This is a genomic window from Paraburkholderia sp. USG1, assembly GCF_031570135.1.
Taxonomy (GTDB): Bacteria; Pseudomonadota; Gammaproteobacteria; order Burkholderiales; family Burkholderiaceae; genus Paraburkholderia; species Paraburkholderia dioscoreae.
Map to the genome: position 1 here is coordinate 1 of NZ_JAMWXW010000022.1, position 115343 is coordinate 115343.

General features: G+C 62.1%; 101 protein-coding genes, 4 tRNA genes, 1 other RNA gene and 1 riboswitch (1 of these 107 running past the window's edge). Of the genes, 49 read left to right on the forward strand and 57 right to left on the reverse strand.

What is annotated here, in order from left to right:
- The coding region (locus NE850_RS25955) for a hypothetical protein (protein WP_310699581.1) at positions 1 to 203 on the forward strand (203 nt) is incomplete at its 5' end.
- A 181-nt stretch (positions 204 to 384) separates the two neighbouring features.
- Positions 385 to 1239: a hypothetical protein gene (locus NE850_RS25960; protein ID WP_310699582.1), complete on the forward strand. Its 855-nt coding sequence runs from the start codon at positions 385 to 387 to the stop codon at positions 1237 to 1239.
- A gap of 464 nt (positions 1240 to 1703) precedes the next feature.
- Here NE850_RS25960 and NE850_RS25965 read toward each other — a convergent pair whose 3' ends face one another.
- The 11 genes from NE850_RS25965 to NE850_RS26015 all read right to left on the reverse strand — a co-directional run bounded on the left by NE850_RS25965 (position 1704) and on the right by NE850_RS26015 (position 15056).
- Entirely contained in the window at positions 1704 to 2201 is a 498-nt protein-coding gene (locus tag NE850_RS25965; protein ID WP_310699583.1) for a hypothetical protein, read from the reverse strand.
- Between the two features lie 289 nt (positions 2202 to 2490).
- Positions 2491 to 3330 (reverse strand): hypothetical protein, encoded by an 840-nt coding sequence (locus NE850_RS25970; RefSeq protein WP_310699584.1) that lies wholly within the window; start codon positions 3328 to 3330, stop codon positions 2491 to 2493.
- A 34-nt stretch (positions 3331 to 3364) separates the two neighbouring features.
- Positions 3365 to 4366: a hypothetical protein gene (locus NE850_RS25975; RefSeq protein WP_310699585.1), complete on the reverse strand. Its 1002-nt coding sequence runs from the start codon at positions 4364 to 4366 to the stop codon at positions 3365 to 3367.
- A 10-nt stretch (positions 4367 to 4376) separates the two neighbouring features.
- A complete protein-coding gene (locus tag NE850_RS25980; protein WP_310699586.1) occupies positions 4377 to 5147 on the reverse strand; it encodes a hypothetical protein in 771 nt (256 codons plus the stop codon).
- 832 nt (positions 5148 to 5979) lie between these two features.
- Entirely contained in the window at positions 5980 to 6960 is a 981-nt protein-coding gene (locus NE850_RS25985; RefSeq protein ID WP_310699587.1) for a tyrosine-type recombinase/integrase, read from the reverse strand.
- Between the two features lie 260 nt (positions 6961 to 7220).
- Complete coding sequence (locus NE850_RS25990; RefSeq protein ID WP_310699588.1) at positions 7221 to 7505, reverse strand: hypothetical protein; 285 nt, start codon at positions 7503 to 7505, stop codon at positions 7221 to 7223.
- A gap of 1163 nt (positions 7506 to 8668) precedes the next feature.
- A complete protein-coding gene (locus NE850_RS25995) occupies positions 8669 to 9823 on the reverse strand; it encodes a phage/plasmid replication protein, II/X family (RefSeq protein WP_310699589.1) in 1155 nt (384 codons plus the stop codon).
- Between the two features lie 292 nt (positions 9824 to 10115).
- A complete protein-coding gene (locus NE850_RS26000) occupies positions 10116 to 11945 on the reverse strand; it encodes a DUF3631 domain-containing protein (protein WP_310699590.1) in 1830 nt (609 codons plus the stop codon).
- Positions 11942 to 12367 carry an AlpA family phage regulatory protein gene (locus NE850_RS26005; RefSeq protein ID WP_310699591.1) on the reverse strand — a complete coding sequence of 142 codons (426 nt, stop codon included), beginning with the start codon at positions 12365 to 12367 and terminating at the stop codon, positions 11942 to 11944. The genes NE850_RS26000 and NE850_RS26005 overlap by 4 nt, the downstream gene beginning before the upstream one ends.
- Positions 12368 to 12668: 301 nt before the next feature.
- Positions 12669 to 13808, reverse strand: coding sequence for a hypothetical protein (locus tag NE850_RS26010; protein WP_310699592.1), 1140 nt, complete (start codon positions 13806 to 13808; stop codon positions 12669 to 12671).
- A gap of 18 nt (positions 13809 to 13826) precedes the next feature.
- Positions 13827 to 15056, reverse strand: coding sequence for a tyrosine-type recombinase/integrase (locus tag NE850_RS26015; protein ID WP_310699593.1), 1230 nt, complete (start codon positions 15054 to 15056; stop codon positions 13827 to 13829).
- Between the two features lie 142 nt (positions 15057 to 15198).
- On the opposite strand from NE850_RS26015, the gene NE850_RS26020 reads away from it, so the two are divergent.
- The 4 genes from NE850_RS26020 (at position 15199) to NE850_RS26035 (ending at position 19998) form a co-directional block, all read left to right on the forward strand.
- Entirely contained in the window at positions 15199 to 15777 is a 579-nt protein-coding gene (locus NE850_RS26020; RefSeq protein WP_310699594.1) for a helix-turn-helix domain-containing protein, read from the forward strand.
- Between the two features lie 30 nt (positions 15778 to 15807).
- The gene (locus NE850_RS26025; protein ID WP_310699595.1) at positions 15808 to 17655 is read left to right on the forward strand and encodes a hypothetical protein; all 1848 of its coding nucleotides are present in this window, start codon (positions 15808 to 15810) and stop codon (positions 17653 to 17655) included.
- Between the two features lie 347 nt (positions 17656 to 18002).
- The gene (locus NE850_RS26030) at positions 18003 to 19220 is read left to right on the forward strand and encodes a DUF262 domain-containing protein (protein ID WP_310699596.1); all 1218 of its coding nucleotides are present in this window, start codon (positions 18003 to 18005) and stop codon (positions 19218 to 19220) included.
- On the forward strand, positions 19213 to 19998 hold the full coding sequence (locus tag NE850_RS26035) for a HEPN domain-containing protein (RefSeq protein ID WP_310699597.1): 786 nt from the start codon (positions 19213 to 19215) through the stop codon (positions 19996 to 19998). The genes NE850_RS26030 and NE850_RS26035 overlap by 8 nt, the downstream gene beginning before the upstream one ends.
- A 205-nt stretch (positions 19999 to 20203) precedes the next feature.
- Here the strand turns inward: NE850_RS26035 and NE850_RS26040 are convergent, their stop codons facing one another.
- The 5 genes from NE850_RS26040 to NE850_RS26060 all read right to left on the reverse strand — a co-directional run bounded on the left by NE850_RS26040 (position 20204) and on the right by NE850_RS26060 (position 24555).
- Positions 20204 to 20395: a hypothetical protein gene (locus NE850_RS26040; RefSeq protein WP_236561364.1), complete on the reverse strand. Its 192-nt coding sequence runs from the start codon at positions 20393 to 20395 to the stop codon at positions 20204 to 20206.
- 293 nt (positions 20396 to 20688) lie between these two features.
- Positions 20689 to 21324, reverse strand: coding sequence for a riboflavin synthase (locus tag NE850_RS26045; RefSeq protein WP_007180792.1), 636 nt, complete (start codon positions 21322 to 21324; stop codon positions 20689 to 20691).
- Between the two features lie 15 nt (positions 21325 to 21339).
- On the reverse strand, positions 21340 to 22515 hold the full coding sequence (ribD, locus tag NE850_RS26050; protein ID WP_165186872.1) for a bifunctional diaminohydroxyphosphoribosylaminopyrimidine deaminase/5-amino-6-(5-phosphoribosylamino)uracil reductase RibD: 1176 nt from the start codon (positions 22513 to 22515) through the stop codon (positions 21340 to 21342).
- Between the two features lie 71 nt (positions 22516 to 22586).
- The gene (gene hemL / locus NE850_RS26055) at positions 22587 to 23870 is read right to left on the reverse strand and encodes a glutamate-1-semialdehyde 2,1-aminomutase (protein ID WP_007180794.1); all 1284 of its coding nucleotides are present in this window, start codon (positions 23868 to 23870) and stop codon (positions 22587 to 22589) included.
- A gap of 139 nt (positions 23871 to 24009) precedes the next feature.
- Complete coding sequence (locus NE850_RS26060) at positions 24010 to 24555, reverse strand: hypothetical protein (protein ID WP_007180795.1); 546 nt, start codon at positions 24553 to 24555, stop codon at positions 24010 to 24012.
- Positions 24556 to 24825: 270 nt separating this feature from the next.
- Here NE850_RS26060 and NE850_RS26065 point away from each other — a divergent pair, with 270 nt between their 5' ends.
- The 3 genes from NE850_RS26065 to NE850_RS26075 all read left to right on the forward strand — a co-directional run bounded on the left by NE850_RS26065 (position 24826) and on the right by NE850_RS26075 (position 27001).
- The gene (locus NE850_RS26065) at positions 24826 to 26046 is read left to right on the forward strand and encodes a Bcr/CflA family multidrug efflux MFS transporter (protein ID WP_035518518.1); all 1221 of its coding nucleotides are present in this window, start codon (positions 24826 to 24828) and stop codon (positions 26044 to 26046) included.
- Positions 26047 to 26165: 119 nt separating this feature from the next.
- The gene (locus NE850_RS26070) at positions 26166 to 26396 is read left to right on the forward strand and encodes a hypothetical protein (protein ID WP_007180797.1); all 231 of its coding nucleotides are present in this window, start codon (positions 26166 to 26168) and stop codon (positions 26394 to 26396) included.
- A gap of 191 nt (positions 26397 to 26587) precedes the next feature.
- Positions 26588 to 27001 (forward strand): RidA family protein, encoded by a 414-nt coding sequence (locus NE850_RS26075; RefSeq protein ID WP_165186869.1) that lies wholly within the window; start codon positions 26588 to 26590, stop codon positions 26999 to 27001.
- 162 nt (positions 27002 to 27163) lie between these two features.
- On the opposite strand, the gene NE850_RS26080 is transcribed toward NE850_RS26075, so the two are convergent.
- Positions 27164 to 28060 carry a LysR family transcriptional regulator gene (locus NE850_RS26080; RefSeq protein ID WP_007180799.1) on the reverse strand — a complete coding sequence of 299 codons (897 nt, stop codon included), beginning with the start codon at positions 28058 to 28060 and terminating at the stop codon, positions 27164 to 27166.
- Positions 28061 to 28167: 107 nt separating this feature from the next.
- Here NE850_RS26080 and mdlC point away from each other — a divergent pair, with 107 nt between their 5' ends.
- Positions 28168 to 29748 (forward strand): benzoylformate decarboxylase, encoded by a 1581-nt coding sequence (gene mdlC / locus NE850_RS26085; RefSeq protein ID WP_310699598.1) that lies wholly within the window; start codon positions 28168 to 28170, stop codon positions 29746 to 29748.
- 463 nt (positions 29749 to 30211) lie between these two features.
- Here the strand turns inward: mdlC and NE850_RS26090 are convergent.
- The 4 genes from NE850_RS26090 to rph form a co-directional block, all read right to left on the reverse strand.
- A tRNA-Ser gene (locus NE850_RS26090) sits at positions 30212 to 30301 on the reverse strand.
- A 55-nt stretch (positions 30302 to 30356) separates the two neighbouring features.
- Entirely contained in the window at positions 30357 to 31586 is a 1230-nt protein-coding gene (gene hemW / locus NE850_RS26095) for a radical SAM family heme chaperone HemW (protein WP_165186833.1), read from the reverse strand.
- A complete protein-coding gene (gene rdgB, locus NE850_RS26100; protein WP_007180803.1) occupies positions 31583 to 32230 on the reverse strand; it encodes an RdgB/HAM1 family non-canonical purine NTP pyrophosphatase in 648 nt (215 codons plus the stop codon). The genes hemW and rdgB overlap by 4 nt, the downstream gene beginning before the upstream one ends.
- The gene (gene rph / locus NE850_RS26105; protein WP_007180804.1) at positions 32223 to 32963 is read right to left on the reverse strand and encodes a ribonuclease PH; all 741 of its coding nucleotides are present in this window, start codon (positions 32961 to 32963) and stop codon (positions 32223 to 32225) included. Before rph ends, rdgB begins: the two co-directional genes overlap by 8 nt.
- A 208-nt stretch (positions 32964 to 33171) precedes the next feature.
- On the opposite strand from rph, the gene NE850_RS26110 reads away from it, so the two are divergent.
- From NE850_RS26110 to NE850_RS26130, 5 genes are all read left to right on the forward strand, one after another.
- On the forward strand, positions 33172 to 34095 hold the full coding sequence (locus NE850_RS26110) for a YicC/YloC family endoribonuclease (protein WP_007180805.1): 924 nt from the start codon (positions 33172 to 33174) through the stop codon (positions 34093 to 34095).
- 17 nt (positions 34096 to 34112) lie between these two features.
- Positions 34113 to 34787 carry a guanylate kinase gene (gene gmk / locus NE850_RS26115; protein WP_007180806.1) on the forward strand — a complete coding sequence of 225 codons (675 nt, stop codon included), beginning with the start codon at positions 34113 to 34115 and terminating at the stop codon, positions 34785 to 34787.
- A gap of 60 nt (positions 34788 to 34847) precedes the next feature.
- Complete coding sequence (rpoZ, locus tag NE850_RS26120) at positions 34848 to 35051, forward strand: DNA-directed RNA polymerase subunit omega (RefSeq protein ID WP_006025620.1); 204 nt, start codon at positions 34848 to 34850, stop codon at positions 35049 to 35051.
- Positions 35052 to 35145: 94 nt separating this feature from the next.
- The gene (locus tag NE850_RS26125; protein WP_007180807.1) at positions 35146 to 37503 is read left to right on the forward strand and encodes a bifunctional (p)ppGpp synthetase/guanosine-3',5'-bis(diphosphate) 3'-pyrophosphohydrolase; all 2358 of its coding nucleotides are present in this window, start codon (positions 35146 to 35148) and stop codon (positions 37501 to 37503) included.
- A 108-nt stretch (positions 37504 to 37611) separates the two neighbouring features.
- Positions 37612 to 38118, forward strand: coding sequence for a phage protein NinX family protein (locus NE850_RS26130; protein ID WP_007180808.1), 507 nt, complete (start codon positions 37612 to 37614; stop codon positions 38116 to 38118).
- Positions 38119 to 38235: 117 nt separating this feature from the next.
- Here NE850_RS26130 and NE850_RS26135 read toward each other — a convergent pair.
- Positions 38236 to 38312, reverse strand: a tRNA-Arg gene (locus NE850_RS26135).
- 79 nt (positions 38313 to 38391) lie between these two features.
- A tRNA-Arg gene (locus NE850_RS26140) sits at positions 38392 to 38468 on the reverse strand.
- 120 nt (positions 38469 to 38588) lie between these two features.
- Between NE850_RS26140 and greB the strand changes: the two genes are divergently transcribed.
- Positions 38589 to 39158, forward strand: a complete 570-nt coding sequence (greB, locus tag NE850_RS26145) for a transcription elongation factor GreB (protein WP_007180809.1) — start codon at positions 38589 to 38591, stop codon at positions 39156 to 39158.
- 79 nt (positions 39159 to 39237) lie between these two features.
- Here greB and NE850_RS26150 read toward each other — a convergent pair whose 3' ends face one another.
- Positions 39238 to 40383, reverse strand: a complete 1146-nt coding sequence (locus NE850_RS26150; protein WP_007180810.1) for a porin — start codon at positions 40381 to 40383, stop codon at positions 39238 to 39240.
- Between the two features lie 531 nt (positions 40384 to 40914).
- Positions 40915 to 41163: a hypothetical protein gene (locus NE850_RS26155; protein WP_007180811.1), complete on the reverse strand. Its 249-nt coding sequence runs from the start codon at positions 41161 to 41163 to the stop codon at positions 40915 to 40917.
- Positions 41164 to 41563: 400 nt separating this feature from the next.
- Between NE850_RS26155 and NE850_RS26160 the strand changes: the two genes are divergently transcribed.
- Both NE850_RS26160 and NE850_RS26165 read left to right on the forward strand, forming a co-directional pair.
- The gene (locus NE850_RS26160) at positions 41564 to 41767 is read left to right on the forward strand and encodes a cold-shock protein (protein WP_007180812.1); all 204 of its coding nucleotides are present in this window, start codon (positions 41564 to 41566) and stop codon (positions 41765 to 41767) included.
- Between the two features lie 352 nt (positions 41768 to 42119).
- The gene (locus NE850_RS26165) at positions 42120 to 43271 is read left to right on the forward strand and encodes an exonuclease domain-containing protein (protein WP_310699599.1); all 1152 of its coding nucleotides are present in this window, start codon (positions 42120 to 42122) and stop codon (positions 43269 to 43271) included.
- 147 nt (positions 43272 to 43418) lie between these two features.
- On the opposite strand, the gene NE850_RS26170 is transcribed toward NE850_RS26165, so the two are convergent.
- From NE850_RS26170 to NE850_RS26180, 3 genes are all read right to left on the reverse strand, one after another.
- On the reverse strand, positions 43419 to 44015 hold the full coding sequence (locus NE850_RS26170; protein ID WP_007180814.1) for a chorismate mutase: 597 nt from the start codon (positions 44013 to 44015) through the stop codon (positions 43419 to 43421).
- A gap of 293 nt (positions 44016 to 44308) precedes the next feature.
- Positions 44309 to 44458, reverse strand: coding sequence for a hypothetical protein (locus tag NE850_RS26175; protein ID WP_007180815.1), 150 nt, complete (start codon positions 44456 to 44458; stop codon positions 44309 to 44311).
- A gap of 702 nt (positions 44459 to 45160) precedes the next feature.
- Complete coding sequence (locus NE850_RS26180) at positions 45161 to 47860, reverse strand: excinuclease ABC subunit UvrA (protein ID WP_007180816.1); 2700 nt, start codon at positions 47858 to 47860, stop codon at positions 45161 to 45163.
- 165 nt (positions 47861 to 48025) lie between these two features.
- Here NE850_RS26180 and NE850_RS26185 point away from each other — a divergent pair, with 165 nt between their 5' ends.
- Positions 48026 to 48334, forward strand: coding sequence for a hypothetical protein (locus tag NE850_RS26185; RefSeq protein WP_232064204.1), 309 nt, complete (start codon positions 48026 to 48028; stop codon positions 48332 to 48334).
- Positions 48335 to 48446: 112 nt separating this feature from the next.
- On the opposite strand, the gene NE850_RS26190 is transcribed toward NE850_RS26185, so the two are convergent.
- The 5 genes from NE850_RS26190 to pepN form a co-directional block, all read right to left on the reverse strand.
- Positions 48447 to 48522, reverse strand: a tRNA-Thr gene (locus NE850_RS26190).
- Positions 48523 to 48577: 55 nt separating this feature from the next.
- Complete coding sequence (locus NE850_RS26195) at positions 48578 to 49594, reverse strand: class 1 fructose-bisphosphatase (RefSeq protein ID WP_007180818.1); 1017 nt, start codon at positions 49592 to 49594, stop codon at positions 48578 to 48580.
- 134 nt (positions 49595 to 49728) lie between these two features.
- Positions 49729 to 50184 (reverse strand): HigA family addiction module antitoxin, encoded by a 456-nt coding sequence (locus NE850_RS26200; protein ID WP_035517940.1) that lies wholly within the window; start codon positions 50182 to 50184, stop codon positions 49729 to 49731.
- A gap of 16 nt (positions 50185 to 50200) precedes the next feature.
- A complete protein-coding gene (locus tag NE850_RS26205; RefSeq protein ID WP_310699600.1) occupies positions 50201 to 50482 on the reverse strand; it encodes a type II toxin-antitoxin system RelE/ParE family toxin in 282 nt (93 codons plus the stop codon).
- 194 nt (positions 50483 to 50676) lie between these two features.
- Positions 50677 to 53373: an aminopeptidase N gene (gene pepN / locus NE850_RS26210; RefSeq protein ID WP_310699601.1), complete on the reverse strand. Its 2697-nt coding sequence runs from the start codon at positions 53371 to 53373 to the stop codon at positions 50677 to 50679.
- Positions 53374 to 53600: 227 nt separating this feature from the next.
- On the opposite strand from pepN, the gene NE850_RS26215 reads away from it, so the two are divergent.
- Entirely contained in the window at positions 53601 to 54305 is a 705-nt protein-coding gene (locus NE850_RS26215) for a DUF4136 domain-containing protein (RefSeq protein ID WP_007180822.1), read from the forward strand.
- 296 nt (positions 54306 to 54601) lie between these two features.
- On the opposite strand, the gene NE850_RS26220 is transcribed toward NE850_RS26215, so the two are convergent.
- Positions 54602 to 55174, reverse strand: a complete 573-nt coding sequence (locus tag NE850_RS26220) for a TMEM165/GDT1 family protein (RefSeq protein ID WP_095418493.1) — start codon at positions 55172 to 55174, stop codon at positions 54602 to 54604.
- 9 nt (positions 55175 to 55183) lie between these two features.
- Positions 55184 to 55403, reverse strand: a riboswitch (yybP-ykoY riboswitch).
- A gap of 595 nt (positions 55404 to 55998) precedes the next feature.
- Between NE850_RS26220 and NE850_RS26225 the strand changes: the two genes are divergently transcribed.
- From NE850_RS26225 to NE850_RS26310, 18 genes are read left to right on the forward strand one after another with little or no spacing between them, the layout of a single operon-like run.
- Positions 55999 to 56745, forward strand: coding sequence for a beta-ketoacyl synthase chain length factor (locus NE850_RS26225; protein WP_007180824.1), 747 nt, complete (start codon positions 55999 to 56001; stop codon positions 56743 to 56745).
- Positions 56729 to 57523: a 1-acyl-sn-glycerol-3-phosphate acyltransferase gene (locus NE850_RS26230; RefSeq protein ID WP_007180825.1), complete on the forward strand. Its 795-nt coding sequence runs from the start codon at positions 56729 to 56731 to the stop codon at positions 57521 to 57523. Before NE850_RS26225 ends, NE850_RS26230 begins: the two co-directional genes overlap by 17 nt.
- Positions 57498 to 57797: a phosphopantetheine-binding protein gene (locus tag NE850_RS26235; protein ID WP_007180826.1), complete on the forward strand. Its 300-nt coding sequence runs from the start codon at positions 57498 to 57500 to the stop codon at positions 57795 to 57797. The genes NE850_RS26230 and NE850_RS26235 overlap by 26 nt, the downstream gene beginning before the upstream one ends.
- Before the next feature lie 3 nt (positions 57798 to 57800).
- On the forward strand, positions 57801 to 58052 hold the full coding sequence (locus NE850_RS26240) for an acyl carrier protein (protein WP_007180827.1): 252 nt from the start codon (positions 57801 to 57803) through the stop codon (positions 58050 to 58052).
- The gene (locus NE850_RS26245) at positions 58052 to 58714 is read left to right on the forward strand and encodes a hypothetical protein (protein WP_007180828.1); all 663 of its coding nucleotides are present in this window, start codon (positions 58052 to 58054) and stop codon (positions 58712 to 58714) included. The genes NE850_RS26240 and NE850_RS26245 overlap by 1 nt, the downstream gene beginning before the upstream one ends.
- A complete protein-coding gene (locus NE850_RS26250) occupies positions 58714 to 60555 on the forward strand; it encodes an AMP-binding protein (RefSeq protein ID WP_165186823.1) in 1842 nt (613 codons plus the stop codon). The genes NE850_RS26245 and NE850_RS26250 overlap by 1 nt, the downstream gene beginning before the upstream one ends.
- Positions 60552 to 62279 (forward strand): glycosyltransferase, encoded by a 1728-nt coding sequence (locus tag NE850_RS26255; protein WP_007180830.1) that lies wholly within the window; start codon positions 60552 to 60554, stop codon positions 62277 to 62279. Before NE850_RS26250 ends, NE850_RS26255 begins: the two co-directional genes overlap by 4 nt.
- Positions 62266 to 63861, forward strand: coding sequence for a histidine ammonia-lyase (hutH, locus tag NE850_RS26260; RefSeq protein WP_007180831.1), 1596 nt, complete (start codon positions 62266 to 62268; stop codon positions 63859 to 63861). The genes NE850_RS26255 and hutH overlap by 14 nt, the downstream gene beginning before the upstream one ends.
- Positions 63858 to 64289, forward strand: a complete 432-nt coding sequence (locus tag NE850_RS26265; protein ID WP_007180832.1) for a thioesterase family protein — start codon at positions 63858 to 63860, stop codon at positions 64287 to 64289. The genes hutH and NE850_RS26265 overlap by 4 nt, the downstream gene beginning before the upstream one ends.
- The gene (locus tag NE850_RS26270; RefSeq protein ID WP_007180833.1) at positions 64277 to 64966 is read left to right on the forward strand and encodes an outer membrane lipoprotein carrier protein LolA; all 690 of its coding nucleotides are present in this window, start codon (positions 64277 to 64279) and stop codon (positions 64964 to 64966) included. The genes NE850_RS26265 and NE850_RS26270 overlap by 13 nt, the downstream gene beginning before the upstream one ends.
- Positions 64966 to 67374, forward strand: coding sequence for an MMPL family transporter (locus NE850_RS26275; RefSeq protein WP_165186820.1), 2409 nt, complete (start codon positions 64966 to 64968; stop codon positions 67372 to 67374). Before NE850_RS26270 ends, NE850_RS26275 begins: the two co-directional genes overlap by 1 nt.
- On the forward strand, positions 67371 to 68552 hold the full coding sequence (locus tag NE850_RS26280) for a beta-ketoacyl-[acyl-carrier-protein] synthase family protein (RefSeq protein ID WP_007180835.1): 1182 nt from the start codon (positions 67371 to 67373) through the stop codon (positions 68550 to 68552). The genes NE850_RS26275 and NE850_RS26280 overlap by 4 nt, the downstream gene beginning before the upstream one ends.
- Before the next feature lie 8 nt (positions 68553 to 68560).
- A complete protein-coding gene (locus NE850_RS26285; protein WP_007180836.1) occupies positions 68561 to 69046 on the forward strand; it encodes a hotdog family protein in 486 nt (161 codons plus the stop codon).
- A complete protein-coding gene (locus NE850_RS26290; RefSeq protein WP_007180837.1) occupies positions 69043 to 69768 on the forward strand; it encodes a 3-ketoacyl-ACP reductase FabG2 in 726 nt (241 codons plus the stop codon). Before NE850_RS26285 ends, NE850_RS26290 begins: the two co-directional genes overlap by 4 nt.
- The gene (locus NE850_RS26295; protein ID WP_165186818.1) at positions 69768 to 70994 is read left to right on the forward strand and encodes a beta-ketoacyl-ACP synthase; all 1227 of its coding nucleotides are present in this window, start codon (positions 69768 to 69770) and stop codon (positions 70992 to 70994) included. Before NE850_RS26290 ends, NE850_RS26295 begins: the two co-directional genes overlap by 1 nt.
- Positions 70991 to 72232: a beta-ketoacyl synthase gene (locus tag NE850_RS26300; protein ID WP_165186815.1), complete on the forward strand. Its 1242-nt coding sequence runs from the start codon at positions 70991 to 70993 to the stop codon at positions 72230 to 72232. Before NE850_RS26295 ends, NE850_RS26300 begins: the two co-directional genes overlap by 4 nt.
- Before the next feature lie 35 nt (positions 72233 to 72267).
- Positions 72268 to 72690: a hypothetical protein gene (locus tag NE850_RS26305; protein ID WP_007180840.1), complete on the forward strand. Its 423-nt coding sequence runs from the start codon at positions 72268 to 72270 to the stop codon at positions 72688 to 72690.
- A 53-nt stretch (positions 72691 to 72743) separates the two neighbouring features.
- Positions 72744 to 73187 (forward strand): hypothetical protein, encoded by a 444-nt coding sequence (locus NE850_RS26310; RefSeq protein ID WP_007180841.1) that lies wholly within the window; start codon positions 72744 to 72746, stop codon positions 73185 to 73187.
- Positions 73188 to 73329: 142 nt separating this feature from the next.
- Here NE850_RS26310 and NE850_RS26315 read toward each other — a convergent pair whose 3' ends face one another.
- Positions 73330 to 74058, reverse strand: a complete 729-nt coding sequence (locus NE850_RS26315) for a class I SAM-dependent methyltransferase (RefSeq protein ID WP_007180842.1) — start codon at positions 74056 to 74058, stop codon at positions 73330 to 73332.
- Between the two features lie 109 nt (positions 74059 to 74167).
- Here NE850_RS26315 and NE850_RS26320 point away from each other — a divergent pair, with 109 nt between their 5' ends.
- Entirely contained in the window at positions 74168 to 75412 is a 1245-nt protein-coding gene (locus NE850_RS26320; protein ID WP_007180843.1) for an NAD(P)/FAD-dependent oxidoreductase, read from the forward strand.
- A gap of 87 nt (positions 75413 to 75499) precedes the next feature.
- Here NE850_RS26320 and guaD read toward each other — a convergent pair whose 3' ends face one another.
- From guaD to NE850_RS26370, 10 genes are all read right to left on the reverse strand, one after another.
- Complete coding sequence (gene guaD, locus NE850_RS26325) at positions 75500 to 76855, reverse strand: guanine deaminase (protein WP_007180844.1); 1356 nt, start codon at positions 76853 to 76855, stop codon at positions 75500 to 75502.
- A 105-nt stretch (positions 76856 to 76960) separates the two neighbouring features.
- Complete coding sequence (locus tag NE850_RS26330; protein WP_007180845.1) at positions 76961 to 78013, reverse strand: adenosine deaminase; 1053 nt, start codon at positions 78011 to 78013, stop codon at positions 76961 to 76963.
- 76 nt (positions 78014 to 78089) lie between these two features.
- Entirely contained in the window at positions 78090 to 79109 is a 1020-nt protein-coding gene (gene xdhC, locus NE850_RS26335) for a xanthine dehydrogenase accessory protein XdhC (RefSeq protein ID WP_310699602.1), read from the reverse strand.
- Between the two features lie 96 nt (positions 79110 to 79205).
- Positions 79206 to 81611, reverse strand: a complete 2406-nt coding sequence (gene xdhB, locus NE850_RS26340) for a xanthine dehydrogenase molybdopterin binding subunit (RefSeq protein ID WP_310699603.1) — start codon at positions 81609 to 81611, stop codon at positions 79206 to 79208.
- Positions 81611 to 83158, reverse strand: a complete 1548-nt coding sequence (xdhA, locus tag NE850_RS26345) for a xanthine dehydrogenase small subunit (protein WP_197740236.1) — start codon at positions 83156 to 83158, stop codon at positions 81611 to 81613. Before xdhA ends, xdhB begins: the two co-directional genes overlap by 1 nt.
- A 398-nt stretch (positions 83159 to 83556) precedes the next feature.
- Positions 83557 to 84066 (reverse strand): disulfide bond formation protein B, encoded by a 510-nt coding sequence (locus NE850_RS26350; RefSeq protein ID WP_007180849.1) that lies wholly within the window; start codon positions 84064 to 84066, stop codon positions 83557 to 83559.
- A gap of 102 nt (positions 84067 to 84168) precedes the next feature.
- Entirely contained in the window at positions 84169 to 85548 is a 1380-nt protein-coding gene (locus NE850_RS26355; protein ID WP_165186807.1) for an amidase, read from the reverse strand.
- A 92-nt stretch (positions 85549 to 85640) separates the two neighbouring features.
- The gene (locus NE850_RS26360; RefSeq protein ID WP_007180851.1) at positions 85641 to 86321 is read right to left on the reverse strand and encodes a GntR family transcriptional regulator; all 681 of its coding nucleotides are present in this window, start codon (positions 86319 to 86321) and stop codon (positions 85641 to 85643) included.
- A 209-nt stretch (positions 86322 to 86530) separates the two neighbouring features.
- Complete coding sequence (locus tag NE850_RS26365; RefSeq protein WP_007180852.1) at positions 86531 to 87880, reverse strand: MFS transporter; 1350 nt, start codon at positions 87878 to 87880, stop codon at positions 86531 to 86533.
- Positions 87881 to 87887: 7 nt separating this feature from the next.
- A complete protein-coding gene (locus NE850_RS26370; RefSeq protein ID WP_007180853.1) occupies positions 87888 to 88574 on the reverse strand; it encodes a DUF2848 domain-containing protein in 687 nt (228 codons plus the stop codon).
- A gap of 232 nt (positions 88575 to 88806) precedes the next feature.
- Between NE850_RS26370 and NE850_RS26375 the strand changes: the two genes are divergently transcribed.
- The 3 genes from NE850_RS26375 (at position 88807) to NE850_RS26385 (ending at position 93560) form a co-directional block, all read left to right on the forward strand.
- A complete protein-coding gene (locus NE850_RS26375; RefSeq protein WP_310699604.1) occupies positions 88807 to 90564 on the forward strand; it encodes a cation:proton antiporter in 1758 nt (585 codons plus the stop codon).
- A 175-nt stretch (positions 90565 to 90739) separates the two neighbouring features.
- Entirely contained in the window at positions 90740 to 92242 is a 1503-nt protein-coding gene (locus NE850_RS26380; protein WP_007180855.1) for a gamma-glutamyl-gamma-aminobutyrate hydrolase family protein, read from the forward strand.
- Positions 92243 to 92846: 604 nt separating this feature from the next.
- On the forward strand, positions 92847 to 93560 hold the full coding sequence (locus NE850_RS26385; protein WP_007180856.1) for a DUF2968 domain-containing protein: 714 nt from the start codon (positions 92847 to 92849) through the stop codon (positions 93558 to 93560).
- 858 nt (positions 93561 to 94418) lie between these two features.
- On the opposite strand, the gene NE850_RS26390 is transcribed toward NE850_RS26385, so the two are convergent.
- Both NE850_RS26390 and NE850_RS26395 read right to left on the reverse strand, forming a co-directional pair.
- Positions 94419 to 94784: a hypothetical protein gene (locus NE850_RS26390; RefSeq protein ID WP_310699605.1), complete on the reverse strand. Its 366-nt coding sequence runs from the start codon at positions 94782 to 94784 to the stop codon at positions 94419 to 94421.
- A gap of 316 nt (positions 94785 to 95100) precedes the next feature.
- Positions 95101 to 95625: a GNAT family N-acetyltransferase gene (locus NE850_RS26395; RefSeq protein ID WP_007180858.1), complete on the reverse strand. Its 525-nt coding sequence runs from the start codon at positions 95623 to 95625 to the stop codon at positions 95101 to 95103.
- A 302-nt stretch (positions 95626 to 95927) separates the two neighbouring features.
- Here NE850_RS26395 and NE850_RS26400 point away from each other — a divergent pair, with 302 nt between their 5' ends.
- Positions 95928 to 97229 (forward strand): MFS transporter, encoded by a 1302-nt coding sequence (locus NE850_RS26400; RefSeq protein WP_165186804.1) that lies wholly within the window; start codon positions 95928 to 95930, stop codon positions 97227 to 97229.
- Positions 97230 to 97334: 105 nt separating this feature from the next.
- On the opposite strand, the gene NE850_RS26405 is transcribed toward NE850_RS26400, so the two are convergent.
- Positions 97335 to 99182, reverse strand: coding sequence for a tetratricopeptide repeat protein (locus tag NE850_RS26405; protein WP_007180860.1), 1848 nt, complete (start codon positions 99180 to 99182; stop codon positions 97335 to 97337).
- A 137-nt stretch (positions 99183 to 99319) separates the two neighbouring features.
- Between NE850_RS26405 and NE850_RS26410 the strand changes: the two genes are divergently transcribed.
- From NE850_RS26410 to NE850_RS26420, 3 genes are all read left to right on the forward strand, one after another.
- Positions 99320 to 99679, forward strand: coding sequence for a helix-turn-helix transcriptional regulator (locus NE850_RS26410; protein WP_035517944.1), 360 nt, complete (start codon positions 99320 to 99322; stop codon positions 99677 to 99679).
- Entirely contained in the window at positions 99676 to 100806 is a 1131-nt protein-coding gene (locus NE850_RS26415; protein WP_310699606.1) for a cation diffusion facilitator family transporter, read from the forward strand. Before NE850_RS26410 ends, NE850_RS26415 begins: the two co-directional genes overlap by 4 nt.
- A gap of 182 nt (positions 100807 to 100988) precedes the next feature.
- Entirely contained in the window at positions 100989 to 102713 is a 1725-nt protein-coding gene (locus NE850_RS26420; protein WP_310699607.1) for an FAD-dependent monooxygenase, read from the forward strand.
- A 51-nt stretch (positions 102714 to 102764) separates the two neighbouring features.
- Here the strand turns inward: NE850_RS26420 and NE850_RS26425 are convergent, their stop codons facing one another.
- Genes NE850_RS26425 through NE850_RS26440 form a run of 4 tightly spaced genes read right to left on the reverse strand, consistent with a single transcriptional unit; the run spans position 102765 to position 108035 of the window.
- Positions 102765 to 103016, reverse strand: coding sequence for a formate dehydrogenase subunit delta (locus tag NE850_RS26425; protein WP_007180865.1), 252 nt, complete (start codon positions 103014 to 103016; stop codon positions 102765 to 102767).
- Positions 103017 to 103024: 8 nt separating this feature from the next.
- Entirely contained in the window at positions 103025 to 105973 is a 2949-nt protein-coding gene (fdhF, locus tag NE850_RS26430) for a formate dehydrogenase subunit alpha (protein WP_007180866.1), read from the reverse strand.
- A 14-nt stretch (positions 105974 to 105987) separates the two neighbouring features.
- A complete protein-coding gene (locus NE850_RS26435) occupies positions 105988 to 107553 on the reverse strand; it encodes an NADH-ubiquinone oxidoreductase-F iron-sulfur binding region domain-containing protein (protein ID WP_310699608.1) in 1566 nt (521 codons plus the stop codon).
- Positions 107550 to 108035 (reverse strand): NAD(P)H-dependent oxidoreductase subunit E, encoded by a 486-nt coding sequence (locus tag NE850_RS26440; protein ID WP_165186792.1) that lies wholly within the window; start codon positions 108033 to 108035, stop codon positions 107550 to 107552. Before NE850_RS26440 ends, NE850_RS26435 begins: the two co-directional genes overlap by 4 nt.
- A 134-nt stretch (positions 108036 to 108169) precedes the next feature.
- Between NE850_RS26440 and NE850_RS26445 the strand changes: the two genes are divergently transcribed.
- Together NE850_RS26445 and NE850_RS26450 are read left to right on the forward strand one after the other, a co-directional pair.
- Positions 108170 to 109249 carry a substrate-binding domain-containing protein gene (locus NE850_RS26445; RefSeq protein WP_165186790.1) on the forward strand — a complete coding sequence of 360 codons (1080 nt, stop codon included), beginning with the start codon at positions 108170 to 108172 and terminating at the stop codon, positions 109247 to 109249.
- A 108-nt stretch (positions 109250 to 109357) separates the two neighbouring features.
- Entirely contained in the window at positions 109358 to 109624 is a 267-nt protein-coding gene (locus NE850_RS26450) for a hypothetical protein (protein ID WP_007180870.1), read from the forward strand.
- 111 nt (positions 109625 to 109735) lie between these two features.
- On the opposite strand, the gene NE850_RS26455 is transcribed toward NE850_RS26450, so the two are convergent.
- The 5 genes from NE850_RS26455 to ompA form a co-directional block, all read right to left on the reverse strand.
- A complete protein-coding gene (locus NE850_RS26455) occupies positions 109736 to 110095 on the reverse strand; it encodes a hypothetical protein (protein WP_007180871.1) in 360 nt (119 codons plus the stop codon).
- 247 nt (positions 110096 to 110342) lie between these two features.
- Positions 110343 to 110712, reverse strand: a transfer-messenger RNA (tmRNA) gene (gene ssrA, locus NE850_RS26460).
- Positions 110713 to 110835: 123 nt separating this feature from the next.
- Positions 110836 to 111549, reverse strand: coding sequence for a phosphoglycolate phosphatase (gene gph / locus NE850_RS26465; protein ID WP_007180877.1), 714 nt, complete (start codon positions 111547 to 111549; stop codon positions 110836 to 110838).
- 31 nt (positions 111550 to 111580) lie between these two features.
- Entirely contained in the window at positions 111581 to 112279 is a 699-nt protein-coding gene (ubiG, locus tag NE850_RS26470) for a bifunctional 2-polyprenyl-6-hydroxyphenol methylase/3-demethylubiquinol 3-O-methyltransferase UbiG (protein ID WP_007180878.1), read from the reverse strand.
- Positions 112280 to 112473: 194 nt separating this feature from the next.
- Positions 112474 to 113121 (reverse strand): outer membrane protein OmpA, encoded by a 648-nt coding sequence (gene ompA / locus NE850_RS26475; protein ID WP_007180879.1) that lies wholly within the window; start codon positions 113119 to 113121, stop codon positions 112474 to 112476.
- Positions 113122 to 113606: 485 nt separating this feature from the next.
- Here ompA and gyrA point away from each other — a divergent pair, with 485 nt between their 5' ends.
- On the forward strand, positions 113607 to 115343 hold the 5' portion of the coding sequence (gyrA, locus tag NE850_RS26480; protein WP_084747805.1) for a DNA gyrase subunit A. It continues 912 nt past the right edge of the window; 1737 of the gene's 2649 nt are visible here — the first part of the coding sequence; the start codon lies at positions 113607 to 113609; the stop codon falls past the right edge of the window.

Here is a 115343-nt window from a genome sequence, read left to right on the forward strand (position 1 = left end):
ACACGTGGCTATGCTTGCTGGCGTGGCGCAATCAGTTCAGTCGTAGAAAGCAGGAAGCTGCCAAGGCGCAGCCTCACCAGTCGCTCGACAGACTGCCGGCTCACGCGTTTTTACACGGCCTCGGCCACAAGGCGTCACTGGAAGTCTTCCGTGCCCGGACGCTCACACGTCCGCTCCACCGCCGAAAACTGCCGCCGAATTAAAGATGGATACCAGTACGTCAGTCTTGCCATCGGTGAGCGTCGGGAATGCGATCGGCTACATGCAATGGTAGATTCCTAGCTATAGCAGAGGGTGTTGAGCCGGGAAGGAGGCTGCTCGGCCTTCTTTTACGTGCGACCATCCATCATGTAGGATGGAACTTCAACGAAATATCCATTCGACATGCAAATTGCGGACTTGTTGCCCGGATTGACGCCCACCGCGTTGTTTGCAGCCGCCCTTTGGCTCGGGCGTAACCTAATCGTCACGCGCCTCAAGAGTGCAGTTCAGCACGAGTTCGACCAAAAGATTGAAGCTGTGCGCAGTGAGCAGCGGATCAGCGAAGAGTCTTTCAAGGCGGTAATCCGACAGCGAGAGGCAGACATCGCCTCCCTAAAGAGCAGCGCAATCTCCGGCATCGCAAGTACACAGTTGGAACTCTACAAGAGGCGGGTGTCCGCGATCGAACAGCTCTGGTCAGCCGTCTCGACGCTCTCAGGCGCGAAGGGAGCCGTCCAATACATCGCGATTATGAAAATGGACACGCTCGCGGAACAAGTAGGCCACGACAAAAGACTAAAAAGTGCTGTGGAAATCATTGCCGCCACGGTCGGAGACGTTGAAAAGTATGCCGTGCCTGATGTCGCCAAAGCAGAGCCTTTCGTGTCCGAAGTCGCCTGGAGTCTCTATCAAGCCTATCACGCAATACTGACGATATCTCTTTCGCAACTCCATATGCTGGCGAAGGGTATTGACCCGAGAGAATTGCTGAATCACGCCGGAGTAGCCCAACTTGCTAAGCTTGCGTTGCCTAGTCGGGCAGACCATATTGACCAGTATGGTGCTGCTGGGTACCCGGCGTTGATCGATGAACTGCAAAAGGCATTGCTAGCTGAACTCCGGACGATGTTGACCGGGGTTGACGCTGACGCTTCGAGCGTGGAGCGTGCGCATGCCATCCAAGCTCAGGTTGCGAAGATCAAAGACGAGTCGGCGGAGGCGGCCGCGAACATCAAATTGAAAGCAGCGGAAGAATAGCAGCCTCCGGGCTACGACCGTGACAGGCGACTCGGCCTCGTAGGGGACCTCGGCCCGGCAGGCTGTGCTGCAGGGCGACGCGCGTGGTGCACAACTGTAATGGCCGATAAGGCGTAACCCCCGCGGACGAACTGCCGTTGCATGCTTGAAAGCGGTCGTTGCGGTCGCCCGAGTCGGGACGGCAGCTCCGGGTCGCCCTGAGCGCTTCGTCGCCGGGCGAAGTTCGGCCATCTACGGACGTTGGCCCATGCTGACACACCGTCGTTCGTACGTCAGCTTCGCGCAGACAACGGACCTTCGTCGGCCGATCGTATCAGGCGAGTCGTCTGCCATTTTGGTCAGAAAACCAGTTGCACATTTCATGGAGGTCGTCGTCGCCAGCCTTGGCCTAGTGTCAATTCGATATCTTCTCCAAAAGAGGATCGTTACTGGGTTTATTGTTACCATTTGTAGCAGTATTGATCCTACTTTGGGTAATTTCCTGTGCCGAAGGCGATGTTTGTGTCGGTGTCTATGATCACGACATGTCCGCCCCAGTATTTGCTTTCATTGAGTTGGAACACAGCCCAGAATCCGTCATTTTTGGGTAGCGTCGTCCGCGAGTCCTTTTGCATGAACTTAAACCAGCACCACATGTCTCGTGCCCGTATGGGTCGCTTGGCGCAAGTCGCGCATCGCGCCGTGATGCAGGCGTTCTGCGGGTGCAGTTCGGAGTATCCCGCGCGTATGAAAGCATTAGACAGGAAGTGCGCGCAGTTGTTATCGTAGGAGTCTCCGCCTTCGCAAGAATTGCTGAATAAGGATGCCGCACCGGCGATCGAGCGCGTCACGACCTTCCCCGCCTGAAGGGCCTCCACGTCAGCTTTCCTTGCAAGTCTGGGTTCGCCGGGTTCCGGTTCGGGCGGAACCGGCGGCCGGCTGTTTTCCATATCCTGCTGCAGCGCAAGTTGCTTCGGATTCACTCTAGTCCCTCCGGAGGCGATCACCCCAACGCGCAGCATCGGGCCGGCTTTGAGTCTGCAGGGCTTCCAAAAATCTATTCTCAGTCCGCGTTGGCGTGACGTTTGTAAGTCCAAATCAGTCTAGTCCCATGCGTGACGCAACCACGCCAATGGCGCGCCAAGCGAACGCGGTCGGCACTTCGAAAACCATCGCCAAGCGTCGGTGTGCTGCCGAGAGCGATTCGCCCCCTCTGCGTGCGCTACTTGGTAGCGCGAGGCCCAAATGAGCTTTTGCCGCTATTACAGCGCTTCAAACGAGTAACGACAGGGTGCTGGTTTTGGTGTTCAATGCGCTCAAGCGCCATCGCATGACAGAAGCTAGGGAGGCACGCTCTACGAGTTGGACTTGTTCGATGGAAAAGCCGTTTTCGAAAACAGCCAATGGAGGGGCGCTGCGAAAGAACGCATCAAATACCTTCTGCTCCAAGAAGTGGTGCACATCGTCTGCGCATGCCATAACGCCACTGTGCGGGTCCCGATTGGTAATCCACCGTGTCGACATCTTGTTAACGACTTCCCGAACACCTGATAAGGCGTCTGACGGCAGAAGATCTTTGCCCGTTAAATCACTTTCTAGTGCGTCCCAACACTCTCGCGAATCAATCAAAACCTCAGCGGAACAGAAGACCTCGAAGGTCGTTACATCCGCCGTAATCGGCCCGAGAATCAGTGCTTTCTTGTTCCATGCTTCCTCTATCGTCGCAATTATATCCTTGTACGCTGAATCTGCATGTTGAATGGTTGCGTTAAAAGCAACAGTTGGATATGGCAACGACGGAATTAAACTGGCTCTCCCCGTATGCGGTGACGATATTTCGATTGAAATCCTTGGTATTCCCGATATACCATCCGTTGCGATGGGCGCTATCCTCTTTCCCGGGAGCGCCGTCGACACATCGCTTTGCTCCGAAGCATCTAGGTCAAATTTTATCTCGCCGCGAAGTACTGTCGCACGCGTTCCTAAGTCTTGACGTATAAGCTGACCCCAATGAGCTGTCGGGACATAATAAAGCTGATTGACGTCATCCAAATCGTATAAGAGCTCTATTGCTGCAACCTTTTCTTTCCAATTAATAACGGCGCGAGTCATAATATATCTCCGCGATAATGTAATGCAACCGCTGCTATTTTCTTCTTGCCCCTGTCGCGGGATCAACATATCGGAATAGTTCTTCTGGCTTATCTAAGTCATAGTCCAAAGCCTTGCCGTCATAGCCACTAAAATATTTTTTTGGGATGTTTCCGACGTAAGCAGCGATGCCAAGCGGCTTTACCTCGTAGTCACTTTCTCTGCCGCTCCACTCAGACGACTTGTTTTCTTCGATTTTTGAATAATTAAGGCTAAAGCAAACAATTGACCCAGATGGGTGTGCGGGAAGTGGATTTTCTGAAAGAGTAGGCACAAACAAACGGGTCGCAATCTTTTCGGCAAAAGTATAGATTTTTTCTTTCTGCTCAGGAGTTCCGCCAGATATTTCTATGTGTAAGGTGTCGTCATTGATTAGCTTTTGTGTTTCATAGGAAATATTTGTGCTGATCCACCAATACTTGACGCTAGCTTGCGTGCGAAAATGTTCTTGGATTAAATGCCAATTTGCGCGGATTAGCCATTCGAATGAGGTTTTTTTTGTGCGAACAGCAAAGTCAATCTCTCCCGCCCAGCCCGTGTTCGTACTTTGAAAGAAATGCGACATGTCAGGTTCGAGCGACTCATCAATGGTAAATGAGCAGGCAAGATCAGTGTAGAGATTAGCGCCGCGGCTTTGGCACTTGATGTTTCGGTATATCCCGTCGGTAAGCGTTACAAGGGTTGGATTGGCCGCATCCGGAGAAACCACCGCGAGTTTTACACCGGGGCCATAGTTTGTCTCAAGTGCGCTTACAACGGCTTGAAAATCCGCAGAGGGCGTTACGCAGGTTACACCAAAATTATATACTGCAAACCCGTCGTTAGGGTCATTCGGGTTTTTCTTGAACAATTGCGCGCCGAAGTTCAAAGTTCCATCATTTCGTTTTGAAATCTCTGCAAATTTTGGAACGTAATAAAAAAGTTTTGCATCGTCAGAATCTTTGTAAACCGTGATGAAGTTAGTTGCCGCGACCGATTCGTAGATGAGCATTGTCATGATGGCCTCGTTATTTGGAAAGATTTGAAACATCAAGGTCGTGGAGTCGTATTTGCAAAGTGATGTGATCGATCTCTACTCGATGATCATGAGCCTTTAGAGTGGTAAAGCCACCTTCCAGGATAACTCCGGATTTGCTGTCAAGAAGCTGGATTACGTCGCGCACATCATTTTTGCCATTTGTTTGCAAAACTAGTAATGCAACTTGGGTTTTAAAGCCGATGCTTCGTGCGATTGCGGTTACGCGCAGTGCATTGGGATCTCTTGGATTGGTTAATGGGCGGATAATTAAATTTCCAAGTGGATAAACGACGAGATTTGGATTTGCTATTCCTTTGGCTGCGAGCAACTTGATCGCGTCGCTTATCATCATTTGATCCGGCCCAATAACCGCTGTGAAGATAAGATGCTTTTGATCTTGCCTTTCCATGGCAAGTGCAAAAGCCTCGTTCTCACCGAGATCGAGGACATCCAGATGATTTGGTATAAGATAATACTTTGTTGAATCGCTTTCTTGCGCGTAGACACTATAATCATCGGTCTCCAAGACCGGTGCGTATCGCAATATGGGTTTTTTTTCCGTAACTTCGGCTTTTTTATCCTCCGTGAACACTTGAAGTGAATAATATGTGCTGCAGCCCGTAAGTGTCACCAACCCTAATCCAGTAGCGACCTGAATGTTGGGGATAGCGATCAAAAAGTGAAAAAATAAATGTAGAAATCGCACTTCGCGGTGCGGTTTTAATTTCGACCTGCAAATTATATCCTGAGTTGTACTCATGAAACCAAACTCCTGGCTAAAACTCAGATCAGGCAGAGAGAACTGTGCGTTTTTCGGATGCCGAGCATCCACGTGGTCGATCAAGAATGCAAAACGATATCTAAAGAATGGCGTTCGAAAGAAAGTTAATTTGCTTGAATGAGCCTAGATCGAATTGGCTTAAAATCAAGGCGGATATTTTCATTTGGATGTGCGGTATCCGACAGACTTCGGTGCATCAACAGGATGCGGCTGAGCCGGGTCAAGTACGCGGTGCGCGACACTGAACCGCACACTTCGTACGCACATGGCATGCGGATGTGCATGGAAATCCAGATTCTTGATCGGGCGATACGCAGCCGCACAGAAAGGTTTGATATAGCGCTGATGAGCGGTCGATTCCGTGAAGCCACGCCATGAACGACTATAAATCGCGATCCGCCGACAGGAAGAATTGTCGAGAGCCGGTAGTACAGGCTCTTCAGCGCGGAGGCGCGAATGACCGAATTCACGTGGCAAGTTGCCAGACGGGTGTCGAGCGCGCTGCTTTTTCCTACATAGGTCGCGCCGCCAGCTTCCCTGGCATAAACGTCTTCAGGGCTGCACACACGCTTAGTTGCGACACGGATACCTGCTTCTCGGCCTAGCCTAAAGAAAATCGCCCTGCGCGCCGCTGCGCCGAGTCCGCAATTGTCGGCAAGGCAGGAGGCTTCCCGGCGCGAAGGTCGGTTAGGCACCGCACAGCGGTCTTTCTAACCGGCACGAATCGAACGACCGGGTTGGGTCGACATGCGACGATCGATAGCCACGGCATGCCGCGATCGAATACGGTGGCGAGGCTCTGGTTTGGTCGCTAGTACGCGATTTTGAAGGTGGGTGATTGTTCGGGGCGGCTCTTGCGGTGGTCATACAGGCGGGTAGTCGCGATGTTCGCGTGTCCTAGCCATTCCTGCACCTTGGCGATGTCGGCTTCGTGTTCTAGCGCGTTGGTCGCCGCCGTTGCGCGCAGGCTGTGCACGCCGAATCCGTCGACGTCAATTTTCGCCTGCGTCGCGTAGGAAAGTACGCATTTGTAGACGCCGTCGGCGGTGATCGAAGCGCCGGTCTTGCGCGCCGGTTGGAATAGTGGTGCGTCGGCTGTTGTTCCGTGCCCGGCCACTTCCAGATAGGCATGAATGCGTTGGGCGCTCGCCGGATGCAGCGGCACGTAGCGCAGTTTGTTGCCCTTGCCGTGGATCCGCAGATGCCGCACGCCGCGTCGTTCTTGAATGTCACGAACTTTGAGCAGGCACAGCTCTTCGCGGCGCAGGCCGTGGTAGAGCAGTACGGCGAGCATGGCGCGGTCGCGTTTGCCCTTCAGCGTTGTCGGATCGGGTGCGTCGAGCAGTGCACGAGCCTGGTGATCGCCGAGTGCTGGCGTCCTACCCTCATTGCTGTTGCCTTTGGGCCGTTTGATTCCTGCGACCGGATTCAGCGGAACGGCGTTACGCTCGCACAGATAATCGAACAGCGACGACAGCGCGGCTAGCTTGCGCCGTATCGTCGCCCCCGATAATTGACGACCTTCCAGGTTTTTGCGCCACGCGAGGACATGCGCACGGGTGACGGTACGGAATTCGTCCGGCTGCGCGATACCCACAAAACCCATGAAGTCGCGCAGATCGATCTGATAAGCGCGTCGGGTGCGGGGGTTGTCGAGGTTGGCGAACCATTCGATCTCGGGAGGGACATTCGACAACTGATGGAATTCGGCGGCGGTGAGAGCTCGCGGCGGTTTCTGAATTGCGGGAATTATTCTGGTTGACACGGGTTTCCCTTTTTCCGTGCCGCGCATAATTGAATGGGTTGGGTGTTATTATCTGCGTGATATCGTCAAAGTTGGCGATATTAATAACGGTGCGCGACTATTTATAATGTATTTTATCAATAGTTCGGCGACAACAGCACGTGCACTAACTTTGCATGGCGACACGCTAGATATGGCTCAATCTTAAGTTAAGCGCGGAAAAAAGCTCATCGAAGCACCGCACAGCGTCCAGCACAGGTGCCTTGGGTGTACGTAGCTCTTTACCGTTTTAGCCGTCTAATCGTGCGTTATTCTGACTGGTAACTCTTCCTTAAAGTGCTCATGAGTTGACCACGGTGAGGGGTTGAGTAACCTCCATCGATTACGCGTACCGCAATGTCGCCGATTTTTGGTTTGATTCGGCCTTCAATCCAGTCAGCGATCGACATATTCCCCGCGGCCATCCGTGCATAGGAGTACGGCTTCACTTGTGTGCTTGCGTCGGTCCAGAGAGCTATAACTACACCTTCGAGTTCCTCGACCTGCTCGACGAATTCTTTAGCCTTGATCTTTTGACTGTCACCCGTAGCCATATTTGCATCCTATTTTGAAGTTAATTTGACGTTGGCTTGGCGCCGGATTGTTCCAAACGATGACCTGCTTTGTCAAGACATTGTTTCGCTCGAAGATGTTCGGCAAGATCGGTTTGATGCGGCGGCGCGACATAGTGACATTCACAGCCAGTCCCTTGGCTTACGGACGCGCCAAGCATGCTTGCTGGGTTGATCACCGTCGTCAAAGACCGTATTTGCCGCTACACCGCTACAGGGCCACCCGATTTTTGGCGCGGACGCGTAACGGTTACTTATTAGCATGCTGTTTCTGTCGCTACAACGCTACACCCCAATCGGAACCGCGTTTGGACTCGATTGGGGTGTAGCGTTGTAGCAGCTAAAGTGATACTGCACGTGACGTGACGTGACTGCGGGATCTACACGAGTCCGTGATTTCTTCTAGGGCAACGGTTGTTCCTGACGGGGCAGAAGTAAGAGCGCGCAACCGACCACGTTTGCCGCTACACCGCCACAAAGGTTAGTCGATCCAGAAGTCCAGCATTTGCGGGGTATCCGGCAGGTCGCCTAGGGCGGCATCGTAGAGTCGCGTACGCACGCCCGACGCCTCCGGCTATTCCTAGCCGGTCACAAATGACCCGCCATTCAGTTTTCATGTCGAACGTATGGAACAGCGTGGGATCACGACGAATCGCATCCGGCACCGGCACGAAGTTCTCGGCTCCGGGATCTCGTCGATCTGCACGGATGCCTCGATTTCCTCCAGCACCATGTCGTCTGTATAGATCAAGTAGTTATTCTTCAGTATGTTCGGACGACAGGCCGCGCGCGGCGATCGTTGACAATCCTTGAGGAGGCCCCGCGTTGCTGTGAGATGGTGATGGTGACACGGCAGGGGCGTGAATCGGCCGAAAAATCATCGTCGCGGGACCGGTTTGCCGACACCGCGACAGACTAGCGATTGCCTGGCCCAGTCGCTTGTCCGCTGGTTTCGATAGGCCCAGCCATTATTTGCAGATGGACCGGAGGCAAGGCGAGAGCGTAGCGTATGGTGAAAGTGCCGCGACATCGCGACAACGCAACAGTCAGCCACGCTTTTGCCGCTACACCGCGACAACCAGAGGTCCGGAACAGGCATCGCGCCCGCCCGTTGTCGCGGTGTAGCGGCCGTAGCGGTGTACGGCTTAGTCGTGACCCCCGCGCGGCCGGGGCGAAAGCTCGGTCGGGTCAATGTACGTCCGGCTAATGCCGCTGGGCACGTTCAGCCGGTCACACAGGCCGAACCACTCGTCGCGCATGTCCAGCGAGTACATAAGCTGCGGGTCACAGCGAATTGCCTCCGGCACCGGCACGAAGTTCTCGGGCGCCAGAATATCGCCGACCTGCGCGGGCACCTCGATTTCACCGGGCGGCGGGCCACCGATGTCAATCGAGCAGAGCTTCTTGATGTGCTGACGGTGGCGCCTGAAGCTCCGCATGTTATTGTCGAAGTAACGTAGCATGTCGCCGCCGCTTTCCCAGTACGCAACCGTTCCTCTTTGCCGATAGGGGACCCGCAAAAGATCGCTCTGACGCAGCCGCGCGTGCAGGCAACCCCGCAAATCGTAGTTGTTGATCAGATCGAGGAACATCGTCGCGAGCACTCTCGGCACGAGGACTCGTGGCTCGATCTCTCTATCCTTGAACAGGCTGCAACTGTCGAAGTGCTTCTTGCGGAAAACGCCTTCCAGCCGGACTGTCGACTTGGCGAGTGCGCGGAGCATGGTGGCCGTTTCCGTCGCAGGCAGTTCAAGTTCGTTCCTGTGGCTCTCGATTTCGACATCCTTGTCGTAGCCTTTCAGAGCTGACGTTTGCGAATGCTGATCAAAGTAGAAGGTCTCGTTGTGGTACAGCGACATGTTGATCCCGCAGCGAATGGCTGCGCACGCGAGGCCGTTGATGACGCCGCCCACACTTAGTCCTTCAGGTACGCGTAGCATGACGGGGACATCGACCCGGGTGACGGCGATGTCCTCGCCACGCGCGAACGTCTTGGCCCTTCGCAGCGGGATCTTGATGCCATGCTTGTCCTTAACGGCACGCAACATCGAGAAGGCGGTTGCGATCGCGTCGTTTGAACTGACAATGTTGTGGCCTTGGTAGAAACGTGCGCAACTGCCTTCCACGAGCAACTGCCCGCTCTTCTTAATGTGCTTGACCTTAAGCTTTCCCTGTCCCTCGTCGGACTCGAAATCACCATAGTCCCGGCGCCGCTCACGGCTACCATCCACTTCCTTCCAGGATTGGGCGGGCAGGTCGGCTGAGATATCACTAACAGCCAGACCCACGGTGTCGAGCATGACACATTCTTCCATATGTTTAAGATTCATGATATGTATTAACTATTCATTAAGGTAGGACTACATATTTACACTTGGACCATATAGCTATCTTCGACCATTCAACTTGCACCATGGACCATGTAACTGTTCTACATGACCATATGGCTATACAAACTATTGCTGTAGTTACGGTATTACTTCACATTGCCGCCAGCCAGCTTGGCTAGTTGATCCTTCGTGCCGGCGTATCGAGATACAGCCCGAAGCCGCGACGCCGCGACAAGTTTTGTCGCTGTCGCGGCGTCGCGGTTTATGCCGACTCATCGGTTTCGTCAGGCTCGCCCGGCTCACGGGGGACGTATTGTCGGAACGCCTTGGCGAAATCGTCACGGTAGTACCCCTTGAGGGACGGCGACGAGTTCTCCTGGCTGGCCGCCCGGGTTTCGCGCAGGCTAGTGCTGCTAATGCCAAACGGTTTGAGCATCTTCGCCAGAGCGTTTGCCGTGATAGGCCTGCCGTTCGAGTATGTGGCCCACGGCTTTTCTTCATCGGCCGTCAGGAGTTGAATCAGGTGCTTCGTCGAAAGCCTTGATGCTCCGAGAGAATCGAAGGCCAGCTTGATATCGCGAAGAAGTTCCTCAAGCCCGGCATCGGATTGGCTGCCCGTGTGCACAGAGAGAATCTTCGCCGCGTGCCGCGCGTACGCCACCCAGTTTTCTCCAAGGATGCTGGCGGCCGCAAGCAGCGGCTCCCAGTTGTCTCCGGCCCGGTCGTTGCTGAGTTTGATCGGGTTTCGGCTCGCGTGTCGTACCGCGTCCGCATACAGGTGGGCCAACTGGGCAAAGCAGGCGCGCACGGGAGCAAACATGTCGTTTTCGGACACGATGTGCGTTTCAACCTCGTCATCTTCCGCCTTCCGCTCAAGCGGAATCACGATGGAGCGATCTGCCAGCGTTTCGGGAAGAAAGCCGATACCGAAAAGAGCTTTCATGAAGAACGTATCGAAAGACACCGTTTTGCCCTTTTCCACTCGCACAATCGATGCCGCATCCCGCGTGTGGCCGCAGTTGACAACGCCGACAAGTTCTTTAGAGTGCAGAAACGTATCGATTTCGTCGATCAACATGGTCGGCTTGCGCTTCGGCAAGCGATAGATCGCGGCCGCCGTGGTTCCCGAAGTTGCAAAGGGCCGATATACCAGACTTTTGAGAAGGCCAAGCGTTCTCGTCTTCCCGCATCGCCTGGTTGGCGAGATGAAGGCCAGCAATGGTGCGATCCGGATATCCTTGACGAAGTAGGTCGCCAGTGCCCAGAGCACGATCGTGATGGCAGCGAAGATGTCCACGATCAAATAACGCCTGATGAGCATCACGGCATGCTGGGCCATGAGATTGCCGTTGACGTGTCCGGGCCAACGGGTCGGCTCGGGCGGATCTAGAGGATTCAGTGCTTCGGTCGTTTGATCGAGGCTGATCTGAATTTCCGCTGCTTCAAGGCTCTGGATGATGCCTTTGGCACCAGCTTCCCGATAGCAGCCTGCGAACGTGCCGCCGGTTTCGGCCACCGCCATCCTGGCACCGATGCGGGAGGCAGCGCGGGCGGCGACGGGGCGACTCATCCCGCCACTGGTACCCGCGCAGACGATGATTTCCTTGTTCGGATACTTCGCGCGCAACGCGGCGGCGACATCGGCAAGGTTATCGGTGTAGATGGCGCATGCGACCGCTGAACCGGTCGCATGCGCGATGGTAAGCGCACTAGGAAGGTCGATGGCAACGTGGATCGTGTCACCGTTCATTTCTCCAAGAGAAACGTAGCCGCCACCAATCGGTACGCCTGGAATGTAGGCTTCTTCGACTGTGCCGTCACCGAGGTCGGAAACGAGGAGGATATTCATAACTTCGCCGTCGCACTTCCGGATGGGGAAGGCGAGTGCGTTGGAAAAGTCGATGCCGCTGATCGTGACCGGACCCGCATTTTCAAAGCCGACTGGCTCGCTCATTCCGAGCATGGTCGCGACGGGATGGACGGTCTTGCAACGCTCCAGTTGCTCATAGATTTCTGCGACCATCAGGGCGATTTCGCTTTGATGGCGCGCCCACCCGATCGGGGTAGTCGGAAGGAAGTCGATCGCGCTCATGCGCTCACCTCCGTCACAGAGACGATGGGTGCGCTCAATGCGGCGACGAATTTCTTCATATCCAGCATGAGGCCATAATGCGATGCCAGCGTTTGAGCCGCGATCGTCATGTCGAGATCGATTTCGCGGTATGCCGTCACACGCGGACCGCAATAGACGGGCTGAGGCAGCTCTTTCAGACGCACTTTTTTGAGAAAGGTCGATCTGCCGATGGCGAGCCGGGTATGTGCCGCAGGCAACCGGATCAACCTGCTGTTGAGGCATTTCTGCGCGCGCAGGGCAAAAGCGGCCACCAGAGCATTCGCCTTGTCAATCTCTTCAGGCGAAATGCTGCGTTGGTTATCGTTTGTCGGGGCAACCGTCATCGATTGACGACGTTCAGCCAGGAATCCGGACAGCGCCAGCTGGTTCTTCTTCATCATGATCTCCATTGGACGATAAGAGCACGCAGTGGATTGCGTGGGATCCATCATTCAGGAAGGCGGCGCGACAAGCATTTGCCAGTAGGGCGATTTCGCGATCGGCATGCTTCGCGAAACGGTTTCCTTGCAGTTTGCGAAGAGCTGGAAGATGTGGTAGATGCGATGATCGCCCTAATTAGGGCAGCGGCGTTGAGCGAGTAGGGGAGGTCCAGCATTCATATGCATGGACCGCAAAGAAAAGCGGCCGGTGGTTAAACCACTCGGCCGCTCATGAGGAGAGACTGTGCTGGGCTTTGGGTGTCTAGCAATCGCTTTGGGGCGATTCGGTGAACGCTATCTGTGCATGCACCAGCCATCGATGATGGTGTGTCACGAGACTTGTCGCGTGGACAATGTGTTGACTTTCTAACTCGTTCCGGAATATCCGCTGCCACCCCTGGTTTGCCAGCTTGAATTCCTCCGCAATGTAATTTGCCTGATTCGCCTCGTCGCCATCATAGTGTTGAAGCAGCGAGGCGATCTCGATCAGCGCTTTCAGATAGCAGTTGCTTTCGGGCGGCGGTGATGGGTTGCCTGGAACGTTCGGCATGCTTCGGGGAAAGCGCTTGGGCCAACGTGTGACCAGCCTGTCATCAAGATGTTGGTGGAAGATCTGTTGTAGCCGTCGTCGACATTCTTCGATTTCCATGCGGATCGGGCCAAGTGTGTTGATGCCGACTACGCGCCACAGATGCCCGGTGTCATCCTCACCGATGCCACGATCATGAGCGCGACGGAAGCGGACGTGTGCAAACACGTCTTCCCAACCGATCTCCTCAACGTAAGTGATGCATTCATCGGTAGTGAGCAGGCCGTCGTTACGCCAGTAGGAGCGGTGACGTTTCGCCAGAACTTCCAGCGCGGCGACTTGCCCGTCAACTGGCACGCTACAGTCAATCGAGACCCACAGCATCCGCTCCTTGTCACGGATACGACCTTTTGGGGCCGACAGGAGCGCCAGCTTGCCGTAGCCAAACGCAAGCTCTTCCGCTAGCAAACGTGGCACTTCGAGCGAATTTGAACGTCCTTCCAATAGCGGTGGTTCGTCGCTGACTTCCAGTCGCCGGGGATTTTCCTGCACGGGTCGCTTCAACGGGAAGAACCAGGAGTCATCTTTGCTTTTCAGGCGAGGGAGCTGCTTATGACTGGGATCGAGCCAGGCAGCGATGCCGAATTTCCGCCAGCAGGTTGTATCCTGGGCCGAGACGAGCCGGGCGGAAGACGGGAACTCCAAGCGACTTTGAATTGCCGCAAGCGCATCTGGGTCATTGGGCATTTTGCTCACGAGCCGAAACGCCTGGCAATACTGTTCGGATAGTCGAAGGAACTGCCAGGCGGTATCGTCGGGACAGAATTGCTTTTCGGCGTCAGTGAGAGCGAACGGTTCAATAGTGTCGGCCATCGTGTGTATCCCGTTTGGTTAATTTTCGACTTCTTCGACGTGCTGAGGGAGCGGCACCAGCAGCGCACCACCGGTCGCGGCCGGGTCTGGCAATGCGAAATCGGCCCACATCTGCATCATCGCAACGCGCTCGGGCATATAGTCGGCGCGGTTGTAAGCTGCGCGCACGCGGTTGCGCTCCACGTGCGCGAGCTGGCGCTCGATCACGTCTGCGCGCACGCCGCGATTGTTTAGCCAGGTGCTGGCCGTCGCGCGAATACCGTGCGGCGTGAAGCGACCGCGGTAGCCCATTCGTTCGAACACAACGTTAGGTGTCGAGAGACCCATCGGCTTATGGATGCTGCTCAGGCTGGGGAACAGAAAATCGGAGCCGAATGAAAGCGGCTTCAACTGCTCTAGTGCCACCAGCGCCTGCCGGCTCAACGGCACAACGTGCGGATCGCGCATCTTCATGCGTTCGGCCGGAATCACCCATACCGCGTTATCAAGATCGAATTCATCCCAACGGGCGTGTGCAATCTCGTTCTTCCGCACGAACGTAAGCAACATGAGCAGAATGCAGAGCTTCGTTGCAGCCGACCCCGTGTCGGCGTCGAGCCGCTCAACGAATTCGCCAATCTCATCCTCGCGTAGCGGCTCGTGGCTGATCTGAGGAGGGACATCGACCCATCCCTGCAGGACGCGGGCGGGGTTGGCCTGAACCTTCAACTTGCGGATCGCATGATCGAAAACTTGCACTGCCGTCTGGCGAACTCGCTCTGCGATCTTGGTGCCTCGTTCGCGACGGACCGCTTCGAGCACGTTCAGCAATGCGCGCGGGTCGATCTGATCGAGCGGCACATTGCCAAGGATCGGGTTCAGGTCGCGGCGCAGGTACAGGCTGTGCGCTTCCTGCCAGGCTTTCGAGCGCAAGGCGTTTTTGCCGTCGAACCAGTGCTGCGCGGTGGCCTCGAACGTGTCGCCGAAAGACGCGTTGAGGGCGAGCTTTTCAAGCTTCTTGTGCGTGGACGGATCGATGCCGCTGGCAAGTAGCTGTTTAGCTTCCCGGTTTCGCTCGCGAGCCTGAGAGAGTGTCATGGCAGGGTATTGCCCGTGAACGATGGTGCCACGCCGACCACCGATCCGGTAGTCGGTTCGCCACGACTTTGCGGTCCTGGTGACGTACAGATAAAGACCGTTGCTATCCCGCAGCTTCAGGGTTTTTCCGTCGGTTGTCGCACGGGCGATTTCGATTGTTGTTAGAGGCATTTTCTCGGTCGTTCAACATGGAGGTTTTCGATGTTGAAACGATACAGGTTGGCGCCGGAGTCGTGTGCGCTAAATAACTTTGGCAAAATCTTGCCGATTTAAATATAGTAGGTGACAAAAGATCCAGTCGCGGTGAGGTGCTATGACGGAAAGAAGAACGAGGCGGGACTTTGATGAGCTAGGCGAGCGCAGGCGGGAGGCGATGATGCTGCTCGATGAGGGGACGTCGCAAGCAGATGTCGCGCGGGAACTCGGTGTGACCCGACAAACAGTGTCGCGCTGGGCGAGGTTGCAGAAGGCGTACCCCGATGATCAGCCGTGGCGCAGGCGAGCATTAGGTCGCCCTCAAGGTTTGACGGACGAGCAGAAAACGGCGCTTGTCAGATTGCTGGCAGACCGGTACGTAAGTGAATCTGGAGTGCGTGGACCTGGACTGATGCGTCGAACCGTAGCCAAACCCGCTCGATGGACGCTTGCGCGTGTGGGTGGATTGATAGAGGCCGAGTTTGGAATTTCGTACAGCACGGCGCACGTCAAAACTATCCTTGCGGGACTGATCGGCGATGGCCAGTGGCTTCTATCCAGACCGAGGTTTTGGGCGCGCATTATTGAACTGGCTTACCCGGAATACGAAGGGAAAGCCCTCTTTGAGGACTTCGATGACGGTTGGGAGGTGAACATAAAGGTAATTTGGGAGCTGAAAGGGCGACTTCGGCTTTGAGGCGGGGAAGGGCTGGCGTCCTGTGAGCTTATGCTGAAGTCATGGAGAAGCGACCGGTTCGACGTGTCGCGAGCTTTTCCGACCGTCGATCGGGCTGCTTTGCTAATTTATGGCGGGCCGAATTCGACCTTTGCCGACGGTCGGAAGATCGGGAAGCAGACGCTGAAGGCGCGCGTCATGTTGCTAGCACGCGGACGTGAATGTATCGGCAGAGGCCTTGGACAACGAGTGCTCGGCGCCAGCTTCGAAGTGACCGAGGATGGTCCGAAGCAAGACAAAAACGAAAAACCGGGGCTCTTTCCCGGTGTAGCAACCAGCGACGGAGGCGTGATGGCCGAGAAGACCCCTTGGGAACAAGCTGCGGCGGCCGAAGGCACTACCAATTCTGAACGGGCTCTGACGCATCTAGCCAAGAAGGCGTTCCTGAGCCTCTGGAGTTACTCGAACGTGTTCACCGATGAGGGGCGAGCCAACGGGAAGGGTGACGGCAATGAGTTATGCGATCTACTTGTGGTCTTTGGCAATGACGTGCTTCTTTTCTCGGACAAGGACTGCGAATACCACTCTGGCACGGATGTGAACGTGGCGTGGCCACGCTGGTATAAGCGAGCGATAGAAAAATCGGCGAAGCAGTTGGCGGGAGCTGAGAAGTTTGCGAGGGCGTTTCCGAAGCGCATATTCCTCGACAGGAACTGCCAGACTCCGTTGCCTGTGCCGCTACCAGAAGGCTCGGACGCGCGCTATTTCCTGATCGCGGTGACACGTGGCGCGCACTTGGCGGCCCGGCAGTTCTTCGGAGGCGGGAGTTCTGGCAGTGTCATGCTCAGGAGCGATATTCGAGGTCAGGAGCATTACAGGACGCCTTTTCACATCGGTTTTCCCTTGGAATCCGGACGGTTCGTACATGTCTTGGACGAGATGACCGTCGACATGCTTCTTGAAGAACTCGATACGGTTCCGGACCTTGTGGCCTATCTCGCTTGCAAAGAGGCCTTCATCTCGAAGCCTGGCGTGCTCGTTTCAATTCCGGGCGAAGAGGAAATACTTGCCCGCTACATGGCGACGATGAGAGACGGTCAGCACGCGTTGCCTGAAATCTCGGGAGATGTGACTTATGCCGTGCTTCCCGAAGGGGACTGGGAGACATATGCGAAGAGCGCGCAACGTGCTGCGAAGCGCGAGGCCGACAAGGTCAGCTACCTATGGGACTCGCTCATTGAGCATCAGAGCAATTTCATTCGCGCCGGTACGGCGATTACGTTGCCAGACCAATCGCCGCTGCGAGTCGAACACGAGCGGATCGTTCGTGCGATGGCCCAGCAGAATCGGCTAGCGAGGCGCCAGTGTGGCGCGGACCTGCACTACGTCCTCTCGCTGGGGGAACCACAAGGCGTGTTCACGCGGATTCATATGAACGGATCCCCGCCAAAGCGCGCGTTCGTGTTCCTGGCAGCAAGGCGGTCTGCAGACATGTCTTACGAAGAGTACAGAGAGACACGCATGCAGTACCTGACGACGTACTGCCACGCAATCAAAGGGGATATTCCTACCTTACAGGAAGCCATTGGCGTCTCCGCCGAGCCATTCTCGGAGGGCGAAAGCTCCTTCGAGTTCAACTACGTCGATCACTCGATGCAGATGAGTGACGAAGAGAAGGAGGGGTGGAGGAACATGGCCGACGAGCTGGAGATTCTTCGGCCGAAAACGCAGTTTGCGTTCTACAAGGACACGGCCAAGGAGTTCCCCATTCCGTTCAACTTTAGCCTGGAAACGCGATGCGCCGCTCATGAGCCGCGCGGAACGCCGTCGGATGGAGCGCGAGGCCCGCAAGGTGGTCAAGAAGAAAAACCGCTGAGCGGGGGCGGGAGTGCACGGTAAGCGACCCAGACAGTCATGACCACATACCGGCGCGGTCCTGAAGGGCAGCTTGGGCCGACCACTGCCTGACCGGCGATCGGCAGCGTGCGACCCGAAGCGGCCGGTGACCAAACACTTCAATCAACGTCGCTTGCCGGCCTCTAAGCGGACGCTGTTGGAGGCACAGTCGATATGGGAAGATGTGATCGCAGTAACGGTATTTGCTCACGTCGAACAACGAATGCGAGCCGCGGCGAGGTCGCACCGGCTGTTGCCGACGGTTCTGATGTGTAGAATGCGATTGGTTGAAAAGCTTCTGAACTAATTGCTTTTTTGAAACAGCGCTAGCGGTGCCTGGAGAGGAAATAATGAACGAGCTAGATGATCTTGACGATGACACTGAAGCGTTGTCCGTCGGTTCAATGGTAGTACCTTCCGGATCTTCGGATCGGGCAATTGAAAAGCATTTCGAGTCTGGACGCCTTCGTGTCGTCCAAGAAAAAAACGACATCTTCATGTCGCATATTATCGATTTCATCAAGGGATCTAATCAAGATCGAGTGTGGGGAAACCTGCGTCCTGAATACCAGCGTCGTCTTCGCTGGGATACAAAAAAGAAATCTAAGCTTATCGAAAGTTTCATAATGAACGTGCCGGTTCCGCCCGTCTTTCTGTACGAAAAGAGTTTGGGGAAATTCGAAGTAATGGATGGACAACAGCGATTGAACGCCGTCGCGGAATTTATGAGCGGCGAATTTGCTCTTGAAGGGCTGGATATTTGGCAAGCATTAAACGGCCGGACCTATTCTGAAATCCCTCCTCTGATCCGTCGTGGCTTGGAAAGGGCAAAGATTTCGGCTATTACGTTGATGTCAGATAGCTCGTCAGTTGAGGAGGATAGCCTCGATCTGAGAGCTCAAGTTTTTGAACGTTTGAACACTGGTGGAGAAAGGCTCAATGCTCAGGAACTTCGAAACTCTTTATATTCAGGCTCGTTCAATGAAATTCTTATCGAGTTGTCGAAGGATCGCCTGTACACCGACGCATGGGGAATTCCAAATCATCAGGATCACACTCGCGGGGATGGGACGGTCAGCGAGAAACTCAAAAACGATCCGCTATATAAACGAATGACGGACGTGGAGATCGTACTACGTTTCTTCGCGTTTAGGGACCCAACCACCATTTCTGGGTCGGTTAGAGCTATGCTCGACAATACCATGAAACGCAACCGACATTGCAATGATGCCGACGCGGACGGTCTCAAAGCATCCTTCAGAGCGGCCTTGCAGCTATGCGTCGAAGTGTTCGACGATTTGGTGTTTTGCCTTCCCGCAGTCGGCAAGAGTAAATCGAAGCGATCGCGACCGTTGTTTGACGCCGAGATGGTCGCGATGTCTATGCACATGGAGAATTATGCCGAGATACTCGCGAATAAAAATGCTATTAAGAAGGCGGTGTTAAAACTACTCGCGCCAGCGAGTGAACACTACGCACTCATGGTTGGGCGGGGAAACACGGCCTCTACGATTAAGGACCGCATATCCAAAGTGTACGATGTGATTTCGGAAGTGCTGAATGGCTAGTTTCGCCAGCGCCAAGACAACCGCTAGAAATTATCTGGAAGAGATAATTTCTACGGTGCGGATTCGACAAAGCTATAACGATATTATCGTTTCTCAATCTGGTGCGCTCTTTGCAGCTTTTGCTCATGATCAAATAGCGAAAGGAAAATTGCAGGAGGCGCTTAAGCACAAGGATACCGACACAAACTCTCTTTTTATGGCACTCGTCGTTCAGGCGAACGGTGTGTTTGAACAGTACATAAGGAATTTTACGTCCGCAGCATTAGAGGCCAGACGCCTCGAATGCGAAAAATATTCGGATCTTGATGATGAGCTTAGGTATGACCACATAGTCGCGTCTGCAAGAGTCCTCTCGTTTCTAAAAAAGGGCGACGTCAACGGGCAGAAATTTAATTTTCCGAGGTTAATATCACAACTTGGTGCTTGCTTTACTAATAGTGCGGAATATTATTTAAGTGGAGATGTGTTTACGATTCTTCTTGGAAACTGCACCCCTGCTCGACTAGAAAATCTTTTTAAAACTTTCGGTCTTAGTGATCCATTTTCCGAAGAAATTGGGGAAAACGCGATGCTAAAGAAAAGGATGAAAGAAACAAAGCGAGCGAAAGTTGCAAAAATGAGTCGAGAAGAATTAGAACGACAGATTGATCTAAGGAACACAATTGTTCATGGTGACCTTCGACCTACGGTCAACCTCAATGACGTTCAAGAATCCGTAGACTTCTTCTCTGCACTGATTGACGCGTTTGATAGCTTGGCAGAAAAAGAACTTGGCTGATCGTCTGGGCGCTTTCGTCCGCGAATGCAATCAAGGTCGATGACCCGCCATCGACTTTGGCGGATTCAGTGACCGCTTTCGTCTGCTAGCGATGCTCGAGTATCGAACCGCGTCATCGAGTGAACGTCGCTTCCTGGCCGCGTCTGGTCGGATGGGCTGCCCACCGTTACTGCAATCCGGTGCGCCAGCAGACGAGGCGTCCCCTTCAGAGAACCCGGAGGTTTCGGATTCGTCCGATGGTCGGCGAGCGTTGGAGGATGAGGTCGGTGATGTACTCGGGGAGTAGCGCCCGGGGGATGTTGGCAGGCACGTCCCGCACGAGCTGGGATGGGACCTGGACGATGAATGCGTCGGGCTCGCTCTTCAGGCTGTGTTCGTAACTGACGCGGTAGTCCATGGTCTTGAGCAAGGCCGAGGGGGATTGTGGGTATCGTGTCGTTCGCTAAGGTTCAGAAACAGGCGAGACACTGTACGAAAGCGTTCTGGAGCGGTCTTTGCTGATCGACGCCGATCCCAATGCTGGCGCGGCAGGCAGCCGTTTTCAGTGTGCCGCAGAGGCCAAATCTCGGGGTGTGACGGTATACGAACCGCAGAAAACGGCAGTATACCGTCAGAAATACCGTCACATAATTGTAGCTGTACCGGGTTTCAGCGAGACGGTGGTAGACGTCCGATTCGCCGAAAATCGAGTTATTTCAACGAGTTATGGCCGTCCTGAGACGTGCTGAGCATCCGCTCCACGTACCGCGCAATCAGATCAATCTCCAGATTCACCCGCGTGCCTTCACGCAGATGTTTGAGCGCCGTCACTTCCACCGTGTGCGGAATCAGGTTGATCGAGAATTCGCAGCCATCGTCGCGATCTTTAACCGAGTTGACGGTCAAGCTCACGCCGTTGACAGTGATAGAGCCTTTGTACGCCAGATAGCGGCCGATCTCGCGCGGCGCCAGCACGCGTAGTTCGTGCGATTCGCCGACCGGCGCGAAATGCGTGACCGTGCCGAGGCCATCCACGTGGCCGGAGACGATATGGCCGCCGAGCCGGTCGTGCGCGCGCAGTGCCTTCTCGAGATTGACTTCGCCGATCTCCCCAAGGCCTGCCGTGCAGTTCAGGCTCTCGCGCGACACGTCGACTTCGAACGAATGGTCGGTCCTGGCGACCACGGTCATGCAGGCGCCCTGGATCGTGATGCTGTCGCCGAGCTGCACGTCGCTGAGATCGAGGCCGCCGGCTTCGACGTTCAGGCGCACGCCCGCGTCGCCGTTCGCGCCGAGCGGCTTGACTGATTCAATGCGGCCCACGGCCGCGACGATTCCTGTGAACATCGTGCTAATCCTTGATCATTTCGAAACGGGTTGGGACGCGGGATCGCCGCCGGGTTCGGGTACGGGTGCGGTCTGAGGCGCGGGCTGCGCCACAAAGCGCGCGAGAATCCGCAGATCGTCGCCGATCCGGTCGACTGCGTGGAAGCTCAGTTTGACGCGATCCTCGAGCGTTTCAGGGGCGGCCAGACTGAACATGCTCATCGAATCCATGCCGAGCAGGCTCGGCGCGAGATACACGAGCAGTTCGTCGACACAGCCTTCGCGCAGCAGCGAGCCATTCAGCTTGTAGCCCGCCTCGACATGCAGTTCGTTCACGTTACGCTCGCCGAGCACTTTCAGCACTGCAGGCAGATCGACCTTGCCGGCCGGGTTCGCCAGCTGAACGATTTCGGCGCCACGATCGCGCAACGCGTTGGCGCGATCGGTATGGCGTTGATCGAGATTGCCGCAGAAGATCAATGTGGGCGCGCCGGCCAGAATTTGCGCTTCGGGGGGCACGTCGAGCTGGCTGTCGATCAGCACGCGTTGCGGCTGGCGCGGCGTGTCGACGGCGCGCACCGTCATGCGCGGATCGTCTCCTCTGACGGTGCCGATGCCGGTCAGGATCGCCGATGCGCGAGCGCGCCAGGCGTGGCCGTCGGCGCGCGCCGCTTCGCCGGTAATCCATTGGCTGACGCCTGAAGGCAAGCCGGTGCGGCCATCCAGCGAGGCCGCGACTTTCATGCGTACCCACGGGCGGCCGCGGGTCATGCGCGAGACGAAGCCGATATTGAGTTCGTGCGCTTCGTTGGCGAGCAGGCCGCAGCGCACTTCGATGCCGGCGTCGCGCAGTATGGCGAGACCGCGTCCGGATACGAGCGGATTGGGATCTTCCATCGCCGCGACCACGAGCGCGATCTGGGCTTCGATGAGCGCGTTGACGCACGGCGGCGTGCGGCCGAAGTGGCTGCATGGCTCCAGCGTCACGTAGGCGGTGGCGCCGCGCAGATCATGGCCGCGCGAGCGCGCATCTTTCAATGCGCGGATCTCGGCGTGATCCTGACCGGCCGGTTGAGTGAAGCCTTCGCCGATTACCTCGCCATTCTTGACGAGCACGCAGCCAACCCGGGGATTCGGATCGGTGGTGTACATGCCGCGCCTGGCCAACGCGAGCGCGCGTTCCATATGGACGAAATCGGTTTGCGAAAACATCGGTGTCCGGTCGGGTACGGTGGCTAGGCTGTAATGAACGTCAGTCTCGACGGTGTGTGGTCTCGCCGGTTTCAGGCCGCGAGCGAGGCGAATGCCCCGCGTGCGGCGTCGATCGTGGCGTCGACGATTGCGTCGTCGTGAACGATCGAGACAAAACCCGCTTCATAGGCCGACGGCGCGAAGTACACGCCGGCATCCAGCATCTTGTGGAAGAACGCGTTGAAACGCGGCACGTCGCTTTGCGTGACTTCGGCGAAGCTGGTCGGGATCGACTCCGTGAAGTAGAGGCCGAACATGCCGCCGAGCGAATCGGCCGCGAACGGCACCTTGGCTTCACGCGCGACATTCGCGAGACCCTGTGCGAGGCGTGTGGTGCGCGCGGCGAGCGTGTCGTAAAAGCCGGGCGCCTGGATCAGTTGCAGCGTTTTCAGACCGGCCGCGACTGCGATCGGGTTGCCCGACAGCGTGCCCGCCTGATAGACGCCGCCGAGCGGCGCGAGGTGAGCCATGATGTCGCGCCGTCCGCCAAAGGCCGCCGCCGGCATGCCGCCGCCGATCACCTTGCCGAGACACGTCAGATCCGGCGTGATGCCGTAGACCTCTTGAGCACCCCCCAGCGCGACGCGGAAGCCGCACATCACTTCGTCGAAAATCAGCACCGAACCGTACTCGCTGCACAGGCGCCGCAACGCTTGCAGGAATTCGGACGTGGCGCGCACGAGGTTCATGTTGCCGGCCACCGGCTCGACGATCACCGAGGCGATCTCGTTGCCGAACGCCTTGAACGCTTCTTCGAGTTCGGCGACGTTGTTGTACTCGAGCACGGTGGTGTGTTTGGCGATATCCGCGGGCACGCCCGCCGAAGTCGGATTGCCGAAGGTCAGCAGGCCCGAACCGGCCTTGACCAGCAGGCTGTCCGCGTGGCCGTGATAGCAGCCCTCGAACTTGACGATACGGGTGCGGTTCGTGAAGCCGCGAGCCAGGCGCAGCGCGCTCATGGTCGCTTCGGTGCCGCTCGACACCATGCGCACCTGTTCGATGGAAGGCACCAGTTTGCAGATTTCTTCGGCGATTTCCACTTCCGATTCGGTCGGCGCACCGAACGAGAAGCCGTTGCCCAGCACGCGCTGCACGGCCTCGAGCACCTCCGGATGGACGTGGCCGAGGATCATCGGGCCCCATGAGCCGATGTAGTCGATATAACGCTGACCGTCCGCGTCCCAGAAGTAGGCGCCCTGCGCTCGTTCGATGAAGCGCGGCGTGCCGCCGACCGAACGGAAAGCGCGGACCGGCGAGTTCACGCCGCCGGGAATGGTGCGTTGCGCGCGTTCGAAGAGGGTTTCGTTTTTGGACATGGCGATGACCGGAATGTGGGTTGCGCAGCGGCGCGGGTTGCCCGTGGGCGGTTCGCGCGGCGCTGGGATAGGTGGGGAAATTGTACCGGAGTCAGCGTGAACAGGCTCTACGGGTGCCCCAGCGGAGCGGGCGTCCCGTTCAGCTTTTGCGCACGCCTTTCGTGGCTGCGTGCTTTTTTGCCGCGGCGTGCGCCGTGACCTTGCTCGAACGCGTGGGGCCCGGCTGCGCATCGAGCCTGGGCGGCTTGCGCTTGCCGGTGAGCTCCGCCCAGCGCTTTTCCAGCGCGCCTTCGGCGATCGGCTTGATCACCGTTCCTGAACTCTGCGCATCCCACGTCTGCACGGAAAATGGATGCGTGCGCAACATCTCGCGCGGGATCACCACGGCTTCATGGGCATCGACCAGCCAGTCGTACACGAAGTCGATGCATAAACGGTAGCCTCGCTTCGTCGCGGCATCCGGGACTTCGTACGGCGCGCGGGTCACATACCCGGAGCCGAAAATGCCCTTCGGTTCCTGCGCGACACGATGCAGGAAGACGCGATCGCCAGGCAGGATGCTGCGCGCAAATCCGCAGCCCCACACGTCGGTTACCGCGACACCGGTGGAGACGCGTTTGGCCACGTCGGGCAGCTCGGGCCAGGGCCATTTCCTGGGGCTCCAGATCAACAGGAATGCGGTCATCGCAAGATCGACACGTGATGGTTGGGAAGGGCGCCGCGAACAGTTTTCACGCGCAGGCCGCAAGCGTTCTGGCGGCAGCTTAACCGATCGGCGGCGCGCCTGCCGTGCATCGTCGATGTCTTTCAGGCATCTTCGTGATCACTGTCACAACCCTGTCCGAAGTCCGCGAGCGCGTTAACCGTCGAGTACAATTGACGCTGCCAAGCTGCTGCTTTCCCCGTTCCACCTGTTGCGCTGCCGATGGCGGCGCGGCGCTTCATCTGGATTCCCATGTCTCACGTCACCAGAAGCCGGCCCGATGGCCGGCTGATTCTGTTGCTCGGTGCGCTCGCTGCATGCGGGCCGATTTCGATCGATATGTATCTGCCGAGCCTGCCGACCATCGCGCAGGCGTTCGCCATCAGCACCGGCGCTGCGCAGACCACGCTCACCAGTTTCATGTTCGGTTTTTCGATCGGCATGCTGCTGTATGGTCCGCTGTCGGATACCTACGGCCGCCGGCCGGTGCTGCTCGGCGGGATCGTCATGTATGCGCTGGCCAGCGTGGCCTGTGCGTTGTCGTTCTCGATCGGCTCGCTGGTGATATTCCGTTTCGTGCAGGCGTTGGGCGCGGGCGCGGCTTCGGTGCTGGCGCGCGCCATTGCACGCGACGCCCACGGGCCGACCGACGCCGCCCGCGTGCTGTCCATGCTCGCCATCGTCACGTCGATCGGGCCTTTGCTTGCGCCGCTGATCGGTGGTCAGTTGCTGCTGCTCGGCGGCTGGCGTGTCGTCTTCGTCGTGCTGACGCTGTTCGGTACGGTGTGCGCGGTCACCGCGTTTCTCAAGGTGCCGGAAACGTGGCCGCGCGAGAAACGCGCGCAGTCGGCGCTGCTGAAATCGTTCGGCGCGTACGGCAAGTTGTTGCGCGATCCGGTTGCGTGGGGGCACATGCTGTGCGGCGGCATGGCGTTCGCGTCGATGTTCGCGTACATCACGGCAACGCCGTTCGTCTACATCGAGTATTTCCATGTGTCGGCGCAGCATTACGGCTTTCTGTTCGCGTTGAATATTGTCGGCATCATGTTCGGCAACTTCATGAATACGCGACTTGTCGGCCGGCTCGGCTCGTTGCCGCTGATTTCTTTTGCCGCAACCGTGAGTTGCATAGCTTCGCTGTTCGTTGGTCTCGTGTCGCTGACCGGTTGGGGCGGTCTGTGGTCGATCGTGTTCGGCCTGTTCTTCGTGGTCGGCGTGGTCGGTCTTCTGTCCGCCAACTGCACGACCGATCTGATGCATCGCTATCCGGTGAATGCTGGCGCCGCGGCTGCGGTGTTCGGCGCCGTGCAGTTGGCGCTCGGCGCGCTGTCGAGCCTCGCGGTCGGACTCTGGCAGGATGGCTCGCCCAAAGGTATGGGCGTGGTGGTGGGCGTGGCGGGCCTGCTTTGTTATCTCGGCCGGATCCTGGTCGTCAGGTGGCATGGAACCAAGGCGCCTGTTGCTGTCGTTTAAAGGCTGACCAGACGCAAGCCGCGCGGCGTCTACGGAAAACACCAGGTGTTGCGCGCACGCGACCGTGCGTTTCAATTTGCATTGCTATGATGGAGCCACTGTTCCTCGGAGCGGCAATCATGGCGATCAGAGATTTGATGAGTGGCGAACGGCAACACGCTGCTTTCGCTGAAGCGCAGAAGCTGGCAGACAGCGGCGCCTATCACGATTACACGGACATCGAATACGTCTTGCGCTTTGATTACGGCTTGTCTGATGTATCGGCGCTGCTCGACAGTCAGTTGATGCATCGCGACCTGAACCGCCGTTGCGCGGATGCGCGCGAGAAGCTTGAAATGCTTGACGTGTGAGGTGTGGCGCGCAGTTGAGCGCCTCACCATTCAAACGTGCCGGTTGCGTGCGGCGCTTTGCCTTGAATGGGCAAGGCTTGCGCATTGCATGATGACTCGCGTGGTCGCTTCATCGCTTATGCGCAACGGAATGCAGCCGCGCGAACGACTCGCGTGCAGCGTCATGCGTTGTCACATCTGGAGTGGTATTCATGGCTGATAGTCAGCACGACTCGCATCTGCCGCGTACAGAAAATCCTGCCACGCTTTCGAAGCCGGGTGGCCACTATAGTCACGTCGCGGTTGCGAATGGTTTTGTGTTCGTCTCGGGACAACTACCGATTACCCCGCAGGGCGACAAGCTGTCCGAGGCGTCGTTCGAGGTTCAGGCCGAACAGGTGCTGGCCAATGTGCAGGCGGCGCTCAAAGGTGCGGGCAGTAGCGTCGCGCAACTGGTGCAGGTGCGCGTCTACATTGTCGATGTCGAGCACTGGATGAGCTTCAACCAGATCTACGCGCGGTGGGCGGGCGAAGCTCGGCCGGCGCGTGCCGTCGTGCCGGTTCCGCAACTGCACTACGGCTTCAGGATCGAGGTCGAGGCGACGGCGCTGGTTGCTGCGCGATAACCGCGTTGGTATCGATTTCGATATCGTTCCTTCTGGCATCTGGCCGCGTCGACTTCATCTGATCGGAGCGCGCCACATGGGCGCTTTCGTACTGTGCTCGACCTCTCGTCCTGAACGTTCATTGCCTTGCGCGAAACCTCGAAGCGTGTCCGTACGCAAGGTTCAAATGCCGCTCAACGTACGCGTAATCGTGTCGCACAACCATTGCTGCGCCGCTGAATCCTCAATGTGAGGTTGCCAGTGGAGATTGACATCGAACGACGATATGGGAAAGGGCAATGGCAGCGTGCGCATTTTTCCGTCGCTCGCGAAGGTGCGCGCCACCCTGGTCGGGAGTGTCAGGACGAGGTCGGTAGACGCGATCACGGCAACGATATTCGTGAAGTGCGGCACGCGCAGCGCAATCCTTCTGGACAAGCCCAACTCCGTCATCACGTCTTCCACGAGGTGGTGACCGGAGAAAGGCGCAACGACCACATGGTTCGCGCAGACGTATTCTTCCAGGCTCAGCGTGTCTCCAATTGACGGATGCGCGGCACTGATCAGGCAGGAATAGGTTTCCGTAAAAAGCGTGCGTTTTCTTGCCTGGCCACCTGAGAGTTGCAGGTTTCCGACAGCCGCGTCGATGCTTCCCGTGGTCAGCCATTCCGTAATCCGTTCGCTGTCCATTTGCACAATTTCCAAAGCCACCGACGGCGCGGTTTCCTGCAATTCCTTGACGAGATGCGGCAAGAGGTAAAGCTCGCCCAGGTCCGACAGCGCGAGGCGAAAGCAGCGGGTCGACCTGGCCGGATCGAAATGGCGGGTGGCCGATATGGCCGTCTCGATGCTGTCGAGCGCATGCCTGAACGACTGAAATAGCTGACTCGCGTTGAAGGTCGGAATCATGCCTTCGCGCGTGCGCGTGAAAAGCGGATCCTGCAACAGGTCGCGCAACCTGCTGAGTGAATGACTGACCGAAGGCTGCGTGATGTTCAGCCGCTTCGCTGCGCCACTCACACTGCCTGTCTCGTAGATAGCGATAAAAGCGCGAATGAGGTTCAGGTCTGTAGTCGCCATGATGATTGTCAAATATAGACAACATCTATTATTGAATCGAAAAATAGATGATTTGATTTATTTTATATCGGCTCCTAGCATCAACGCATCGACTAGGAAGAAACCTCATGACTACCGTTCATCAAGCATGCTATGAAATCCTTCGTGAGCAAGGATTGACCACCTTCTTCGGCAACCCCGGTTCGAACGAGCTGCCGTTTCTCAAAGACTTCCCTCAAGACTTCCGCTACATCCTGGGCCTTCAGGAGGCGGCGGTGGTCGGCATGGCCGACGGCTATGCTCAAGCAACCGGCCGCCCCGGCTTCGTGAATTTGCACTCCGCAGCGGGTACCGGCAATGCGATGGGTGCGCTCGCGAATGCGTGGAATTCGCATACGCCGCTCGTCGTCACAGCCGGGCAGCAAGTGCGTACGATGGTCGGCGTCGAAGCCTTGCTGACCAATGTGGATGCGGCGGCGCTGCCACGTCCTCTGGTGAAGTGGAGCTGCGAGCCGAGTTGCGCGCAAGAAGTCCCGCTCGCATTGAGCCGCGCGATTCATATGGCCGCCACGCCGGCTGCTGGTCCGGTGTATGTATCGGTGCCGTATGACGACTGGAAACAGGAAGCAGGGTCCGGCGTCGAACATCTGGCAAAGCGTCGCGTCGAACTTGCAGGAATGCCCTCCGCAGAGATGCTGGCGAGGCTGGTCGGCTCGCTCGAAGGCGCTCACAACCCGGTGATGGTGGTCGGCCCCGATGTGGATGCGAGCCATGCGAACGCATACGCCGTCGCGCTTGCCGAAAAACTCTCGATGCCCGTATGGATGGCGCCTTCCGCTTCACGCTGCGCCTTTCCGACTACGCATGCGTGTTTCCGCGGATTGCTGCCGGCCGGTATTGCAAGCATCAGCCGAATCCTCGAAGGCCATGACCTCGTGCTGGTCGTCGGCGCGCCGGTGTTCCGCTATCACCAGTACGAACCCGGCGACTATCTGCCGCACGGCACGCGACTTATCGCCATTACGTGCGATATCAACGAAGCGACGCGTGCCCCAATGGGCGATGCGGTCATTGCGGACATCGGGCTGACGCTTCGCGCGCTCGGCGAAACGGTCTCGCAGAGCAAGCGACCCATGCCCGTCGCCGTGCGTCGGCCGGAGCCGGCACCGGAGGCGCCAGGCACGCTGACACCCGAACGCGTTTTCGACATCGTCGACGAGTTGGCTCCGCGTGACGCCATCTACGTCAATGAGTCGACCTCGACCACGAGCATCCTCTGGCAGCGTTTGCGCATGACCGGGCAGGGCAGCTATTACTTCGCCGCGGCCGGTGGTCTCGGCTTCGCGTTGCCGGCCGCTGTCGGCATTCAGTTGGCGAGGCCGGAGCGGCAGGTCATCGGCGTGATTGGCGACGGGTCGGCGAACTACAGTATTCAGGCGCTCTGGACTGCGGCTCAGTACGACATCCCGGCGATTTTCATCATCATGAAGAACGGCACCTATGGCGCGCTTCGCTGGTTCGCGGGCGTCCTTCAGGTCGAAGACGTTCCAGGCCTTGACGTGCCGGGTCTCGACTTCTGCGCTCTGGCTCGTGGCTACGGCGTAGAGGCCGTGCATGCCGACTCCGGCGAAGCATTGGCCTCTGCGCTGCGTCACGCGCTGGCGAGTAACAAGCCGATGCTGATCGAAGTCGAAACGCGGGCGGCATGAGCGAGTCGAGGAAAATGTCATGACCAAGTGGATTCTTTCTTTCGCTATGACTCGTCCCCGATCTCCTGAAACCACCGCTGCTCCCAGACGGAGAGCTTGTCCTTTTTTAAATGGCGCCGCGGATTGCCGCACATCCAGCAACTGCATGGTGTAGGTGTATCGACGACCTTGCCGAGTTCCTCGGAAGTGAGGCGCCGCCCCCACCAGTAATAGCAGCGATTTTTTCTGATTCGCGCCCGGTCTGCCCGGCGCCGCGCTGTACCCGCCATTTCGCACCTCGATTTCAGTAGCTGAATGTGCAAAAGCCCGCTCGAGGCGGGCTGGATGGCAAAGCGGGTTTTCGTGAAGTCTAGACCTTCTGGCGGCGCTTGTCGTGCTCGTGTAGCGAAGGCTGATCAGTTTGGTCTGAGCACATGCGGTACCAACGAAAAACGGGCAAGGCGGCCCGTTTGCATTGCTGTTCTGGCGGAGGCGGTGAGATTCGAACTCACGGAAAGATTGCTCCTTCGCCGGTTTTCAAGACCGGTGCCTTAAACCACTCGGCCACACCTCCAAGCCCTAAATTGTAACCTGAAAAAACCTCGTTGCGGCGTGCGGTCGATCCGCAATCACTGCGGATCTTTCAGAAACAGCTCCTGTAAATCGTTCAGGAACGCCTGGCCAAGCGGCGTCGGCGCAATCTTTTCGTGGTCGCGCGTGATCAGCTTGCGCCGTTCGGCCTCCTGCAAAGCCGGTTCGATCGACGTCATCGACATTCCCGTGCGCTCGATAAACCGATGCACCGGAAACCCTTCCACCAGCCGCAGCGCGTTCAGCATGAACTCGAATGGAAGGTCGCGCGTCCCGACTTCATGCTCTTCCTGCACCGCCGTGCCGGCCTTAGCCTGCTCGATGAAGGTGGTGGGATGCTTGTAACGCGCCTGACGCAGCACGCGATTCGGAAACGAGAGCTTCGTATGCGCACCCGCACCAATGCCGAGATAGTCGCCGAAGCGCCAGTAGTTCAGATTGTGCTTGCTCTGCCGATGCGGCTGCGCATACGCCGATACCTCATACCGTTCGTAACCCGCAGCCGAGGTGCGCTCGTGAATCCAGTCCTGCATATCGGCGGAGGCGTCGTCGTCGGGCAGAGCGGGCGGAAACTTCGCGAACAGCGTGTTCGGTTCGAGCGTCAGGTGGTACAGCGACAGATGCGGCGGCGCGAACGACAACGCGGTCTCGACATCGGTCTGGCATTCGGCGAGCGTCTGCCCCGGCAGCGCGAACATCAGGTCGAGATTGAAGTTGTCGAAGGTGGTTGACGCAACTTCGACGGCATGGCGCGCTTGCGCCGAATCGTGAATACGGCCGAGCGCCTTCAGATGCGCTTCATTGAAGCTCTGGATGCCCACCGAGAGCCGGTTCACACCGCTCGCGCGAAACTGCGCGAATTTGGCGGCTTCGAACGTGCCGGGGTTGGCTTCGAGCGTGATTTCCGCGTCGGCGTCGAGCGGCAGCAGCGCACGCACGTCCGACAGCATGCGATCGAGCCCGGCCGCCGAAAGCAGGCTGGGCGTCCCCCCGCCGATGAACACCGTATGCACCTGGCGCCCCCAGACGAGCGGCAGCGCCATCTCCAGATCGGCGCGCAAGGCATCGAGATATTCGTTTTCCGGGAACGTATCGCCTTTCCATTCGTGCGAATTGAAGTCGCAATACGGACACTTGCGTACGCACCACGGAAAATGCACGTACAACGCCAACGGCGGCAGCGACGTCAGCCGGATGCTGCCCGGCGACGTGAACGCCTTGATAATGCCATTGCCGATATCGGCGGGGGTGGGCTTGATCGGAATCACGCTTCCTCCGTCAGGCGCGCGAGCAGTTGCCGCAATGCAATCGCGCGATGGCTGCTGGCGTTTTTCACCGCCGGTTCGAGTTCGGCGGCGCTCGCATTCAGCGCGGGCAAAAAGAAGTACGGGTCGTAGCCGAAACCATGTGTGCCGCGCGGCGCGTCGAGCATTTCGCCGTGCCAACGGCCTTCGGCGATCAGCGGTTCGGGATCGTCGGCGTGACGCACCAGAGCCAGTACGCAGAAGTAATACGCGCGCCGGTCGGTTTCGCCGCGCAACGCCGACATGAGATGTGCATTGTTCGCCGCGTCGCTCTTTTCGCCGCCGGCAAGTTGCGCGTAGCGCGCCGAATAGACGCCCGGTGCGCCGCGTAGCGCGCGCACGCAAAGGCCCGAGTCGTCGGCAAGCGCGGGCAGACCGGTCAGCTTCGCCGCATGGCGAGCCTTGGCCAGCGCGTTTTCGACGAACGTGGGATGCGGCTCTTCGGCTTCCGGCACGTTCAGTTCGCCTTGCGCAATCAGTTCGATGCCGGCGGCGCCGAGCAACGCCGCGAACTCGCGCAGCTTGCCCGCGTTGTTCGACGCCAGCACGACTTTTTTCAACGGCGAACCGTATGCGGCCGCGCCGTTGTCCTGATTCACCTCATTCACCCTTTTGCTCCAGCGCCGCCTTCTGCTTCGCGATCAGCGTATTGATGCCGTCGCTTGCCAGATCCAGCAGCGCGTTCATTTCGTCGCGCGAGAAGGGCACGCCTTCAGCGGTGCCCTGAATTTCGACGAAGCCGCCAGCGCCTGTCATCACCACGTTCATGTCGGTGTCGCACTGCGAATCTTCGTCGTAGTCGAGGTCCAGCACCGGCAGTCCGTCGTACACGCCTACCGAAATCGCCGCGACGTAGTCGGTGATCGGCGAGCTCTCGATGCGGCCCGTGGCCAGCAGTCTGGCCACCGCGTCATGCGCGGCCACGAACGCGCCGGTAATGCTGGCCGTGCGCGTGCCGCCGTCGGCCTGGATCACGTCGCAGTCGATATGCAATGTGCGCACGCCGAGCTTCTCCAGATCGAACACCGAGCGCAGCGCGCGGCCGATCAACCGCTGGATTTCCTGGGTGCGGCCGGTCTGCTTGCCGCGCGCGGCCTCGCGGTCGCTGCGGGTGTGCGTGGCGCGCGGCAGCATGCCGTATTCGGCGGTGAGCCAGCCCTGGCCGCGGTCGCGCAGGAACGACGGCACGCTCTCGGCGATGCTCGCGGTGCAGATCACTTTCGTGTCGCCGAATTCGACCAGCACCGAGCCCTCCGCGTGCTTCGTGTAGTGGCGCGTAATGCGCACGTCGCGCAGCTGGTCGGCCTGACGGCCGCTGGGGCGTTGGGTGTTGTTGGTCATGTTGGAATCGGTCAGGAAAAATGCAGGAGGGAAAGCGCGATTTTACAGCCGATCGGGCGCGGCGGCTGCCCGCATGTGCCTTGGCTCTCCAAGGGGCTCGTCGCCAAAAATGGGATAATGGTGTTTCCCCGCCCCGCGCCTCGTACACGCCGGGCGATTCGACTCTCCGGCCATCGTCGAACGCATGGCCACAATCGCGAGAAATACGATGATCTACAGCATGACTGGCTATGCGAGCGCCACGCGCGAACTCGTCGGAGCCTCAGGCACAGGCGGCGTGAGCGTATCGGTCGAACTGCGCACCGTGAACTCGCGCTTTCTCGATCTGAACTTCCGCATGCCGGAAGACGTGCGCGTGAGCGAACCCACGCTGCGCGAGATGTTGATGAACAAGCTGTCGCGCGGCAAGGTCGATATCCGTATCAATCTGCAACGCAGCGATCAGTCTGCCAACGCGGGCTCGATCAATCGCGAAGCGCTGGCGCAACTCGCGCTGCTCGAACGCACGGTGCTCTCCACGTTTCCGGAAGCAGGGCGGCTGCGCACCGGCGAAATTCTGCGCTGGCCCGGCATTCTGGCGGAAAGCGGCGTGGCGCCCGAAGTGCTGCGCGACGCCGTGCTCGCATGCGGCAAGCAGGCCATTACGGACCTGATCGACGTGCGCGCTCGCGAAGGCGCGCAACTGGCGACCATGCTGCTCGCCAACGTCACTGAAATGGAAGCGATCGTCACGAAGATCACCCCGCTCGTGCCGGAACTGATCGCCAAGCATCAGCAGAAGATTGTCGAACGCTTGCAGGAAGCGCTCGGTATCGCCGCGCCGGATACGGCGACGACGAGTGTCTCGCGCGAAGAGATCAACGAGCGGATTCGCCAGGAAGTGACGATGTACGGCATCCGTATCGACATCGCCGAAGAACTGTCGCGCCTCACGGCTCACCTGAACGAAACGCGTCACGTGATCCAGAAGGGCGGCAAGGTCGGCAAGCGCCTCGACTTCATGATGCAGGAGCTCAATCGAGAAGCGAACACGCTCGGGTCGAAGGCGGCCGCGAAGGAACTGGCGGATTCGTCGATGACCCTGAAGCTGCTCATCGAACAGATGCGCGAACAGGTACAGAATCTGGAATAAGCTGGAGCACCACAAAAATGACCGACCACACACGCGAAACGCCGCGCAATCCTTACGCCGGTGCTTACCCGGGCAACCTGTTCATGGTCGTCGCGCCGTCGGGCGCGGGCAAGTCGACGCTCGTGAACGCGCTGCTCGCCGGCGACGACGCGATCCGTCTGTCGATTTCGTACACGACGCGCCCGCCGCGTCCGAAGGAGCAGGACGGCGAGCACTACCACTTCACCACCGTCGACGATTTCATGCAGCGTCACGATGCCGGCGAGTTTCTGGAAAGCGCGGAAGTGCACGGCAACTACTACGGCACCTCGCGCGTGTGGATCGAGGACCAGATGAAAAGCGGCCATGACGTGCTGCTCGAAATCGACTGGCAAGGCGCGCAGCAGGTGAAAAAGCAGTTTCACAACGCGGTCGAAATCTTCATTTTGCCGCCGTCGCTCGAAGCGCTCGAAGAGCGTCTGAAGAAGCGCGGCCAGGACGAGCCGAACGTGATCACACGCCGGCTGCTCGCGGCCGGTAGCGAGATGGCGCACGCGGCGGAAGCGGAGTACGTGGTGATCAACGAGAACTTCGATCGCGCGCTCGGTGAATTGCAATGCCTCGTGGCCGCGACGCGTTCGCGCTTCGCCTCGCAATACGCGCGCCACACGCAGCTTTTCGTGCAGCTCGGCATTCACCTGCCACACGCGTAAGCGCGGCGGCGTACCGAGCACATAAGGTAGAATAAGCAACATACTGAGAAGGAACCCAACATGGCCCGCATTACCGTCGAAGACTGCCTCAAACAGATCCCGAACCGTTTCGAACTGGCGCTTGCCGCAACCTATCGCGCGCGTCAGCTCGCTCAAGGCCACACGCCGAAGATCGAAAGCCGCGACAAGCCCACGGTCGTCGCGTTGCGCGAAATCGCGGCCGGTCAGGTCGGTGTCGAAATGCTGAAGAAGGTGCCTGTTTAAGGCGCACTGTTCCGTTTTCGATTGCGCATTTGCCACACCTGTAATTGATCAACGTGCAGACCGGCGTCCAACCCTAACCGATACGGAGGCGAACATGAGTACGACCCCGCCCACCGCCACGGAAGTGGAACACGACGCCGACTCGCCCTCGTCTGCACGGAAGTACATCGACGCGGTCCTCGAACAGTCGTTTCGCCATCTGTTCGGCCCGACCGCCACGCCGGAGCAACCGCGCCGGCATGACGTCGTCTCCATTGCCAAGCTGACGTCCGCCTTGTCCGGCTATCTGCAGCCGGAAGAGATCAAGGAAGTCAAGGCGGCCTTCCATTTCAGCGACGAAGCCCACCTCGGCCAGTACCGCCAGAGCGGCGAGCCTTACATCACGCATCCGGTTGCCGTCGCGGAAATCTGCGCCGGCTGGAATCTCGACGCCCAGTCGATCATGGCGGCGCTGCTGCATGACGTGATGGAAGACCAGGGCGTGACCAAGGCCGAACTCGCCGAGCGTTTCGGTGCGAAGGTCGCGGAACTGGTCGACGGCTTGTCCAAGCTCGACAAGATGGAGTTTCGCAATCGCGAGGAAGCGCAGGCGGAAAATTTCCGCAAGATGCTGCTCGCAATGGCGCGCGACGTCCGCGTGATTCTGGTGAAGCTCGCCGACCGGCTGCACAACATGCGCACGCTGGGTGCCGTGCCGGCCGAAAAACGCCGCCGCGTGGCGCGCGAAACGCTGGATATCTACGCGCCGATCGCTCACCGGCTGGGCCTGAACAATACGTATCGCGAACTGCAGGACCTGAGCTTCGCGAACTTCAATCCGCACCGGTACGCCACGCTCGAAAAAGCCGTCAAGGCGGCGCGCGGCAACCGGCGCGAAGTGGTCGGCAAGATTCTCGAGTCGGTGCAGCGCGCGATTGCAGACGCGAAGCTCGACGCCGAAGTCACCGGCCGCGAAAAAACCATCTTCAGCATCTACAAGAAGATGCGCGACAAGCAGCTGTCGTTCTCGCAGGTGCTCGACGTGTATGGCTTTCGCGTCGTGGTGGAGAGCGCGCTGGAGTGCTACACCTGCATCGGCGCTCTGCATGCGCTGTACAAGCCCGTGCCGGGCAAGTTCAAGGATTACATCGCAATCCCGAAGGTGAACGGCTACCAATCGCTGCACACCACGCTGGTCGGCCCGTTCGGCGCGCCGATCGAGTTTCAGGTGCGCACGCGCAAGATGCACGAAATCGCCGAAGCGGGCGTGGCCGCGCACTGGCTGTACAAGAACGGCGGCGCCGATCTGAACGACGTGCAGAAGCGCGCGCACCAATGGCTCAAGTCGCTGCTCGACATTCAGAGCGAAGCAGGCGACTCGAGCGAATTCCTCGAGCACGTCAAGATCGATCTGTTCCCAGACGCGGTGTACGTGTTCACGCCGAAGTCGAAGATCATGGCGCTGCCGCGCGGCGCCACGGCGCTGGACTTCGCGTATTCGATCCACAGCGACCTGGGCAACCAGTGCGTCGCGGTGAAGATCAACAATGAACTGCTGCCGCTGCGCACCGAACTGAAGAGCGGCGATATCGTCGAAGTCATCACGGCGCCGTATTCGAAGCCGAATCCGGCGTGGCTCGGTTTCGTGCGTACCGGCAAGGCGCGCTCGGCCATCCGTCATTATCTGAAGACCATGCGCCTGAACGAGTCCGTTCAGCTTGGTGAGCGCCTGGTCGATCAGGCGCTGAAGGGTTATGGGCTGGCCCTCTCGGACGTCACGCCGGAAGCGTGGGAAAAGCTCGTGCAGTGGACGGGCAACAAGAACCGCCAGGAAATTTTCGCGGACATCGGCCTTGGCCGGCGTGTCGCGGCGGTCATGGCCAAACGCATCGAAGTGCTGATGAGCGGCCGCGACGCCGACGACGACGGCTCGCGCTCCGACAGCAACGCCCCGCATGCGCCGCCGGTTGTCATCACCGGTACGGAGGGCATGTCGGTACAACTGTCCGCGTGCTGCCGTCCAATTCCGGGCGACGACATCATGGGCTATATCGGCATCGGTCTCGGCATGGCCATTCACACCACGGATTGCCGCGTCGCGCAGCGTATCCACCGGCGTGATCCGGGCCGCTGGATCGACGTCGCCTGGGCGCCGCAACCGGGGCGTCTGTTCGACGTCGCCGTGAAGGTGCTGGTCAAGAATACCAAGGGCGTGTTTGCGCGCGTGGCGGCGGATATCACGTCGGCGGATGCCAACATCGTCCACATTGCAATGGACGAAGATCTGTCGCAGGAATCCACGGTGCTGCGCTTCGTGATTCAGGTCAGCGACCGCGTCCACCTGGCCAATGTAATGCGCCGCGTGCGCACGAACCCGGACGTCATGCGCATTGCACGCGAACGGCCGAGCGAGGAAGGCCATCACCGTCACGAGGGCGGGATGCGGATCGACCGCGAGCGGGCTGACTACTGATCGGCTGCGGCGGCCCTGAGGCGGCCTCGGGCCGTTTCTTATCTCTTCGTGCGAATCTGAACGCACCGGCTACGCGCGAGTCTCAACTGAAACTCAGGGAGAACGCTTGTGAATGTAGCTGACCTTACCGGATTGGCGCTCGACTATTGGGTCGCCCGCAGCCTGCACGACTTCGTGCGCGAAATCCACTTTACCGATGGCGGCGAAACTGTCTCGATTCGCGGCAACGACCGTGGTCGTCCGTGGGACGGCCGGTTTACGCCGTCCACGTCATGGGAGGCTGCGGCGGCAGTGCTGGAGCGCGCGCAGCGCCTGGAAGTGCGCGAGCGCACCCACCAGGGTTCGGCGCACTGCATCGCGGAATTCGAAGGCGGACACCGAACCGTGGAAGGGCGGGGCGACTCCTTGCGGGTCGCGCTGCTGCGGGCGTTCGTCGAAAGCCGTTTTGGCGATACCGTGGACGACGTGTTGCATGAAGCGCAGGCGCTGACGGGCGACCGGGCGCAACCGATCGGCGAGCGGGAGATCGCCGGTGATCAGGCGGCGGTAAGTTCGTTCGGAGATGTGCCCCGGCCGGATGGGCAGATCGGGGATATTCAGTCGCCGCCACGCTGATGGCTTGTGCCGTGTCGGCGCCCGGCCTTCAGCAGAGGAGCTGTGAGGCAGGAAGGGCGGGACAAAAACGCACGGGATAAAAACAAAGGGCCTTCCGATCGGAAGGCCCTTCATAGGTGGTGCGGCTGGCAGGATTCGAACCCACGACCCCTTGGTTCGTAGCCAAGTACTCTATCCAACTGAGCTACAGCCGCACGCTAAACGGGTGATACACACTGCAGTGAAACTGGGGCAAAACGTGAGGGCCTCCCCGGAGGGAGGCCCTCGAATAAGTGGTGCGGCTGGCAGGATTCGAACCCACGACCCCTTGGTTCGTAGCCAAGTACTCTATCCAACTGAGCTACAGCCGCACGCAGAAACGAGATTATAGCAAAGGTTTTGAAAAAAGGAAGCGCGTAGGTGCGATTTGTCTCATAGTCGTGATCGTGTACCCTTGATAGGCAGTCGCTTGCTGCAGTTACCGGATCATCATGAACAAGGCCTTTGTCAAAGAGTCGAGCGAAGAGAATGACGACGACCTCGACGTCGCCCAGCCGGACATTCCCGCTGGCACGAAAAACTACATCACGCCCGCCGGCTACCGGCGTATGCGCGATGAACTGCTGCATCTGATTGACGTGGAGCGGCCGGAAGTGGTCAAGCTGGTGTCGTGGGCCGCCTCCAACGGCGATCGCTCTGAAAATGGTGATTACATCTACGGCAAACGCCGCTTGCGCGAGATCGACCGGCGCATCCGCTTTCTCACCAAACGCCTCGATCTCGCCGAAATCGTCGACAGCAGCAAACAGGAGAACGTCGATCAGGTTTTTTTCGGCGCAACCGTCGAGTACGCGACCGAAGACGGCGAAGTGCATACCGTGACGATTGTCGGCATCGACGAGGTGGATCTGGATATCGCGCACGTGAGTTGGATTTCGCCGATTGCGCGTGCGCTGCTCAAGGCGAAAATCGGCGATACGGTCACGTTGTATACCCCGGCCGGCCCGCAGCCGATCGACATACTGGACGTCAAATATCCGTCGCCTGAAGCCGGCAGTTAGGCCGCTCGACACCGCACGACGTGGCAAAAAAAAGGCGCCGCGAACGGCGCCTTCGAGACTGCGGGTACGTCAGGCAGCTTTAGAAGCGGTGACGCAGACCTGCGGTCACAGCGACCTGCTTGTTGTTGCCCGAAGCGGCCAGACCGTTGATGTCGGCATCCACGACGGCGTTGTCGTTGACTTGCTGATACTCCCCTTGCAGATACACATCGGTACGCTTGGACAGCGCATATGCGGTTTGCAGATTGAACTGATTCCAGTGCGGACGCGTGCCAGCCAGGCTTGCACGGGTGTACGTATACGAACCGGCAATGCTGACCGCCGGCGTGAGTGCATAGCGGGCGTTCGCTTCAAAGTTCTGGAAGTGAGCGCTGTTGTTGGCGAAGCCGATACCGCCGGTTTGACCGGATGCACCCGCGCCGATACCAGCCAGGCTCGACAGGTTCGTTTGCGAATACACGAGGCCAACCGTTGCCGGGCCGAACGCGTAGTTCGCGCCGGCGCCCCACGTTTGCTGACGGCCGGCAAAGAACGTGTTGTCGCTCGACACCGCGCCACCCGAATTGAACGCCGCAGCCGCGCCGGTTGCGCCGTTGCTGTTCAGTTGCAGGTAAGCGGCGGCGAGGTTCAGGCCACCCCAGTTGTACGACGCGCCCGCGCTATATGCGCGGTTGTTCGCGAAGCCGTCGGCCTGGTTCGAGAAGCCATACAACGCGCCGAACTTGAAGCCGCCGTAGTTCACGCTCTGGTACTTGACCGAGTTGTTGACGCGGAACGAGTTGTTCAGGTTGTCATTGTCGAACGGGTGCGCGAACTGCGTGCCGCCGTATTGCGTGCCGGTCAGGGCCAGCGGGCCGACATAGTCGACCATGCTGTCGTATTGACGGCCAAGGGTGACGGAGCCGAACTGGTCGCTCGTCAGACCCACGAAAGCTTGACGGCCGAATTCGCGGCCGCCTTGCTTGAGCGTGCCGTCATTGATGCCGAAGCCGTTTTCCAACGTGAAGATGGCCTTCAGTCCGCCGCCCAGATCTTCAGAACCGCGCAGACCCCAACGGCTGCCGTTCACCGAGCCGCTCGTTTCCTGCCAGTTGCTATGACCGTGCTGGTTGTTCGTATAGGTGATGCCGGCGTCGATCAAGCCGTACAGCGTGACGCTGCTTTGGGCATGTGCCGCCGTTGCGAAAACGCCCGTAAGGGCCGCGACCATGAGTGTCTTTTTCATCTTGTAACTCCGAGAGCGAGAGTGGGCATTAAACCCAGGCTTAGGAGACCTTCACGCGGGGCGCTGCGAGAGGCGTAATCCGAGTGAGAAGCGCGCTGAACAAATCGCGCCGGTTTCCGGTTAGGCAGAGTGTAGAGAGACACTCTGCAAAGTGGACGTTCCGATTTTCGCAATAAAGTATTACGCGTTCGGAAACGATATGCGAATGCCGCTTAAGCCTTATAAACAAAGGCTTTTGGCAGTTTTGCGGAGATTGGAAAGGTGCAGTGGTGATCTTGCGTTGCTGATTTGCGACACTAATCGATGCAAAAAAACAACGCAATAAAACGTAATAGAGGATTGTTGTTGTTGCCGCAATAGATGATTGTAATTTGTGTGAATAATCGAAATGAGCGGAGCCGCTATACTAAAAGCTCTGCTTTCCGAAGCAGACTTTTTCGTTGACGAAAAAGATCTCCAAACCTTTGTCGGCGCGACTTTTCAGTCGCGCTTTTTTTTCGTCTGGCGGTCGGCCGACAATTGGCGAATACGTCAGTGCGCGGGTGCCGCGCCGTCCGCTTCGTTCCAGTTCTCTACTACGGAGACGCTCCAGTCTTCCATCACGTAGCGGCGCGCGTCCATCGGGCACGACAGCAGGTTCTGCCAGTGATCCCCATGCCACATGGGATCGAATTCGAATGCGGAGGGCGTTTCTGCGCGCGCCGCGGATGGGCCGGAAGCCGTATCAGTATGCGAGTGGGTCAGCCAGGCGACGAGACGGCGGATTTCGTTGAACAGCATGACAATCTCCTGAAGCGTTACTACAAACTGCTGACTTCAATCATCGCGGCATGGATGCGATGCAGCAAGTCGGACAAACACTTACTGAAAACATCTTTTGTTACATATCCTCCTTTAATATGCTGAAAATTTTCCCGCTCAGATCCATGTTTCGCCAACGATTAAGTAATATTGACTTGCGGGTTATTCGGCTACCGCTGAATAATGCATCGGGAATTCTTTTGGGACCATATCGGTTCACGCGCTAAGCGCATCTCCAGAATTCACTTGACGGTATTTCTTTGTTCCCCGTATAACGGCAATTCCAAATGTCACCTCGCAGATCCCGTTGCGCAGACTGGTGATATTCGGTTCGAGGGCAATGCCCGATTTTGATAATTCATCGAGGGAAACTGAAAAAATGGAAACCGGTATCGTCAAATGGTTCAACGATGCTAAGGGCTTTGGCTTCATCACATCGGATTCGGGCGGCGAAGATCTGTTCGCGCACTTTTCGGAGATTCGCGCCGACGGCTTCAAATCGCTGAAGGAAAACCAGCGCGTCTCGTTTGACGTCAAGGCGGGCCCGAAGGGCAAGCAGGCGGCGAACATCCAGCCGCTGTAATAGCAGTCAATGCTGCGCGGGCAGTGCCGGGCAGCGGAACGCGCGAAAGCCTTCGCAAAACGCGAGGGCTTTTTTATGCCAGTGTTATTCGACCGCGAAAGATTGTTTTAACTATCTGGTTCGGAATGATTTGAACGGGTGCAGACACTCGCTAAAAACCATCCTGCATGATTTAGATATTGGCCTGCCGCTGAGAAGCATAACGATCCGTTGTTTCAAGCTCACCGTTTGCTCGCGCGAAAACGGGGTTGCCGCGCCCTGGTGAGGCCGCTGTTATACATGCTGTTCGGGTACGCGGCGGCCAACTGGTGCATACTTGCCGCAAAGCCACGCGTCCAAAGTATTCTTTTCCATGTCTGAACAGTTTTTACCCGAACCGGCCCTGGATGGTCCGATTGTTTTCGTCGACCTTGAAACGACTGGTGGCTCGACTGCCGAGCATCGCATCACCGAGGTCGGGGTGGTCGAAGTTGGACCGGCCGGTGTGTCGCGCTGGAGCAGTCTGGTCGACCCTCAGCAACCCATTCCCTCCTTCATCCAGCAACTCACCGGCATCACGAACGCGATGGTGCGGGGCGCACCGACTTTCGAGGCCATCGCTCCCGCTCTTTTCGAGCGTCTGAACGGCAAGCTGTTCGTGGCGCATAACGCTAGTTTCGATCGCGGCTTTCTGCGCGGCGAGTTTCGCCGGGTGGGACTGGCGTTCGATCCCGACGTGTTGTGCACCGTGCGTTTGTCGCGCGCGCTGTTCCCGGCGGAAAAACGCCACGGTCTCGACGCTTTGGTGGAACGTCATACGCTCGTGCCATCCGATCGTCACCGCGCGCTCGCCGACGCCGACCTGATCTGGCAGTTCTGGCAGCGTCTGCACGGCCTTGTGCCGCTCGACGTACTGCGCGCGCAGATCGAGCGCACCACGCGGCGGTACCGGCTTGCCGGCGACATCACGGAAGATCTGCTCGACACCGCGCCTGCGGGCTGTGGCGTGTATGCATTCTATGGAGAGCAGGACTTGCCTCTGTATGTCGGGCGAAGCGTGCGCGTGCGTCAGAGGCTGCGTTCACATTTGACCGGCGAGCGGCGCTCGTCCAAAGATATCCGGCTTGCGCAACAGGTGCGGCGTGTCGAGTGGCGGGCAACCGGCGGCGAATTGGGCGCGATGCTCGCGGAGGCACAGTGGATCGCGACGCTGCGCCCTGGCCATAACCGGGTGCCGCGTGTGGCGAAGAGCGATCCGGCGGACGCGCCCTGGCCGTTCGAGGGACCGATCGTATTCGAGGAGCGCGAGGAAGCCTCGCAGGCTCGCGCGTTTCATGTCGTCGACCGTTGGCGCTACGTGGGCCATGCGGCGTCGCTCGCGGAGGCTGCTGAGTTGCATGCGTCGAGCGCCGCGGGAGCATTCGAATTGTCGACGTATCGCATTTTGCAGAGCCATCTTGCCCGGGGCCTGCGGGTGATGCCGTTGAGCATGTCGAGCGGAACGGCCGTGGCCAATGTGGCTTGATGAAGTCCAACTGCTTGGGATTTAGCGGCGTTGTTTCCAGCCGCTCAATTTCTAGCCGATAACCCGCCGTTCAACGCAGCCCAACGCGCGCATTCAGCCTTCGCGGCGGACTGCCCGCGTCAGGCTTAGTGCTTCATGCCGACCCAATCAGCCGGTCGCACCCACGCCACCCGTTTCGCACACGTGCCCAAGCGCGCGCGTCAACGCGCTCGAACGAAGCGAATCGTAGCGGGTCAGCGATTTCCAGTTCGCGAGCGATTGCGCGACGCGCGACGGACAATCCGGAGCGGCACGGAGCGGCTGCACGCGTGCGAGGCCAGCCACGAGCGATTGCGTCAACCGGTCCAACTGCGGTCTTGTGCTGGTCGCAAGATCGGGCGCGGATCCTTGCGGCGCCTGTGTGCTGCGCCAGGTGGCGAACAGCGCGTTTTGCACGTCCTTGCTCGCATCGATCTGATCCTGGAAGAAGGCGCGGGCGAATGCCGGGTCGACATTCCCCGCAGCAGCGCGCTTTTCGACATCGGCGAGAAGCGCGTTCTCGCGCGGCGTGTCGGTGATGTCCTGGTGGTTGGCCCACTTCCAGCGCGCCACCGGTTCCGCGAGCGCGAGACGCTGCGAAGCCAGCGCAATCAGATTGGTGAGGGCGGTATCGTCACCATCCGCGATAGCGGGAGCCGGCGTGAAAGCGAGGGTAGCGAAGAGCGCGAGCGCGCATGACGCGCCGAAGCGGTACGAACGTTTCATGGAGGTGGCAGTGGCCGGGCGGCCGCGGAAGAAAAACCAGAAGAATAGACGATGCGCCGATCATGCGGCATCTTCGTTTTCACCACGGGAAGCGAAGGGGGCGCGGAAACCCCCCAGACCGGCCTCTTGAGAGCGTGCAGAAACATACGCCGGCAGCACGGTCCGGCGTTGTGCAATTCAGACCAACTTACCCCGTGTCGCGAATCGGTTCGAACACGAAAATCTGGGCGCGTGCCAACATGCGCCGCGTGCCGGACGCGCAGACGCCGATGCTGCATCGCGCAACTGGATAGTTACTTCGAATCGCACGACTTGCGTTGTTCGTCGAAAAAGGCACGAACATGCTCAGGCAGTTCGGCACCCAGAAACTCGACGCCAGCGGGTTCCGGATCCGGGCAAAAGACTTTATCCGGGGTCGGAACTTTCGGTGGTTTGGCATCCATGATCTTTCTCCTTTACAAACCGATTATCTGCCTCGGTCCCCGTTTTGCACCAGAGCCTGATGCGGGTCATAGGTTGTTTGTTGCTTTAACGGCACAGGCCAACAATGGAACGGAATGTTTGAATAGAATTTATCGGTTGCCTGTTCCTGCGCTTTTCGCCAGTCAAAGCAGTCCGATATTTCTTCCCGTGTTGTTCCGAGCCTTGTCCTGCGGGTCATTCAGCACGTCGCCCTCTGCTCGTGCACACCACCAATCTTATCGGCTTAATATCAGCCAATCCGCGTGGATTTTGTGCGCTGCCGCATCGGCAGGATTTTCTTCTTAAAGGGGCGAACGTTCGTTAATTACCGACCATTTCAGTCCGGGCATTCAGCCCTCATTGTTTCGTAAACGATCGGTCCGCGGGATTCGTTGACGAGGAAAACACTTTTCCTGATTCGTGTGTGAATAAATCGGCCCACCGCTGCGTCGCGAACGGTGGGCCTTTTGCTGGTCGTCATCTTTTAGCTGCAGGCGCCCGGGATTTTCGCTGGCGCGGAATGGGCCACTGGTTTGTCGGTTACTTCGATCTGCCCGTGGATCCGCGGCGAAGACTGACCGTCCGCAAACGTAAACGTGCAGTAGAGGAACGGGCGAGCCGGTTCCGACACGGCGTCGAGCCGCCCGATCAGTTCGACGTGCGCACGCTTTCTCCCTTCGCCATCACGCTACGAGCTGTTGCCGCAGATACCCGGCGGTGCGGCTTTCCTTCGCATGCGCGACCTCGGCGGGTGTGCCGCTCGCCACGATGTTGCCGCCGGCGTCTCCGGCGCCGGGGCCGACGTCGATGACCCAGTCGCTTTGCGCGGCCACTCGCATGTCGTGCTCGACCACCACCACCGTATTGCCGGCATCCACGAGTCCCTGGAGCTGCACCATGAGCCGGTCGACGTCGGCGGGATGCAGGCCGGTGGTCGGTTCGTCGAGGATATACAGCGTCTCGCCGCGTTGCGCGCGCTGCAGTTCGGTGGCGAGTTTGATGCGCTGGGCTTCGCCCCCGGACAGCTCGGTGGCCGGCTGGCCGAGCCGCAGATAGCCGAGGCCGATGTCGCGGAGCACTTTCAACGCGCGCATCACGCTGGCTTCGTCGGCGAAGAATTCGCAGGCGGCGTCGACGGTCAGGCCGAGCACCTCGGCAATGTTTTTATCGCGCCATGTGATTTCCAGCGTCTGCGGGTTGTAGCGCGTGCCGTGACACGTCGAGCAGGGCGCGTAGACGCTCGGCAAAAACAGCAGTTCGACGCTGACAAAACCCTCGCCTTCGCAAGTCGGGCAACGGCCTTGCGCCACGTTGAACGAAAAGCGGCCCGCGCCGTAGCGGCGCTTGCGGGCGAGCGGCGTGTCGGCGAACAGCTTGCGCACATGGTCGAACAGGCCCGTGTACGTCGCGAGGTTGGAGCGCGGCGTGCGGCCGATCGGTTTCTGATCGACGCGCACGAGCCGCCGCACGGCATCCATGCCTTCGGCGATATGGCCGCCGGTCGGCGCGGTCGCGGCGGCGAGCAACGGGTCTTGCTCGTCGTCGTCGGGGTTTTCGAAAGCGCGACCGAGGTGGCTTGCAACCAACTCGGGCAGTGCCTGGCTCACGAGGCTCGATTTTCCCGAGCCCGACACACCGGTGACGGCAGTCAGACAGCCGAGCGGAAACGCCGCGTCCAGCCCGTGCAGGTTGTTGCGCGTGATCCCGGCGAGCCGCAGCCAGCCGGCAGGTTCACGCGGCGTGCGGTCGACGGGTGCGGGCGGCGCGAACAGATGCCGGCGCGTTTGCGACGCCTCAACCTTCGCGAGTCCTGCGGGCGGCCCGCTATAGACCACATGGCCGCCGGCTTCGCCCGCCGCCGGACCGACGTCGACCAGCCAGTCGGCGCGCCGCATCATCTGCAAATCGTGTTCGACGACAAACAGCGAATTGCCCGCCGCCTTCAATCCCTGCAGTGCGCTGAAGAGCGCCTCGCCGTCGGCGGGATGCAGACCCGCCGACGGCTCATCGAGCACGTACACGACGCCGAACAGCTGCGACGACAACTGCGTGGCGAGTCGCAGGCGCTGCAATTCGCCAGACGACAGCGTGGGCGTACTGCGCTCCAGCGCGAGATAACCCAGGCCCAGATCGACCAGCGTCGTCAGCCGTTCGAGCAGTTCGGCTGCGATGCGTTGCGCGGCGACGCGCTTTTCCTCGGACAGGTTGGGCGTGCGCCGCACGTCCGGCGAGGCCTTGTGCGCGGAGCCGCCTGATGCGACCCGTTTGTCGACGGCATCGCGCATGGCGCTTCTGCTGAGCACGCTGCCTTTGCCGGCGGTTTTGCCGGCGCCGGTGCCGGAATTCGCGTCAGCCGTTTCCGGCCATTCACCGCGAGCGATCGGCTCGAGCATCGCGGCAAGTCTGGCGAGCGGCAACTGCGAAAACTCGCCGATATCGAGTCCGGCGAACTTCACCGAGAGCGCTTCTTTCTTGAGCCGCTTGCCGTGACAGGCCGGGCAGACGCTGCCGATCATGAACTGCGACACGCGTTTTTTCATCAGCGCGCTTTGGGTGTTGGCGAAGGTGTGCAGCACGTAGCGCCGCGCGCCGGTGAAAGTGCCCTGATAGCTCGGCTCGTCCTTGCGCTTGAGCGCAGCGCGGGTTTCCTTCGGCGTAAGGCCGGCGTAGACGGGAGCGGTTGGCTGTTCGTCCGTGAAGAGAATCCAGTCGCGGTCTTTTTTCGGCAAGTCGCGCCACGGCGTATCGACGTCGTAGCCGAGTGTGACCAGAATGTCGCGCAGATTCTGTCCGTGCCATGCGGGCGGCCATGCGGCGATCGCGCGCTCGCGAATGGTCAACGAGTCGTCGGGCACCATCGATCTTTCGGTGACTTCATACACGCGACCGAGTCCGTGGCAAGTCGGACAGGCGCCTTGCACCGTGTTCGGCGAGAAATCTTCGGCGAACAGCATGGGCTGCTTCGGCGGATAGTCGCCGGTGCGCGAATACAGCATGCGCACGAGGCTCGACAGCGTTGTCACGCTGCCCACCGAGGAGCGCGCGCTCGGCGTGCCGCGTTGCTGCTGCAAGGCGACCGCGGGCGGCAGGCCTTCAATTGCGTCGACTTCAGGCACGCCGACCTGGTCGATCAGGCGCCTCGCATACGGTGCGACCGATTCGAAATAGCGCCGCTGCGCCTCCGCGTACAGCGTGCCGAATGCCAGCGACGATTTGCCCGAGCCGGACACGCCGGTGAACACGACCAGCGCGTCACGCGGAATCTGCACGTCGATGTTTTTCAGATTGTGTTCACGCGCGCCGCGCACGCGCACGAAGCCGGTGAATGTGTTTGCGCCAGGTGCGGACGGTGTCGAGCGAGGCTTGTTGCGGATGGCGTCCATATCGATGAATAGCGAATAAGCGTGGCCGCGCGATGCGGAAGAACGCTTGTGAGGTTGCACGGAACATGCCCGATGAAATGGCGATGATGCCAGTGAAGGTGAGGTCAGCGCGCACGATGCGTGCAATCCGCGCGGAACCCTTCAACCAGGAGTCACCGCCTATCATTGAAGCAGCTATCTGCGGCCGAGAGTGCGGTGGATAACGGACGCGCCGCCATAGGCGCGGAAGATGGCAGTCTTCGCCCTTCAGAGAGTTGCGCCATGGAAAACGCTGTGTACTGGAAAGGTCATCAGGTCGGAATCGAGTGCGCCGGCCGGATTTTGTGGTTTTCTTCGGCACCGCAGGAAGCGGTCGCGGCTTACGGCACTCAGCGGATGGAACCGACGCGTGTGGAAAAGCGCGCGGAAGATACGGTCGTGGCGCGTAACCTTTTTGTCACGGCGCAATTCGACCGGCGGGGGTCGGGTGGGTGAGACGGCGCTGTTGTTTGCTTTCGCCTTTCGCAGCAGTGCTCGCAGAATCAGGAAAGCAGACCTAAAAACAAAAAGCCCAGTCGCAATGACTGGGCTTTTTGCTTGAATCTTTTGGTGCCGGAAAGAGGAATCGAACCCCCGACCTTCGCATTACGAATGCGCTGCTCTACCGTCTGAGCTATTCCGGCATCAGGAGAAACGAGATTATAGGGACTTCTTTATGAGCTTGGCAAGCCCCTGAACTCACTTTTTTGTTTCGAGATGGTAGCGGGTAACGCGGTCGACCTCGTTCTTCGAGCCGAGGAATACGGCCACGCGCTCATGCAGGCTTTTCGGCTGGATGTCCAGAATGCGCTTCTCGCCATTGGTCGCGGCGCCGCCTGCCTGCTCGACGATAAAGGCCATCGGATTGGCTTCGTACATCAGGCGCAGCTTGCCCGGTTTGTCCGGCGTACGCTTGTCGGCCGGATACATGAAGATGCCGCCGCGATTCAGAATGCGGTGCACGTCCGCCACCATCGACGCGATCCAGCGCATGTTGAAGTCGCTTTGGCGCGAACCTTCCTTGCCGTCCTTCAACTCGCCGATGTATTGCTGAACCGGCGGATACCAGTGACGCTCGTTCGAAGCGTTGATCGCATATTCACGCGTTTCGACCGGAATGCGCATGTCGCTTTGCGTGAGCACCCACGAGCCGAGTTCGCGATCGAGCGTGAAGCAGTTCACGCCGTTGCCGGTGGTCAGCACCAGCACGGTTTGCGGACCATATACCGCATAACCTGCGGCAACCTGCTGCGTGCCTGGTTGCAGGAACGACTGTTCGGTAGGCTGCTGGCCGTCCGGGCAGCGCAACACGGAGAAGATGGTGCCGATCGAAACATTGACGTCGATGTTCGACGAGCCGTCGAGCGGATCGAACACGAGCAGGTATTCGCCCTTCGGATAGTTCGCCGGGATCGGGAAGAACTGTTCCATTTCCTCGGACGCCATGCCTGCGAGGTTGCCGCCCCATTCATTCGCTTCGAGCAGGATTTCGTTCGACAGGATGTCGAGCTTCTTCTGCACTTCGCCTTGAACGTTCTCGCTGCCCGCCGTGCCGAGCGCGTCGCCCAGCGCGCCCTTGCTGACGTGGTAGCTGATCGCCTTGCACGCACGCGCGACGACTTCGATCAAAAGGCGCAGGTCGGCCGGCAGATTGTTGGTCTCGCGCTGCTGCTCGATCAGGTACTTCGTGAGAGTGGTACGACGTTGCAAAGCCATTGCTGTACTCCGGGAGGCTTGAGGAATATTCGGATTTTAACCGTTCGTTGTGTCGGCTCCGTGCTTTTGCGTGGGAACCGTGTACGGCAACGCCGCCGGACACACCCGCCGGACACACCGATACGCGGCGGAATTCAGGTTTTGCGGCGTGCCTTGCCGGCCGTGATCTTGCCGCTCACGCTCGCCGCGAGCGCTGCGGCCCGCGCGTGGTCGCTCGAAACCTTCGGCAGTTTCGGGCGCTCCGCCTTCGGCATGGGTTCGATTTCACGTTCGATCTGTGCGCCGGCGGCCGCCGTGGCGACGCGCAGATCGTAAGCGATCTGCAGGTTGAGCCAGAACTGCGCGCTCGCGCCGAAGTAGCGCTCGAGTCGCAGCGCGGTGTCCGCCGAGACGGCGCGCTTGCCGCGCACGACGTCGTTGATGCGCGGCGCCGGCACGCGCAGTGCGAGCGCGAGCGCATTGACGGACATGCCGAGCGGTTCGAGAAACTCGCTGCGCAGAATCTCGCCCGGATGGATTTCCGGGATGCTGTTGCCGGAGTCGATGCCCGAGAAATCGATGCTGTCCAGATCGGAGCGTTTGATGACCATGCCGGTCTCCCAATAATCAGTGATAGTCGACAATCTCGACATTCAGTGCCTCCCCGTCGACGAAATGAAAACCGATGCGCCATTGCGCATTGATCCTGATACTCCATTGCCCGCTGCGCTGGCTTTGCAACGCTTCCAGCCGGTTGCCCGGCGGCGCGTGCAGATCGCAAACGGACTCTGCGGCGTCGATCAGCAGCAGCTTGCGGTGCGCGAGCGTTTGCATGTGAAGCGGCAGTGAGTACACGAACCTGCCTTGAAAAATTCTCGCCGTAGTTTTGTCGCCGAATGTCGTGATCATGGGATGATATAACGCTGTGCGTTAAACGTAAACCGTTAAATGAATGCGTTTACTTTCACCCCGCCGGCGCGAGCCGACCAGTCGTCCAGATGGCCGGCGTTGTAGCCGCTCGCCGCCGGCCCGGCGAGCACAAGGCGAAAAAAAGCCGGCAACGCGTGCCGGCTTTCGATGCGACAACAGTGCTCAGGCGGATCTCACGCCAACGCTTTCTCCACGATCTCGCGCACGTCGCGCGATTTGACCTGCGAAGCCACTTTCTCCAGTGCCGCGCGCATGCCGTCGCGCAGCGCCGGCGTGAAGCGGCGCCACAATTCCAGCGAGCGGGCGAGGCGGGCGGCCACTTGCGGATTGATGGCGTCGAGCGCGATCACCTGGTCGGCCCAGAACGCGTAGCCCGAGCCGTCTTCGGCATGGAATTGCGCCGGGTTCGCCGCGCAGAAGCTGAAAATCAGCGAGCGCGCGCGGTTCGGGTTCTTCAGATTGAAGGCCGGGTGCGCCATCAGCTTGCGCACGACGTCGATCACCGGACGCTGCGCGCTGCCGCGCTGCGTGGCCTGCAAGGCAAACCACTTGTCGATCACGAGCGGTTCCTTTTCGAAGCGCCGGTAGAAGTCGTCCAGCGCCTGCTGCGCCTCGGCGCTGCCGCCGTTGGCCGCCGACGCATTGAGCAACGCGGACAGTGCCGCCGAGCGGTCGGTCATGTTGTTCGCCGCATCGTATTGCGCGGACGCGAGACGCACGGCCTCTGCCGGATCGTCCAGTTCGGCGAGATACGACAGCGCGAGATTCTTCAGCGCGCGATGACCGGACGCTTCAGGCGTGGCTTCGTACGCCCCCGGCGTGCGATGCTGCTCGTACACGTTGAGCCAGTCGCCCCTGAGCGCATTGGCAAGACGCTTGCGCACGAACTGCCGCGCGGCGTGCACGGCCGCCGGATTCGATTCGGCCATCTGCTCGGCCAGATACGCTTCCGAAGGAAGCATCAACGCGAGTTCGCGGAACGCAGGCGAGAGCGTTTCGTCGGTCAGCACGCGTGCGAACGCGGCGACCACGGAATCGTCGAGCTGCAGCGGCACACCCGTGGCGGCGCGCCCGGCGAGCGTGAGCAGCTCGCGGGTGGCGAGCCGTTGGCCGGCTTCCCAGCGGTTGAACGGGTCGCGGTCGTGGGCAAGCAGGAATGCCAGCTGTTCCGCCGAATAGTCGTATTCGACGATCACCGGCGCCGAGAAATTGCGCAGCAGCGAAGGCAACGGCTCTTGCGCCACGTTGACGAACGTGAAGGTCTGTTCGGTCTGCGTGAATTCGAGCACGCGCGTGGTCGCCTTGCCGGCCTGCGCTTCGCCTTCCAGTTGCAGCGGCAGGTCGCGACCGTCCTTGCCGATCAAGCCGATCGCAAACGGAATCAGCAGCGGACCCTTTTGCGTTTCGCGCGCGGCCGGTGCGGCTTCGCCATAGCCTTGCGTGAGCGTCACGCTGTAGCGTTGCTGCGCGGCGTCGTACTGCGTGCGCACGGACACCCGCGGCGTGCCGGCCTGGCTATACCAGCGCTCGAATTGCGCAAGATCGCGGCCGTTCGCGTCGGCGAGCGCATGACGGAAATCGTCGCAGGTCACGGCCTGGCCGTCGTGGCGCTTGAAGTACAGGTCCATGCCCTTGCGGAAGCCGTCGCGGCCGAACAGCGTCTGATACATCCGCACGACTTCCGAGCCTTTCTCGTAGACGGTCATCGTGTAGAAGTTGTTGATCTCGACGTAGCTTTCCGGGCGCACAGGATGCGCCATCGGACCCGCGTCTTCGGCGAACTGCATCTGGCGCAGCACGCGCACGTCCTCGATGCGCTTGGTGGCGCGCGCGGCTTCGTCGGTCGCGCCGCCGGCCATGTCGGCCGAGAACTCCTGATCGCGGAATACCGTCAGGCCTTCTTTCAGGCTCAACTGGAACCAGTCGCGGCACGTCACGCGATTGCCGGTCCAGTTGTGGAAATACTCGTGGCCGACCACGGCCTCGATGTTCGCGAAGTCGGTGTCGGTTGCCGTTTCGGGATTCGCCAGCACGTACTTCGTGTTGAAGATGTTGAGCCCCTTGTTCTCCATCGCGCCCATGTTGAAGTCGCTTACGGCGACGATCATGAAGCGGTCCAGATCGAGTTCGAGCCCGAAGCGTTCCTCGTCCCAGCGGATCGAATGAATCAGCGAGTCCATTGCGTGACGGGTCTTGTCCAGGTCGTGCGGCTCGACCCACACCTGCAGCAGCTTTTCCTTGCCCGAGCCGCTCTTTACGCGTTCTTCCAGCGCGACCAGCTTGCCGGCGACCAGCGCGAACAGGTAGCTCGGCTTGCGGAACGGATCCTCCCAGCGCGCGAAGTGGCGGCCGTCAGGCAAATCGCCTTCTTCGAGCAGGTTGCCGTTCGACAGCAGCACCGGATAATCCGCCTTGCTGGCGCGCAGCGTGACCGTGAAGGTCGCCATCACGTCCGGGCGGTCGAGGAAGTAAGTGATGCGGCGAAAGCCCTCGGCCTCGCACTGCGTGAAGAAGTTGCCGCCCGACACGTAGAGACCCGACAGCGTGGTGTTCGCAGCCGGATTACAGATGCTCGTGAGCGTCAGTTCGAACTGATCCGGCACGTTGTCGAGCAGCAGGCCGTGGTCGTGCGCGTGAGCATTGGCGAACGGCTGGCCGTCGACCTCGGCGCCCACGAACTCCAACTGTTCGCCCATCAGTTCCAGATGCGCGGCACGCGCGGCTTCCGGATTGCGGCGCACGCGCATCGTGTTGCGGACAACCGTGCGTTCAGGAACCAGATCGAACTCCAGCGCGACGGTGTCGATCAGAAAGGCGGGCGGCGCGTAGTCGGCGCGGCGAATCACATTGGGCGTTGCGGTATCGGCCATGGCGTTCTGTAGTGTTGGAACTCGAGTCGGCGCGCGCGCTTCTGACGCACGAGCCGGGCATGTCGAACCATTGTACAAAGCCTCGGCGAATCGTGCGGGGCGAACTTTTTACCGAATTTGCCAGTCAGCGTATTATCGGGCGCCCGCCTGGTACAAAAGCCTGCACGCCGGCCGGGCCGGTCATGACGGACAATACAGAGACATTGAGAGGCTTCACGAGGTAGACCATGAAAATCGATCGATGGACCCGCCGCGCCACGCTGCTGCTAGCCGGGCTGGCGGTGCTGCTTTCCGGCTGTACGACCTACGTCACCACGCAGGTCACGGCCTTCTCAGACTGGAGCGGTAGCGACGCCACCCGCACCTATGCGTTCACGCGGGCGGCGGACCAGCAGAGCAATCTCGAGCTCAGCACCTACGAGCGTTTTGTCGCGAACGAACTCGCCACGCATTCTTTCCGCCAGGTCGACAACGCGCAGGCACGCTATCTGGTCGGACTCTCGTACGGAATCCGTTCGGACATGGTGACGGTCTCGGAGCCGGTGTATTACAACCCGTGGCCGGCGCCATATTGGGGCTGGGGCCGGCCGTTCGATCCGTGGGGGCCGTGGGGTGGCTTCCCCGCCACGTACGTGAACCAGAGCTATCCGATCTTCACGCATCTGTTGGGCATACGGATCACCGAGCGGGCAACCGGCAAGGAGGTCTACAACGTGACGGCGCGCAATTCGGGCGGCGAATCGTCGCTGGTCCGGGCCATGCCGTATCTGGCGCGTAGCGCGCTGGCTGATTTCCCGCTCGGTAACGGCGTGGTCCACACCGTGAAGATTCCGGTCGACAAGAACGGCGGGGCATCGAACGAAATAGCCGCTACCGGCGCCGCGCCTGCCGCTGCGCCGGCACCGGCCTCCGGTGCGAAAGTCGTTCAGTAGGTCACGCGCGACTGGCGGCGCGCTCTAACGCGCTCGCCGGCAGCAAAGAAGACGAGCGGCCCGGCAATCATTCTTGCCGGGCCGCCTGTTTTGCTGATACCGGATCGAGCCCGAAGAAGCACCACGGCGCCCGAATCAATCGCCGCGCGAGCGGACCCGCAAGCGAGCCGCGCCGCGCACGGCGGCCAGATGCTGACCACGCGCTGCCTGAGTGCTGAGTGACTCAGCGGACCCGGCCGCTAATTCCTTGCCGTGGCGCCTTGCGCTACCCGCCCGATCTGCTGGCCGACATTCGCCTAAACGCCCACACCGAACAGCGCCATCGTCCCGAGAATGACAAACATCACCGCCGCGATGCCATGCACGAGCTTGGTCGGCAGTCGATGAGCGAAACGGTCGCCGAGCAGGATCGCAGGCACATTGGCGATCATCATGCCGAGCGTGGTGCCCGCCACCACGCCGAAGAAATCGTGGAAACGCGCGGCGAGGGCCACCGTGGCGATCTGCGTCTTGTCGCCCATTTCCGCGAGAAAGAACGTCACCACGGTCGCGCCGAATACGCCGAAGTGCGTGCGGCTGGTATTGGCCTCTTCGTCGTCGAGTTTGTCTGGAACGAGAATCCACAGCCCCATGCCGATGAACGATGCCGCCAATGCCCAACGCATGATGGTCGGCGTGAGCAGCGAGCCGAGCCACGCGCCGAGCGCGCCCGCGCAGGCGTGATTCACGAGCGTGGCGGCGAGCACGCCCAGAATGATCGGCAGCGGCTTGCGGTAGCGGGCCGCGAGGACGAGCGAAAGCAATTGCGTCTTGTCGCCGATCTCGGCGAGCGCGACCGCTCCGGTCGAAATGAGAAAAGCGTGATCCACGGTGTGTTGATTCCCCGGGCCGAGATATGAACGAGCGACGACCCACGACACCGCCGGGCCCTGTTGCGGCGGTGTGTGGATCATCGGTCTCGCCAGGCCAGAGGCTGCGGCTGCCATGGCCGTACAGGCCAAGTCTGTTGACAGGCGCCCCCGCGAACCACACGTGCGACGCACCCGATGACAGCGGTGCGGACGTGCCGCGAGGCGGCTACTCCCCAATGAGGGACGGAGTATAACAGGCGTGGCCGCGCCTGATAATGGATTGCGTCAGCCGCACGCGCCGTTGCATTGCCCGGACTGTGGATTTGACGCGGGCTATGCGCCGGCCATTTGGAAACCAGGGCGAAGACGGAGCCGAAACTAGCCAATCTGAAACACTTTTTAAGAAAGTTAAATGAAAGTATGGGCGGATGACGACGAAATGCTTGTATGTCCGTATCGACTGCAAGCCCCGCCGCCAGTGGTTTTGCGTTTGTGCGTGTAGCGGGAAATCGCGTCGGAGGTGCGAGTGACGGCTTTTTCGCCGAACGTCGCATGAGAGATACGGATACAGATGGATACGTCTTTTGTGGCTGATTTATCCCAGAATATTCAGTATGATTCCCGGCGACCACAGGGAGCCCGAGGCAATTCTCCAGACAAACTGGCGAGGGTGCCTAAATAATCGGGGCCAAGTGCCGTTAATTGGCTGAACCCTATATAAGATAAGAAGATTGGATCGACCCCGGCTGGAGATTGCCGGTCCGCGCGGCGCGTACACGCTGTGACGGTGCCGTATTCCGTCAGGCGCTTCAGCCTCCTCGCTTCTACGCGCGAACACCGATATGCCCGATCTGCACTGGACCATTCCGGTCGCTCGCTGGTCTAGCTGGCCTGCTGCCGCATCTGCCGCCTCCGATATTGGCTTCATCGAGCCGATCGTGCGGCGTCGTCTGAGCACTCTGTCGCGAGTGGCGCTCAAGGTTGCGCACGATTGTGTCGCCGCGGACGCGGCGCGGGTCGTGTTCGCTTCGCGCCACGGGGAACTGCGGCGCACCACGGATATCTTGCGTGCCATCAGCGCGGGCGAGCCGGTGTCGCCGACCGCCTTCAGCCTGTCCGTGCTCAATGCGATGACCGGCGTGTTCGGCATTGCGCGCGGCGACCGGTCGGCGGCGAGCGCGATTTCCGCCGGCGCCGAAACGCTCGGCTACGCGCTGCTGGAAGCGCACGCGCAATATGCCACGCAGCAGGATTCGCCGTTGCTGCTGGTCTACGCCGACGAACCGGCCGACGCCGCGTACGGCACGATCGAAGACGAAGTGCCGGGTGGCGCGATCGCGATCCTGCTCGATAGCGAAACGGCGACGGCCGAACTGGTGTGCATGGTCTGCCGCGCGGGTGCGCGGGAGCCCGCGTCGGCGCATGAAGCCAGCGCGAACCAGCCCGCCGGCGGGCACCGCGCCGGCTTGCCCAGCTTCTTCGCGACCCAGAGCCAGGCGCTGCAGCACTGCCTGGAGACCGGGCTGCCCGCCGCCTGGCAAGGTGCCGACGCCAGTTGGCATTGGAGTTGGCATGACCGCGCGGCTTGATTATTGCTGGCGATTCTGCGCGACCGGCATGGCCTTCGTGGTTTTCGGCGTGTGCGGCATGCTGTTTTCGGTGGTGGTGTTTCCGCTTGCGTGGGTGTGGCCGCACCGCGCATCGCGACAGTTCGCGGTGACGAGCGTGATCCACTGGTTTTTCCGCGCGCTGGTCGCGGTGTTGCAGCGCGTCGGCGTGATGGAACTCGAAGTGTCGGGCATGCGCGCATTGCGCGCGGACGGCCCGGCGATCGTGGTTGCCAACCACCCGACCTATCTCGACGTGATGGTGCTGCTGTCGCTCACGCCGCATGCCTGTTGCGTGGTGAAAAACGCGCACTGGAGCAACCCGTGTTTCTGGGGCATCGTGCGCTCGGCGGAATACGTCAGCAATGCCGACCCGGCGGAGCTCGTCGAGGCCGGCGCGAAGCAACTGGCGGCGGGCTATACGATGATCATTTTTCCGGAAGGCTCGCGCAGCCCCGCGCCGAACCGGCTGCATGCTTTTTCGCGCGGTTTCGCGCACATGGCGCTGAAAGCCGGCGCACCGATCGTCCCGGTGCTGATGGATTGCGATCCGCCCGCCTTCACCAAGCAGATGCGCTGGTACGACGTGCCGGCGCGCGCGTTCAGAATCCGCGTGAACGTGCTCGAACCGCTCGGCGTCGACCAGCTCGCGGCCCATGACACTCCACCGGCTCTTGCGGCGCGCAGCGTGACGAGCGCCGTCGAAGCACACATTACTCAGCACCTGTTCGATTATGGATTCTTTAAAACTGGAAATTAAACAGCTTCTGATCGAAGCGCTCGATCTGGAAGACCTGAGCCCGGCCGATATCGACGACGATGCACCGTTGTTCGACACCGACGGCATCGGTCTCGATTCGATCGACGCGCTCGAAATCGGCATCGTGCTGCGCAAACAATACCAACTGACCCTTGCGGCGAACGACGAGCGCACGCGCGAACACTTCCGCTCGATCAACACGCTCGCGGCGCTGGTGGCGAGCCAGCGCGAAGCGGTGCACGCTGTGAACGAAACAACCAGAAAAGGGGAATAAATCGTGTCCGAGGCAGAGATTCTGGAGCGCATCCGCGCCATCTTCAAAGAGAACTTCGCGATCGAGCCCGAGCGTGTCACGCCCGAAGCGCATCTGTTCGAAGACCTCGATCTCGACAGCATCGACGCCGTCGACCTCGCGATCAAACTGCAGGAAATGACCGGACGCCGCATCAAGCCGGAAGAGTTCAAGTCGGTGCGCACTGTCGGCGACGTGATCGGGGCGGTCGAATCCCTGCTGGCGGCACAAGGCTGATGTGCGCCGCACGCTCGCGAACGCAAGCGGCGCCGCAGCAGGCCGCCGATGCCTCGCCCGGCACCGGGCGTCGCCTGGGCAAAACCGTCGTGCAGGTGCTGCTGAAGCTCGCGTACCCCGCGCTGATCCTGTGCGCGTGGCGCTGGGACACGCCGCGCTATGTGGGCTGCATGCTGTTCGCGATCCTGTGGCTGCAGCGCTGGGCCGGCAGCGGCCCGGTCGCGACCTCGCTGCGGCGGCTCTCCACGATCGACTGGACCGTGGCTGGCTTGCTGAGCTGTGCGTCGGCGGCCATCGTGCTCACCAATAGCGAACTGCTGTTGCGTCTTTATCCGTCGCTCGTCAATCTGGGTTTGCTGATCGCATTCGGCGCGACGCTCGTGCGCGGGCCGTCCATGATCGAAAAATTCGCACGCCTCGGCAATCCCGACCTGGCGCCGGGCGCGGTGCGCCATACGCGGCGCGTGACCCAGGTGTGGTGTGGATTCTTCGCGCTGAACGGCGTGTTTTCCGCTTATACGGCGCTGTACTGGAGCCGTGCGAGCTGGTCGCTCTATAACGGAGCGATCGCCTATGGGCTGATCGGCGTGCTGCTGGCGGCCGAGGTCGTCTGGCGTTACCTGGTCGTGCTGCCGCGCGCCGCGCGTTCGGAGGCGGCCTAATGATCGCGTTGCATGATCTGTTGTCGGCGGTTCATGAGAGCGCCGCGCTGCGGGCGCCCGTTTGCCGGGATGGCGCCATGGTGCTCGATCGCGCGGCGTTTCGCGCGCGCGTCGCCGCTTTGATCGCGCTCGTGCAGACGCAGGCCGCGCAACGCTACGCACTCTGTATCGACGATCCGTTCGATTTCGCCTGCGCGCTCTTCGCGTTGCTCGCGTGCGGCAAGGAGCCGGTGATTCCGGCCAATGCGACGCCGGGCTATCTGGCCGATCTCGCGGATGCTTACGAAGCGGTGTTGACCGATGCGGATTTGCCGCCGTTCGAGCTTGCTGCTGGAGCCAACGTCAGCGTCAACGCCGAAGCTGAAGTCAACGCAGTAACCCATGCCGATACCGGCTTCAACACGCGCGTCGACGTCAACGCAGCAGCGGCAGGCAACGCCGGAGCCGACGCCGGCACCAGAAACGCCGAGGCGGCCCCGGCGCACACGTCGAGCGCCGCTTATACGATCGACCCCAACGCCCCGCTCACGCTTTACACATCCGGCAGCAGCGGCCGCCCCAAGCCGATCCGCAAGACACTCGCGCAATTCAACGCCGAAGTGCACACGCTGGAAAAACAGTGGGGCGCGCTGGTCGGCGACGCGACCGTGCTCGCGAGCGTGCCGCATCACCACATCTACGGTTTGCTGTTTCGCGTGTTGTGGCCGCTTGCCGCCGGCCGTGCCTTCGACCGTGCGGTCAGCATCGAGCCGTTGCATCTGCAAGCGCAGATCGAACATTGCGGCGCGGCGGTGATCGTTTCGACGCCCGCGCAACTGTCGCGCTGGCCCGCGTTGCCCGGCTTTGCCGACCTGACGCCGGCGCCGCTCGCGTTCTTTTCGTCGGGCGGCCCGTTGGCGCCTGAAGCCGCGCAGGAATACGCCGCCGCCTATGGCGCGGCGCCGCTCGAAATTTACGGCAGCACGGAAACCGGCGGCATTGCGTGGCGGCGCCAGGATCAGACCGACGCCTGGCAACCGGTGAGCGGAATCGACGTGCGCCGCGACGAAGACGGCGCGCTCAACGTCCGCTCGCCACACCTCGATCACACGGGCTGGCATCGCACCGACGACAAGATCGCTTTCGACGCCGACGGCCGTTTCCGCCTGCAAGGCCGGCTCGACCGCGTGCTCAAGCTCGACGGCAAACGCGTGTCGTTGCCGGAACTGGAAGCGCGCCTCGCGCTGCATCCGTATGTCGCGCAAGCGGCGATCGTGCCGCTGGCCGGCGCCTCGCGCGAGCGCGTCGGCGCCGTCGTGGCGCTGACCGAAGCGGGCGGCGCAGCATTGCGCGACGAAGGCCGCGTGGCGCTCGCGAAAATATTGCGCCGGCATCTCGCCGAATATTTCGACGTCGTGGTGCTGCCGCGCCATTGGCGTTTTCGCGTCACGCTGCCGTTCGACGCGCGCGGCAAACTGCCGGTGGCCACCGTGGCGGCCGCCTTCGAACCGCGCAGCGAAGGTGTCGAAGTGCTGGCCGAAGCGCGCAGCGGCGATACGCTGCATTACGAGTTGCGCGTGCCGCCCGCGCTCGTGCATTTCGCCGGCCATTTTCCCGGCCTGCCGATTCTGCCCGGCGTCGTTCAGATCGACTGGGCGATGCGCCTCGCCGCCGACCACTTGCCGGCCGTGCGCGCGCTGGCGTCGATCGATCGTTTGAAGTTCATGGCGCCGGTGCCGCCGGGCGCCGTGCTCAAGCTCACGCTCGCTCACGACGCGGCTCGCCGGCGCGTGCAGTTCGCGTACCGTGTGAACGGCCGTGATTGCGCGTCCGGCGTGATCGTCTACGGGGCGCCGGCGTGAAGACCTTCTCCCCATGCATCGTCATTCCGATCTACAACCATAAGGACGCGATCGGCGCGACCATTGCTCATCTCGCGGTTCACGGCCTGCCGTTTTTTATCGTCGACGACGGCAGCGACGAGGCCACCCAGCAGGTGCTCGCCGCGCTCGCGCAGCAGTACGTGGGGCAGCTCACGCTGCTGCGCCTGCCGCTCAACGGCGGCAAAGGCGCGGCGGTGATGGCGGGGCTGCGCGCCGCGCGCAAGGCGGGCTACACGCACGCCTTGCAGATCGACGCCGACGGCCAGCACGACGCCACCGACGTACCGCGTTTCATCGAAGCCGCGCGCGCCGAACCGGGCGCGGTGATTCTCGGCCGCCCGGTCTACGACGAGAGCGTGCCGAAAGCGCGTCTCTACGGCCGCTATCTGACGCATGTGTGGGTATGGATCGAAACGCTTTCGTTGACGATCCGCGATTCGATGTGCGGCTTTCGCCTCTATCCGCTGGCGCTGGCCTGCAGTCTGATCGACAGCGTGCGACTGCCCACCCGCATGGACTTCGACATCGAGATCCTCGTGCGTCTGTACTGGCGGCGCGCCGCGTTCCGCTCGATTCCGACACGCGTCACCTATGCGACCGACGGCGTCTCGCATTTCGACGTGCTGTGGGACAACGTGCGCATCAGCCGCAGTCATACGCGGCTCGTGTTCGGCATGCTGTGGCGTCTGCCCATGCTGCTCGCGCATAAGGTGATGCCGCGCCGCACCGAGTCCGCAGAGGGATACAGCGAACGGAACGAACAGGACTGGTGGCGTATCGCCGAACGCGGCAGCCACCTGGGCATGTCGCTGCTCGCGCTCAGTTGCAAGCTGTTCGGCCGGCGCTTCGCCGCGCTCTGGCTGCATCCGATCGTCGCGTATTTTCTGCTGACCGGCCGCGCCGCGCGCGAGGCCTCCGGCAACTATTTCAGACATCTCGGCGAAGCCGCGCCGCAAGGCGGTACGCCGCGTCCGGGCTGGCTGTCCGCGTACCGCCATATGCTGGCGTTCGCGCAATCGGGCTTCGACAAGCTCGCGGCCTGGTCGGGCCGCGTCAACAATGCCGACGTCAAGTTCGAAGATCCTTCGGCATTCGAAGCATTGGTAGCGAGCGGCAAGGGCGCGCTCGTGATCGGCGCGCATCTCGGCAATCTGGAGATGACCCGCGCGCTCGCCGCTCAGGGCGCTTACGCGAAGGTCACGGCCGTCGTCTATACAGACCACGCGCGCCGCTTCAATAGCGTGCTGGCTTCGGCCAATAGCGAGTTCGCGCGGCATCTGCTGGAAGTGCGCGACTTCGGACCCGAGACCGCGATGATGATGCAGGAGCGCGTCGACGCCGGCGAGTTGCTGGTGATCGTCGGCGACCGCGTGCCCGCACACGAAGCAGGCCGCACGACTGAAGCACGATTTCTCGGCTCCACCGCGCCGTTCGCGCAAGGCCCGTATGTGCTCGCGCATGCATTGGGCTGCCCGGTCTATCTGTTCTTCTGCCTGAAAGAGCGCGACGGCTACCGTCTTTATTTCGAACCGTTCGCGGAGCGCATCGAACTGCCGCGCCGCGAACGCGCGCAGCATCTCGCCGCGTGGGCGCAACGTTATGCCGTGCGTCTCGAACACTATTGCCGCAAGGCACCTTATCAATGGTTCAACTTCTTCGATTTCTGGGCCAGCCCCAAGCGAGGCGCGAATGGCCGAACATGATCTGATCGATGTGCCGGATGCGGGCGCAAATGTGAACACGACAGCAGTCGTAATAGGCGGGCGCAAGCTCACGATCGAAGAGGTCGTCGCGATTGCGCAGCACCGCGCGCCGGTCGCCTTGAGCGCCGATCCGGCGTGGCGCGCGCGCATCCAGCGCGGCGCGGATTTTCTGCGCCGGCATCTGGCCGCGGGCGCGACCGTGTACGGCGTCAACACCGGTTACGGCGACGCCTGCGTGGTCGACGTGCCGATGGAACTGGTCGAAGCATTGCCGCTGCAACTCACGCGCTATCACGGCTGCGGCATGGGCCAGTATCTCGACGAGGCGCAGACGCTCGCGGTGATCGCCGCGCGGCTCAACTCGCTCGCATACGGTTTTTCCGGCGTGCGTCCGGTGTTGCTCGAACGTCTGGCCGATCTGGTCAATCATCGCGTGTTGCCGTGCGTTCCGTCGGAAGGCTCGGTCGGTGCGAGCGGCGATCTCACGCCGCTTTCGTATGTGGCCGCCGCGCTCGCGGGTGAGCGCGACGTGATGTTCAAAGGGCGCCTGCGCGATGTGCGTGAAGTGTGGACCGAACTCGGTCAAACGCCGCTTACGCTCGCGCCGAAAGAAGGGCTCGCGCTGATGAACGGCACCGCCGTGATGACGGGTCTCGCCTGTCTCGCGTTTGCGCGCGCCGATCATCTCACGCGGCTCACCGCGCGCCTGACGGCGCTGTGCACGGTCGCGCTCGACGGCCGTGCCGCACATTTCGACGCGATGCTGTTCGAAGTGAAGCCGCACGCCGGTCAGGCCGAAGCGGCGGCATGGATCCGTGACGACCTGGCCGGGCGCGACGACACGCCGGGCCACCGTCTGCAGGACCGATATTCGATTCGCTGCTCGCCGCATGTGATCGGCGTGGCGCGCGACGCGCTTTCGTGGGTGCGCCGCGACGTCGAGAACGAACTGAACAGCGCGAACGACAACCCGCTGATCGATCCGGACAACGAACGCGTGCTGCACGGCGGCAACTTCTACGGCGGTCATATCGCTTTCGCGATGGACTCGCTGAAGGTCGCGATCGCCAATCTCGCCGATCTGATGGACCGGCAACTGGCGCTCCTCGTCGACGTCAATTTCAATAACGGCTTGCCGCGCAATCTGTCGGGCGCCACGTCCGCGCGCGCCGCGATCAATCACGGTTTCAAGGCGGTGCAGATTTCGTCGTCCGCATGGACCGCCGAAGCATTGAAGAACACCATGCCCGCCAGTGTTTTCTCGCGCTCCACCGAGGCGCACAACCAGGACAAGGTCAGCATGGGCACGATCGCCGCGCGCGACTGCCTGCGCGTGCTGGAACTGACCGAACAGGTGGCGGCAGCGCATACGCTCGCAACCGTGCAAGCTGCCCGTCTGCGATTGAAGATCGATAGTGGAACGCCGGTTCCCGCGCCGCTGCGAACGTTCATGGAGAGCGTGGGCGCGCAGTCGCCATTCGTCGACGAAGACCGCGCGCTCGAACACGAACTGCGCGCACTGACCGCCCGCATTGCCGCGTGCGATCTACTGCAAGACTATCGCGGAGGACCGGACGCATGACAGGTTCCCGCAAAGTGCTGAGCGCGAGCGCGACGGTGGAAGTGCCGTTCCACGACGTCGACGCGATGAACGTGTGCTGGCATGGGCACTATCTGAAGTACTTCGAGATTGGCCGCGCGGCGCTGCTGCGCGCTTTCGACTACGACTATCGCGAGATGCAGGCTTCCGGCTACTTGTGGCCGATCGTGGAAGCGCATCTGAAATACGTGCGGCCGGCTACCTACGGTCAGCAGATCGAAGTACGCACGCAACTGATCGAACACGAAAACCGCCTGAAAATAGGCTATGAAATCGTCGATTGCGCGTCCGGCACGCGCCTGACCAAGGGCTATACGATCCAGGTCGCGGTCGATGCCGCCACCCAGGAGTTGCAGTTCGTCTCGCCGCCGGTCGTGTTCGACAAGCTGGAGCGCGTATGGGGACGGTGAATTTGCGCGCGGTGATCGTGAGCACATTGAGCGCGCTGAGTGTGGCGAGTGTGCTCGCCGCGGCAGTCGTATGGACGCAGGCTGCGTCGGCGGTGTCGACGAAAGAAGCCGCGCCCGGCAACCCCGCACTCGTCTCGCAGATCGCCGCGCATCTCGCGCAGGCGCGGGGCGTGCGCGCGCAATTCACGCAGACGCAAACGCTGGCTGCGATGAAGCAGCCGCTCGTCAGTACCGGCTCGCTGTTGTTCTTCCGCGAGCGCGGCGTGATCTGGCAGATCGACAAGCCATACAAAGCCACCTACGTAATCACCGACGCAGGCGTGGTTGAAGTCGATGCGAACGGCCAGCGCGTCGCGGCTCACAGCGCACAGGGCACGCGCGGCGTCGCACAAGTCTCGAAGATGATGCGTGCGATGCTCGGCGGCGATCTGTCGGCGCTGTACTCGCAATTCGACGTGGAAGCCCAGGGTAACGCCGCGCAATGGCGCATGCAGCTCACGCCGAATCAGCCGCAGATCGCGCAGTCGATCAAAGGTCTGGCGATGAGCGGCGGCGACTATCTGCAGAGCCTGCGCATCACGTTGGCAAATGGCGACGTCACCCAACTCGACTTCACGAAGAGCGCGGCCGTGACCGAACTCAGTGCGACTGAGCGCGGCCTGCTCGGGGCGCCGTAATGGAGATGCTGCAACAGCGGTCGCCGAAACAGGTATGGGGCGTGCGCGCCGCGTGGCTGCTGCTCGCGCTCGTGGCGGCACTGTATTGCGGCTGGCGTTTCGCCGGACCGTCGCCGCTGCAAACTAATCTGCTCGCGCTATTACCCGCGACCGAGGCCGACCCCGTCGCCGAACAGGCCGTGGATACGCTGGCGAGCGCGCTTGGCGACCGCACGGTTTTTCTGGTCACGAGCAACGACGACGCGCACGCGAAGGCGGCCGCGAAACAGCTGGGTGCGTCGCTGCAAAAGAGCGGCGCGTTCGGTTCGGTGACGGCGGAATTGCCGCCGTTCGATCTCTCGCAAATCGCGGCGCTGTACATGCCGTACCGCTTCGGCCTGCTGGCGCCGGCGGACCGCACGGCATTGGCCAGTGGCGCGGCGGGCAGCACGTTGCACGACACGCTCGCGCAGCGCCTCTACAGCCCACTGCGCGGCGGACTCACCACGCCGCTCGCCGACGATCCGTTCGGCTGGCTCGAACACTGGCTCGGCGGCCTGCCGCTTGCCACCTCGAATCTCGAACTCGAAGACAACATGCTGGTTTCGCATCACGGCGCCGCCACCAGCGTGCTGATCGTCGCGACGCTGCCGGGTTCGGCGTACGAAACGAAAACGCAGCACGCCGTCCTGGCGGCGCTCGCTCAGGGCGAAAGCGCCTTGAAGCAGTCGTTCCCCGACGTTTCGGTGGCGCGAACAGGTGCCGTGTTTTACGCGGAAGCGGCGCGCAGCGCGTCGGAACATGAAGTGCATCTGATCGGCATTGCATCGCTGTGCGGTATCGCGCTGCTGATGATGTGGGTGTTCCGCTCGCCGCGTCTGCTATTGCTCGGCTTCGTATCGACCGCGCTCGGCATAGTTTGCGCGCTCGCGGTGACGATGCTGATTTTCGGCAAGCTGCATCTGTTGACGCTCGTGTTCGGCGCAAGCCTGATCGGCGAAGCGGTCGACTATTCGATTCAGTACTTCGTGGTGTATCTCGGCGCGCAGCGTGACTGGGACGCACGGCGCGGCGCGCGCGCCGTGCGTCCCGCGCTGAGCGTGGCGCTCGCGACGAGTCTGCTCGGCTACGCAATCCTCACGTGGGTGCCGTTTCCCGCGCTCAAGCAGATTGCCTGCTTCGCGATTGCAGGGATCACGACGGCGTTCGCGTCCGTGTTGTGGCTGCTGCCCGCGTTGCTCACGCGCGCGCCTAAACGCAGCCCGCAGCGCGTGTTTGCAGGCGCGGCGCGCGTGCTGGCGGTGTGGCATCGCACGATCGGCGGCAAGCGGGCGTGGTTCGTCGCGGCGTTGCTGTTGTTGCTGGCGATTCCCGGCTGGCTGCGTCTGACCAGCGACGACGATATCCATCTGCTGATCCAGCGCGATCCTGCGCTCGTCGCGCAGGAAGACAAGGTGCGCGCGGCGGTCGGCGTGGATAACAGCGCGCAGTTTTTCGTCGTGCGCGGCGAGACGCCCGAACTCGTGCTGCAACGCGCCGAAGCGTTGGGCACGAAGCTGGATGCATTGAACGGGACCGCGAACAAGGTCGGCAGTTATCAGTCGGTTGCGCAATTCGTGCCGTCGGCGAAACAGCAGAATGAAGACCGCGCGTTGCTCGCGCAACACGTGTTCGACGACCGTGCCGCGTTGCGCGCCACGCTACTGCAAGCCGGCTTCAAGGACGAAGTCGCCGACGCCTGGCTTGCCGCGTACGCGAAACCGCAAGCACCGCTGACGGTCGATACGTGGCTCGCGGCGCCGTGGTCGCAACCGTACAAACACCTTTGGCTCGGCGAAGTCGATGCAGCCACGAAAGCCTATGCCGCGGTCGTCATTCCGCAAGGCGTGACGCTGCGGAACGAACCCGCATTGATCGCGTTGGCGGAAGGCTTGCCCGGCGTCGTGTTCGTCGACAAGGCAGCCAGCGTGTCGAAACTGTTCGGCGCGTATCGCGTGGATAGCGGCTGGTGGCTCGGCGGCGCGCTGGCCCTCGTGCTCGTTCTGCTGATGCTGCGTTACCGCATGCGTGGCGGCGTCGCCGTGGCTTTGCCGGTGCTGCTTGCCGTGGGCGTCACGCTCGCCGTATTCGGCTACGCGCACGTGCCGCTCAATCTGTTCAACTGGCTCGCGCTCATGCTCGTGCTCGGCGTAGGCGCAAACTATGCCGTATTCCTGCGCGAAGGCTGCCTGCGCGCGGACGCCGACCTCGGCGCGGTGTGGACGGGCGTGTTGTTGTCGGCGGCCACCACGTTGTTGTCGTTCGGCATGCTCGGCATGAGCGCCATGCCCGCGCTGAAAAGTTTTGGCGCGACGCTCGCGCTCGGCATCGCGGTCTCGGTGCTGCTCGCGCCGATCGGCATGCCATCGGAATCAAGGGGGGCCGCATGAAGGCGCCATCAGTTTATTTGCACGCGCTCGGCATGATCAACGCGCTCGGCGGCGACCTCGAAAGCATTGTCCCGGCGCTTGCCGCCGGTCGTTCGCCGGGTATGGCGAACGCGCATACGGGGATCGGCGAGGCGTTCGTCGGCAGCGTGCTCGCGCCGCTGGAGCTGGCGCCGCGCGCCGAACTCGCTCGCTACGACTGCCGCAATAACCGCTTGCTGCTCGCCGCGCTGGCGCAGATCGCGCCTGCTGTGGAAGCGGCGCGCGAGCGCTACGGCGCGCATCGCGTCGGTGTGGTGCTCGGCACCAGCACGTCGGGCATCGAGGCCGCCGAAGCCGCGTTCGTCTATCAGGCGCAGGCCGGCGATCTTCCCGCGAACTTCAACTACCGGCAGATGGAAATCGGCACAGCCGCGCCGTTCGCCGCCGCCGTGCTCGGCCTGCACGGTCCGGCGTTCACCATTTCGACCGCGTGCACGTCGAGCGCGAAAGCCTTTGCGTCGGCACGCCGGCTGTTGCAGTTGCAACTGTGCGATGCGGTCGTGGTGGGTGGTGTCGATTCGCTGTGCGAGCTGACGGTGCAGGGTTTTGCGTCGCTCGAATCGACTAGCAACGTGCGCAGCAACCCGATGAGCCGCAATCGTTGCGGGATCAATGTCGGCGAAGGCGCGGCCGTGTTCCTCATGAGCCGCGACGAGGCGGCGGTGCGCGTCGCGGGCGTGGGCGAATCGAGCGATGCGTATCACATTTCCTCGCCGGACCCGCAGGGCGTGGGCGGTGAACTCGCGCTGCGCGCGGCGCTCGCGGATGCGGGTGTCGAATCGTCGGCGATCGGCTATGTGAATCTGCACGCTACCGCGACGCGCAAGAACGACGCGATGGAGGCCAGCCTGATGTCGCGCGTCTTTCCCGGCGGCGTGGCGACGAGCGGCACCAAGCCGTTGACCGGCCACCAGCTCGGCGCGGCGGGCGCCACCGAACTCGGCTTCGCCTGGCTGACGCTGGGGCGCGACAACGTGCCGTTGCCGCGTCATCTGTGGGACGGTGAAGCCGATCCGGCGTTGCCGCCGCTGGATCTCGTGGAAAGCGAGCGGTTTTTGCCGCAAGATGGCGCGCAGTACGCAATGAGCAATTCATTTGCTTTCGGCGGCAGCAATGTCAGCCTGATTCTTGCCCGATGAGCCATGCCATGAACCCGCCGCCCACCGTTCAGGAACTGGTCCGGCAGCCGATCGAGGCGATCATCCCGCATCGCGGCACCATGCTGCTGATCGACGCCGTGGAAACGTTCGACGAACAGACGCTGAGCGCGCGCGCCACCGTGCGCGCCGACGCCTGGTATGCCGACGCCGATGGCGCCATGCCCGCGTGGATCGGCATCGAACTGATGGCGCAGGCGATCGCCGCGCACGTCGCGTTGCTGGCCATGCGCGGCGGCGGCCGCGCGCGGCCGGGCGTGCTGCTCGGCTCGCGCAGCTACAAGGCACTGCGGGCGTCGTTTGCCGCCGGCGCGCAGTTGTCGATCCACGTCATGGAACTGCTGCGCAGCGAAGAAGGCCACGGCGCCTACGAATGCACCATCCGGCATGGCGACGCGGACTGCGCGGAAGCCGTCATCAAGGTTTTTCAACCGGCTGATTTTCAGTCGTTCATCGAAGGGAGTTTCAGTTCATGAGCCGGCGTGTTCTCGTTACCGGCGCAAGCCGTGGCATTGGCCGCGCGATTGCGTACAAGTTGGCCGCCGACGGCTTCGCGGTCTCCGTGCATTGCCGCACGGGGCGCAGCGAGGCCGACGCGGTTGCGACGGGCATCGCCGCGCAAGGCGGCACGGCGCGTGTGTTGCAATTCGACGTGCGCGAGCGCGCCGTGTGCCGCGAAGTGCTCGAAGCGGACGTCGCGGCGAACGGTCCGTATTACGGCATCGTGTGCAGCGCGGGCGTGACCCGCGACGCCGCGTTCCCCGCGCTCAGCGGCGAAGACTGGGACGTGGTGATCGAAACCGGTCTGGACTCGTTCTACAACGTCGTCCATCCGTTGACCATGCCGATGGTGCGAGCCCGCAAGGGCGGCCGTATCGTCACGATCGCTTCGGTGTCCGGCGTGATGGGCAATCGCGGCCAGGTCAACTACAGCGCGGCGAAAGCCGGCCTGATCGGCGCGACCAAGGCGCTCGCGGTCGAACTGGCGACGCGCAACATCACCGTCAATTGCGTCGCGCCGGGTTTGATCGAAAGCGGCATGCTCGACGAGCTGCCGCTCGAACAGGTGTTGAAGACGGTGCCGATGAACCGCGTCGGCCAGCCTGCCGAGGTGGCGTCCGTGGTCAGCTTCCTGATGTCGGATGCGGCCTCGTATGTCACGCGCCAGGTGATCGGCGTGAACGGCGGGATGATCTGATGAAGCGCGTCGTCATTACCGGCATGGGCGGCGTCACGGCATTCGGCGACAGCTGGGACGTGATCGAAACGCGTCTGAAGAGCGGCGTGAACGCCGTGCGGCGCATGCCCGAATGGGACTACTTCGAGTCGTTGCATACGCGGCTGGCGTGTCCGTTGCCGGGCTTCACGTTGCCCGCGCACTATCCGCGCAAGAAGACCCGCTCGATGGGACCGGTCTCGATGTACTCGGTGCGCGCGAGCGAACTGGCGCTTGCCGACGCGGGCCTCGCCGACGACGCCACCATCAAGGACGGCCGCATGGGCGTCGCGTACGGTTCGTCGTCGGGCTCGGTGCAGCCGATCCGCGCCTTCGGCACGATGCTCGAAACCGGCTCGATGAGCGACGTCACATCCAACAGCTATGTGCAGATGATGCCGCACACCACCGCGGTCAACGTCAGCCTGTTCTGGGATCTGAAAGGGCGGATCATTCCGACCTCGTGCGCGTGTGCCTCGGGCAGCCAGGCGATCGGCTATGCGTATGAAGCGATCCAGACCGGCAAGCAGACGCTGATGCTGGCGGGCGGCGCGGAGGAACTGTCGGGCCCGGCGGTCGCCGTGTTCGACACGCTGTACGCCACCAGCACGCGCAACGACGAGCCGCATCTGACGCCGCGTCCGTTCGACGCCGCGCGCGACGGCCTCGTGGTCGGCGAAGGCGCGGCCACCCTGGTGCTCGAAGACTATGAGCACGCGGTGGCGCGCGGTGCGCGGATTCATGCGGAGATCGTCGGCTTCGGCTGCAACTCGGACGGCGCGCATATGACGCAGCCGACCGCCGAAACGATGGCGCTCGCGATGCAACTCGCGCTCAAGGACGCCCAACTCGCGCCTGAAGCGATCGCCTACGTGAATGCGCACGGCACCTCGACGGATCGCGGCGATATTGCCGAAAGCCATGCGACTGCGCAGACCTTCGGCGCGCACATGCCGATCAGTTCGCTCAAGAGCTATGTCGGCCACACGCTCGGCGCGTGCGGCGCGCTCGAAGCCTGGTGGACCATCGAGATGATGAAGCGCAACTGGTATGCGCCGACCTTGAACCTGACCCAGGTCGATCCGGCCTGTGCGCCGCTCGATTACATCGCCGGCGCAGGCCGGGAGATCGATGCCGAATACGTGATGAGCAACAACTTTGCGTTCGGCGGCATCAACACGTCGCTGATTTTCAGGCGCGTTCGATGAGCATGGCGCTGCAACGCGTGGTCGTGACCGGCATGGGGATCGTGTCGTGTCTCGGCAATACGCTCGACGAGGTTTCCGCCGCGTTGCGCGCAGGCCGCTCGCGCATTCAGCGGATCGACGCCTGGCGCGAGCGCGGCTTCGCTTCCCAGGTGGCGGGCGTTGCGTCGGTTGTGAATGAACCGCCGTTTGAGCGCAAGCTCGAACGCTTCATGGGCGACACGGCGCGGTTCGCCTGTCACGCCGCGCGCAACGCGATCAGCGACGCCGGGCTCGATGCCGCGGCGTTGCGCTCGCCGCGCGCCGGCGCGGTGATCGGTTCGGGCGTCGGCACGATGTCCACTTACGACGCGGCGATGGCAACCGCACACGCTCGCGGTGTCGACAAGGTGCCGCCGTACACGGTGCCGCATGCGATGAGCAGCACCGCGTCGGCGAATGTCGCGCAGGTGTTTGGGCTCGAAGGCGTCAGCTATTCGCCGTCATCGGCGTGTACGACCTCGGCGCTCGCGATCGGCCAGGCGATGCAACTGATCCAGACCGGCCGCCAGCAGATCGTGCTGGCCGGCGGCAGCGAGTCGCTGCACGACAACATGACGCTCATGTTCGACGCGATGGGCGCGTTGTCGCGCCGCTTCAACGACACGCCGCAGCGCGCGTCACGTCCTTACGACACGGAGCGCGACGGTTTCGTGATCGCGTCGGGCGGCGGCGTGCTGGTGCTCGAATCACTCGAGTACGCGCTCGCACGCGGCGCGCGCATCTACGCGGAACTCACCGGATTCGGCGACTGCACGGACAGCGCCGGCATGGTCGCGCCGCGCGCGGCGGGGATCGCGCGCGCCATGCGCGGCGCGTTGCATGAAGCGGGCAAGCGGCCCGACTACGTCAACACGCACGCACCGTCGACGCCGCTCGGCGATACGGAGGAACTACGCGCGCTGAGCGAAGTGTTCGGCGCGGCGTTCGATCGTCGCGTGCCGGCGTTTTCATCGACCAAGGGGATGACGGGGCATCCGCTCGGCGCTTGCGGCGCGCACGAGGCGATCTACACACTGCTGATGATGCGCGACGGCTTCATTGCGGGCACGGCGGGCATCGACACGCCGGAGCCGGCCGTGGACGGCATGCCGCTTGTGCGTGCCACGCGCGAGGCGCGCATCGGCACGGCGATGTCGGTTTCATTCGGGTTCGGCGGCAGTTGCGCGAGCCTGATGTTCGAAGCATGGCAGGGCGGCTGAAACGGCCGCGACTTTAAAAAACGAGGGCAAGAAAAATGAAAAGAACAGCTGTATTGGGCGCACTGGCGGTGGTGGTGTTGACGCAGGCGGGATGCGCCACCCAGGTGAAGTCGTTGCCGCTCGCGGCGGCCGCCGGCGAATCGCGCGGCGGCGTGCCGGTGTATTTCGGCCAGCAGGACCACCCGGCGGTCAGGACTCGACTGGGCGACGTGTCGTACTCGGTGCGGATCGCGCGCAAGGTTGCCGGGCCTGACGACGCCTGCCACGAAGCGCTCGCCGAAGCGGTGCAGAAGTTGCGCGCGGCGGCAAGCGAACGCCACGCTAACGCTGTAATCGACGTGTCCACGCGCTTTCATAGCACCGAGAGCAATTCATCGACCGAATTCACCTGCGGGGTCAGCCCCAGCGCCGCCGCGATCGCGGTGAAGGGACAACTCGTCGTGCTGGAATCGAATTGAGCCGGATCGGAAATAGAACTCACCAGAGCAACAACAACCACCAAGGAGTCTCGATGAAACGTTATGTGCTGTTTGCCGCATTGTTTGCTTCGTTCGCCACATTGAGCGCCGCGCCGGCTTTTGCCCGCGATACGGTCAACTACTATCCGCTCGATCAGGCCTTGCACAGCGAACCCGGCAAAGTGAGCGACGACGTCGCGCTGTATTTCGCAGGTCAGCACCATCCGGCTGTCGTCAAGACGATGGGCGAATTCGCGACCAACAAGAAGACCAACGCGTTCGGCAAGAGCGATTTGCAGGCCTGTCAGCACGTTTTCCTCTCGGCGGTGATCGAATTGCAGGAACGTGCGCGCAAGGAAGGCGGCAATGCGGTGATCAACATCAAGAGCAACTACAAGAACGAATTGCGTGAGAGCGCGACCGAATACACCTGTGGCGCGGGCGCGGTGATCGCCGGCGTGGCTTTGACGGGCGAAGTGGTGACGCTGCGCAAGTAGGGGGCAAGTGAGTGCAAGGGAGCGCGGACCCGTGCGGATCGGCGCGAGCAAGGCAGGAAGGCGGCGAGTTGCCGCCGCCTCGCGCTGTTTTACCGCACCGGGCTCGTGGCTTGCTACGTCACGCTGTGTGCTTCGTTGCACATCAACCGGTTTTGACCGCCGCGACATTGACCAGCGTTTCACGACGCTTGCCAGGTTGCGGGTGATACAGGCCGAGCCGTTCGAGAAGACCGAAGTCTTTCGCGCGGCTCCACCACAGGTAGGGCAGCGAAACATTGCGCTCGCCGAAGCTGAAGCCGCCGCGTCGGATCATGTCGAGGTAGCCGTCGGCGCTCTTTTGCACCTGCATCGGATGACGGAACAGCAGCCGGATCACCCACGATTTGATGTACGCGTCCGTGGACTCGGCGAACAGCAGCACGCCGCCGGGTTTGAGCACGCGGCGGAACTCGGCGAGCGCACGATCCTGCTCGACGAGATGGTGGAAGGTCTGGTGGCAGAACACGATATCGGCGCTTGCGTCGGGCAGCGGCAATGTCGCGCAGTCGCCGTGCAGCAGTTCGATATCGGCGAGCTTGTCGCGGCAGGCGCCGGCCGCTCGTGCGGCAAGCGTCAACGACGGCTCGTGAAAGTCGATGCCGACAATGCGCCGCGGCCTGAATGCTTCGGCGAGCAAACGGAACGACAGGCCTTGGCCGCAGCCGGCGTCGACGATCACCGGCGCCTCGGGCAACGGTGTGTCGATGAGGCGTTTGAGGTCGTTGATCGCGACCCGCAACACATGGTGCTCCCAGGTGTAGGTACGCAGGAACCAGATCCCGAAAGCCGTTTCCGGCACGTAGGGGACACTGGATGTTTCGGATGGCGACACGCTGGGCTCCCCGGCGAATTGGCGTTGTTGCTGTCAGAGTGTAATTGCAACGAGATGTAAGGATGCAGCGAATCGCTGCTCCGGGCAAGCCCAAACGATTGAGGCAAATTTGAGTACACATTCGTCAACGCGCACGACAGTCGATGTCGTGATCATCGGCGCTGGCCCCGCAGGCGCGGTTGCGGCGGCGCTGCTGCGCAGGGCCGGGCGCTCCGTGGTGGTGCTGGAGCGACAGCATTTTCCGCGCTTTTCCATCGGCGAAAGCCTGCTGCCGCAAAGCATGGCCTACCTCGAAGAAGCCGGCATGCTGCAGGCCGTGGTCGAAGCCGGTTTCCAGTATAAGAACGGCGCGCATTTCATCTATCGCGACAAGTCGTCGGCGTTCGATTTTCGTGACAAGCATTCGCCGGGTTGGGGCACCACGTATCAGGTCGAACGCGCGGTGTTCGACGACATCCTGATCCGCTGTGCCGCACAGCAGGGCGCCGACGTGCGCTTCGGGCACACGGTGCGCGCGGTTCAGACGGGCGCCATGCCTTTGGTCGACGTGGTCGACGAAGCGGACCACGCGTATCAGATCGAAGCGCGTTTCGTGTTCGACGCGAGCGGCTTTGGCCGTGTGTTGCCGCGTTTGCTGAAGCTCGAAGCACCGACGCGCATGCCCACGCGCGCCGCGATCTTCACGCACGTGCAGGACGGCATTCCGGCCGGTATGACCGATCGCAACAAGATCTGTGTGGCCACACATCCTGAGCGCCGCGACGTGTGGTTCTGGATGATTCCGTTGGCGGGCGGCCGCTCGTCGGTGGGTTGCGTCGCCGGGGCGAGTTTTCTCGACGTGCCGGAAGCGGCGCGCGATGCGAAACTGCGCGCGCTGATCCAGCAGGAGCCGACGCTGAACCGTTTGATCGGCAGCGCGCCGTTCCTGATGCCGGTGCGCCACATCGGCGGCTATGCGGCCAACGTGGAGCGTTTGCACGGGCCGGGTTACGCGCTGCTCGGCAACGCGGGCGAATTTCTCGATCCGGTGTTTTCGTCCGGTGTGACGATCGCGCTGCGCTCCGCGCATCTCGCGGTGCAGACGTTGAACCGGCAACTGGATGGCGAACAGGTGGACTGGTCGGCGGATTACGACGCGCCGTTGCGCAAGGGCATCGATACGTTCCGCGCTTTCGTCGAACGCTGGTACACGGGCGCGTTGCAGGACATCATTTTCTATCCGGAGCAGGCGCCGTCGATCCGCCGCATGATCAGCGCGGTGCTGGCAGGTTATGCGTGGGACGAGTCGAATCCGTATGTCGCCGATCCGGTGCGGCGGCTGAATGCGTTGCACGAGGTGTGCACGCATCGTTGATGCACAGTGCTGCAAGGTTTGGGCAAATGAAAACGGCGCTTCGAAATTGAAGCGCCGCTTTCTATTCAGCCGTGTGAATCATGCGATTCAAGCCGCGATTCTCGCCGCGCCCGACGCATGCTGCCGCACGTCGTCGCGGCGATGCACGCGCTTGCCGGCCGCATACGTTTCATAGATCGCGCGATCGTCGCCGAGCAGCGCGAACGCGAACAGCAGTTCCTCCAGCGACTCGGTGCGCCCGGTGCGGCGCGCGAGCAGCGGCGTCGCGCGCGGATCGAGCACGACGAAATCCGCTTCCGACTTGGGCTTTAGCGTGCCGACCTTGTCCGCGAGATCGAGCGCTTCGGCCGCGCCGGCGGTCGCCAGATAGAACATGCGCGTAGCCGTCAGATGATGGCCGGTGAGACGCGCGACCTTATGCGCTTCGTTCATGGTTTGCAGCATCGAGAACGAGGTGCCGCCGCCGACGTCCGTTGCCAGTGCGATCGGCATGCCGGCTTTATCCGCCTTGTCGAAGTCGAACAGGCCGCTGCCGAGGAACAGGTTCGAAGTCGGGCAGTGCGAGGCGACGGTGCCGGTTTGCGCCATACGCTTGCGGTCTTCCTCGTCGAGGTGGATACAGTGCCCGTACACGGCGCGGCGGCGCAGCAGCCCGTAGTGGTCGTAGATGTCCAGATAGCTGCGGTGGCCCGGGAACAGATCCGCAACCCATTTCACCTCGTCGTGATTCTCCGCGACGTGGCTCTGGATGAAGATGTCCGGATGCTTGCCCGCCAGCACGCCGCACGCTTCCAGTTGCGCTTCGGTCGAAGTCGGCGCGAAACGCGGCGTGAGCGCGTACATCTGGCGGCCGCGATTGTGCCAGCGGCCGATCAGCTCGGCGCTGTCGTCGTAGCCCGACTGCGCGGTGTCGCGCAGGAACTCGGGGCAGTTGCGGTCCATCAGCACCTTGCCCGCCACCATGCGCAGATTGCGCGCTTCGCTCTCGGTGAAGAGCGCGTCGGCCGATTCCTTATGGACCGTGCAATACACGAGCGCGGTGGTGGTGCCGCACGCCAGCAGTTCCTCGACGAAAAAGCTCGCCGTGTCGCGCGCATACGCCGGATCGGCGAAGCGGCGCTCGGTCGGGAACGTGTACGTCTCGAGCCACGGCAACAAACCGGGCGCGGGCGACGCGATCATGTCCGTCTGCGGATAATGAATGTGCGTATCGATGAAGCCAGGCACGATCAGCTTGTCGCGCATCTCCACGACCTGGGTGCCGGACGCGAGTTGCGTCGCGAGCGCGGCATAGGCGCCCGCCGCGACGACATGGCCGTCTTCGACGATCAGCAGGCCGTCCTCGTTGAAGACCGCCGCGTTGGGCGATTGCGCGGGATCGCCGTTGAAGGTCAGCAGTTGCGCGCGGAATGCCGATTGGGCTGCCTTAGCCGATTGAGTCATGGAAAAACCGTCTCCGAATGTGAGAAGCAGAACAGCGCGGACGACGGGTCGATCCCGGGCTCTCAGGCGAACCCGCGCCGCCGCCGGCTGCGATACGTCGGCCCGTCAGTGCGGGCCGCCCGGGTGCCAGTGCGCGTCGAGCTTCGCGATCAGTTCGCTGCGTTGCTCGGGCGTGACGAACGACGCTTCGAAGCTGTTGCGGATGATCGTGTAGACCTCGGCATCGTTGAGCTTCAACGCGTCGATGGTGGCGAGATAGTTGGCGTTCACGTAGCCGCCGAAATAAGCCGGATCGTCGGAATTCACCGTCACGGCCACGCCGCGATCGAGCAGATCTTTCAGCGTGTGCCTGGTCAGGTCGTCGAATACGCAGAGCTTCAGGTTCGACAGCGGGCACACGGTCAATGCAACACGCGAATCGGCCAGACGCGCGACTAGCGCCGGATCCTCGATGCTGCGCACGCCGTGATCGACGCGGTCCACTTTCAGCAGATCGAGCGCTTCGTAGATATACGAGGGTGGGCCTTCTTCGCCCGCATGCGCAACGAGTTTCAGGCCGAGCGCGCGCGCCTTCGCGAAGACTCGCTCGAACTTCGAAGGCGGATGGCCGCGTTCCGACGAATCGAGACCCACGCCGATCAGACGGTGCTTGTATTGCTCGAACAAAGGCCGCGCTTCTTCGAAGGTGGCGAGCGCGTCTTCTTCGGACAGATGGCGCAGGAAGCACAGAATCAGTTTGCTCGACATACCGCGCTTTTCCGCATCAGCGAGTGCGCGTTCGATGCCGGCCACGACGGTTGCGATCGGCACGCCGCGTTCGGTGTGGGTCTGCGGGTCGAAGAAGATTTCGCTGTGAATTACGTTGTCCGCCAGGCACCGTTCAACGTACGCCATCGTCATGTCGTAGAAATCCTGCTCGTGCAGCAGCACGCTCGCGCCTGCGTAGTAGATGTCGAGGAACGATTGCAGATCGGTGAATGCATATGCGGCGCGCAACGCGTCGATCGAGTCGTAGGCGAGCTTCACGCCGTTGCGCTCGGCGAGCGCGAAAATCAGTTCGGGCTCGAGCGAGCCTTCAATATGAATATGCAGTTCGGCCTTGGGTGCCAGCACGGTTTTTTCGGCCAGCGGCGTGGGGATAACGGTCGTTGTAGTCATGGTCGGTCAGAAGTTTATTGGAGTGGTTTCGCGCCGGAGACAATGGGTCGATGGCGATGCTCCGCGCCGCCGTGCTTCACGCCGTCTGCGTGGTGCGATGCGTCGTGCCCGCGTTCGCCTCGACGGCCTGCAGCACCTGCGCCGCCGCCGAGATCGCGATGATCTCCGGCGACTTGTCGACGATGCCATCCACGCCGAGCGGACACTTCATCCTCGCGATCAGCGACGGATCGAGACCGCGCGCGGCCAGCCGGTGCTCGAACTGCTTGCGCTTGCTGTGCGAGCCGATCATGCCGAAGAACGCGAAGTCGCCGCGTCGCAGAATGCGCTCGGCCAAGTCGAGATCGAGCGCATGGTTGTGCGTCATCACGATGAAGTACGTATGCGGCGCGGCCTGGTCGACGGCTTCGTCGGGGGCGTCGTTCGGATCGATCTTTACGTTCGACGCATGCAGCGTTTCCGCGGGCGGAAACTGCGCGTCGCGCTCATCCACCCAGCGGACCGCGCACGGCAGCGTGGCGAGCACGCGAACCAGCGCGGCGCCCACATGGCCGGCGCCGAACAGCACGACCGCGAAGTCGCCCGGCGCGATGGTTTCGGTGAGCAGCGCGCCGCTGTCGTCGAATCCGGCGCCGTCCCACAGCAGGCAGTCGGCGGCGTCGACGCCCGGCTCGGGGTCGGACAGCATCACCGCATCCGGTGCGGGGCCGAATGATACGCTACGCACGGTCGAAAGCCCTGCCGCCACGCGTTTCGCGAGCGACGTGATCCAGCCGAGGTCGCCCACGTCGAGCCGCTCGAACGCGAGAATCACCGCGCCGCCGCAGCACTGGCCGAGGCTCGGGCCGAGCGCAAAGCGCTCCAGCCGGCGCATGTGCGGCGAGCGCATGCCGTCGCGCAGCACCTGGCGCGCGGCCTCGATGGCTTTCCATTCGAGGTGTCCGCCGCCGATGGTGTGTTTCGCCGAATCGCGCGTGACGATCATCTTGGTGCCGGCTTCGCGGGGCGCCGAACCTTCGACGCGCGCGACCGTCACCAGCACGGCGGCGTCGCCGTGCGCGAGCAGTTGTTGCAGGTCAGGTAGCCAGGGCTGCATCCGGCATTCTCCATACATGGCCGCGCGGGGTGTCCGTGCGGCCGGTTGACTGTGGTCCGACGCATTCGTGTCGCGTCAGGCCGTGGGCTTATTTTTTCACGCGGTCGTGTCGGTCGTCGCGGCTTCCGTTGCCGGTTGACGCGCGGGCTGCGACTGCAATGCATCCAGTGCGTCGAGAATCGCCTCGGGCGTGGCCGGTGCGCGCAGCGGCGGCGCCTCCCGCGCACCCGGCACCGCGGCCGCGATCGCGTCGCGAATCGCGAGGAACACCGAGAACGGCAACAGCAACGGCGGCTCGCCTACGGCCTTCGAGCGGAACACGGTCGGCTCGGCGTTGTGGTTCTGGTAGAGCCGCACATGGAACGCGGCGGGCGTGTCGCTCACCGCGGGAATCTTGTACGTGGACGGCGCGTGCGTCATCAGACGGCCATCGCGGTTCCACCACAGTTCCTCGGTGGTGAGCCAGCCCATGCCCTGAATGAAGCCGCCTTCCACCTGGCCGATGTCGATGGCCGGATTGATCGACTGGCCTGCGTCGTGCAGCACGTCCGCGCGCACCAGTTTCCATTCGCCGGTCAACGTGTCGATCACGACTTCCGACACCGCCGCGCCGTAGGCGAAGTAATAAAAAGGATGACCGGTCAGCGTTTTCGCGTCCCAATGTACTTTCGGCGTGGTGTAGAAACCGTCCGACCACAACTGCACGCGCGCCAGATACGCCGCGCTGACCAGTTGTTCGAACGGCATCGCTCCGCCGTTCACCGACACCTGGCCGTTGGCGAATTGCACGTCTGTGGCGCTGCCGCCGAGTTGTTTGGCCGCGAGCCCGGCGAGCCTTTCGCGGATCGTTTTCGCCGCGGCTTCGGCGGCCTTGCCGTTCAGGTCGCTGCCGGTGGAAGCCGCAGTCGCCGACGTATTCGCGATCTTGGATGTATCGGTTGCCGTGACCCGCACGCGCGAGAGCGGCAAGCCGAACTTGTTGGCGACCACTTGCGCGACCTTGGTATTGAGCCCCTGGCCCATTTCGGTGCCGCCGTGATTGACGAGCACCGAGCTGTCTTTGTACACATGCACCAGTGCGCCGGCCTGATTCAGAAACGGCACGTTGAACGAGATGCCGAACTTCACCGGCGAAAAGGCGAGGCCGCGCTTGAGGACCGGACTGTTTGCATTGAAGGCCGCGATTGCCGTGCGGCGCGCGCGATAGTCACTGGTGCCGAGCAGTTCGTCGGTGAGCGGCGCGATGATGTTGTCCTCGACGCGTTGCCCGTACGGCGTCGTATCGCGCTCGCCGATGCCGTAGTAGTTGGCGAGGCGCACGTCGAGCGGATCGCAGTTCAACTGGCGCGCGATGCTGTCGAGCATCACTTCCATCACGAGCGCGCCTTGCGGACCGCCGAAGCCGCGGAACGCGGTGTTCGATTGCGTGTTGGTCTTGCAGCACAGCGCCACGATATCGACATCGGAAAGGTAGTACGCGTTGTCGAAGTGACAAACGGCGCGCGTGGCGACGGCGCCGGAGAGGTCGGCGGAATAGCCCGCGCGCAACCCGATTTCGACGCGCGCGCCAAGAATGCGGCCGTTGTCGTCGAAGCCCGCTTCGTACTCGTAGATGGCGTCGTGGCGCTTGCCGGTGATCATGAAATCGTCGTCGCGGTCGGCGCGCAGTTTGACCGGCCGGCGCAGCCGTTTTGCCGCCAGCGAAGCCACGCAGGCGAACAGCGCCGATTGCGACTCCTTGCCGCCGAAGCCGCCGCCCATGCGCCGGCATTCGCACACCACGTTATGCGCCGGCCAGTCGAGCATATGCGCGACCACCTGCTGCATTTCGCTCGGATGCTGGGTCGAACTGTAGACGAGCATGCCGTCCATTTCTTTCGGCACTGCGTACGCGATCTGGCCTTCCAGATAGAACTGCTCCTGGCCGCCGACTTCGAATGTGCCGCTGATCCGGTTCGGCGCCGCAGCGATCTTCGCAGCCGGTTCGCCGCGTTTCAGATGCAACGGCGGCAGCACGAACTGCTGGCGGGCTTTTGCTTCGGCGGGCGTGAGCACGGCTTCGAGCGGTTCGTAGCGGATCACGTCGTCGCTTTTTGCGAGCGCTGCGGCACGGCGGGCGAGCTCGTGGCTTTCGGCGATCACGGCGAACACCGGCTGGCCGAGATACAGCACTTCTTCGACGGCGAGAATCGGGTCGTCGTGCAGCACCGGGCCGCAATTGTTCTCACCGGGAATGTCTTCGGCGGTCAGCACGGCGATCACGCCCGGCGCTTTTCTGACGGCGTCCAGATCCATCGACACGATGCGCGCGTGCGCATGGCGCGACAGGCTGAGCGCCGCGTGCAGCGTGCCTTGCAACTCCGGTACGTCGTCCGTGTAGGTGGCTTCGCCGCTTACATGCAGCGCAGCCGATTCATGCGGCAGGGAAACGCCGATCGACGCATCGCTTTCATGAGCGACGTGCCTCGCAGCATGTTCGACAAAAGCATCGGTCCGGTTCATCACGACGGCTCCTTCGCAACGGCGGCGTCCGGTGCGCCGTCTTCGAACGCGAACGCATTCACGTCGAAGAGGGCGAGCGGCGCGTCATTGCGTGTTTCGAGGTGGAAGCGCCACAAGAGATTGCGAGCCACCTTCAGTCGATAGGCACTCGAAGCGCGCATGTCGGTGAGCGGCTGGTAATCGGCGGCGAGCGCATTCATGGCTTGCCGCGCGGTGTTTTCGTCCCATGTTGCGCCATTCAAAGCCGCTTCGGTTTGCGCGGCCCGCTTCGGCGTGGCCGCCATGCCGCCGAACGCGATGCGCGCTTGCCGGATCGCGCCGTTTTCGTCGACGTGCAGCGCGAACGCCGCGCATACCGCCGAGATGTCCTGATCGTAGCGCTTCGACACCTTGTAGGTGCGAAAGCGCAGATTGCCCGCCGGGCGTGGTACGCGCAGCGCCGCGACGAATTCGCCGGCGGCGAGCGCGGTCTTCTGGTAGCCGAGGTAGAACGTGTCGAGCGGCAGCGTGCGCGTTTTCGGGCCGTGGCGCAACACGACTTCGGCGCCGAGCGCGAGCAGCGCCGGCATCGAATCGCCGATCGGCGAGCCGTTCGCCACGTTGCCGCCGAGCGTGCCCGCGTTGCGGATCGGCAGCGACGCGAAACGCGTCCACAGTTCGGCGAGTTCGGGGTAGTCGACGGCGAGCGCGGTGTAAGCGTCTTCGAGCGTGACGGCGGCGCCGATCGTCAGCGTCTGCGCATCGCGCTCGACCGTCTTCAATTCGGCGACGTTGCCGATATACAGAATGTCGCCGAGATCGCGGAATTGCTTGGTGACCCACAGGCCGACGTCGGTGCTGCCGGCGAGCAGGCGTGCTTGCGGATGCCCGGCGCGCAGTCTGGCGAATGCATCGAGCGAGACCGGCGCATAAAAGATGGGCGAGCCGAACGCGGCGCCGCGCGTGTCGGGTGCGCGGTATTCGAAGGTGTCGCGCCGTTGCAGTTCGCGCAGCTGATTCGCGACGGCCTGGCGGTCGAGCGTCACGCGCGGATATTGCGGATAGTCGAACATTTTCTGCGAGGCGTCGACGATCGGCCGGTAGCCGGTGCAGCGGCACAGATTGCCGGAGAGCGCGGCGTTGATTTCATCGCGCGTGGGCAGGCCGGCGGCGGCCGGCTGGTTTTCGTACAGCGCCCACATCGACATCACGAAGCCAGGCGTGCAGAAGCCGCATTGCGACCCGTGGCAGTCGACGAGAGCCTGCTGAACGGGATGCAGCGCGCCATTGGCGGCGCGCAGGTCTTCCACGGTGAAGAGCGCCTTGCCGTCGAGCGTGGGCAGGAACTGGATGCAGGCATTGACCGCTTTCAGCGCGAGGCCGCCGTGCGCATCCAGTTCGCCGACGACGACCGTGCAGGCGCCGCAGTCGCCTTCCGCGCAGCCTTCCTTGGTGCCGGTGCAATGCAGATCCTCGCGCAGGTGCTGCAGCACGGTGCGCGACGCAGGGACGTCCGCGACCTCACGGATGGACCCCTGGTGATAAAAGCGGATGGTTTGCGTTGTCATGGCGAATCCGAAAGACAGTGCGGACCGGGCGCGCGTTACGCATGGGGTCGCGCCAAAGCCGGCCTCGCGCACGTAGATCGCCATCCAGATCCGAAGATAGCATTACCTTGTCCCAAAAATATTTCCCATATCGCATGAAGCTTATTCGGAAGCGGTCATGAGATAGGTACGATTCGCGGGAAGGCGGGAAGTTGCGCGCGGCGCGGCGGAGAATGGGAAACCAGCCGGGCCGGGGCGCAACCGGGGAAATGGGCGATCAATCAGCCGCCGGATGCGGGAGTTCCGGGCGAAAAAACGCCGGACTTTCGCCACCGCATATGGCGGCGCAACATCCGGCGCTATTCCGTGTGGCCAAAGCGGCCAAAGCGGAGGAGGACAACGGGAGAACCGCCGCCCAATCAGGCGATCCGGCGGCGGTTGCGCACCAGGCTCAGCGCCAGCGGAATGAAAGCGATCACGAATGCGACCAGCGACCATTGCGGCAACGTCAGGCCGAGAATCGGCGGATAGGCCGTTTCGCACAGGCCGGCGACCTTGAACACGCCCGGTAGCCAGTGCGCGGGCGGCAAGCTGTCCACCAGCGGCTGCAGCGCGTCGAAGCCGCAGCTAAAGCCCGGATTCGCCTGAACATAGACGTGGCGCGCGGCCGTCACGATGCCGCCCAGCGCCGACAGGGCCGCCAGCACTTCCAGCAGACGCACGCCGCGCCAGCTATTGAAGCGCGCGCCGAGGAACGCGAAGATCGCGATCAGCAGGAAGAAATAGCGCTGGATGATGCACAGCGGGCAAGGGTCTTCGTGCAGGAAGTACTGCAGATACAGCGCGCCGCCCACCAGGGCGAGGCAGATCAGGGCAAGCAGAACCAGCAGGGAGCGCTCGCGGCGCAGCATCGCAGTGTCGTTGTTCATGGATCGTGTGGCTGTCTCTGGAAACGGAAAGGGCGGGTGCCCGCGATTCTAGCGCGAACCCCCGCCCTGCCGCTTATCCTGCTTTTAGGACGTGTTTCCCGATCAGCGGATCGCGTTGAGCACCGCTTCGGCGCCGCGGCCGATCGCCAGCAGCGCGTCGTCGGCGTGTGGTGCGCCGGCCAGCATCAGGCCGACCGGTGCGTCGCCGCGCAGATGGCAGGGCAGCGACAGCGCGCAGGTATCGAGGAAGTTGAACACGCTCGGGTTGCGCAGGATCAGCGCGTTGGTGCGGCCAAAAGCGTCATCGTCATCGACCAGGTCGGCGACGCGCGGCGGCACCACCGGCACCGTCGGCGCCACGACGGCGTCGAAGCGCTGCCACAGCGTGCGGGCGGCCTCGGCCAGCATCGCCTCGCGTTCGGCGAGCAGATCCAGATAGTCGGCGGCGCTGGCGGGCTGGCCTTTCAGAATGCGCACCAGCACGCGCGGATCGTATTGGTCGCGATGCTTTTCCAGCAACGGACGATGCCACGCATACGCCTCGATCGGCGAGAACCCGAAGCGGTTGATTGCCGGCAAACGGTCGAGCGGCGCGAAACGTACTTCGCTGACAATCGCGCCGGCCGCTTCCAGATGCTTGAGCGCGGTGTCGACCGCCGCGGCGACGGCCGGCTCCACGCCGTCCGTGACGAAATTGGTCAGCACGCCGAGGCGCACGCCTTCGAGCGGGCGGGCGGCCGGAATGCGCGGCTCGAGACCGGCCAGCATGCGGTCGACCAGCGCGCAGCACGCCACGGAAACGCCGATTGGCCCAAACGAATCGAGCGTCGACGAAAGTGGCACGCCGCCCTGTTTCGGGATGCGGTCGGCGGTGGGTTTGAAGCCGGTCAGGCCGCACAGCGCAGCCGGAATGCGGATCGAGCCGCCGGTATCGGTGCCGAGCGCAATCGCCGCCATGCCGTCCGCGACGGAGGCCGCCGCGCCCGACGACGAGCCGCCCGAAATCCGCTCGTCGCCCTTCACGCCGCGCCGATACGGCGACAGTGGATTGCCGTAGTGCGGGTTCAGGCCGAGTCCGGAAAACGCGAACTCGCTCATATTGGTCCGGCCGACGAGCACGGCGCCGGCTCGCTTCAGGCGCGCGACCGTGACGGCGTCCGCCTTGGCGGCGGGGGCGTCGGCAAGCACGATGGAGCCGGCGCGGGTCGGCTGGCCTTCGATATCGAACAGATCCTTCACCGACACCGGAATGCCGGCGAGCGGCGACAGCACGGTGCCGGCGGCGCGCAAGCGGTCGTGCGCGTCGGCGGCGGCGCGGGCGCTGTCGGCGTCGACGTGCATGAAGACGGCCGCGCCCTGGCCGGCCGGATCGGCAATCCGTTCGAGCGCCGTTTCAACGAGCGCGCGGCTCGTGGTGCGGCCGGCGGCGAGGTCGGCGGCAAGTTGGGCTAACGGCGGGAAGGGCGTGAATTCAGTGGCCATGATGTCGGTAGAAATCCGGTTGGACCGAGTGAAGCCGCGTAGTGCCTCAAACGATGTGGCTTAACAAACGCGGTGGCTTAAATACGTTCGAATCAGATGCGATTGAAGAGTGTCGCGCGGAACGCCTCGATATGCTTTTGCACGGATTGGCGCGCGCCTTCGGCGTCGCGTTCGCGCAGCAGGCGAAACAGTTCGAGATGTTCCTCGTGCACGTCTTCCAGATGATGCGGCTCGGAGAGCGAAATGAACCAGAAGCGCAGCGAGCGTTCGTGCAGCCCGCGCAGGATGTCGGCCAGCACGGGGTTGCGCGAGGCGGCCGAGATCGCCAGATGAAACTCGCGGTCGATATCCATCATGCCTTCGATATCGTGCGCGGCCACACACACGGCCGAGCGGTCCAGCAGCGCCTGCATGGCGTCGTAGTCTTGCTGTTGCGCGTGGCGTGCGGCCAGCTCGACGCAGTAGCTTTCGTTGACGAGGCGCACGTCGATGATCGCCAGCACGTCGTCGAGCGAAACCGGGCGAACCATGATGCCCTTGCGCGGCATGATGGTCAGCATGCCTTCGTGCACCAGCCGGTGCAGCGCCTGATGAACCGGTGTCCTGCCGATGCCGGTCAGCGCCATGAGTTCCGCTTCGTTGAGCACCTCGCTCGGCCGCAGGCGCATGGTGATGATCTCGCGCTTGACGAACGCGTACGCCTGCTCGGCGAGACTCGCGGCGGCGGTCGCTCGGGTGGGTCTGGAAGGGCGGGCGGTCTGCAAAAGCGTCATGTGAAGAGGAAGCGGGCGATGTCGTCCGCATTGTAGAGCAAGGTTTTGCGTGCGCGGCGCGGGTTGGGCGGGCAACACGGCCTGTGGGCGATCGGCCCGCGCTTTCCAGACCGGAGGCGCCGGAATCGCGGTCCCGCGCCCGCGTTCGTTTCGCACGGCGCCCGCGTTCTCTGCGGGGCGCGTCGACAGATCGCGTCCATCACCATCTGTCAGGCGCGGCTCGGCGAAACCGCCGCCGCGTGCTGCACCTTCACGCGCGGCATCATCAGCGTGACCAGCCCGCCGACGATCAGCGCGCCCGCGATCAGCACGAGCCCGAACGTCACGCTATGCGTCGCGTCCTTGACGATGCCGAGCACATACGGACTCACATAGCCCGCGAGGTTCGCGATCGAATTGATCACCGCAATCCCGGCGACGGCGGCCGTGCCTTGCAGGAAAGTCGTGGACATCGACCAGAAGATGCCGAAGCCCGCGAGAATGCCGATATACGCGATCGACAAACCGGTGACGGCGAGCGGAATTGAGTTGTTCACCGACGCACTGCCGAGCAGGCCAGCCGCACCGATGAAGCAGCACATCGCATAGTGCCAGCGCCGCTCGCCGGTGATATCCGACGAGCGCCCGATCAGGATCATGCCGATGCCCGCCGCCAGATACGGAATCGCAGTGACGAAGCCATTGGTCACCAGGTTCGTCACGCCCAGATCCTTGACGATCTGCGGCAGCCAGAACGAGAAGCCCGCGTTGCCGGTGACGAGGCAGAAATAGATCAGCGTGAGCAGCCAGAAACGGCCCGAGCGCAACGCCACCGCCAGGCTATGCTCCGCGCCGGCCGCAGCGGCCGCGCTGTTTTCGCGCGCGAGACGGCCGAGAATCACGCGCTTTTCGTCGTCGCTCAACCACGCGGCTTCCGCGGGCGTGTTGCGCAGCACGGCGAGCGCCCAGAAGCCCGCGAGAATCGACGGAATGCCTTCGATCAGGAACATCCACTGCCAGCCGCGCAAACCGTGCGCTTCATGCAGCGCCGACATCAGAAAGCCCGACAGCGGCGCGCCGATGATGCCCGCTACCGGAATCGCCGCCATGAACACGGCAACCATGCGCGCGCGCCGGTCGGACGGAAACCAGAAGGTCAGATAGAGCACCACGCCCGGCACCAGACCGGCTTCGGCGACGCCGAGGAAAAAGCGCAGCACGTAGAACATCGTTTCCGAGCGCACGAACATCATCAGACACGACAGCAGACCCCACAGCATCGTGATGCGGGCGATGGTGGCACGCGCGCCGAACTTTTTCAGCAGCAGATTGCTCGGCACCTCGAACACGAAGTAGCCGAAGAAAAAGATCCCCGCGCCGAGTCCGTACGCCGCGTTCGACAGGCCGAGGTCGCCGGTGAACTGCAGTTTCGCGTAACCGATGTTGACGCGGTCCAGATACGACAGCACGTAGACGAGAAACAGGAACGGCATGATGCGCCAGGTGATCTTGCGCAGGGCAGCGGCTTCGAGCCATGCGTCGGAAGACGCGTCGGCGGCGGATAGCGAAGGGGAGCTCATGGGTGCCTCATTCGACGATAGGTAGCGCGCGCACGCGATAGGCGTGACGCAGCGTGCGGTTCAGAACGGGATCGTGCAATTCGAGTTCGAGCGCGTCGCCATCGGCCATGCCGACGATGCCGCCCTGCACCGCCAGCGTGCCGCAGAACATCGCCGCGCCGGGCGCGAGCGGTGCGCGCGCGAGCAGATCGGCGGCCGGCAGCAGCGCAGCGACGCTGCCTTGCTGATAGACGCGCCGCTCGCCGTTCGTCACGGCGTAGGCGCGCAATTCCAGTTGATCCCAGTGGCCGTACACCTCGTCGAAACGCCAGGCGTCCCGCGCGACCGGTTTCGGACACACCTGTTTGGAGACGGTGACGCCGTAGGCCTCGACTTCGCGGTCGGTGTGATCCGAGCCGACGGTGACGAGCAAGCCCGTCTTCGAATGCACCAGCACGCATTCGGCTTCGCCACTGGACTTCACGCCGACCACGTCGATCTGCTCCGCTTGCGTCAGCAGTTCGGCGCCGAGGCGATAAAAGCACGGCGTGGTGGACGGCCGCTTGACGCCGAGTTCGGCCAGCTCGGCAATGTGATGCTCGATCGCGGCCTGATCGCGTCCGGCCCAGCCGGCGATGGTCAGACGGTTCACCTCGGCGATATCGGCGCGGCCGCCGCCGGAACGGTCTACGACGTTGAAGGACACCTGCTGCATTGATTCGACTCCACGTAAAATATGCGGCAAATATTATTGTGATATTTCACAGGAGTCCAGCGTGTCAAAAACATTCCGCGGCACGCTGTCGTGGCTTTGCGGGTGCGACGCAGGCGAGGGGGCGAGCCCCGGCTGGAATCCAGCGCCGTTCGGAGGTTCGCGCCATTCGGCGAGTCGTATTCGTTTGTTACACTGCGCTTCTGGAAAATTACTTTTTGTAAGGGACGTATTCATGCACCACGGCATCGGCTTCATTCAGGACCTGGCGGTCGTGATGGCGCTCGCCGGCGTCGTCACCGTGCTGTTCCATCGCCTGAAACAGCCGGTGGTGCTCGGCTACATTGCCGCCGGCGTGATCATCGGGCCGTACACGCCGCCGTTCCAGCTGATCCACGACGAGCAGACCATTCAGACGCTCGGCGAACTCGGCGTGGTGTTCCTGATGTTTTCACTCGGCCTCGAATTCAGTCTGCGCAAGCTCTTCAAGGTCGGCGCCACGGCGATCGTCGCCGCGCTCTCGGAAATCGTGCTGATGCTGTGGCTCGGTTACGAAATCGGCAGCGCGTTCGGCTGGAGCCCGATGGATTCGCTGTTCCTTGGCGCGATCCTCGCGATCTCGTCGACCACGATCATCGTCAAGGCGCTCTCCGAACTGGGTTTGAAGCGCGAGAGCTTTGCGCAACTGGTGTTCGGCATTCTGATCGTCGAAGACATTCTCGCCATTGCGATGCTGGTCCTGCTGTCGGGCATCGCGCAGACCGGGCAGTTGAGCGCGGGTGTTGCCGTGGTCACGCTCGGCAAGCTGCTGCTGTTCATGACGGTGTCGCTGGTGGTCGGCATTCTGGTGGTGCCGCGCGCGTTGAACTACGTGGCGCGCGCGAAGAGCGACGAGATGCTGCTCGTCTCCGTGCTCGGCTTCTGCTTCGGCTTCTGTCTGCTGGTCGTGAAGCTCGACTACAGCATCGCGCTCGGCGCGTTCCTGATCGGCGCGATCATGGCCGAATCGCGCCATCTGCACCGGATCGAGCATCTGATCGCGCCGCTGCGCGACGCCTTTTCCGCGATCTTCTTCGTGACAATTGGCTTGATGCTGAACCCGGCCGTGCTGGTCGACTACGCGTGGCCGATCGCCGTGATCACCGTGGCGGTGATCGTCGGCAAGATCGTGTCGTGCGGACTCGGCACCTTTCTCGCCGGCAAGGACGGTCGCACGGCGATGCGTGTCGGCATGACGGTCTCGCAGATCGGCGAGTTCTCGTTCATCATCGCCTCGCTCGGTTTGACGCTCAAAGTGACGAGTGCGTTTCTCTATCCGATCGCGGTGGCGGTGTCCGCGCTGACCACGCTGTTCACGCCATATCTGATCCGCGCGGCCGATCCGCTGACTCAGCGCCTCGGTCACGCCATGCCGCGCACGCTCGCGAACGTGTTTGGCATGTACGGGCAATGGCTGGACAGTCTGAGCACGAAAACCGGCGAACCGACGCTGTTCAGCATGACGCGGCGGATCATTCTGCAGATTGCCGTCAACCTGGCGCTGGTGGCCGCGATCTTTCTGATCGTGTCGTATAGCGCGCCTTATACCAGTTCGCTGCTCGCGCACTGGCTCGGTTCCGAGCCGATGCAGCGCGTCGTGCTGTGGAGCGTGGCACTGGTCGTGTCGATGCCTTTCCTGGTGGCCGTGTATCGCAAGACCAAGTCGCTGGCCTTGCTGCTCGCCGAGGTCAGCGTGCAACCGGCGACGGCAGGGCGTTTCACGAGCGCGATCCGTTACGCGATTTCCGATCTGGTGCCGGTGGTTTCGATGGTCGGCGTGTTTCTGCTGGTGGCTGCGCTATCCGGCGGCATTCTGCCGCCGACCGGCCTGCTCGCCGCGGTGCTCATCTGCGCGGCGTTGCTGCTGGCGCTGGTGTGGCGCTGGTGCGTGAAAATCCATGCGGCAATGCAGATCGCCTTGCGCGAGAGTTTCGACGAACAGCCGGATCCTTGAGTCAGACAGACTTACTCACTCGTCAGACAGACTCGCGTCGCGGCCTCGCAAAGGGTCTTGTTTCGGGGTGCCGCAACAATGTGAGCAATTGTGTGCGGGTTTGCGGGGCTTGGCTCGCTAGCGGATAATCAGGGCATATTCATTCGTTCGCGTGGAAGGCGCCTGTCTGACTGTCATGAGCGAAAACAAACCTGAAAACGCCGGCAAGCCCGGCGATCCCACGCCGCCTTCGGCGTCGCCTGCGCCCTCCGGCGCAGCGCCCGGCGCGTCGCTACCCGGCTTTGCGCCGGATGAACCGGCAGCCTCGCTACCTCTCTCGCATGAAGATGCCATCCAGTCGCCGGTCAAGGACGCGGTGACGCCCCCGGCCCATGCGCCCGCTGACGCGGCAACCACGCCGGCTGCCGGGCAGGCGGCCGTGCGATCGTCGACCGATGATCCCGACAGCGCGTCGGCCGTCACGCCGACTGATCGGCAAACGGCGCGGCAACGCGACGCGGCCGAAGCACGCAATTCGGCTGCCGCGTCCACGGCGCAGCAGGAAGCCGAGGTTCATGAAAAGGCGGCACGCCGCACCGGAACGTATGCGGCGAGACCGGCTCCGAAATCCTCACCGACTTTCGCGAACAGCGAACCTGTCGATGCCGAACTGGTTACTTCAGTGGAAGACGCCGCCGTAGTCGATGAGGTTCAGGCCTCCGCCGGGCGCCAGGCCGGCTCGCCGCCACCCGGTTTCGGCGCGGCGCCCGACTTCAGCGCGTCCAATCCGCCGCCGCCCAACGCATTGCCGCCGTCGCCACCGCGCTATCTGAAGCACAACGATTCGGCGTGGACCGTGTTCGGCCGCATCATCGCGGCGCGCGCGCGCCAGTTGTTCGATCGCGCCGGCCAGCGGATCACGCAGCGCACGCTGCGCATCGGCGTGTCGGCGCGCATCTTTCATCCGGAGCCGGGCGCGAAGGGATTGCGCGGCAAGACCTTGCAGTATCTCGAGGAATCGATTGCGCATTGGGTGATGTCGCGCGACGTGCTCGTGTTCATGATTCCCACGGTCGGGCACCAGGGCATGCTGCATCCTAGCAATATCCGCCTGCGCGATTATGCGAAGCATCTGGACGGCCTGCTGCTGCAAGGCGGTGCAGACGTTTCGCCGCAGTCTTACGCGGAACAGGCGACCAGCCACGAGTGGCCCGGCGACCGCGTGCGCGACATGTACGAGCTCGAACTGCTGCACGAGTTCATCGAGTCGGGCAAGCCGGTACTCGGCGTGTGCCGTGGCTGTCAACTGATTAATGTGGCGTTCGGCGGCACCTTGTATCAGGACATCGCCACCGATGTGCCGACCGCAGGCGCCCACGTCAACGAGAACTACGATCAGCATCGGCACGGGATTCACTTCCCCGACGGTTCGACGCTCGCCAATATGTTCCCGGGCCAGCGCGATGCAATCGTCAACTCGATTCACCACCAGGCGGTCAAGACGCTCGGCCGGGATCTCAATATCGAAGCCGTGTCGGCGTCGGACGGCATCATCGAGGCCGTGCGCTACCGGCGTGCGCCGTTCGTGATGGGCGTGCAATGGCATCCGGAGTTTCATCGGGCGGGTGGCGCGGAGTTGCTCGACTGCACGCCATTGCTCGATACATTCCTGCGCGTGGCGCGGGAAACGCGTTTTTGAGGCGGCGTCTTTAAGGCGGCCACCCGGTATCGAGTCCACGCTTTGGGCGGAGCGGGTCGAAGTTGAGTTTCACAGGCTGGTTTGTTCGAGGCGCACCACTGCTGTTTGCGGTGGTGCGCTTCATGTTTTTGGGGCAGTGTTCCTGTTGCCTTACTGATCGAGCAACAGGCTCGCTTTCCCGGGGCTGCCTTCGCGCTTCGCTGTGCGTTACGCGCAGGCCTGTGTAACGAGATCGGCGGAAATTCCTGGCTTTTGACATCGTAGGCGTCTCGTTATCGAGATGGATATTCAGGAATGCGAGTTATCTAATGACCGCAGTGCGCATCTCTTTCGGCCGGCACTCTATCTCCATATCTTCGCCCGCTTGCTGTTGGATTCCCGCGAATCGAACGTGATTTGAGAATTATCTGAGCGAGGCGGAAGCTTGCATTTTCGCCTTATATGAACTCGTTTCTTGTGCGATTACCGGGTCGATTCGACCAGATCAGTCGCTCGCCATTTATCTCGATTTAAAGTCAGTCTGCGCGACATTTGAATGCTTCGCTTAAAGGCTAATCCGCGCGATAATCTGCGGCTGTTTTGGATTCGCATGGAGCAAGCACGTATGAAGTATCCCTTAATTGTACGGCGCGCCATGCTGCTCGCGACTTCGTGTGCGCTGTTGCAGCAGGGCGGTCTCGTGCTGGCGGCGCAAGGCGACGAGGCCGCGCCCATGGTCGGCACAAGGCCGGCTATCAACACCCTGACGCCGCAGCCCGTGGCCGACGCGCTGCGCAACGCGTCAGCCACGCCGTCTGCGGCTGGAGATGCGCAAGGCAACGTCGCCGAACTGATGCAGATGATTCACGACGCGAAGCTGAGCGAACTGCGCACCACGTATAACGGCAGTTACGGCGCCAGTCTGTTTTTCTATCCGCAGGAAATGACCTACTACGTCGCGCTATTTCAGGACAAACATTTCTGGCGGGTGATCAAGTCCGAAGACGTGGCACGCGCGGAAGCAATCTATGCGGGCTTTGCCCAGCAGACCGCGCAGCTTGCCGACGTCGAGATTCGTCGCACACAGTTGCAGGCGCAGAAGGCGTACATCGAAGACATCATCGTGTTATCCGAAAATCGCGCCAAACGCCTGCAAGCCGATCTCGAGGTGGCTCGCACGCAGCAGGCCAAGGTCAACGACTATCAGCGTCAAACACAAGGCGAAGCGGCCGCGCTGCATGCGGAGAAGGAAAGGGCGCAGGCACAGTTGCGTCAGGTGCAGGGCGAAGTGATGCAACTGCAGAGGCAAACGGAAATGGGATTGCCGATCCAGAAGTAATTGCGGTAGCGTGATAAAGCCCGGTCATTCATTCACGAATGGCCGGGCTTTTTTATGCCACGCCGCTGGGATTGCGGCGTGGCTACTTCGCGAATTGATCGGGGATCTCGGTCACGCGCCGCTGTGAAAGACGGCTCATCCACTCCGTTCCCGCGCTGTCGGACGCATTGTTCGAAGAGCCGGCGTGCGATGGCGGTGTATCGCGCAGATGCGTCGACGCGGACAGTGTCACACCCGCGTATTCGTCGACGCCGAGTCGAGTCGGCGCGAGAGGCGAATAGGATCCCGCAGCCGAAGGCCTTGTCGTCGAACCTTCCGCAACGCTCCGGGTTGCGATCTGCGGCACGTCACCGGTATTGCCCGCTGAGTGCGACGATTGGTTTGCGGCGGCGTACCGCGTGGTGTGCGGGCGGTTTTGTTGCTGTTGCGTAGCGCTTGTCTCACGAGCGCGGTGATAGCGACGTGCGCCCGTCTTATCGGCGGAGATGCGCGCCGGAGCAGAGGGCAATGCCTGAGTAGAGGCGTGGGCCGAAACGCTTGTAGACACCGTTGCCGACGTCGGGTTGGATGCACGCGCGAACGTTGGCGCCACGCCCGGGAGCGCGGGCGTCGAGCCGGCAACTGTTGTGGGCGCGCTCACCGCACCGTTGCCAACCGCGAGGTCGCTTACCGTCACCGGCGACCGAAGGTCCGATACCTGCGAACTCCGTTGAGCCGATACCCGGGCGGCGACAGGAGTGGCCACTTGGCGATGCGCCAGATGGTCGAACCCAATCCACGCCAGCACTGCCGCGCCGCCGAGTACGCACGCGCCGCCCGCTAACGCGCCCCAATGGTTGCCATAACCACGCGCCGCCGTTACATACGCGGGCCCGACATTGGGCGGGACGACAGCCGTTTCAACAGCCGTTTGTCCGGCGCCTCGGGCGGTGCGGCGAAGACCGTTGCCTGCGCTGTTGTCGCGGTGGACCCGGACTGAGCGGCAACCGCGATCGCGCGTTGTTCTTCCAGCGGCGACCACCGGCAAAGAGAGCGAATGGCCTGATCGCTCAGACAGAACGTGCGCAGCATGGCTGCATAGAGCGCCTTGAGTTCCGCCCGCAAACTGTAGCCCGGTGGAAGCAGCGCCCAGTCCCGGCCGAAGGGCGCGGGCACATGACCGAGCGGGCGCAGGCGGGGCAGCGCCAGATAGCCTTCGATCGGGGTGAAAGGAATGGTGGACATCGGTCTTTTCCAGCGCCTCGTAAGGGGAATGCCGATCGGCGTTCCCGTGGTCTGCGGGGACTCAGGCCTCGGAGCGATGCGCGTGAACGCCTTCTATACACGTCCCACGTCAACGCCGCGTACCAGCGTTATGCTCGCGGTGAGCGAAATGGCACATGAACACATGAGCACGTGGGCGGGTCGCTATGAAGCCAACGGAGTGCGGAAGATGATGCCTGGAAGCAGCCGGCCTGGCGATCGGACGGTTCCGAAATGAGGTGCCGAACCGTCCAGCAGGGTGTAAAACCCTGACGACGAACAGGCGGGCCAACCGGTTTTATCGGTCGAATCTGTATACGTAGCGCAACGCCGTAATATCCACGCCGCCCATATGGTCCGGTTCGGCGCCGACAAATTGCCAGCCTTGCCGCTCGTAAAAGCCGATCGCCGGCGTGTTGCCTTCGAGCACGTACAGATAGAGCTGCACCTCGCCTTGCGCGCGAGCCCAGTCCTCGGCGGCCTGCATCAGCAGCTTGCCGACGCCGAGACCCTGATAGGCGGGCCGCGCGTGCAGGTTATCGAGCAGTACACCCCACGCGGACTCCGGCTGACGTTCGACGCAGACAAAGCCGGCCGGCTCGCCCGCGAGTTCGGCGATCAGCACGATGCGGCGCTCGCCGCCGGGCGCGCTCAGACGCGCTTCCCAGTAAGCGGCGCGTTCGCTCGCGACTTCGCCGTCGAGAAAGGCGTCGGGCAACAGACCGCGGTAGGTGGCCTGCCAACTGCTGCTGTGGATCGAAGCAATGAGCGCGGCATCCGCGAGAGTCGCGGGGCGCAGCGAAAGAGCGGGGAGGGTTCGCATCGGTAGTGATCAACGGAAATGCCTGACTGCAAAATGTTACCGCGACGACAGGTGACACCCTTTGTAATGAAACTGTATGTATTACGCGACAGCGCCATCAACGGTAACATTACGTGGAGCGGCCACCGCATGATTCACAACGTTTACCCTGATACCGCGGGAATGCGTTCAGCATGAGAATGCAGCGCCCCCGGCGCGTTCTTCCATCCGACCGAGGCATCCGCTTGCCGAACGCAGTGGATCGTTTCAACTGCCTGCGCGTTACCGCTTCTTTCGTGGCGACAGGTCCATCAGAGAATGTCATGTCTACTGCGTCACACGCTACTTCCTCATCGGAAGAATCCAAGGTCAAGACGGTATTCCGCGTGGTCAGCGGCAACTTTCTTGAGATGTACGACTTCATGGTCTATGGCTATTACGCTTCGGCGATCGCCAAGACCTATTTCCCGAGCGGCAACGAATTCGCCTCGTTGATGCTGTCGCTGTCGGTGTTCGGCGCGGGCTTCCTGATGCGGCCGCTCGGTGCGATCGTCCTTGGCGCCTACATCGACCATCACGGCCGGCGCAAAGGCCTGATCCTCACCCTCGGCCTGATGGCGCTCGGCACGCTCACGGTGGCGGCAATTCCAGGTTACGCGACGATCGGCGTACTGGCGCCGATGCTCGTGCTGTTCGGCCGGTTGTTGCAGGGCTTCTCGGCCGGGGTCGAATTGGGCGGCGTCTCGGTGTATCTGTCGGAGATCGCCACCAAGGGCAACAAGGGCTTCTACTGCGCGTGGCAGTCGGGCAGCCAGCAGGTTGCCGTGGTGTTCGCCGCGCTGATCGGCGTGCTCCTGAACAAGATGTTGCCGGCCGACCAGATGGGTGCCTGGGGTTGGCGCGTGCCGTTCCTGATCGGCTGCCTGATCGTGCCGTTCCTGTTCCTGATCCGCCGTTCGCTGCAGGAAACCGAGGAATTCAAGGCGCGCAAACACCATCCGAAGATGGGCGAGATCATGAAGACGATGGCCGCGAACTGGGGCATCGTGCTGGGCGGCATGGGCATGGTGATCATGACCACCGTGTCGTTCTACATGATCACGGCCTACACGCCGACCTTCGGCAAGGAAGTGCTGAAACTGTCGTCGATCGATACGCTCGTCGTCACGGTCTGTATCGGTCTGTCGAATCTGATCTGGCTGCCGCTCGCAGGTGCGTTGTCGGACCGGATCGGCCGCCGTCCGGTGCTGCTGGCCTTCACGATCCTGACTATCATCACCGCGTATCCGGCGCTGCAATGGCTGGTGGCGGATCCGTCGTTTGCGCGTCTGCTGGAGGTCGAACTGTGGCTGTCGTTCCTGTACGGCAGCTATAACGGCGGGATGGTCGTGGCGCTGACCGAGGTCATGCCGGTCGAAGTGCGGACCGCCGGGTTTTCGCTCGCCTACAGCCTTGCTACGACGATCGGCGGTTTCACGCCGGCCATCTCGACGCTGCTGATTCACACCACCGGCAACAAGGCGGCGCCGGGTCTGTTCCTGGGCGTGGCAGCGATTTGCGGGTTGATTGCGACGCTGGTGCTGTACCGCACGCCTGAATCGCGCGATCAGTACCGGACAGCCTGAGCTTCGCCGTTCATTCGGTCAAAACAAAACCCCGCGTTCATCACCGAACGCGGGGTTTTGTTTTTGGCGGAACAGCTGCGCCGACCTTGGCTGCGCGGCGTCCGGTCACTGCTTACGCAATTCGCTCGCCACAGATTCCACGACTTCACTCCATGCGCCCGGTTGCGACTGACGCACCAGCGTCGCGCCCGGATACCACGGGCTGCGCGTTTCGCCGGCAAACCAGCGCCAATCCGCGGCGAACGGCAGCATCAGCCAGAGCGGCTTGCGCAGTGCGCCGGCAAGGTGCGCGATGGCTGTATCGATCGACACCACTGCATCAAGCCGTTCGATGATCGCCGCGGTGTCCGCAAAGTCGCCGATCCGCCCGTCGAAACGATGAATCGACGCCGCGCGCGGATGCGCGTCAAGCGCCACGCGTTCGTCGGCGCTCAACTCGGGTTGCAGCACGATCCAGTCGATGCCTTCGAGCGCGAACAGCGGGTCGAGCATGGCGAGCGGCATCGAGCGCGTTTCGTTTTGCTGGATGCGTCCGGACCACGCAATGCCGATCTTGCGTTTTGCCTGGCCGCCGAGCGAGCCGCGCCACTTGCGGCCATAAGCGGGCGGCACGTCGAGGTAGGGCGTGCGCGCGGGAATGGTGTCGTAAGTCGTGCCGAGTGCGAGCGGCAGGCTCAGCAACGGGCATTGCAGATCGGCGGAGGGGCGCGGCGTGCCCTGGGCGATCAGCGTCACCCGCCAGGCTTGCGCGGCAGGCGCCAGCAACGGCAGTAGTTGCGGCTGCACTTCGAGTATGACGCGCGCCGCGCGCTGCGTGACGAGCGGCACGAAGCGCACGAACTGCAGCGTGTCGCCGAACCCCTGCTCGGCATGGACCAGCAAGGTACGTTGTGCGATCGGCTCGCCGTGCCAGCGTGGCAGCGTCTGAATCACCGGCTGCGCGACGGTTTGCAGACGCCACTCGTACTCCGGCAGCCCGCGTGCGAAATCGCGCAGCGCGAGCCAGGCCAGCGCGCGGTTCATATGCGCGGAGGCGAGGTCGGGGCGCAGGCGCAGCGCCTGATCGAATGCGCGCACGGCGGGGCCATGCGCGCCCAGCGCCTGGTGCGCGGTGCCCAGACTCAGCCAGGCGAGCGCGAACTGCGGATCGAGACCGACCGCGCGTTCGAGATAGGGCAGTGCTTCCGCATGGCGCCCCAACGCCGCGAGCGCATTGCCCATGCCGAAGATGGCTGGCGGCAGGTTCGGCTGTAAGCTCAACGCTGCCCGGAACGATGCGACCGCGTCCGCATGGCGGCCGGTGGCGTCGAACGTATTGGCGAGATTGAAGTGCGCGGCGACGAAGCGCGGCTCGGCCGCCAATGCCGTCTGGAAACACGGGATAGCCTCTGCCGCGCGGCCGAGCGCGTTCAGCGACATGCCCATGTTATTGAGCGCGCCGGCGTGACCGGGACGCAGTTCGAGGGTGCGCCTGAACGCGGCGATCGCTTCCGTGTGGCGACCGAGCGCGTGCAGCGCGTTGCCGAGGTTGTTGTGCGACGAGGCGTCGTTCGGTTGCAGGCGCAACGATTTCTCGAACGCGTCGGCGGCGTCTTCGTGACGGCCCGCCGCTGCATACGCGTTGCCGAGGTTGTAGTGCGCCATCGGGAACGAGGGCGCCAGCGTCAGCGCGTTGCGGAACTGCTCGATGGCGTCGTCGATCTGGCCCAGCGCCTTTAGCGCGTTGCCCAGGTTCAGTTGCAGCGCTGCGTCTTCCGGGCGCAGGTTCACCGCGCGCCGCACGAGCTCGGCGGCTTCGGCGTGCTGGCCCTGCTGGTGGCGCAGGACGCCCAGCAGGTGCAACGCATCGACGTGCGCGGGGTTGCCGTCGAGCGTCGCGCGGTAGCCGCGTTCGGCGTCTTCGAGGCGGCCGTCACGATGCGCCGCGAAAGCGCGGTCAAATACAGGTTGCATGACGGGGGATGGCATTCGGGTGAGGCAGAGGCCGCATTTTCCCACACTCGCCGCAGCGTGCTCCGATTTGACCGGATGTCTCGATATCTATAATGTGTGAGTACATGTTCACATGTACTTTCTTGTCGCTCTTTGTCATGGCTTCTTCCCCCGCTTCGTCCACTTCGGTTGCCGGCTACGACGATCTTTCGGTCGACACCATCGTGCCGCTGGCCGACCTGTTTCGCCTGCTCGGCGACCCCACGCGGTTGCGCATCGTGCTGGCGTGTCTCGACGAGCGGCGCGCGGTCGGGGCGATCGCGGAGGCGCTGGGGTTGTCGTCGTCGCTGGTGAGCCACCATTTGCGGCTGCTGCGCGCGGCGCGGATCGTGCGCGCGGAGCGGCAGGGCAAGCAGGTCTTCTATCTCGCCGCAGATCGCCATATCAGCGCGATGCTGGCGGGCATGCTCGAACACGTGGCCGAACCGGCCGGCAACGATTCCCAGGACGCGTCATGAATAAACCGGATACCCCGAACGGAACCGCGGCAGGTCACGAGCACGCGCCTGCTGGGCAGGAACACGATGGGGTGTCGGGCGGCTGTGGCCACGATCACAGCGCCCATAGCCACATCGACCACAGCCACGGCGGTCACGATTACGGCGCTGACGATCACGCCAGTCACAACCACAGCAGTCACAACCACAGCAGTCACAACCACAGCAGTCACAACCACGCCGGCCATCACCACGCTCACGCCCCTGTCGCAGGCCACGGCCGCTCGTTCGCCCTCGCCGTTGTATTGAACATCGCCATCGTGGTCGCCCAGGCGGTCTACGGTGTGATCGCTCATTCCACCGCGCTGCTCGCCGACGCCGGCCACAATCTCTCCGATGTCCTCGGCCTGCTGCTCGCCTGGGGCGCCGCCTGGCTCGCCACGCGCCGTCCGTCGGCGCGCTATACGTTCGGTTATGGCAGCTCGTCGATCCTGGCTTCGCTCGTCAATGCCGGACTGTTGCTGTTCGCGTGCGGCGTGATCGTCGCTGAAGCAATCGGGCGGCTGATCAATCCGGCACCGGTGGCGGGGCTCGCGGTGTTCGTCGTGGCAATGGGCGGTGTGGTCATCAACGGCATTTCCGCGTGGCTTTTCATGCGCGGGCAGCAGGATGACCTGAACATCCGCGGCGCGTTCCTGCACATGGCGGCCGATGCCGGCATCTCCGCAGCGGTCGCGGTGAGCGGTCTCGTGATCCTCTATACCAACTGGACGTGGCTCGACCCGGTAATGAGCCAGCTCGTGGTGGCGGTCGTGGTGGCCGGCACCTGGGGCCTGCTGCGCGACTCGGTGCGCCTCGCGCTCGACGCTGTGCCGCCCGGCGTCGATCTGCAAGGTATCCGCGACTATCTGGCCGGGCAGCCGGGCGTGGTCGACGTGCACGATCTGCACGTGTGGGCCTTGTCGACCACCGGCAATGCGCTCAGCGCGCATCTGGTGATGCCGGCGGGCCACCCCGGCGACGAGTCGCTCGACGGTATCGTCGTCACGCTGCGCGAACGTTTTTCGATGCAGCATGCGACGCTGCAAGTCGACCTCGGCACCACAGAGCACCGCTGCGCGATGGATCATGCGCCGCACGCGCATTGAAGCTGAGCGGGACGCGCGGCAAGTCACGGCACGGGCACAACGCGATCACCACATGGTCGCCACGATGCCACGCCGGCGCTGCGATTGATGCAGCGCAACCGCTTGGCCGGTTGCCGTCAGCGCCCCCAAGGGGACTTCCTGCGGGCGTACACTAGAACGCATTGTTGTCTCCGGAGTTCCGCATGGACGCTGCCGCAAACGATGCGTCGCCGGTGCTGATCGTCGGGGCGGGTCCCACCGGGCTCGCCGCAGCGATGAGTCTCGCGCGTGCCCACATCCCCGTGCGTCTGATCGACAAGGCCATGCAGCCGAACCCGTATTCGCGGGCCATCGGCATCCAGGCGCGTACGCTCGAGTTGCTCGAGCAGCATCGACTGGTCGAGCCGTTTCTCGAGCTCGGCCATCGCGCGCGCATCGCCAATCTGTTTTCGAACGGCATGCGTCTCGCGCAGTTGGACTTCGATCCGTTGCACACACGCTATCCGTATCTGCTGTTTCTCGATCAGTCGGTGACCGAGCGCTTGCTGACGGAGCATCTCGCCACATTCGGCGTGACGATCGAACGGGGCGTCGAGCTGACCATGTTCGCGCAAGGCGCCGCCAGCATTCAGGCGACGCTGCGCCGCGCGGACGGTCACACGGAGACCATGCGTCCGTCGTACATGATCGCCGCCGACGGTGCACACAGCGCGATTCGTCACCGGCTCGGTTTGAACTTCGAGGGCAAGACCTTCGAGCAGACTTTCCTGCTAGCCGACCTGCACGCCGAAACCGATTGGCCCGAAGACGAGTTCCATATTTTCGCGTCGGGCGAAGGACTGGTCGCGCTGTTTCCGATGGGTCACGGCAGGCATCGTCTGATCGCGGATCATGCTATCGAACCTGCCGGCGTCGCGCCGGCCGAAACGCCGGCGGTGCTGGGCGAGCCGCCGCTGAACAGGGTGTCGCCGCCTTCGCTGGAAGAATGCAAGGCGCTGATCGCGCGGCGTGTGCGCGAGCGAGTCGACGTGTCGGATCTCGCGTGGTCCTCGTATTTCCATGTGAATAGCCGCATGGTGGACCGGCTGCGCGTCGGCCGTATCTTCCTTGCGGGCGACGCCGCGCATGTGCACAGCCCGGCCGGCGCGCAGGGCATGAACACCGGCATTCAGGAAGCGTTCAATCTCGGCTGGAAGCTCGCGCGCGTGTTGAAGGGCGCGGCGCCGGACCGTCTGCTCGACACCTATCACCTCGAACGTCATCCTATCGAGCGTGACGTGCTGCGGCAGACGGGTTTCATCACGCAGATGGCGGAGGCCGATCACGGGCCGCTGAAGCTGCTGCGCGAACGGGTGATGCCGGTGCTCGCCGCGCTGGGTCCGCTGCGCGACGCCGCGCGCCTGACCATCAGCGAATTGTCGATCCAGTACCGGCGCAGTCCGTTGACGCTCGAACGTGTGCTCGACGGCGGACCGCGTGCCGGCGAGCGCGCACCGGACGCGCTGGTGCATGTGGTCGACGGACCGCTCGGCCGTGCACCCGGCGTCGGCTGCGTGTTCGATCTGCACGATCCGGCGTTCTTCTCGCTGTTCCTGCTGGTGCCGCCGCTGCCCGTCGACGAAAAACCGCTGGATCCCGCAGCGAAGCATGCGCCGCCGCCGGACGCCGAACTGGAGCGCGTGGCGGCGGAAGTCGAGAGATTGCTGCCGGGCGCGGTGCGCATCTGGCGCATTACGGATACCACCGGCGACGGCGGACCGGCGCTTGCCGAATCGTATGGCCGCACGCGGCCGTCGTTCTATCTGGTGCGGCCGGACGGCTACATCAGCGCTCGCGGGCGCACAGGCTCCGATCTGCACGGCCTGCTGCGGCATTGCGAAGCGTGGTTTGCGGTGAGCGGGGAGATACCGGAGCAGGCGGCCCTGTGACGCGGGCCGCCTGAGTCGCGCAGGTGGTGAACCCGGCTAGCGTGGCCCGGCTTACACCGTTGCCGGTGCAGCGGGCGTTAGTTGCTCGCGATGTTTGATGAGCGCTTCCCGGACGATGGCCGACATTTCAATGCCGCTCGCATCGGGCTCATCGAGCGCCGCCAGCAGCGCGCGCCGCATGCGCGGCTCCCAGAAGCGGCGGATATGATCGGCGATGCCGGCGAGCGCTTCCTCGCGGTCCGGCATCGAATCGAAAAAGTCGCCGATCCGGTTGGCCATATCGATCAGGTTCTGATTGTCCATATCCGACCTCACTTGCCCGATGTCGCGTTGGCCAGTTCGCGCTGCTTCAGCAGATCGAGCTGTTCGGTGTTGAAGCGCGAATAGTCTTTCTGCCATTGCGACGGCTGTTCGACCGGCATCACCTGCACCGCGGTCACCTTGTATTCCGGACAGTTGGTAGCCCAGTCCGAGCTATCGGTGGTGATCACGTTCGCGCCCGATTCGGGGAAGTGGAACGTCGTATAAACGACGCCCGGCTGCATGCGCTCAGTCACCTTGGCGCGCAGCACGGTTTGTCCCGCGCGCGATTCGATGCCGACCCAGTCGTCCGTCCTGATGCCGCGTTCTTCGGCGTCGTGCGGATGGATTTCCAGCCGGTCCTCGTCGTGCCAGCGCGAGTTCTCGGTACGGCGCGTCTGCGCGCCGACGTTGTACTGCGACAGGATGCGGCCCGTGGTGAGCAGCAGCGGGAATTTGCGCGTGACTTTCTCGGGCGTCGCGATGAACTTCGTAATCACGAACTTGCCCTTGCCGCGCACGAAGGTGTCGATATGCATGGTCGGCGTACCGTCCGGCGCATTCTCGTTGCATGGCCACTGGATACTGCCGAGTTCGTCGAGCTTTTTGTACGAGACGCCGTGGAAGGTCGGCGTGAGACGCGCGATCTCGTCCATGATCTGCGACGGATGCGTGTAGTCCATTTCATAGCCGAGCGCGCGCGCGAGCAGCACTGTGACTTCCCAGTCGGCGTAACCCGGCACCGGCGGCATGACCTTGCGTACCCGCGAGATGCGGCGCTCCGCGTTGGTGAACGTGCCGTCTTTTTCGAGGAACGACGAACCGGGCAGCAGCACGTGCGCATACTTGGCGGTCTCGTTCAGGAAAATGTCCTGCACGACGATGCATTCCATCGACGACAACGCCGCGGACACGTGATGGGTATTCGGATCCGACTGCACGATGTCTTCGCCCTGGCAGTACAGACCCTTGAAGGTGCCGTGCACGGCGGCGTCGAACATGTTCGGAATGCGCAGACCGGGTTCGGGTTGCAGCGTGACGTTCCAGGCTTCCTCGAACAGCGTGCGCGTGACCGTGTCGCTGATGTGGCGATAGCCCGGCAGTTCGTGCGGGAACGAGCCCATGTCGCACGAACCCTGCACGTTGTTCTGGCCGCGCAGCGGATTCACGCCCACACCTTCGCGGCCGATGTTGCCCGTCGCCATTGCGAGGTTGGCGATGCCCATCACCATCGTCGAACCTTGCGCGTGTTCGGTGACGCCCAGACCGTAGTAGATCGCGGCGTTGCCGCCGGTCGCATAGATGCGGGCGGCTTCGCGCACGGCTTGAGCCGGCACGCCGGTCACCGCCTCGGTCGCCTCCGGCGCGTTTTCCGGCAGCGCGACGAAATCGCGCCATTGCTCGAACGCGCGCGTTTCGCAACGCTCGGCAACGAACGCTTCGTTCACCAGCCCTTCGGTGACGATCACATGCGCCAGCGCGTTCACGACGGCCACGTTAGTGCCCGGCCGCAACTGCAGATGATGCGACGCCTTCACGTGCGGCGTATCGACGATATCGATACGCCGCGGATCGACCACGATCAGCTTCGCGCCTTCGCGCACGCGGCGTTTCAAACGCGAGCCGAACACCGGGTGGCCGTCGGTCGGATTCGCGCCGATCACCATGATCACGTCGGCTTTATCGACCGAGGCGAACGTCTGCGTGCCCGCCGATTCGCCGAGCGTGGTCTTCAGTCCATAGCCGGTCGGCGAGTGGCACACGCGCGCGCAGGTGTCGACGTTGTTGTTGCCGAACGCGGCGCGCACGAGCTTTTGCACCAGATACGTTTCTTCGTTCGTGCAACGCGACGACGTAATGCCGCCGATCGAATCGCGGCCGTGCTTCGCCTGAATGCGGCGGAATTCCGAGGCCGCGTATGTGAGCGCTTCTTCCCAGCTGACTTCGCGCCACGGATCGGTGATCTTCGCGCGGATCATCGGCCTGGTGATGCGGTCCTTGTGCGTCGCGTAGCCCCACGCAAAGCGGCCCTTCACGCAGGCGTGGCCTTCGTTGGCCTGGCCGTTCTTGTGCGGCACCATCCGCACGACCTGGTTGCCCTTCATCTCCGCCTTGAACGAGCAGCCGACGCCGCAATACGCGCACGTGGTCACGACCGAATGCTCGGCCTGGCCGAGCATGATGACGGTCTTTTCCTGCAAGGTTGCGGTCGGGCATGCGGCCACGCACGCGCCGCACGACACGCACTCCGATTCCATGAACGGCACGTTTTCGCTGGCCGCCACGCGCGATTCGAAACCGCGCCCGGCGATGGTCAGCGCGAACGTGCCTTGCGTTTCCTCGCACGCGCGCACGCAGCGATTGCAGACGATGCACTTCGACGCGTCGTAGGTGAAGTACGGGTTCGACTCGTCTTTCTTATCCTTCAGGTGATTCGCGCCGTCGAAGCCGTAGCGCACTTCGCGCAAGCCCGTGACGCCCGCCATGTCCTGCAGTTCGCAGTCGCCGTTGGCGGAGCAGGTCAGGCAGTCGAGCGGGTGATCGGAGATGTACAGCTCCATCACGTTGCGGCGCAGCGACTGCAAACGATCGGTTTGCGTGCGGACCTTCATGCCGGCTTCGACCGGCGTCGTGCATGACGCGGGATAGCCGCGCTTGCCTTCGATTTCCACGAGACACAGGCGGCATGAGCCGAACGGTTCCAGCGAATCGGTCGCGCAGAGCTTCGGCACGTTGACGCCCGCTTCGACGGCGGCGCGCATGACGGATGTGCCGGCCGGCACGGTGACGGACTGGCCGTCGATTTCCAGCGTGACGTCGATGTCGGCGTGACGCTCGGGCGTGCCGTAGTCCGTGTCGTCGAAGAAGGAACGGGGCGAGCGCTGCTGCTGGGCTTGCGCCTTGCACGCGCAGTTGCCGGAGCCGCAGCCGCCAGTGGATGAGTTGAGCATGTCGGACATGGTGGGCTCCTGGGTCAGGCCGCTTTCGGCGCGTGTTCAGACACGTTGGCGAGACCGAAGTCTTCGGGGAAATGATCGAGCGCGGACAGCACCGGGAACGGCGTCATGCCGCCCATCGCGCAGAGCGAACCGGACACCATCGTGTCGCACAGATCGCGCAGTAACTGCACTTGCCGGGTGGACGTATCGCCGTTGCGAATCCGGCCGATCACTTCGACGCCGCGCGTCGAGCCGATCCGGCACGGCGTGCATTTGCCGCATGATTCGAGCGCGCAGAAGTGCATGGCGTATTGCGCGAGTTCGGCGAGATTCGACGTGTCGTCATGCACCACGAGGCCGCCGTGGCCCACTACCGCGCCGACTGCCGCATATGCCTCGTAGTCCATCGGAATGTCCCACTGGCTTTCCGGCAGATACGTGCCGAGCGGGCCACCCACCTGTACCGCGCGCGCGGGACGGCCGCTCGCCGTGCCGCCGCCGTAGTCGTAGAGCAACTCGCGCAGCGTCACGCCGAACGCGAGTTCGACCAGACCGCCTTGCTTGACGTTGCCCGCGAGTTGGAACGGCAGCGTGCCGCGCGAGCGGCCCATGCCGAAGTCTTTGTAGAACGCCGCGCCGCGCGCGAAAATGATCGGCACCGTTGCCAGCGTGATGACGTTGTTGATCACGGTCGGCTGGCCGAACAGGCCGACGAGCGCAGGCACCGGCGGCTTGGCGCGCACAATGCCGCGCTTGCCTTCGAGCGATTCGAGCAGCGCCGTTTCCTCGCCGCACACATACGCGCCTGCGCCTTTCGCCACGAACAGTTCGAAGCGATGCGCCGTTGAGCCGAGCACGCTGTCGCCGAGCCAGCCGGCGGCGCGTGCTTTCGTGATGGCCGCTTCGAGCGTCGCGATCGAATGCGGATACTCGCTGCGCACGTAGATGTGGCCCACCGTCGCGCCCGTCACGACGCCCGCGATGATCATCCCTTCGATCAGCACGTACGGATCGCTTTCCATCACGAGACGATCGGAGAAGGTGCCGGAATCGCCTTCGTCCGCATTGCAGACGATGTACTTCTGCGCCGCCTTCGCGCCGCGTACCGTGCGCCATTTGATGCCGGCGGGGAAGGCCGCGCCGCCGCGGCCGCGCAGGCCGGATTCGATCAGCGCTTCGCAGGCGGCGTCGCCGTCGGTTTGCAGAGCCTGGCGCAAGCCTTCGAGGCCGCCGTGGGCGATGTAGTCGTCGATGGAAAGCGGGTCCGTGATGCCGATGCGCGCGAACGTCAGGCGCTGCTGTTTCTTCAGATACGGAATCTCGTCGACCACGCCGACGCGCTTCGCGTGCGCCCCGCCTTCAATTAGGCCAGCATCGAACAGCGCAGCGACGTCGTCTGCGTCGACATTCGCGTAGCCGATGCGGCCTTCAGGCGTCCGAACTTCGACGAGCGGTTCAAGCCACAGCAGGCCGCGCGAGCCGTTGCGGACCAGTTCCACGGCGAGGCCGCGGCGCGCGGCTTCGGCTTCGAGCGCCTGAGCGAGCGCGTCAGCGCCGAGCGCCAGTGCCGACGAATCACGGGGAACGTAGATGCGCGTCATGCTGTCACCTCCACACACTTGCTGGCGGCCGCGAAGATCGCGTCGAACTTTTGCGGCGTGACCCTGGCGTGCAGCGTGCCGTTGAGCATCAGCGCCGGCGACAGTGCGCATTGGCCGAGGCAATACACCGACTCCAGTTCCACGGTCGCGCCATGCTCATGTTCGGCGTCGAAGCGGCAGCCGGTGTGTGTCTCGATATGGCGGGTGAGCGCTTCGGTGCCCATGCTGCGGCAGGCTTCCGCGCGGCACAACTGCACCGTGACCTGAGCGGCCGGCTGCGTGCGGAAGTGGTGGTAGTAGGTGATGACGCCGTGCACTTCCGCGCGCGACAGGTTCAAGGCGCGCGCGAGCGGCGCGACCGCAGCGGGCGGCACATAACCGAGTTCGTCCTGAATTGCGTGCAAGACCGCTAGTAGCGACATGCCCGGTTGCGCGTGACGTTGCACGAGCTGATCCGGCGCGATGGCGATGGAATCGTCCAAGTGGGGGCTCCTCCAAAGTCATATATGCACTTGTCATTCATAATGCGTGCACTTATGCTTCGTATATTCGATATGGGATAGCCGAACAATAGGCGGGTGATTCGGCCGGCGCAATAGGAAAGAGTTGAGCATATATGATCAGAATCGAGTGCCAGGCGCAACTGGTGGTGAAGAGCCCGGATGGCCGCGAGGCAAGCCTGTCGGACGTCGTGCCGTTGCTGGCGCTGGTGGATGAATCGGGCAGCATCGCGCAGGCGGCGACGCTTAAGGGTTTGTCCTACCGTCATGCGTGGGGTTTGCTGCGCAGCATCGAAGAGCGTCTGGGCGGTCCGCTGATTGCGAAAGAGCGTGGTCGCGGCTCGGTGCTGTCCGAACTCGGGCAAGCGGTTTTGCGTGCGCAGCGTCTGTGCGGGGAACGGCTCGACGGCAATATGCAGGCGCTCGCCAGCGAAGTGGCAAGCGATCTGAACCGCTGGCTCGCACCGCCCGCCGATGACGTGCGCATCTTCGCGTCGCACGGTTATGCCGTGGCCGCGCTCGTCACTGCGTTGGTCGCCAACGATCTGCCGGTGGACATCAAGTATCGGGACAGCGCCGACGCCGTGAGCGCGCTCGCGCGCGGCGAATGCGACCTGGCCGGCTTCCATTTGCCGCTCGGCGAGTTTCGCGCGGTATGCGCCGATACGTACCGCCGCTGGCTCGATCCACAGCGTCACGTGCTCGTGCATCTCACGCGGCGCAAACAGGGACTCTTTCTCGGCAAGGGCAATCCCAGAGGAATCGTGGGTCTGGGTGATCTCGCGCGCGACGACATTCGCTTCGTCAACCGGCAACCCGGCTCCGGCACGCGCATGTTGCTGGATCTCGCACTACGGAAAGTCGGGGTGGATCCGGATCGGGTCAATGGTTACGCGTCGACCGAACTCACGCACTCGGCGATTGCGGCGTTCGTCGCGAGCGGCATGGCGGACGTCGGCTTCGGCGTGGAGCCCGCGGCGCATCACTTCGGTCTCGACTTCATTCCGGTCGTCGACGAAGACTATTATTTCGCCTGCGATCGCGCGCGCCTCGAGCGCGCGCCGCTTGCGGCCGTGATCGGCTTGCTGCGCGGCAGCGCGTTTCGCGAGAGCGTCGATCAACTCGAAGGCTATGATCCGCAGGACTGCGGCGAGGTGGTTGCCCTGGAAGAGGGGCTCGGCGAAACGACGGCGTAAGCAGCCGTAAACATCAGCCTATGTTCGGCGCTGCGTATGGCGTCCGTTTGGGATACTCTTTAAGCTTCCGCTTCCGCCTTAACCGCGCGTTACGTCGCGCCGATCAATATGAAAGTTATTTTTTACGCATGTGCTGCCGTGGCGACGGCTGGTGTGCTGCTCGCCAGCGCTTCGGTTGCTGTCGCGCAGAATTCGCCGGGTGTGCCGGGCGGTATCCTGCAAGATCAGTTTCGTCTCGCCGAGCATCCGCAAATGCCGTTTGCCGCGTCGGCGCCCTCCGACAAATACCAGAGCGGCAAAAAATCGGCCATGCGCAAGCGCGGCGATATGGGCGATCCGAATGGCTGCAATCTGCAGTGCCCTAAAGACGAGTAAGCGGACGCACGAGTCCGGTGGTAGTGCGGCGCCGGCGTTCTGCCGGCGTTTTTCGTCTGGTCTTCAGGTTTCGTGGCCCGGCGTTGCCGTTGCCGCGTTCATGGCAGACGCTCAAGGTTTGGCCGTGTGCCACACGTCCTTGAAGCCATTTCCCTTCATATCTCCCGCCTGCTTGTCCGCTGCGTAGCGGTAGAGCGGATGGCCTTTGTACGCCCATTGCTGCTTGCCGTCCGCGCCGGCGATCAACGTCCAGTCGCCGGACGGTTTGTCCGATGCGCCGGCGGTGGCTGCCGGCCAGTTGTTCAGGCAGCCGCCGGTGCAGGCGCTCACACCGGGCGTGGTGTCTTTGTCGAAGGTGTAGAGCGTCATGCCGTCCGCCGTGACGAAGCGCCCGTCGACGATTTTCGGCGCTTCGGCGAAAGCGCTTTGTTGCAGCGCGAGGAGGGCGAGGCAGAAAAGAGTTTTGCGCATGATGTCGGCTCCTGATCTTGGTGTGGTTTCGCGCTAGACGCGGCGTGCGCGCGCGTGAGGATTAAACGATTGAGCGGATGCGTTTATTCCAGTCATGCTCTTCGAAAGTGGAGCGCGATCGGGCAGCGTCAGGGAGTGGCGAGCCGACGAGTTAGGCGGAGGCGGCGCCGGACGACAAAAAACCCGCAAGCAGCTGGCCGCTTACGGGTTCCGGGTGAGACTTGAATGTACTGTCTGAAACGTGTTCTGGTGGAGGCGGCGGGAATCGAACCCGCGTCCAGAAGCACTCTACGACCAGTTCTACATGTTTAGTTCTGTCATTTGATTTAACCGTAGTGACGCGGACGAACACGCTGCACTACGGCGATTCACTAGGTTTTCGACCCGGATGTCGTGACACCACCAAGGCTTAACTGACGTATATGACCTCTGTCGGTATTGCTACCGGTCTTGCGACTCTAGCCCGTCAGTAAACTAGGCAGAGGACGGCGGCCCTTAGGCTGCCAGTGCGAACGTATCGTCGTTTGCAGTTACGTTTTTCCCATTGATTAACGAGGTGACGGGTCCTCGACATGCCCTAGCCGCTTCGCAACCCCTGTCGAAACCAGGTCGCCCCCGCGGTTCGTTGCTCAACTTTCTGAGCCAGCGTAGATTTTACAATAGATTGACAGCCGCGTCCTGACTCATTGATGTGGCCGCCGCAGCGGTGCGCCGGCTTCGGCGTGCCGGCTGAGCGCGCTTCAGCCGAGGTCGCGCAACAGCCTCTGCAATTCAGCCGTCGATTGGACGACGTGTTGCGCATGCCATTGCGTGGGCGGAATATCGTTGCCGCAGTAGCCGTACGCCGCCGCGACCGTCTTCATGCCGGCCGCGAAACCCGCCTGCACGTCGCGTAGATCATCGCCGACATAGACGATGCGCTCCGGCACCACGTCGAGCTCGCGCGCGGCGTGCAACAAGGGCGCCGGGTGGGGTTTCGAGTGCGGCGTCGTGTCGCCGCTCACGATGCAGCCGGCGCGCTCTTCCAGTCCGAGTTGCGCGATCAGCGGCTCCGTGAGCCTCGCTACCTTGTTGGTGACGATGCCCCAGCGCACGCCGCGAGCGTCGAGCTCGTCGAGAATTTCGGGAATGCCGGGAAACAGCGTGGTCTCGATGCACAGATCCGCTTCGTAGTTGGCGAGGAACTCCTCGCGCATCGACGCGAACTCGTGATTATCGGGGCCGATCCCAAACGCACCGCCGATCAGCCCGCGCGCGCCCGCGGACGCCAGCGGGCGCAGATCTTCGAGCGGCACCATCTCGAGCCCGCGATCATGGCGCATTTTGTTGACGGCGGCCGCGAGGTCGGGCGCCGTGTCGGCCAGCGTGCCGTCGAGGTCGAACAGCACAGCCAGGCAAAGACCGAGTGCGTCTTCGTTATCTTCGCGTTGGGGCAGGGGCGTGGGATCGCTCATTGATTGGGTAGGTCCGGCAGGTCGGGGCGGATCAGGCGTCGCGGCGGCAGGCGAGCATGTAGTTCACGCTCGTGTCGGCGGACAGCGTGAAATGCTTGCTGAGCGGGTTATAGACAATGCCTTTGATATCGGCCGTACGCAGGTTGGCGGCGCGCACGAAGCTCGCCAATTCCGACGGCCGAATGAACCGCGCGTAGTCGTGCGTGCCCTTGGGCAGCATTCGCGCGATGTATTCGGCTCCGATCACGGCGAACAGGTACGACTTCACATTGCGGTTCAGCGTGGAAAAGAACACCCAGCCACCGGGTTTCACCAGCGTCTTGCACGCTTCCACAATGGCCGCGGGTTGCGGCACGTGCTCCAGCATTTCCATGCAAGTCACGACGTCGAACGTGCCCGGTTCGCGGGCGGCGAGCGCCTCGGCAGCGATTTCTTCGTAATCTACGGTTACACCGCTTTCAAGGCTGTGAAGATCGGCCACGCCCAGCGCCTGGGTCGACAGATCGATGCCTTTGACGTGCGCGCCGAGGCTTGCCATTGACTCGGACAGAATGCCGCCGCCACACCCGATATCCAGCACGGTCTTGCCCGCGAGATGGGCGTGCGCGTCGATCCAGCTCAGGCGAATCGGGTTGAGCTCGTGCAGCGGCTTGAATTCGGCATTCGGATCCCACCAGCGATGCGCAAGGTCGCTAAATTTCTGCAGTTCGTGGGGATCGGCATTGGTCATGGCGGAAGCTGCCTCGAAGAGAGCGGTGAGCGGGCGCTCGAGGATAAACCCTGAGTATATAGGTCGAGGGACGGGGCGGCAAAATGCCGCCCCCTCGCGGTCCGGTCGACGTCCCTCGCGGCCTTGGGCACGCGGCAGGACATATAAAAAAAGCCCCGCCGAAGCGGGGCTTTGATACTGCGGCAATGTGCAGCTTATTGCTTCGAAGTACCGACAACTTCGACTTCCACGCGACGATCCGGTGCGAGGCAGGCGATAAGTTGCTTGCGGTTCTTCTGGTTGCAACCGGTCGTGACCGGGTTGCGCTTGCCCTTGCCTTCCGTATAGATACGGTTGGATTCGATGCCCTTGCTGACCAGGTATGCCTTCACAGCTTGAGCACGGCGCAGCGACAGACGGTCGTTGTACTTGTCCGAACCGATACGGTCCGTGTAACCCGTTGCGACGACGACTTCGAGGTTCAGTGCGCCGATCTTCGATGCCAGATCGTCCAGCTTTTCCTTGCCGCCCGGCTTCAGGATTGCCTTGTCGAAGTCGAACAGCGCGTCAGCTTGATACGTAATCTTTTGGCTCGTGATGGCCGGTGCAGGTGCGACCGGAGCCGGCGGGGTCGGAGCCTGGGCAACCAGGGCGCCATCGCACTTTGCGTTGGCCGTTGCCGGCGTCCAGAATGCATCGCGCCAGCAAAGCTCGTTCGTGCCGTTCATCCACACGTATTCGCCGGTACCATTCACCCAGTTGTCGTTCGTGGCTTGTCGCGACGCCGGCACCGATTGCGCCATGGCGGATGCAGCCATAACTGCGGTAGCTGCAATGAACGCGAGCTTTGAAAGTTTATTCATATTTCTCCTCTCGAAATTGAGATTACCGCAGGTTTACTGCGAGCCTGTTGACGAAGACAAGTCATACATTGCTCGAAGTATAACATCGGTGTAGAACAAAAAACGTGCTGTGTAGACTTCGAGCAGTGTCTAACTCTTTGTGCGTTGGCATTTTGCCATATCGTTCCCTTCCAACGATAAAAAAATCTGCCCCCCATCAAATCACCTTCCAATTGTGGTGCATGCGCAACAGAAGTAATCGCCCGGAGGCGCCGCCAGTCATGGCTCAGCGGCGAATTGCCCCACGCACGAATCGAGCCTGCCCTGTCTCAAAAATGGGGCGTCGAGGCGTGCTCCGCATTCGCTGCCTAATAGGTATACGTACCTTCGTCGGCGCGGATTCGCGGCATGTTAGAATCGCGTGATGCGTTGCGCCTGCAATGCTTACGCGAAGACGCGGCGAAATGTAGTCAAGCCGTCGTCTTGGCACGTAAAAGATACGGATAATGGATCAATTCGCCAAAGAGACTCTGCCAATCTCCCTAGAGGAGGAAATGCGCCGTTCGTATCTCGATTACGCGATGAGCGTGATCGTAGGGCGTGCGCTTCCCGATGTTCGCGATGGCCTGAAGCCGGTGCACCGGCGCGTGCTGTACGCGATGCACGAACTGAACAACGACTGGAACCGGGCTTACAAGAAGTCGGCGCGTATTGTCGGCGACGTTATCGGTAAATATCACCCGCACGGCGACACGGCTGTTTACGACACCATCGTCCGGATGGCGCAGGACTTCTCGCTGCGCTACATGCTGGTAGACGGCCAGGGCAACTTCGGCTCGGTCGACGGCGACAATGCCGCGGCCATGCGGTACACCGAAATCCGCATGGCGAAGATCGGCCATGAACTGCTGGCCGACATCGACAAGGAAACGGTCGACTTCACGCCGAACTACGACGGCAGCGAAAACGAGCCGGCCATCCTGCCGGCGCGCATTCCCAATCTGCTGATCAATGGTTCGTCCGGTATCGCGGTCGGCATGGCAACCAACATTCCGCCGCACAACCTCAATGAAGTTGTCGACGCCTGCCAGCATCTGCTCAAGAACCCGGAAGCCACGATCGACGAACTGATCGAGATCGTTCCGGCGCCCGACTTCCCGACGGCCGGCATCATCTACGGCGTGGCGGGCGTGCGCGACGGCTATCGCACGGGCCGCGGCCGCGTGGTGATGCGCGCGCTGACGCACTTCGAGGAAATCGACCGCGGCCAGCGCATGGCGATCATCGTCGACGAGCTGCCGTACCAGGTGAACAAGCGCTCACTTCTGGAGCGCATCGCCGAACTGGTCAACGAAAAGAAGCTCGAAGGCATTTCCGACATCCGCGACGAGTCCGACAAGAGCGGCATGCGCGTCGTGATCGAACTGAAGCGCGGCGAAGTGCCGGAAGTGGTGCTCAACAATCTGTACAAGGCGACCCAGCTTCAGGACACCTTCGGCATGAACATGGTCGCGCTGGTCGACGGCCAGCCGAAGCTGCTGAACCTGAAGGAAATGCTGTCGTGCTTCCTGTCGCATCGCCGGGAAGTGCTGACGCGGCGCACTGTATACGAACTGCGCAAGGCGCGCGAACGCGGCCACGTGCTCGAAGGCCTGGCGGTCGCGCTTGCCAATATCGACGAGTTCATCGCAATCATCAAAGCGGCGCCGACTCCGCCGATCGCCAAGCAGGAATTGATGGCGCGTCCGTGGGATTCGTCGCTGGTGCGTGAGATGCTGGCGCGTGCCGAGACGGAAAACGCGTCGGCGGGTGGTCGCGAAGCCTACCGTCCTGACGGTTTGAATCCGTCGTTCGGCATGCAGTCCGACGGCCTTTACCGTCTGTCCGACACCCAGGCTCAGGAAATTCTGCAGATGCGTCTGCAGCGCCTGACCGGCCTGGAGCAGGACAAGATCATCGGCGAGTACCGCGAAGTCATGGCGCAAATCGCCGACCTGCTGGACATTCTGGCTCGCCCGGAACGCATTACGGCGATCATCGTCGAGGAACTCACGTCGATCAAAGCCGAGTTCGGCGATGCGCGCCGCTCCAAAATCGAGCTGAACGCAACCGAACTGAACACGGAAGATCTGATCACGCCGCAAGAGATGGTCGTGACCATGTCGCACGCGGGTTACGTGAAATCGCAGCCGCTGTCCGAGTACAGCGCGCAGAAGCGGGGTGGTCGCGGCAAGCAGGCCACG

Coding starts and splice junctions, on each gene's coding strand:
- NE850_RS25960 (WP_310699582.1), top strand. CDS start 385: ATGCAAATTGCGGACTTGTTGCCCGGATTGACGCCCACCGCGTTGTTT.
- NE850_RS25970 (WP_310699584.1), bottom strand. CDS start 3,330: ATGACTCGCGCCGTTATTAATTGGAAAGAAAAGGTTGCAGCAATAGAG.
- NE850_RS25975 (WP_310699585.1), bottom strand. CDS start 4,366: ATGACAATGCTCATCTACGAATCGGTCGCGGCAACTAACTTCATCACG.
- NE850_RS25980 (WP_310699586.1), bottom strand. CDS start 5,147: ATGAGTACAACTCAGGATATAATTTGCAGGTCGAAATTAAAACCGCAC.
- NE850_RS25985 (WP_310699587.1), bottom strand. CDS start 6,960: ATGCGCGGCACGGAAAAAGGGAAACCCGTGTCAACCAGAATAATTCCC.
- NE850_RS25990 (WP_310699588.1), bottom strand. CDS start 7,505: ATGGCTACGGGTGACAGTCAAAAGATCAAGGCTAAAGAATTCGTCGAG.
- NE850_RS25995 (WP_310699589.1), bottom strand. CDS start 9,823: ATGCTCGACACCGTGGGTCTGGCTGTTAGTGATATCTCAGCCGACCTG.
- NE850_RS26000 (WP_310699590.1), bottom strand. CDS start 11,945: ATGAGCGCGATCGACTTCCTTCCGACTACCCCGATCGGGTGGGCGCGC.
- NE850_RS26005 (WP_310699591.1), bottom strand. CDS start 12,367: ATGATGAAGAAGAACCAGCTGGCGCTGTCCGGATTCCTGGCTGAACGT.
- NE850_RS26010 (WP_310699592.1), bottom strand. CDS start 13,808: ATGGCCGACACTATTGAACCGTTCGCTCTCACTGACGCCGAAAAGCAA.
- NE850_RS26015 (WP_310699593.1), bottom strand. CDS start 15,056: ATGCCTCTAACAACAATCGAAATCGCCCGTGCGACAACCGACGGAAAA.
- NE850_RS26020 (WP_310699594.1), top strand. CDS start 15,199: ATGACGGAAAGAAGAACGAGGCGGGACTTTGATGAGCTAGGCGAGCGC.
- NE850_RS26025 (WP_310699595.1), top strand. CDS start 15,808: ATGCTGAAGTCATGGAGAAGCGACCGGTTCGACGTGTCGCGAGCTTTT.
- NE850_RS26030 (WP_310699596.1), top strand. CDS start 18,003: ATGAACGAGCTAGATGATCTTGACGATGACACTGAAGCGTTGTCCGTC.
- NE850_RS26035 (WP_310699597.1), top strand. CDS start 19,213: ATGGCTAGTTTCGCCAGCGCCAAGACAACCGCTAGAAATTATCTGGAA.
- NE850_RS26040 (WP_236561364.1), bottom strand. CDS start 20,395: ATGGACTACCGCGTCAGTTACGAACACAGCCTGAAGAGCGAGCCCGAC.
- NE850_RS26045 (WP_007180792.1), bottom strand. CDS start 21,324: ATGTTCACAGGAATCGTCGCGGCCGTGGGCCGCATTGAATCAGTCAAG.
- ribD (WP_165186872.1), bottom strand. CDS start 22,515: ATGTTTTCGCAAACCGATTTCGTCCATATGGAACGCGCGCTCGCGTTG.
- hemL (WP_007180794.1), bottom strand. CDS start 23,870: ATGTCCAAAAACGAAACCCTCTTCGAACGCGCGCAACGCACCATTCCC.
- NE850_RS26060 (WP_007180795.1), bottom strand. CDS start 24,555: ATGACCGCATTCCTGTTGATCTGGAGCCCCAGGAAATGGCCCTGGCCC.
- NE850_RS26065 (WP_035518518.1), top strand. CDS start 24,826: ATGTCTCACGTCACCAGAAGCCGGCCCGATGGCCGGCTGATTCTGTTG.
- NE850_RS26070 (WP_007180797.1), top strand. CDS start 26,166: ATGGCGATCAGAGATTTGATGAGTGGCGAACGGCAACACGCTGCTTTC.
- NE850_RS26075 (WP_165186869.1), top strand. CDS start 26,588: ATGGCTGATAGTCAGCACGACTCGCATCTGCCGCGTACAGAAAATCCT.
- NE850_RS26080 (WP_007180799.1), bottom strand. CDS start 28,060: ATGGCGACTACAGACCTGAACCTCATTCGCGCTTTTATCGCTATCTAC.
- mdlC (WP_310699598.1), top strand. CDS start 28,168: ATGACTACCGTTCATCAAGCATGCTATGAAATCCTTCGTGAGCAAGGA.
- rph (WP_007180804.1), bottom strand. CDS start 32,963: ATGACCAACAACACCCAACGCCCCAGCGGCCGTCAGGCCGACCAGCTG.
- NE850_RS26110 (WP_007180805.1), top strand. CDS start 33,172: ATGATCTACAGCATGACTGGCTATGCGAGCGCCACGCGCGAACTCGTC.
- gmk (WP_007180806.1), top strand. CDS start 34,113: ATGACCGACCACACACGCGAAACGCCGCGCAATCCTTACGCCGGTGCT.
- rpoZ (WP_006025620.1), top strand. CDS start 34,848: ATGGCCCGCATTACCGTCGAAGACTGCCTCAAACAGATCCCGAACCGT.
- NE850_RS26125 (WP_007180807.1), top strand. CDS start 35,146: ATGAGTACGACCCCGCCCACCGCCACGGAAGTGGAACACGACGCCGAC.
- greB (WP_007180809.1), top strand. CDS start 38,589: ATGAACAAGGCCTTTGTCAAAGAGTCGAGCGAAGAGAATGACGACGAC.
- NE850_RS26150 (WP_007180810.1), bottom strand. CDS start 40,383: ATGAAAAAGACACTCATGGTCGCGGCCCTTACGGGCGTTTTCGCAACG.
- NE850_RS26155 (WP_007180811.1), bottom strand. CDS start 41,163: ATGCTGTTCAACGAAATCCGCCGTCTCGTCGCCTGGCTGACCCACTCG.
- NE850_RS26160 (WP_007180812.1), top strand. CDS start 41,564: ATGGAAACCGGTATCGTCAAATGGTTCAACGATGCTAAGGGCTTTGGC.
- NE850_RS26165 (WP_310699599.1), top strand. CDS start 42,120: ATGTCTGAACAGTTTTTACCCGAACCGGCCCTGGATGGTCCGATTGTT.
- NE850_RS26170 (WP_007180814.1), bottom strand. CDS start 44,015: ATGAAACGTTCGTACCGCTTCGGCGCGTCATGCGCGCTCGCGCTCTTC.
- NE850_RS26175 (WP_007180815.1), bottom strand. CDS start 44,458: ATGGATGCCAAACCACCGAAAGTTCCGACCCCGGATAAAGTCTTTTGC.
- NE850_RS26180 (WP_007180816.1), bottom strand. CDS start 47,860: ATGGACGCCATCCGCAACAAGCCTCGCTCGACACCGTCCGCACCTGGC.
- NE850_RS26195 (WP_007180818.1), bottom strand. CDS start 49,594: ATGGCTTTGCAACGTCGTACCACTCTCACGAAGTACCTGATCGAGCAG.
- NE850_RS26200 (WP_035517940.1), bottom strand. CDS start 50,184: ATGGTCATCAAACGCTCCGATCTGGACAGCATCGATTTCTCGGGCATC.
- NE850_RS26205 (WP_310699600.1), bottom strand. CDS start 50,482: ATGATCACGACATTCGGCGACAAAACTACGGCGAGAATTTTTCAAGGC.
- pepN (WP_310699601.1), bottom strand. CDS start 53,373: ATGGCCGATACCGCAACGCCCAATGTGATTCGCCGCGCCGACTACGCG.
- NE850_RS26215 (WP_007180822.1), top strand. CDS start 53,601: ATGAAAATCGATCGATGGACCCGCCGCGCCACGCTGCTGCTAGCCGGG.
- NE850_RS26225 (WP_007180824.1), top strand. CDS start 55,999: ATGCCCGATCTGCACTGGACCATTCCGGTCGCTCGCTGGTCTAGCTGG.
- NE850_RS26230 (WP_007180825.1), top strand. CDS start 56,729: ATGACCGCGCGGCTTGATTATTGCTGGCGATTCTGCGCGACCGGCATG.
- NE850_RS26235 (WP_007180826.1), top strand. CDS start 57,498: ATGGATTCTTTAAAACTGGAAATTAAACAGCTTCTGATCGAAGCGCTC.
- NE850_RS26245 (WP_007180828.1), top strand. CDS start 58,052: ATGTGCGCCGCACGCTCGCGAACGCAAGCGGCGCCGCAGCAGGCCGCC.
- NE850_RS26250 (WP_165186823.1), top strand. CDS start 58,714: ATGATCGCGTTGCATGATCTGTTGTCGGCGGTTCATGAGAGCGCCGCG.
- hutH (WP_007180831.1), top strand. CDS start 62,266: ATGGCCGAACATGATCTGATCGATGTGCCGGATGCGGGCGCAAATGTG.
- NE850_RS26265 (WP_007180832.1), top strand. CDS start 63,858: ATGACAGGTTCCCGCAAAGTGCTGAGCGCGAGCGCGACGGTGGAAGTG.
- NE850_RS26270 (WP_007180833.1), top strand. CDS start 64,277: ATGGGGACGGTGAATTTGCGCGCGGTGATCGTGAGCACATTGAGCGCG.
- NE850_RS26275 (WP_165186820.1), top strand. CDS start 64,966: ATGGAGATGCTGCAACAGCGGTCGCCGAAACAGGTATGGGGCGTGCGC.
- NE850_RS26280 (WP_007180835.1), top strand. CDS start 67,371: ATGAAGGCGCCATCAGTTTATTTGCACGCGCTCGGCATGATCAACGCG.
- NE850_RS26285 (WP_007180836.1), top strand. CDS start 68,561: ATGAACCCGCCGCCCACCGTTCAGGAACTGGTCCGGCAGCCGATCGAG.
- NE850_RS26290 (WP_007180837.1), top strand. CDS start 69,043: ATGAGCCGGCGTGTTCTCGTTACCGGCGCAAGCCGTGGCATTGGCCGC.
- NE850_RS26295 (WP_165186818.1), top strand. CDS start 69,768: ATGAAGCGCGTCGTCATTACCGGCATGGGCGGCGTCACGGCATTCGGC.
- NE850_RS26300 (WP_165186815.1), top strand. CDS start 70,991: ATGAGCATGGCGCTGCAACGCGTGGTCGTGACCGGCATGGGGATCGTG.
- NE850_RS26305 (WP_007180840.1), top strand. CDS start 72,268: ATGAAAAGAACAGCTGTATTGGGCGCACTGGCGGTGGTGGTGTTGACG.
- NE850_RS26310 (WP_007180841.1), top strand. CDS start 72,744: ATGAAACGTTATGTGCTGTTTGCCGCATTGTTTGCTTCGTTCGCCACA.
- guaD (WP_007180844.1), bottom strand. CDS start 76,855: ATGACTCAATCGGCTAAGGCAGCCCAATCGGCATTCCGCGCGCAACTG.
- NE850_RS26330 (WP_007180845.1), bottom strand. CDS start 78,013: ATGACTACAACGACCGTTATCCCCACGCCGCTGGCCGAAAAAACCGTG.
- xdhC (WP_310699602.1), bottom strand. CDS start 79,109: ATGCAGCCCTGGCTACCTGACCTGCAACAACTGCTCGCGCACGGCGAC.
- xdhB (WP_310699603.1), bottom strand. CDS start 81,611: ATGAACCGGACCGATGCTTTTGTCGAACATGCTGCGAGGCACGTCGCT.
- xdhA (WP_197740236.1), bottom strand. CDS start 83,158: ATGACAACGCAAACCATCCGCTTTTATCACCAGGGGTCCATCCGTGAG.
- NE850_RS26350 (WP_007180849.1), bottom strand. CDS start 84,066: ATGAACAACGACACTGCGATGCTGCGCCGCGAGCGCTCCCTGCTGGTT.
- NE850_RS26355 (WP_165186807.1), bottom strand. CDS start 85,548: ATGGCCACTGAATTCACGCCCTTCCCGCCGTTAGCCCAACTTGCCGCC.
- NE850_RS26360 (WP_007180851.1), bottom strand. CDS start 86,321: ATGACGCTTTTGCAGACCGCCCGCCCTTCCAGACCCACCCGAGCGACC.
- NE850_RS26365 (WP_007180852.1), bottom strand. CDS start 87,880: ATGAGCTCCCCTTCGCTATCCGCCGCCGACGCGTCTTCCGACGCATGG.
- NE850_RS26370 (WP_007180853.1), bottom strand. CDS start 88,574: ATGCAGCAGGTGTCCTTCAACGTCGTAGACCGTTCCGGCGGCGGCCGC.
- NE850_RS26375 (WP_310699604.1), top strand. CDS start 88,807: ATGCACCACGGCATCGGCTTCATTCAGGACCTGGCGGTCGTGATGGCG.
- NE850_RS26380 (WP_007180855.1), top strand. CDS start 90,740: ATGAGCGAAAACAAACCTGAAAACGCCGGCAAGCCCGGCGATCCCACG.
- NE850_RS26385 (WP_007180856.1), top strand. CDS start 92,847: ATGAAGTATCCCTTAATTGTACGGCGCGCCATGCTGCTCGCGACTTCG.
- NE850_RS26390 (WP_310699605.1), bottom strand. CDS start 94,784: ATGTCCACCATTCCTTTCACCCCGATCGAAGGCTATCTGGCGCTGCCC.
- NE850_RS26395 (WP_007180858.1), bottom strand. CDS start 95,625: ATGCGAACCCTCCCCGCTCTTTCGCTGCGCCCCGCGACTCTCGCGGAT.
- NE850_RS26400 (WP_165186804.1), top strand. CDS start 95,928: ATGTCTACTGCGTCACACGCTACTTCCTCATCGGAAGAATCCAAGGTC.
- NE850_RS26405 (WP_007180860.1), bottom strand. CDS start 99,182: ATGCAACCTGTATTTGACCGCGCTTTCGCGGCGCATCGTGACGGCCGC.
- NE850_RS26410 (WP_035517944.1), top strand. CDS start 99,320: ATGGCTTCTTCCCCCGCTTCGTCCACTTCGGTTGCCGGCTACGACGAT.
- NE850_RS26415 (WP_310699606.1), top strand. CDS start 99,676: ATGAATAAACCGGATACCCCGAACGGAACCGCGGCAGGTCACGAGCAC.
- NE850_RS26420 (WP_310699607.1), top strand. CDS start 100,989: ATGGACGCTGCCGCAAACGATGCGTCGCCGGTGCTGATCGTCGGGGCG.
- NE850_RS26425 (WP_007180865.1), bottom strand. CDS start 103,016: ATGGACAATCAGAACCTGATCGATATGGCCAACCGGATCGGCGACTTT.
- fdhF (WP_007180866.1), bottom strand. CDS start 105,973: ATGTCCGACATGCTCAACTCATCCACTGGCGGCTGCGGCTCCGGCAAC.
- NE850_RS26435 (WP_310699608.1), bottom strand. CDS start 107,553: ATGACGCGCATCTACGTTCCCCGTGATTCGTCGGCACTGGCGCTCGGC.
- NE850_RS26445 (WP_165186790.1), top strand. CDS start 108,170: ATGATCAGAATCGAGTGCCAGGCGCAACTGGTGGTGAAGAGCCCGGAT.
- NE850_RS26450 (WP_007180870.1), top strand. CDS start 109,358: ATGAAAGTTATTTTTTACGCATGTGCTGCCGTGGCGACGGCTGGTGTG.
- NE850_RS26455 (WP_007180871.1), bottom strand. CDS start 110,095: ATGCGCAAAACTCTTTTCTGCCTCGCCCTCCTCGCGCTGCAACAAAGC.
- gph (WP_007180877.1), bottom strand. CDS start 111,549: ATGAGCGATCCCACGCCCCTGCCCCAACGCGAAGATAACGAAGACGCA.
- ubiG (WP_007180878.1), bottom strand. CDS start 112,279: ATGACCAATGCCGATCCCCACGAACTGCAGAAATTTAGCGACCTTGCG.
- ompA (WP_007180879.1), bottom strand. CDS start 113,121: ATGAATAAACTTTCAAAGCTCGCGTTCATTGCAGCTACCGCAGTTATG.